At 69.6% G+C, this 111744-nt stretch carries 112 protein-coding genes and 1 riboswitch (1 of these 113 only partly in view); of the genes, 61 read left to right on the forward strand and 51 right to left on the reverse strand.

What is annotated here, in order from left to right:
- Positions 1-504, forward strand: the end of a protein-coding gene (locus ACYVIO_RS02730) for a bifunctional FO biosynthesis protein CofGH (RefSeq protein ID WP_460649026.1). 2010 nt of this gene lie to the left of the window's left edge; 504 of the gene's 2514 nt are visible here — the last part of the coding sequence; its start codon lies beyond the left edge, outside the window; its stop codon occupies positions 502-504.
- Between the two features lie 494 nt (positions 505-998).
- Here ACYVIO_RS02730 and ACYVIO_RS02735 read toward each other — a convergent pair whose 3' ends face one another.
- Both ACYVIO_RS02735 and ACYVIO_RS02740 read right to left on the reverse strand, forming a co-directional pair.
- Positions 999-1613 (reverse strand): hypothetical protein, encoded by a 615-nt coding sequence (locus tag ACYVIO_RS02735; protein ID WP_460649027.1) that lies wholly within the window; start codon positions 1611-1613, stop codon positions 999-1001.
- The gene (locus ACYVIO_RS02740; RefSeq protein WP_460649028.1) at positions 1606-3573 is read right to left on the reverse strand and encodes an acyl-CoA dehydrogenase family protein; all 1968 of its coding nucleotides are present in this window, start codon (positions 3571-3573) and stop codon (positions 1606-1608) included. The genes ACYVIO_RS02735 and ACYVIO_RS02740 overlap by 8 nt, the downstream gene beginning before the upstream one ends.
- 82 nt (positions 3574-3655) lie before the next feature.
- Between ACYVIO_RS02740 and ACYVIO_RS02745 the strand changes: the two genes are divergently transcribed.
- The 10 genes from ACYVIO_RS02745 (at position 3656) to ACYVIO_RS02790 (ending at position 16224) form a co-directional block, all read left to right on the forward strand.
- Positions 3656-4051: a TOBE domain-containing protein gene (locus tag ACYVIO_RS02745; protein WP_460649029.1), complete on the forward strand. Its 396-nt coding sequence runs from the start codon at positions 3656-3658 to the stop codon at positions 4049-4051.
- Positions 4052-4861 carry a molybdate ABC transporter substrate-binding protein gene (gene modA, locus ACYVIO_RS02750; protein WP_460649030.1) on the forward strand — a complete coding sequence of 270 codons (810 nt, stop codon included), beginning with the start codon at positions 4052-4054 and terminating at the stop codon, positions 4859-4861.
- A 38-nt stretch (positions 4862-4899) separates the two neighbouring features.
- Positions 4900-5709, forward strand: coding sequence for a molybdate ABC transporter permease subunit (gene modB / locus ACYVIO_RS02755; RefSeq protein WP_460649031.1), 810 nt, complete (start codon positions 4900-4902; stop codon positions 5707-5709).
- The gene (locus ACYVIO_RS02760) at positions 5706-6773 is read left to right on the forward strand and encodes an ABC transporter ATP-binding protein (RefSeq protein WP_460649032.1); all 1068 of its coding nucleotides are present in this window, start codon (positions 5706-5708) and stop codon (positions 6771-6773) included. The genes modB and ACYVIO_RS02760 overlap by 4 nt, the downstream gene beginning before the upstream one ends.
- A gap of 192 nt (positions 6774-6965) precedes the next feature.
- Entirely contained in the window at positions 6966-7919 is a 954-nt protein-coding gene (locus ACYVIO_RS02765; protein WP_460649033.1) for a catalase family protein, read from the forward strand.
- Positions 7920-8160: 241 nt separating this feature from the next.
- A complete protein-coding gene (gene lanKC, locus ACYVIO_RS02770) occupies positions 8161-10725 on the forward strand; it encodes a class III lanthionine synthetase LanKC (protein WP_460649034.1) in 2565 nt (854 codons plus the stop codon).
- A 4-nt stretch (positions 10726-10729) separates the two neighbouring features.
- A complete protein-coding gene (locus ACYVIO_RS02775; protein ID WP_012924049.1) occupies positions 10730-10867 on the forward strand; it encodes a SapB/AmfS family lanthipeptide in 138 nt (45 codons plus the stop codon).
- An 85-nt stretch (positions 10868-10952) separates the two neighbouring features.
- Complete coding sequence (locus ACYVIO_RS02780) at positions 10953-12881, forward strand: prolyl oligopeptidase family serine peptidase (protein ID WP_460649035.1); 1929 nt, start codon at positions 10953-10955, stop codon at positions 12879-12881.
- A complete protein-coding gene (locus ACYVIO_RS02785) occupies positions 12878-14533 on the forward strand; it encodes an ABC transporter ATP-binding protein (protein ID WP_460649036.1) in 1656 nt (551 codons plus the stop codon). Before ACYVIO_RS02780 ends, ACYVIO_RS02785 begins: the two co-directional genes overlap by 4 nt.
- Positions 14530-16224, forward strand: a complete 1695-nt coding sequence (locus ACYVIO_RS02790; RefSeq protein WP_460649037.1) for an ABC transporter ATP-binding protein — start codon at positions 14530-14532, stop codon at positions 16222-16224. The genes ACYVIO_RS02785 and ACYVIO_RS02790 overlap by 4 nt, the downstream gene beginning before the upstream one ends.
- Here the strand turns inward: ACYVIO_RS02790 and ACYVIO_RS02795 are convergent.
- On the reverse strand, positions 16203-16802 hold the full coding sequence (locus tag ACYVIO_RS02795; protein ID WP_460649038.1) for a response regulator transcription factor: 600 nt from the start codon (positions 16800-16802) through the stop codon (positions 16203-16205). The genes ACYVIO_RS02790 and ACYVIO_RS02795 overlap by 22 nt on opposite strands.
- A 571-nt stretch (positions 16803-17373) precedes the next feature.
- On the opposite strand from ACYVIO_RS02795, the gene ACYVIO_RS02800 reads away from it, so the two are divergent.
- A complete protein-coding gene (locus tag ACYVIO_RS02800) occupies positions 17374-18021 on the forward strand; it encodes a transglycosylase family protein (protein ID WP_460649039.1) in 648 nt (215 codons plus the stop codon).
- Between the two features lie 70 nt (positions 18022-18091).
- On the opposite strand, the gene ACYVIO_RS02805 is transcribed toward ACYVIO_RS02800, so the two are convergent.
- The 3 genes from ACYVIO_RS02805 to ACYVIO_RS02815 are packed head-to-tail and all read right to left on the reverse strand — an operon-like array spanning position 18092 to position 19983.
- Positions 18092-18733, reverse strand: coding sequence for a class I SAM-dependent methyltransferase (locus tag ACYVIO_RS02805; RefSeq protein WP_460649040.1), 642 nt, complete (start codon positions 18731-18733; stop codon positions 18092-18094).
- Positions 18734-18743: 10 nt separating this feature from the next.
- Positions 18744-19385, reverse strand: a complete 642-nt coding sequence (locus ACYVIO_RS02810; protein ID WP_460649041.1) for a Pr6Pr family membrane protein — start codon at positions 19383-19385, stop codon at positions 18744-18746.
- Positions 19386-19425: 40 nt separating this feature from the next.
- Entirely contained in the window at positions 19426-19983 is a 558-nt protein-coding gene (locus tag ACYVIO_RS02815; RefSeq protein ID WP_460649042.1) for a 2TM domain-containing protein, read from the reverse strand.
- 76 nt (positions 19984-20059) lie between these two features.
- Between ACYVIO_RS02815 and ACYVIO_RS02820 the strand changes: the two genes are divergently transcribed.
- The 3 genes from ACYVIO_RS02820 to ACYVIO_RS02830 all read left to right on the forward strand — a co-directional run bounded on the left by ACYVIO_RS02820 (position 20060) and on the right by ACYVIO_RS02830 (position 23421).
- Positions 20060-20659 carry a TetR/AcrR family transcriptional regulator gene (locus tag ACYVIO_RS02820; protein WP_460649043.1) on the forward strand — a complete coding sequence of 200 codons (600 nt, stop codon included), beginning with the start codon at positions 20060-20062 and terminating at the stop codon, positions 20657-20659.
- A gap of 84 nt (positions 20660-20743) precedes the next feature.
- On the forward strand, positions 20744-21253 hold the full coding sequence (locus ACYVIO_RS02825; RefSeq protein WP_460649044.1) for an AAA family ATPase: 510 nt from the start codon (positions 20744-20746) through the stop codon (positions 21251-21253).
- A 32-nt stretch (positions 21254-21285) separates the two neighbouring features.
- Positions 21286-23421, forward strand: coding sequence for a molybdopterin-dependent oxidoreductase (locus tag ACYVIO_RS02830; protein ID WP_460649045.1), 2136 nt, complete (start codon positions 21286-21288; stop codon positions 23419-23421).
- Here the strand turns inward: ACYVIO_RS02830 and ACYVIO_RS02835 are convergent.
- A complete protein-coding gene (locus tag ACYVIO_RS02835) occupies positions 23401-24414 on the reverse strand; it encodes a LacI family DNA-binding transcriptional regulator (protein ID WP_460649046.1) in 1014 nt (337 codons plus the stop codon). The two genes, ACYVIO_RS02830 and ACYVIO_RS02835, sit on opposite strands and share 21 nt — an antisense overlap.
- A gap of 343 nt (positions 24415-24757) precedes the next feature.
- On the opposite strand from ACYVIO_RS02835, the gene ACYVIO_RS02840 reads away from it, so the two are divergent.
- Complete coding sequence (locus ACYVIO_RS02840) at positions 24758-24952, forward strand: hypothetical protein (RefSeq protein WP_460649047.1); 195 nt, start codon at positions 24758-24760, stop codon at positions 24950-24952.
- Positions 24953-25113: 161 nt separating this feature from the next.
- Here the strand turns inward: ACYVIO_RS02840 and ACYVIO_RS02845 are convergent, their stop codons facing one another.
- On the reverse strand, positions 25114-25260 hold the full coding sequence (locus tag ACYVIO_RS02845) for a hypothetical protein (RefSeq protein ID WP_460649048.1): 147 nt from the start codon (positions 25258-25260) through the stop codon (positions 25114-25116).
- A gap of 128 nt (positions 25261-25388) precedes the next feature.
- On the opposite strand from ACYVIO_RS02845, the gene ACYVIO_RS02850 reads away from it, so the two are divergent.
- The 13 genes from ACYVIO_RS02850 to ACYVIO_RS02910 all read left to right on the forward strand — a co-directional run bounded on the left by ACYVIO_RS02850 (position 25389) and on the right by ACYVIO_RS02910 (position 36613).
- A complete protein-coding gene (locus ACYVIO_RS02850) occupies positions 25389-25583 on the forward strand; it encodes a hypothetical protein (RefSeq protein WP_460649049.1) in 195 nt (64 codons plus the stop codon).
- A gap of 352 nt (positions 25584-25935) precedes the next feature.
- Positions 25936-26682: a sugar phosphate isomerase/epimerase family protein gene (locus ACYVIO_RS02855; protein ID WP_460649050.1), complete on the forward strand. Its 747-nt coding sequence runs from the start codon at positions 25936-25938 to the stop codon at positions 26680-26682.
- On the forward strand, positions 26679-27776 hold the full coding sequence (locus tag ACYVIO_RS02860) for a Gfo/Idh/MocA family protein (protein WP_460649051.1): 1098 nt from the start codon (positions 26679-26681) through the stop codon (positions 27774-27776). Before ACYVIO_RS02855 ends, ACYVIO_RS02860 begins: the two co-directional genes overlap by 4 nt.
- Positions 27776-28378, forward strand: a complete 603-nt coding sequence (locus tag ACYVIO_RS02865; protein ID WP_460649052.1) for an SGNH/GDSL hydrolase family protein — start codon at positions 27776-27778, stop codon at positions 28376-28378. The genes ACYVIO_RS02860 and ACYVIO_RS02865 overlap by 1 nt, the downstream gene beginning before the upstream one ends.
- A gap of 56 nt (positions 28379-28434) precedes the next feature.
- Positions 28435-30909 (forward strand): glycoside hydrolase family 2 protein, encoded by a 2475-nt coding sequence (locus ACYVIO_RS02870; protein WP_460649053.1) that lies wholly within the window; start codon positions 28435-28437, stop codon positions 30907-30909.
- A gap of 34 nt (positions 30910-30943) precedes the next feature.
- Positions 30944-31510 carry a MerR family transcriptional regulator gene (locus ACYVIO_RS02875; protein ID WP_460649054.1) on the forward strand — a complete coding sequence of 189 codons (567 nt, stop codon included), beginning with the start codon at positions 30944-30946 and terminating at the stop codon, positions 31508-31510.
- Positions 31510-31803: a hypothetical protein gene (locus ACYVIO_RS02880; RefSeq protein WP_460649055.1), complete on the forward strand. Its 294-nt coding sequence runs from the start codon at positions 31510-31512 to the stop codon at positions 31801-31803. The genes ACYVIO_RS02875 and ACYVIO_RS02880 overlap by 1 nt, the downstream gene beginning before the upstream one ends.
- 116 nt (positions 31804-31919) lie before the next feature.
- A complete protein-coding gene (locus ACYVIO_RS02885; RefSeq protein WP_460649056.1) occupies positions 31920-32633 on the forward strand; it encodes a 3D domain-containing protein in 714 nt (237 codons plus the stop codon).
- A 33-nt stretch (positions 32634-32666) separates the two neighbouring features.
- Complete coding sequence (locus ACYVIO_RS02890; protein ID WP_460649057.1) at positions 32667-32831, forward strand: hypothetical protein; 165 nt, start codon at positions 32667-32669, stop codon at positions 32829-32831.
- Between the two features lie 19 nt (positions 32832-32850).
- On the forward strand, positions 32851-33519 hold the full coding sequence (locus ACYVIO_RS02895; RefSeq protein ID WP_460649058.1) for a polysaccharide deacetylase family protein: 669 nt from the start codon (positions 32851-32853) through the stop codon (positions 33517-33519).
- 93 nt (positions 33520-33612) lie between these two features.
- Positions 33613-34971, forward strand: coding sequence for an APC family permease (locus ACYVIO_RS02900; protein WP_460649059.1), 1359 nt, complete (start codon positions 33613-33615; stop codon positions 34969-34971).
- A complete protein-coding gene (locus ACYVIO_RS02905; RefSeq protein WP_460649060.1) occupies positions 34968-35390 on the forward strand; it encodes a hypothetical protein in 423 nt (140 codons plus the stop codon). Before ACYVIO_RS02900 ends, ACYVIO_RS02905 begins: the two co-directional genes overlap by 4 nt.
- Positions 35390-36613 carry a glutathionylspermidine synthase family protein gene (locus ACYVIO_RS02910; protein ID WP_460649061.1) on the forward strand — a complete coding sequence of 408 codons (1224 nt, stop codon included), beginning with the start codon at positions 35390-35392 and terminating at the stop codon, positions 36611-36613. The genes ACYVIO_RS02905 and ACYVIO_RS02910 overlap by 1 nt, the downstream gene beginning before the upstream one ends.
- Here the strand turns inward: ACYVIO_RS02910 and ACYVIO_RS02915 are convergent, their stop codons facing one another.
- Both ACYVIO_RS02915 and ACYVIO_RS02920 read right to left on the reverse strand, forming a co-directional pair.
- Positions 36614-38074 (reverse strand): NAD-dependent succinate-semialdehyde dehydrogenase, encoded by a 1461-nt coding sequence (locus ACYVIO_RS02915; RefSeq protein WP_460649062.1) that lies wholly within the window; start codon positions 38072-38074, stop codon positions 36614-36616.
- Between the two features lie 35 nt (positions 38075-38109).
- The gene (locus ACYVIO_RS02920; RefSeq protein WP_460649063.1) at positions 38110-39177 is read right to left on the reverse strand and encodes an MsnO8 family LLM class oxidoreductase; all 1068 of its coding nucleotides are present in this window, start codon (positions 39175-39177) and stop codon (positions 38110-38112) included.
- Positions 39178-39595: 418 nt separating this feature from the next.
- On the opposite strand from ACYVIO_RS02920, the gene ACYVIO_RS02925 reads away from it, so the two are divergent.
- The 7 genes from ACYVIO_RS02925 to ACYVIO_RS02955 all read left to right on the forward strand — a co-directional run bounded on the left by ACYVIO_RS02925 (position 39596) and on the right by ACYVIO_RS02955 (position 52061).
- Positions 39596-42463: a type 2 lanthipeptide synthetase LanM family protein gene (locus ACYVIO_RS02925; protein ID WP_460649064.1), complete on the forward strand. Its 2868-nt coding sequence runs from the start codon at positions 39596-39598 to the stop codon at positions 42461-42463.
- A 28-nt stretch (positions 42464-42491) separates the two neighbouring features.
- Entirely contained in the window at positions 42492-42701 is a 210-nt protein-coding gene (locus ACYVIO_RS02930; RefSeq protein ID WP_460649065.1) for a hypothetical protein, read from the forward strand.
- A gap of 118 nt (positions 42702-42819) precedes the next feature.
- Positions 42820-45738, forward strand: coding sequence for a helix-turn-helix transcriptional regulator (locus tag ACYVIO_RS02935; protein WP_460649066.1), 2919 nt, complete (start codon positions 42820-42822; stop codon positions 45736-45738).
- A gap of 191 nt (positions 45739-45929) precedes the next feature.
- Positions 45930-47159: an ROK family transcriptional regulator gene (locus tag ACYVIO_RS02940; RefSeq protein WP_460649067.1), complete on the forward strand. Its 1230-nt coding sequence runs from the start codon at positions 45930-45932 to the stop codon at positions 47157-47159.
- 19 nt (positions 47160-47178) lie between these two features.
- A complete protein-coding gene (locus ACYVIO_RS02945; RefSeq protein WP_460649068.1) occupies positions 47179-47664 on the forward strand; it encodes a TspO/MBR family protein in 486 nt (161 codons plus the stop codon).
- A gap of 30 nt (positions 47665-47694) precedes the next feature.
- Positions 47695-51030, forward strand: coding sequence for a bifunctional lysylphosphatidylglycerol synthetase/lysine--tRNA ligase LysX (gene lysX / locus ACYVIO_RS02950; RefSeq protein WP_460649069.1), 3336 nt, complete (start codon positions 47695-47697; stop codon positions 51028-51030).
- A gap of 77 nt (positions 51031-51107) precedes the next feature.
- A complete protein-coding gene (locus ACYVIO_RS02955; RefSeq protein ID WP_460649070.1) occupies positions 51108-52061 on the forward strand; it encodes a hypothetical protein in 954 nt (317 codons plus the stop codon).
- A 2-nt stretch (positions 52062-52063) separates the two neighbouring features.
- On the opposite strand, the gene ACYVIO_RS02960 is transcribed toward ACYVIO_RS02955, so the two are convergent.
- Genes ACYVIO_RS02960 through ACYVIO_RS02970 form a run of 3 tightly spaced genes read right to left on the reverse strand, consistent with a single transcriptional unit; the run spans position 52064 to position 53749 of the window.
- On the reverse strand, positions 52064-52498 hold the full coding sequence (locus ACYVIO_RS02960; protein ID WP_460649071.1) for a type II toxin-antitoxin system VapC family toxin: 435 nt from the start codon (positions 52496-52498) through the stop codon (positions 52064-52066).
- Positions 52495-52734, reverse strand: a complete 240-nt coding sequence (locus ACYVIO_RS02965; protein ID WP_460649072.1) for a ribbon-helix-helix domain-containing protein — start codon at positions 52732-52734, stop codon at positions 52495-52497. The genes ACYVIO_RS02960 and ACYVIO_RS02965 overlap by 4 nt, the downstream gene beginning before the upstream one ends.
- 31 nt (positions 52735-52765) lie before the next feature.
- On the reverse strand, positions 52766-53749 hold the full coding sequence (locus tag ACYVIO_RS02970) for a helix-turn-helix transcriptional regulator (protein WP_460649073.1): 984 nt from the start codon (positions 53747-53749) through the stop codon (positions 52766-52768).
- Between ACYVIO_RS02970 and ACYVIO_RS02975 the strand changes: the two genes are divergently transcribed.
- On the forward strand, positions 53748-54476 hold the full coding sequence (locus ACYVIO_RS02975) for an SDR family NAD(P)-dependent oxidoreductase (protein ID WP_460649074.1): 729 nt from the start codon (positions 53748-53750) through the stop codon (positions 54474-54476). The two genes, ACYVIO_RS02970 and ACYVIO_RS02975, sit on opposite strands and share 2 nt — an antisense overlap.
- A gap of 103 nt (positions 54477-54579) precedes the next feature.
- On the opposite strand, the gene ACYVIO_RS02980 is transcribed toward ACYVIO_RS02975, so the two are convergent.
- Positions 54580-55179, reverse strand: coding sequence for a hypothetical protein (locus ACYVIO_RS02980; protein ID WP_460649075.1), 600 nt, complete (start codon positions 55177-55179; stop codon positions 54580-54582).
- A 119-nt stretch (positions 55180-55298) separates the two neighbouring features.
- On the opposite strand from ACYVIO_RS02980, the gene ACYVIO_RS02985 reads away from it, so the two are divergent.
- Positions 55299-55982 (forward strand): alpha/beta fold hydrolase, encoded by a 684-nt coding sequence (locus ACYVIO_RS02985; protein ID WP_460649076.1) that lies wholly within the window; start codon positions 55299-55301, stop codon positions 55980-55982.
- Here ACYVIO_RS02985 and ACYVIO_RS02990 read toward each other — a convergent pair.
- On the reverse strand, positions 55944-57317 hold the full coding sequence (locus ACYVIO_RS02990) for an L-serine ammonia-lyase (protein ID WP_460649077.1): 1374 nt from the start codon (positions 57315-57317) through the stop codon (positions 55944-55946). The genes ACYVIO_RS02985 and ACYVIO_RS02990 overlap by 39 nt on opposite strands.
- Before the next feature lie 78 nt (positions 57318-57395).
- A riboswitch (glycine riboswitch) is annotated at positions 57396-57489 on the reverse strand.
- A gap of 137 nt (positions 57490-57626) precedes the next feature.
- Here ACYVIO_RS02990 and ACYVIO_RS02995 point away from each other — a divergent pair.
- Complete coding sequence (locus ACYVIO_RS02995) at positions 57627-58556, forward strand: hypothetical protein (protein WP_460649078.1); 930 nt, start codon at positions 57627-57629, stop codon at positions 58554-58556.
- A gap of 1 nt (position 58557) precedes the next feature.
- On the opposite strand, the gene ACYVIO_RS03000 is transcribed toward ACYVIO_RS02995, so the two are convergent.
- Positions 58558-58890, reverse strand: coding sequence for a DUF3817 domain-containing protein (locus ACYVIO_RS03000; RefSeq protein WP_460649079.1), 333 nt, complete (start codon positions 58888-58890; stop codon positions 58558-58560).
- A gap of 100 nt (positions 58891-58990) precedes the next feature.
- On the opposite strand from ACYVIO_RS03000, the gene ACYVIO_RS03005 reads away from it, so the two are divergent.
- Both ACYVIO_RS03005 and ACYVIO_RS03010 read left to right on the forward strand, forming a co-directional pair.
- On the forward strand, positions 58991-60451 hold the full coding sequence (locus ACYVIO_RS03005) for an alpha/beta hydrolase (RefSeq protein ID WP_460649080.1): 1461 nt from the start codon (positions 58991-58993) through the stop codon (positions 60449-60451).
- Between the two features lie 200 nt (positions 60452-60651).
- On the forward strand, positions 60652-61908 hold the full coding sequence (locus tag ACYVIO_RS03010; protein WP_460649081.1) for a S1 family peptidase: 1257 nt from the start codon (positions 60652-60654) through the stop codon (positions 61906-61908).
- A 54-nt stretch (positions 61909-61962) separates the two neighbouring features.
- Here the strand turns inward: ACYVIO_RS03010 and ACYVIO_RS03015 are convergent, their stop codons facing one another.
- The 4 genes from ACYVIO_RS03015 to ACYVIO_RS03030 all read right to left on the reverse strand — a co-directional run bounded on the left by ACYVIO_RS03015 (position 61963) and on the right by ACYVIO_RS03030 (position 65346).
- On the reverse strand, positions 61963-62181 hold the full coding sequence (locus ACYVIO_RS03015; protein ID WP_460649082.1) for a hypothetical protein: 219 nt from the start codon (positions 62179-62181) through the stop codon (positions 61963-61965).
- 198 nt (positions 62182-62379) lie between these two features.
- Positions 62380-63801, reverse strand: coding sequence for an aminopeptidase P family protein (locus tag ACYVIO_RS03020; protein ID WP_460649083.1), 1422 nt, complete (start codon positions 63799-63801; stop codon positions 62380-62382).
- Between the two features lie 12 nt (positions 63802-63813).
- Positions 63814-64587, reverse strand: coding sequence for a putative hydro-lyase (locus ACYVIO_RS03025; RefSeq protein WP_460649084.1), 774 nt, complete (start codon positions 64585-64587; stop codon positions 63814-63816).
- Between the two features lie 27 nt (positions 64588-64614).
- Positions 64615-65346 (reverse strand): GntR family transcriptional regulator, encoded by a 732-nt coding sequence (locus ACYVIO_RS03030; protein ID WP_460649085.1) that lies wholly within the window; start codon positions 65344-65346, stop codon positions 64615-64617.
- Between the two features lie 126 nt (positions 65347-65472).
- Between ACYVIO_RS03030 and ACYVIO_RS03035 the strand changes: the two genes are divergently transcribed.
- The 5 genes from ACYVIO_RS03035 to ACYVIO_RS03055 are packed head-to-tail and all read left to right on the forward strand — an operon-like array spanning position 65473 to position 70271.
- The gene (locus ACYVIO_RS03035; protein ID WP_460649086.1) at positions 65473-66660 is read left to right on the forward strand and encodes a hypothetical protein; all 1188 of its coding nucleotides are present in this window, start codon (positions 65473-65475) and stop codon (positions 66658-66660) included.
- Positions 66661-66712: 52 nt separating this feature from the next.
- Positions 66713-67996 (forward strand): NRAMP family divalent metal transporter, encoded by a 1284-nt coding sequence (locus ACYVIO_RS03040; RefSeq protein ID WP_460649087.1) that lies wholly within the window; start codon positions 66713-66715, stop codon positions 67994-67996.
- 10 nt (positions 67997-68006) lie between these two features.
- The gene (locus ACYVIO_RS03045) at positions 68007-68768 is read left to right on the forward strand and encodes a LamB/YcsF family protein (protein WP_460649088.1); all 762 of its coding nucleotides are present in this window, start codon (positions 68007-68009) and stop codon (positions 68766-68768) included.
- Positions 68769-68802: 34 nt separating this feature from the next.
- On the forward strand, positions 68803-69435 hold the full coding sequence (locus ACYVIO_RS03050) for a 5-oxoprolinase subunit B family protein (protein ID WP_460649089.1): 633 nt from the start codon (positions 68803-68805) through the stop codon (positions 69433-69435).
- On the forward strand, positions 69432-70271 hold the full coding sequence (locus tag ACYVIO_RS03055; RefSeq protein ID WP_460649090.1) for a 5-oxoprolinase subunit C family protein: 840 nt from the start codon (positions 69432-69434) through the stop codon (positions 70269-70271). Before ACYVIO_RS03050 ends, ACYVIO_RS03055 begins: the two co-directional genes overlap by 4 nt.
- A 54-nt stretch (positions 70272-70325) precedes the next feature.
- On the opposite strand, the gene ACYVIO_RS03060 is transcribed toward ACYVIO_RS03055, so the two are convergent.
- The 6 genes from ACYVIO_RS03060 to ACYVIO_RS03085 form a co-directional block, all read right to left on the reverse strand.
- Entirely contained in the window at positions 70326-71327 is a 1002-nt protein-coding gene (locus ACYVIO_RS03060; RefSeq protein WP_460649091.1) for a proline racemase family protein, read from the reverse strand.
- Positions 71328-71379: 52 nt separating this feature from the next.
- The gene (locus ACYVIO_RS03065) at positions 71380-72282 is read right to left on the reverse strand and encodes a dihydrodipicolinate synthase family protein (protein WP_460649092.1); all 903 of its coding nucleotides are present in this window, start codon (positions 72280-72282) and stop codon (positions 71380-71382) included.
- The gene (locus ACYVIO_RS03070) at positions 72279-74078 is read right to left on the reverse strand and encodes a 2Fe-2S iron-sulfur cluster-binding protein (RefSeq protein WP_460649093.1); all 1800 of its coding nucleotides are present in this window, start codon (positions 74076-74078) and stop codon (positions 72279-72281) included. The genes ACYVIO_RS03065 and ACYVIO_RS03070 overlap by 4 nt, the downstream gene beginning before the upstream one ends.
- On the reverse strand, positions 74075-75223 hold the full coding sequence (locus ACYVIO_RS03075; RefSeq protein WP_460649094.1) for an NAD(P)/FAD-dependent oxidoreductase: 1149 nt from the start codon (positions 75221-75223) through the stop codon (positions 74075-74077). The genes ACYVIO_RS03070 and ACYVIO_RS03075 overlap by 4 nt, the downstream gene beginning before the upstream one ends.
- Positions 75224-75403: 180 nt before the next feature.
- Positions 75404-75994 carry a helix-turn-helix domain-containing protein gene (locus ACYVIO_RS03080; RefSeq protein ID WP_460649095.1) on the reverse strand — a complete coding sequence of 197 codons (591 nt, stop codon included), beginning with the start codon at positions 75992-75994 and terminating at the stop codon, positions 75404-75406.
- A gap of 23 nt (positions 75995-76017) precedes the next feature.
- On the reverse strand, positions 76018-77073 hold the full coding sequence (locus ACYVIO_RS03085; RefSeq protein ID WP_460649096.1) for an SDR family oxidoreductase: 1056 nt from the start codon (positions 77071-77073) through the stop codon (positions 76018-76020).
- Between the two features lie 71 nt (positions 77074-77144).
- Between ACYVIO_RS03085 and ACYVIO_RS03090 the strand changes: the two genes are divergently transcribed.
- The 3 genes from ACYVIO_RS03090 to ACYVIO_RS03100 all read left to right on the forward strand — a co-directional run bounded on the left by ACYVIO_RS03090 (position 77145) and on the right by ACYVIO_RS03100 (position 79398).
- Positions 77145-78143, forward strand: a complete 999-nt coding sequence (locus ACYVIO_RS03090) for a LysR family transcriptional regulator (RefSeq protein WP_460649097.1) — start codon at positions 77145-77147, stop codon at positions 78141-78143.
- 93 nt (positions 78144-78236) lie between these two features.
- Positions 78237-79202, forward strand: a complete 966-nt coding sequence (locus ACYVIO_RS03095) for a cation diffusion facilitator family transporter (protein ID WP_460649098.1) — start codon at positions 78237-78239, stop codon at positions 79200-79202.
- Positions 79203-79206: 4 nt separating this feature from the next.
- On the forward strand, positions 79207-79398 hold the full coding sequence (locus ACYVIO_RS03100) for a DUF3099 domain-containing protein (protein ID WP_460649099.1): 192 nt from the start codon (positions 79207-79209) through the stop codon (positions 79396-79398).
- Here ACYVIO_RS03100 and ACYVIO_RS03105 read toward each other — a convergent pair.
- From ACYVIO_RS03105 to ACYVIO_RS03125, 5 genes are all read right to left on the reverse strand, one after another.
- Entirely contained in the window at positions 79395-80849 is a 1455-nt protein-coding gene (locus ACYVIO_RS03105) for a HAMP domain-containing sensor histidine kinase (protein ID WP_460649100.1), read from the reverse strand. The genes ACYVIO_RS03100 and ACYVIO_RS03105 overlap by 4 nt on opposite strands.
- A 26-nt stretch (positions 80850-80875) precedes the next feature.
- Positions 80876-81544: a response regulator transcription factor gene (locus ACYVIO_RS03110; protein ID WP_460649101.1), complete on the reverse strand. Its 669-nt coding sequence runs from the start codon at positions 81542-81544 to the stop codon at positions 80876-80878.
- 63 nt (positions 81545-81607) lie between these two features.
- Positions 81608-82858, reverse strand: a complete 1251-nt coding sequence (locus ACYVIO_RS03115; protein WP_460649102.1) for a DUF1501 domain-containing protein — start codon at positions 82856-82858, stop codon at positions 81608-81610.
- A 10-nt stretch (positions 82859-82868) separates the two neighbouring features.
- Positions 82869-84143: a DUF1800 domain-containing protein gene (locus tag ACYVIO_RS03120; protein WP_460649103.1), complete on the reverse strand. Its 1275-nt coding sequence runs from the start codon at positions 84141-84143 to the stop codon at positions 82869-82871.
- A gap of 85 nt (positions 84144-84228) precedes the next feature.
- A complete protein-coding gene (locus ACYVIO_RS03125; RefSeq protein WP_184799688.1) occupies positions 84229-84678 on the reverse strand; it encodes a MarR family transcriptional regulator in 450 nt (149 codons plus the stop codon).
- A 129-nt stretch (positions 84679-84807) separates the two neighbouring features.
- Here ACYVIO_RS03125 and ACYVIO_RS03130 point away from each other — a divergent pair, with 129 nt between their 5' ends.
- Entirely contained in the window at positions 84808-85644 is an 837-nt protein-coding gene (locus ACYVIO_RS03130) for an aldo/keto reductase (RefSeq protein WP_460649104.1), read from the forward strand.
- 45 nt (positions 85645-85689) lie between these two features.
- On the opposite strand, the gene ACYVIO_RS03135 is transcribed toward ACYVIO_RS03130, so the two are convergent.
- Entirely contained in the window at positions 85690-86826 is a 1137-nt protein-coding gene (locus tag ACYVIO_RS03135) for a hypothetical protein (RefSeq protein WP_460649105.1), read from the reverse strand.
- Between the two features lie 200 nt (positions 86827-87026).
- Between ACYVIO_RS03135 and ACYVIO_RS03140 the strand changes: the two genes are divergently transcribed.
- Positions 87027-87821 (forward strand): S1 family peptidase, encoded by a 795-nt coding sequence (locus tag ACYVIO_RS03140; RefSeq protein ID WP_460649106.1) that lies wholly within the window; start codon positions 87027-87029, stop codon positions 87819-87821.
- A 61-nt stretch (positions 87822-87882) separates the two neighbouring features.
- The gene (locus tag ACYVIO_RS03145; protein WP_460649107.1) at positions 87883-88590 is read left to right on the forward strand and encodes a TetR/AcrR family transcriptional regulator; all 708 of its coding nucleotides are present in this window, start codon (positions 87883-87885) and stop codon (positions 88588-88590) included.
- 350 nt (positions 88591-88940) lie between these two features.
- Here ACYVIO_RS03145 and ACYVIO_RS03150 read toward each other — a convergent pair whose 3' ends face one another.
- Genes ACYVIO_RS03150 through ACYVIO_RS03160 form a run of 3 tightly spaced genes read right to left on the reverse strand, consistent with a single transcriptional unit; the run spans position 88941 to position 92288 of the window.
- Positions 88941-90215 (reverse strand): dihydrolipoamide acetyltransferase family protein, encoded by a 1275-nt coding sequence (locus tag ACYVIO_RS03150; protein WP_460649108.1) that lies wholly within the window; start codon positions 90213-90215, stop codon positions 88941-88943.
- Entirely contained in the window at positions 90212-91198 is a 987-nt protein-coding gene (locus ACYVIO_RS03155) for an alpha-ketoacid dehydrogenase subunit beta (protein WP_460649109.1), read from the reverse strand. Before ACYVIO_RS03155 ends, ACYVIO_RS03150 begins: the two co-directional genes overlap by 4 nt.
- A 1-nt stretch (position 91199) precedes the next feature.
- Positions 91200-92288: a thiamine pyrophosphate-dependent enzyme gene (locus tag ACYVIO_RS03160; protein ID WP_460649110.1), complete on the reverse strand. Its 1089-nt coding sequence runs from the start codon at positions 92286-92288 to the stop codon at positions 91200-91202.
- A gap of 119 nt (positions 92289-92407) precedes the next feature.
- On the opposite strand from ACYVIO_RS03160, the gene ACYVIO_RS03165 reads away from it, so the two are divergent.
- Entirely contained in the window at positions 92408-92896 is a 489-nt protein-coding gene (locus ACYVIO_RS03165; protein ID WP_460649111.1) for an Lrp/AsnC family transcriptional regulator, read from the forward strand.
- Here ACYVIO_RS03165 and uppS read toward each other — a convergent pair.
- Positions 92893-93669: a polyprenyl diphosphate synthase gene (uppS, locus tag ACYVIO_RS03170; protein ID WP_460649112.1), complete on the reverse strand. Its 777-nt coding sequence runs from the start codon at positions 93667-93669 to the stop codon at positions 92893-92895. The genes ACYVIO_RS03165 and uppS overlap by 4 nt on opposite strands.
- A gap of 84 nt (positions 93670-93753) precedes the next feature.
- Between uppS and ACYVIO_RS03175 the strand changes: the two genes are divergently transcribed.
- Entirely contained in the window at positions 93754-94875 is a 1122-nt protein-coding gene (locus ACYVIO_RS03175) for a glycosyltransferase (protein WP_460649113.1), read from the forward strand.
- A gap of 19 nt (positions 94876-94894) precedes the next feature.
- On the opposite strand, the gene ACYVIO_RS03180 is transcribed toward ACYVIO_RS03175, so the two are convergent.
- The 3 genes from ACYVIO_RS03180 to ACYVIO_RS03190 all read right to left on the reverse strand — a co-directional run bounded on the left by ACYVIO_RS03180 (position 94895) and on the right by ACYVIO_RS03190 (position 97419).
- On the reverse strand, positions 94895-95323 hold the full coding sequence (locus ACYVIO_RS03180) for a VOC family protein (RefSeq protein WP_460649114.1): 429 nt from the start codon (positions 95321-95323) through the stop codon (positions 94895-94897).
- Positions 95324-95381: 58 nt separating this feature from the next.
- Positions 95382-96320 (reverse strand): hypothetical protein, encoded by a 939-nt coding sequence (locus tag ACYVIO_RS03185; protein WP_460649115.1) that lies wholly within the window; start codon positions 96318-96320, stop codon positions 95382-95384.
- A gap of 103 nt (positions 96321-96423) precedes the next feature.
- A complete protein-coding gene (locus tag ACYVIO_RS03190) occupies positions 96424-97419 on the reverse strand; it encodes a magnesium and cobalt transport protein CorA (RefSeq protein ID WP_460649116.1) in 996 nt (331 codons plus the stop codon).
- A 134-nt stretch (positions 97420-97553) separates the two neighbouring features.
- Here ACYVIO_RS03190 and ACYVIO_RS03195 point away from each other — a divergent pair, with 134 nt between their 5' ends.
- Both ACYVIO_RS03195 and ACYVIO_RS03200 read left to right on the forward strand, forming a co-directional pair.
- Entirely contained in the window at positions 97554-98525 is a 972-nt protein-coding gene (locus tag ACYVIO_RS03195) for a 2-hydroxyacid dehydrogenase (RefSeq protein ID WP_460649117.1), read from the forward strand.
- Positions 98518-98886, forward strand: a complete 369-nt coding sequence (locus tag ACYVIO_RS03200) for an MmcQ/YjbR family DNA-binding protein (protein ID WP_460649118.1) — start codon at positions 98518-98520, stop codon at positions 98884-98886. The genes ACYVIO_RS03195 and ACYVIO_RS03200 overlap by 8 nt, the downstream gene beginning before the upstream one ends.
- On the opposite strand, the gene ACYVIO_RS03205 is transcribed toward ACYVIO_RS03200, so the two are convergent.
- Genes ACYVIO_RS03205 through ACYVIO_RS03215 form a run of 3 tightly spaced genes read right to left on the reverse strand, consistent with a single transcriptional unit; the run spans position 98883 to position 100730 of the window.
- Positions 98883-99383, reverse strand: coding sequence for a DinB family protein (locus ACYVIO_RS03205; RefSeq protein ID WP_460649119.1), 501 nt, complete (start codon positions 99381-99383; stop codon positions 98883-98885). The two genes, ACYVIO_RS03200 and ACYVIO_RS03205, sit on opposite strands and share 4 nt — an antisense overlap.
- A gap of 60 nt (positions 99384-99443) precedes the next feature.
- Positions 99444-100316 (reverse strand): alpha/beta fold hydrolase, encoded by an 873-nt coding sequence (locus ACYVIO_RS03210; RefSeq protein WP_460649120.1) that lies wholly within the window; start codon positions 100314-100316, stop codon positions 99444-99446.
- Positions 100317-100730, reverse strand: coding sequence for a VOC family protein (locus ACYVIO_RS03215; RefSeq protein WP_460649121.1), 414 nt, complete (start codon positions 100728-100730; stop codon positions 100317-100319).
- A gap of 205 nt (positions 100731-100935) precedes the next feature.
- Here ACYVIO_RS03215 and ACYVIO_RS03220 point away from each other — a divergent pair, with 205 nt between their 5' ends.
- Positions 100936-101310: a VOC family protein gene (locus tag ACYVIO_RS03220; protein WP_460649122.1), complete on the forward strand. Its 375-nt coding sequence runs from the start codon at positions 100936-100938 to the stop codon at positions 101308-101310.
- 176 nt (positions 101311-101486) lie between these two features.
- Here the strand turns inward: ACYVIO_RS03220 and ACYVIO_RS03225 are convergent, their stop codons facing one another.
- Positions 101487-102167: an HAD family hydrolase gene (locus ACYVIO_RS03225; RefSeq protein ID WP_460649123.1), complete on the reverse strand. Its 681-nt coding sequence runs from the start codon at positions 102165-102167 to the stop codon at positions 101487-101489.
- A 29-nt stretch (positions 102168-102196) separates the two neighbouring features.
- Complete coding sequence (locus ACYVIO_RS03230) at positions 102197-102571, reverse strand: nuclear transport factor 2 family protein (RefSeq protein ID WP_460649124.1); 375 nt, start codon at positions 102569-102571, stop codon at positions 102197-102199.
- 55 nt (positions 102572-102626) lie between these two features.
- On the opposite strand from ACYVIO_RS03230, the gene ACYVIO_RS03235 reads away from it, so the two are divergent.
- Positions 102627-103451 carry an alpha/beta fold hydrolase gene (locus ACYVIO_RS03235; RefSeq protein ID WP_460649125.1) on the forward strand — a complete coding sequence of 275 codons (825 nt, stop codon included), beginning with the start codon at positions 102627-102629 and terminating at the stop codon, positions 103449-103451.
- Here the strand turns inward: ACYVIO_RS03235 and ACYVIO_RS03240 are convergent.
- From ACYVIO_RS03240 to ACYVIO_RS03250, 3 genes are all read right to left on the reverse strand, one after another.
- Positions 103429-104226 (reverse strand): alpha/beta fold hydrolase, encoded by a 798-nt coding sequence (locus ACYVIO_RS03240; RefSeq protein WP_460649126.1) that lies wholly within the window; start codon positions 104224-104226, stop codon positions 103429-103431. The genes ACYVIO_RS03235 and ACYVIO_RS03240 overlap by 23 nt on opposite strands.
- Positions 104226-105020 (reverse strand): LLM class flavin-dependent oxidoreductase, encoded by a 795-nt coding sequence (locus ACYVIO_RS03245; RefSeq protein WP_460649127.1) that lies wholly within the window; start codon positions 105018-105020, stop codon positions 104226-104228. Before ACYVIO_RS03245 ends, ACYVIO_RS03240 begins: the two co-directional genes overlap by 1 nt.
- Before the next feature lie 148 nt (positions 105021-105168).
- Positions 105169-105531 carry a hypothetical protein gene (locus ACYVIO_RS03250; RefSeq protein ID WP_460649128.1) on the reverse strand — a complete coding sequence of 121 codons (363 nt, stop codon included), beginning with the start codon at positions 105529-105531 and terminating at the stop codon, positions 105169-105171.
- 37 nt (positions 105532-105568) lie between these two features.
- Here ACYVIO_RS03250 and ACYVIO_RS03255 point away from each other — a divergent pair, with 37 nt between their 5' ends.
- The gene (locus tag ACYVIO_RS03255) at positions 105569-105856 is read left to right on the forward strand and encodes a DUF1905 domain-containing protein (protein ID WP_460649129.1); all 288 of its coding nucleotides are present in this window, start codon (positions 105569-105571) and stop codon (positions 105854-105856) included.
- Between the two features lie 30 nt (positions 105857-105886).
- On the opposite strand, the gene ACYVIO_RS03260 is transcribed toward ACYVIO_RS03255, so the two are convergent.
- Together ACYVIO_RS03260 and ACYVIO_RS03265 are read right to left on the reverse strand one after the other, a co-directional pair.
- Positions 105887-106366 (reverse strand): hypothetical protein, encoded by a 480-nt coding sequence (locus ACYVIO_RS03260; protein ID WP_460649130.1) that lies wholly within the window; start codon positions 106364-106366, stop codon positions 105887-105889.
- Positions 106367-106429: 63 nt separating this feature from the next.
- Entirely contained in the window at positions 106430-109261 is a 2832-nt protein-coding gene (locus ACYVIO_RS03265) for an ATP-binding protein (protein ID WP_460649131.1), read from the reverse strand.
- Positions 109262-109295: 34 nt separating this feature from the next.
- Here ACYVIO_RS03265 and ACYVIO_RS03270 point away from each other — a divergent pair, with 34 nt between their 5' ends.
- Positions 109296-109994, forward strand: a complete 699-nt coding sequence (locus ACYVIO_RS03270; protein ID WP_460649132.1) for a dihydrofolate reductase family protein — start codon at positions 109296-109298, stop codon at positions 109992-109994.
- A 70-nt stretch (positions 109995-110064) separates the two neighbouring features.
- Positions 110065-110544: an SsrA-binding protein SmpB gene (gene smpB, locus ACYVIO_RS03275; RefSeq protein WP_460649133.1), complete on the forward strand. Its 480-nt coding sequence runs from the start codon at positions 110065-110067 to the stop codon at positions 110542-110544.
- A gap of 38 nt (positions 110545-110582) precedes the next feature.
- On the opposite strand, the gene ACYVIO_RS03280 is transcribed toward smpB, so the two are convergent.
- Both ACYVIO_RS03280 and ACYVIO_RS03285 read right to left on the reverse strand, forming a co-directional pair.
- Positions 110583-111095, reverse strand: a complete 513-nt coding sequence (locus tag ACYVIO_RS03280) for a peptidoglycan-binding domain-containing protein (protein WP_460649134.1) — start codon at positions 111093-111095, stop codon at positions 110583-110585.
- 143 nt (positions 111096-111238) lie between these two features.
- Positions 111239-111676, reverse strand: coding sequence for a hypothetical protein (locus ACYVIO_RS03285; RefSeq protein ID WP_460649135.1), 438 nt, complete (start codon positions 111674-111676; stop codon positions 111239-111241).
- Positions 111677-111744: the final 68 nt, after the last annotated feature.

Consider the following 111744-nt stretch of genomic DNA (forward strand, 5'->3'; position numbering starts at 1 on the left):
AAGGTCGGACTGCCGTCGTCGTCCACGATGATGTACGGCCACGTCGACTCGCCGCACCACTGGGTCCAGCACCTGCGCACGATCGCGGCCGTCCAGGACCAGACCGGTGGCTTCACCGAGTTCGTGCTGCTGCCGTTCATCCACACCAACTCGCCGATCTACCTGGCCGGCGTGGCCCGCCCCGGCCCGACGTACGACGAGAACCGCGCGGTGCACGCGATGTCGCGGATCATGCTGCACGGCCGGATCGACAACATCCAGTGCTCCTGGGTCAAGCTCGGCACCGACGGCTGCGTCGCGGTCCTCAACGGCGGCGTCAACGACATCGGCGGCACGCTGATGGAGGAGACCATCAGCCGGATGGCCGGCTCCAAGCACGGCTCCCGCAAGTCCATCGAGGAGCTCACCGCGATGGCGACGGCCGCGGGCCGTCCCGCTCGCCAGCGCACCACGACGTACGGCGAGGTCACCCAGCACCCGGTGACCGAGCTCGAACTGGCCTGACGCACGAAAGCCCCCGTCCACAAGGGCGGGGGCTTGTCCCGGTGGTATCGGTCCCCAGTCGCACCGGTACCACCCGGACAAGAAAACGCCGATCGCGCCGGGCGTCGGTCACCACCTCACTGGCGACCGGCGCCCTGTGTGGCACGACCGGCGTCTTGCTCTGCCCCGAGAGGGCGTTCGGCCCGAAGGATGGTGGGCCTGAACTCAGTTCCGCGGCCGGCAGGGGAGGTACAGTTCCGGTCGCGGACGGGAGTTCGCGGTTCCACCAAGAGCCTGTGCCGGCGACCCGTCCGCCGCCGACAACTGAACGTTGTCACGCGAGCCCGGAGCGGGACCATCCCCCGGATCAAACATTTGCATTGGCTTTTCAGAAGGCGACAGACTGTATACATCTCGTCACGGAATGTGCCGATGTTGCCTGCCGCAACAAGTAAAAAGCTTGCGTGCTTGATTACCGGACTGGCCCGGATCCCCGTGCTGGAAGGGAATCAGGCTCAGTACGGGTAGGTGTCGTCGCGCCGCGTGGGGTCCATGTCCCACAGCGAGAACTCGACCACCTTGTGGGACTCCTCGCCGCCGGCCGGGCTCAACCCGACCGTGTCGTAGTCCTTGGAGCCGAGGCCGTCCAGGTAGCCGAGCAGCTCGAAGGCCGACCGGGCGTCCTCGATGTCGTCGATCACGTCGTCGTTCTGCGCCTCGTCGGCACGGCTGCGCACGTAGGCGACGAACGCCTCCGGGTCGGTCACCACGAAGTCGTAGCGGGCCTGGTAGCTGAGGCGCAGCCCGTTCTCCGGGACGATCGGCTCGTCCATCTCCGCGACGCCCTCGACCAACTCACGGTAGTCCGCGGGGTCGTCGAAGTCGTCCGGCCCGAGCGGAACGTCGTCCAGCTCGTCGGGGTCGTAGGAGTCGATCCCCAGGAAGATGTCACCCCAGCCGCGTTCGTGCACGGCGTCGGCCAGCACCCGGGACTGGATCCGCACGTTCTCGATCGCCGTCGTGGCCCGCAGGTCGTGCAGGTCAAGTGCGTCGGCCTGGGCCAGCAGGACCTTGGCAAGTTCGCGGGCGGCCTCGGCGGCCGAGGCGGGCTCCACAAGCGGCTCACTCATGCAGCGACCGTACAACCATCGGTACGTCGACCGCCGCGCCCGGTACGCCGAACGCGTCCACGAGGTCGGTCGCGTAGGCGCGGACGCGGGCGCACAACTCGTTCACCAGCGCCGTGATCGCCTTCGAGCGTGGGCCCGACAGCCGCCCGTGCTCCATGAACCAGGCCCGGTCGTTCTCGATCGTCGCGAGCGCGTGCAGGTCGTACAGCTCCTTCAGCCTGTCCTGCGTCTCACCCTCTGGAGCAACCTGTACGGCGTGCTGGAAGGCCTCCAGCACGACCCGCTCGACGTGCGCGCGCCCGGCGGCGATCACGTGGTCCTGGCACCGGTTGAACACCTCGAACGCCTCGTCGCCGGCATCGATCCCCGCCTTCAGCCGCCGCGCGACCCCGGACAGCATGTGCTGCTCGCGGAACCGCAGCATCCCCGAGTGGTAGTCGTCGTCCCGCAGCCCGGCGTCCGGGTCGGCGGAGTCGGACCGATTCGGTACGACGTCGCGCAGCCGCTCGATCAGTCCGCGCAGCGCGGTCTTCTCGACCGCGATCTCGACCGCCTGACCGGCGACGAACCGCGCGGTGCCCAGCGGGTCGAGCTCGCCGAACGATCGCCGGTAGTCGGTCAGCAGCCCCTTCGCGACCAGCTGCAGCAGGACGGTGTTGTCACCCTCGAACGTGGTGAACACGTCGGTGTCGGCCTTCAGCGCGGACAGCCGGTTCTCGGCCAGGTACCCGGCACCACCGCACGCCTCGCGGCACATCTGGATCGCCTCGGTCGCGTGCCAGGTCCCGAGCGCCTTCGTACCAGCTGCCTGCGCCTCCAGGGCCCGCCGGTCGTGCTCGTTGCCGCCGGTGCCGCCGCCACGCCCGTCACTGTCGTCGTGGGGCGCGTCGTCGTCCGCGCCGAAGATCCGGGCGAAGTTGTCGACCAGCTCGGCCTGGGCGAAGTGCATCGCGTAGGTCCGGGCCAGCAGCGGGAGCAGCCGTCGCTGGTGCATCCGGTAGTCGAGCAGCAGCGCCTCCTCCGGACTCCCCGGCGCACCGAACTGGCGGCGCTGGTCGGCGTACCGGACGGCGATCGTCATCGCGACCTTGCTCGCGTTGATCGCGGCGCCACCGACCGAGACCCGGCCCTGGACCAGCGTGCCGAGCATCGTGAAGAACCGCCGGTCCGGGTTCTCGATCTCGCTGCGGTAGGTGCCGTCGGCATCCACCTGCGCGTACCGGTCGAGCAGCGCCTCGCGCGGCACGCGGACCTGGTCGAAGACGATCCGCCCGTTGTCGACGCCGTTCAGCCCGAGCTTCGGGCCGCAGTCGGTGAGCGTCACGCCGGGCAGCGGCTCACCGGCGTCCGAGCGGATCGGCACCAGCAGGCAGTGCACGCCGTGCGTCTCGCCACCGACGACGAGCTGCGCGAACACCGCCGCCAGCTTTCCGTGCCGGGCCGCGTTGCCGATGTAGTCCTTGCGCGCCGACGCGGTCGGGGTGTGCACGACGAACTCGCCGGTCGCCTCGTCGTACGTCGCGGTGGTCTCCAGCGACTGCACGTTCGAGCCGTGGCCGGTCTCGGTCATCGCGAAGCAGCCGAGCAGGTCGCCGGTGAGCGCGTCGGCCAAGTAGCGGTCGTGGTGCCGCTCGGTGCCGAGATGCAGGATCGCGCCGGCGAAGAGGCCGAACTGGACGCCCGCCTTCACCATCAGCGACAGGTCGCCGTACGCGAGCGTCTCGAAGCCGGCGATGAACCCGCCGAGATCGCCCTGGCCGCCGTACTCCTTGGGGAAGCCGCGGGACGGGTGCCCCTGGGCGGCGATCTCCTTCAGCGTCCGGAGCACCTCGTCGCGGTACTCGTCCCTGGTGAGGCGCAGCCCGGCGTCCAGCAGGGACGCGTGACTGGCCAGTCCGTCCCGTACGACGTCGCGTGCGGCCTTGTGCGGCCCGTCCAAGTACTCCCGCAGCCCGGTCATAGACCAAACCTATGTCGCGAACTACAAAAACGAACGGAAAAGCAGAGCGGGTTGCCGCACCTGCGGCTCTAGAGTGTCCTTCATGCCGAATTTGCGGATCAGTGAGGCGGCCGCGCTACTCGGAGTCAGTGATGACACCGTGCGGCGCTGGATCGACAACAAGCGGCTTCCGGCCACCGAGCAGGGCGGGCGGATGGCTGTGGACGGCCGGGCGCTGGCGGTGTTCGCCCAGGAGCTCGCCGACTCACCGGAGCCCGGTACGACGACCGCCGCGTCGGCCCGCAACCGGATGCGCGGCATCGTCACCCGCGTCGTCAAGGACGGCGTGATGGCGCAGGTCGAGATGCAGGCCGGACCGTTCCGGGTCGTCTCGCTGATGAGCCGCGAGGCGGCCGACGAGCTCGGCCTGGAGCCCGGTGTGGTCGCCGTCGCCTCGATCAAGTCCACCCACGTAGTCGTCGAGATCCCGGAGGTCTAGATGTTCCGCCGTACCAGCTTCACCCGCCGAGCCCTCGCCGTTGCGCTCACCGCGACCGTCGCGCTCGGCCTGGCCGCCTGCGGCGACGACACCCCGGCGGACTCCTCGCCGTCCGCGTCGGCCGGCGCGAGCAGCAGCGCCGCGATCTCGGGCACGGTGAACGTCTTCGCGGCCGCGTCGCTGACCGGGACCTTCACCCAGCTCGGCAAGGACTTCGAGGCCGCGCACCCGGGCGTCAAGGTGGTCTTCAACTTCGCCGGCAGCTCGGCCCTGGCGACGCAGATCAACCAGGGCGCTCCGGCCGACGTGTTCGCGTCGGCGGCACCGAAGAACATGGACCAGGTGACCGACAAGGGGACCGCGACGACGTTCGTGAAGAACGTGCTGGAGATCGCCGTACCGAAGGGCAACCCGGGCAAGATCACCGGGCTGAAGGACTTCACCGACAAGAACCGGAAGATCGCGCTCTGCGCCGAGCAGGTGCCGTGCGGCGCGGCCGCGCAGAAGGTGTTCGCCGCGGCCAAGCTCACGCCGCAGCCCGACAGCCTCGAGCGGGACGTGAAGGCCGCGCTGACCAAGGTCAGCCTCGGTGAGGTCGACGCGGCGCTGGTCTACAAGACCGACGTCCTGGCTGCGAAGGACAAGGTCGAGGGGATCGAGTTCCCGGAGTCCGCGCAGGCGGTCAACGAGTACCCGATCGCGACGCTGACCAAGGCCCCAAATGCCGACGGCGCCAAGGCGTTCGTCGACTTCGTGCTGTCGGCCGACGGTACGAAGGTCCTCACCGCGGCGGGCTTCGACGCTCCGTGAGTTCGCGGCGGCAGGATCGCCTGCGGCAGGATCGCTCCATGAGCATCCGCCGCAGGCGACGGACCGGCGGCCGGTTGCCGCTGGTCCTCGTCCTGCCGGCACTCCTCGGGCTCGCCTTCCTGCTGGTCCCCCTGATCGGCCTGCTCGCCGAGGCTCCCTGGTCGACGCTTCCGTCCCGCCTCTTCAGCGCCGAGGTCGGCCAGGCCCTCCGGCTGTCGTTGCTCTGCGCCAGCGCAGCGACGGTGATCTGCCTCTTCCTCGGCATCCCACTGGCCTGGCTGCTCGCCCGCGCCGAGCTCCCGGGCCGCGGCCTCCTTCGCGCTCTGGTGACGGTCCCGTTGGTACTCCCACCGGTCGTCGGTGGTGTCGCGCTGCTGCTCGTCCTCGGCCGCCGCGGCCTGATCGGTGAGCGGCTGGACCTCTGGTTCGGCTTCTCCCTCCCCTTCACCACCGCCGGCGTGATCGTCGCCGAGGCGTTCGTCGCGATGCCGTTCCTGGTGATCTCCGTCGAAGGCGCACTCCGGGCGGCCGACCCGCGCTACGAAGAAGCCGCCGCGACGCTCGGCGCCGGGCGCTGGCTGACCTTCCGGCGCGTCACGCTGCCGTCCATCGCGCCGGGCATCGTCGCGGGCGCCGTCCTCTGTTGGGCCCGCGCGCTCGGGGAGTTCGGCGCCACGATCACGTTCGCGGGCAACTTCCCAGGCCGTACGACGACGATGCCGCTGGCCGTCTACCTCGCGCTGGAGACCGACCCCGACGTCGCCGTCGTGCTGAGCATCGTGCTGCTGATCGTGTCGGTCGTCGTCCTCGCCAGCCTGCGCGAGCGCTGGATCAGTGGTCTGCGATGACCCTGCGCGCGGACCTGCACGTACGTCGTACCGGCTTCGAACTGGCGCTGGACCTGACCGTCGAACCCGGCGAGGTCGTCGCCGTCCTCGGTCCGAACGGCGCGGGCAAGACCACCGCCCTGCGCGCGATCGCCGGCCTGCTGCCCGTCGACGGCGGGCGGATCACCCTCGACGGCAAGGTCTGGGACGAGCCGCCGCGGACGTTCCTGTCCGCCGACCAGCGCCCGATCGGCGTCGTCTTCCAGGACTACCTGCTCTTCAACCACCTGAGCGCGCTCGAGAACGTGGCCTTCGGTCTACGCGCCCGTGGCGTCGACAAGCGCACCGCCCGCGCCGAGGCCGCCCAGTGGCTGGAGACCGTCGGCCTGACCGACCAGGCCAAGTCGCGACCCCGATCCCTCTCCGGCGGACAGGCGCAGCGCGTCGCCCTCGCCCGGGCGCTCGCCACTCAGCCCGAGCTGCTCCTGCTGGACGAACCGCTGTCCGCCCTGGACGCCGGCACCACCCTCCACATCCGCGCCGAACTGGGCCAGCATCTCGACCGGTACGAGGGCCGCACTCTTCTGGTCACCCACGACCCTCTGGACGCGATGGTCCTGGCCGACCGCCTCGTCATCATCGAGAACGGCGAAGTCGTCCAGCAGGGCAGCCCGAGCGAGGTGGCCCACCGCCCGCGCACCGACTACGTGGCCCAGCTGGTCGGCCTCAACCTCTACCGAGGCACGGCGGACGGCACCACAGTCCACCTGACCGACGGCGGCAAGGTCGCCATCGCCACCCCGGCCACCGGCCGGGTCCACGTCGCGTTCCCGCCGTCCGCGATCAGCCTCTACCCCGACCACCCCACCGGCAGCCCCCGCAACACCTGGCCGGTCGTCGTCACCAGCGTCGAACAACACGCCCACACTGTCCGGGTCCGTCTCACCCCCGCCGAAGGCTCGTCAGCTCCCACCAACCTCCTGACGGACGTCACCCCAGCGGCCGTCGCCGAGCTCTCCCTCACCCCCGGCCGCCCCCTCTGGGCCACCCTCAAAGCCACCGAAACCCAGACCTACCCGAGCTGACTCCCCCACCACCCGCCGCAAAAGTCCACTTTGAGCACCGTTCAGCCACGAATTCACCGATTCCGTGGCTGAACGGTGCTCAAAGAGACGTCCGGGGCGGCGCGGGAAGCTCCGGGAGGGGTTGTTGCCTGATGCAACAGCGTTGACGACGGATACTGGAGCGACCGGGGTCGTCGTCGGATGGGGAGCGTTGTGAGCGTGCCGAGTGTCGGGTGGCGGGAAGTGGTCGGGGCGGACGAGGCGGAGCGCCACCGGCGGCAGGGGGAACTGTTCGTCGCGATGCAGGCCCGGAAGTCGGACAAGTACGGGAACGGGCGGGCGTTGCACCGCAAGCAGGTGGCGGCGCTGCGGGCGACCTTGACGGTGCCGGGGGATCTGCCGGAGTACGCGCGGCAGGGGTTGTTCCGGGTGCCGGACAAGTACGACGTGTGGGTGCGGCTGTCGAACGGCGGGTTCAACCGCGCGGCCGACGTCGTACCGGACATTCGTGGATTCTCACTGAAGGTGCTCGGGGTAAGCGGGCCGGGAGCGCTCGGCGGGGAGGCCGTGAGCCAGGACTTCGCGCTGATCAACCACGAGCGGTTCAGCTCGGCGACCAGCGAGGAGTTCAGCACGATCGTCACCACCGCCGGGCAGACCAAGGGGCAGCTGCTGGGCTCGCTGATCAAGAAGCCCGCACTGATCCCCCGCCTCAAGGCCGTCGCGACCGCACTCAAGGAACCGTTCTCCGGCTTCGCCACCCAGGACTTCTTCAGCGCCGCTCCCATCTCCTTCGGCCCGTACGCCGCACGCGTGCGGCTCCGCGCCCTGGCCGGCTACCCCAACCCGGGAGCGGACGACTGGGCCGCAGACGTGTACGACCGGCTGGCCGGCGACCCGCTCGACTACGACGTCCAGGTGCAGTTCTTCGTCGACGAGCAGAGCACCCCGATCGAGGACGCCTCGGTCGCCTGGGCGGCGCCGTACGAGACCGTCGGCCGGCTGACGATCGGCCGGCAGAAGCCGGACGAGGAGTTCGCCGCGGAGGTCGAGGCGGCCGTCTTCGACCCGTGGAACGCGAAGGCCGAGCACCGTCCGTTGGGCGAGGTGATGCGCGCCCGGAAGGTCGCGTACTTCGCGAGCCAACAACACCGAAATGCGACCTAGACCACTCTCACGATCAAATCCATGCAAAGTTACGCGGTGTTACCTGGCTGGCACGCATCGACATGATGTAACAGTGCTTTCCCCGCTCAAAGTGACGTCGACGTAACGAAGAGTGTTTACTTACTCACTCGTAGCACATGAGTTCTTCACAGTCGACTGATGACGTCATGCACTACGCCGACCCCTCTCCCCCCGCCCAAGATTCTCCGGGGCAACCACGAGAGAGGGGGATCGAACCGCCATGGAAAGTTACGAGCTGTACTGCCTGGCCGACCGGCGTTTCTACGACTCTCCCTCCACCGCGGAAGGTCAGCCCGACTTCGCACTCGCCTCCCGGGAGATCCCGGCCGGCTGGGAGCACGTCCCCGGCGAGATGTGGATGCACTACGCGCCGAGCGACCTGGAGCTGCCGGCCCAGGGCTGGAAGATCCACGTCTCGGCCGGTCTCGCCGACGCCGAGCGAACGCTCGAGCTCGTCTGGGACTACTGCGTCCCCCGCGGCATCGCATTCAAGTTCCTGCGCAACGAGCCGGTCCTGGTGATGGTGAACTCGAAGTCCGCCCCGCGCGGTTCGAGCGGCAAGCTCGTCACCATCTACCCGACCGACGAGGCGCAGCTCGAGCTGACCCTCAAGGAGCTCGACGACCTGCTCGACGGCGTCCAGGGCCCGTACATCCTGAGCGACCTCCGGTACGCCGAGGGCCCGCTGTTCGTCCGGTACGGCGCCTTCGTCAGCCGCTACACCCTCGACCCCGCCGGTGAACGCGTCCTGGCCCTCGAGGACGACCGCGGCCAGCTGGTTCCGGACCACCGCAGCCCGACCTTCAGCACCCCGCCGTGGATCACGCTGCCGTCGTTCCTGCAGACGCATCTCGACGCCCGCAACGCGGTCACCACCAACGACCTCGCGTACACGATCGAGGGCGTCATCCAGTTCTCCAACGGCGGCGGCGTCTACCTCGGCCACCACAACGAGACCCAGGCCAAGGTCGTGCTCAAGGAAGGCCGGCCGTACGCCGGGCTGGACATGTCCGGCCGCGACGCGGTCGCCCGGATCGGTCACGAGCGCGACATCCTGCAGCGCCTCGACGGTCTCGACGTCGTCCCGCGGGTGCACGACTACTTCACCCTCGGCGACCACCACTTCCTGGTCCAGGAATTCGTCGACGCGAACCCTCTCCAGCGTGAGCTCGTACGCCGTTACCCGCTGACCCGCCCGGACGCGTCCGAGGCCGAGCTCACCGAGTACGCCGCGTGGGCGACCAAGATGGTCGGCGACGTCCAGCGCGCGGTCGGTGAGCTGCACGGCCGCGGAGTCGTCTTCTGCGACCTGCACCCGGACAACGTGCTGCTGAGCACCGGCGACCGCCTCGTCCTGATCGACTTCGAGGTCGCGACGCTGGCCGAGGACAAGGCGCGGTCCGCGCTCGCCCACCCGGGCTACGCGGCGCCCGGCGACCGCCAGGGCCCGGACGTCGACCTGTACGCGCTGGCCTGCATCGCGCTCGGCCTGTTCGCGCCGCAGGCAACGATGTTGCTGCATCTCCATCCTGGCAAGGCTTTCCAGCTCGCCGACATGATCGCCGAGACCTTCCCGGTGCCGAGGGCAACACTCGACACCGCCGTACGGACGATCGTCGGCAAGGACCTCACCGAGGACGCCGAGATGGCGGCGCTGCCGCTGCCCGGTCGGGCACCCTGGACCGACGTCCGCGACTCGATCACCAAGGCGATCGTGGCCAGCGCGACGCCGGAGCGGGACGACCGGCTGTTCCCCGGCGACATCGCGCAGTTCCACCCCGGCGGCGGGATCAACCTCGCGACCGGCGCGGCCGGCGTGCTCTACGCACTGGCGAAGACCGAAGCGGGCCGCTTCCCGGCGTACGAGGACTGGCTGCGTCAGCACGCCACGACGACCGAGATCGGCCCCGGCCTGTACGACGGACTGCACGGTGTCGCGCACGTCCTCGACGAGCTCGGGCACCGCCAAGACGCACTCGACGCGATCGAGCTGACCCTGGCCGACGACTTCGACAGCCGCGAACTGGGCCTGCACTCGGGCCTCGCCGGCGTCGGGCTCAACCTGATGCACTTCTCCGCAAGCGAGCCGAGTCTCAACAGCACGGCGACCCGCGTGCTCGACCTGGTCGCGGACCGGCTCGGCGACGTCACCGACGTACCGGAGCTGAGTGGTGAGGGGAAGCCGCGAGCCGGGCTCATGTACGGCTCGTCCGGTCCGGCGCTGCTCTTCATCACCGCGTACGAGCGGACCGGCGACACCGGCCTGCTCGACTTCGCGGAGACCGCGCTGAGGCAGGATCTGCGCCGCTGCGTCCGTACGCCGGAGGGCATGCTCCAGGTGAACCAGGGCTGGCGCTCGCTGCCCTACCTGGAGGAGGGCTCGGCCGGGATCGCGCTGGTCCTCAGCCGCTACCTGCAGCACCGACCGGACGAGGAGCTGGCCGCCGAACTGGCCGCCCTCCGCCTGGTCACCCGCTGCTCCTACTACGTGCAGCCCGGCCTCCTGATGGGTCGCGCCGGACTGCTGCTGGCTGCCGCCGAGCTGGGCGACAGCACCGACGACCTGGTCCGCGGACTCGGCTGGCACGCGCTGCCGTTCGAGGGTGGACTGATCTTCCCGGGCAACCAGTTGCTCCGTCTCTCGACGGACCTGGCCACCGGATCCGCCGGCGTCCTGCTGGCTCTGGGAACCGCGCTGCACGAGCGGCCGGTCTCCCTCCCGTTCCTCGGACCTCCCCAGTGGTCCGAGTCTCTGTCCCTACGACTTCCTCCGAAGGAGGTGTAAACACATGGCACTTCTCGACCTTCAGGGTCTGGAAACCCCGGGCTACGGTCACGGCGGGCACCACCACGGCGGCTCCACGCTGACCGTGCTGGGCTGCGGTTCCCAGCGTCCGAGCAACCTGAGCCTTCTGCTCTGCCACTGATCGGACCCCAGCTTTTCGAGGTTTCCGAAGGCCCGGGGTGGGCGGCAACTCCCACCCCGGGCCGACCTTCGTTGTGGAGGCGACCATGGACTATCCGTACGCCGAACGGCTCGCGCTCGTCGAGCAGTTGCACGGGCAGAGCGTCGCCGACCCCTACCGCTGGCTCGAGGACGCGTCGAGCGAGCAGACCCAGCAGTGGCAGGCCGCGCAGGACGAGCTCTGGCTCGCGTACGCCGGTTCGCTGCCCACCCGCTACGCGTTCCGCAGCCGCGTGAAGGCCTTGTCCGCGGTCGGTTCCGTCTCCACGCCGGTCTGGCGCGGTGACCGTTGTTTCGTCGTACGCCGTGAGCCGCGGCAGGAGCACCCGGTCCTCAGCGTCGACGGCGTCGAACTGCTGGACCCCGCGAAGCTCGACCCGAGCGGGCTGACCACGCTGGACTCCTGGCAACCATCGCCGGACGGGTCGCTGGTCGCCTTCCAGATCTCGCGCGGCGGCTCCGAGCAGTCCGTGCTGCACGTGCTCGACGTCGCGACCGGCGCGTTGGCCGAAGAGCCGATCGACGGTTGCCGCTACTCCCCGATCGCCTGGCTGCCGGACGGAAAGTCCTTCTACTACGTGCGATTCCGCCAGGTACTGCTCCACACGGTCGGCGGGTCGGACCAGCGAGTCCTCGCCGACGAAGCGTCGTACGGGCTGGATCTCAGCGCCGACGGCCGCTGGCTGACGATCTCCGCTGCGCACGGGACCACCAACGATCTGTGGCTCGCGGATCTCCGAGCGGGCGGTGCGCCGCAACCGCTCGAGGTCGCGGGCGACGCGATCACGTTGATGTCGGTCGGCCACGACGGACGCCTGTACGTCGTCACGACGCAGGACGCGCCGACCGGCCGGATCTGCGTCGGCGACCCGGAGAACCCGCTGGTCTGGCACGACTACGTCCCCGCCGATCCCGACGCCCCGCTGAGCAGCCTGGCCGTGCTCGACAAGGTCGTGCTCGTGGGCCGCACCCGCGGCACGATCGGCGAGATCGCCATCCACGACCTGGTCACCGGCCGCTACCTCGGCGACGTCCCGCTGCCCGGCCGCGGCTCGGTCGGCTCGCTGACCACCCGCCCGCTCGGTGGCCAAGAAGCCTGGTTCTCCTACACGGACAGCGTCACGCCCGCAGCGATCTACTCGTACGACGCCCTGACGGCTGAGACCAAGCTCTGGTCCCCCGCGCCCGGCGCCGCTCCGACCGTCGAGGCGACCGCGACGCCCGTCCCGTTCGAGTCCGCCGACGGCACCGCGCTCGAGCTGCTCGTCATCGCGGGTCCGGGGTCCGGCCCACGGCCGACGATCCTCTACGGGTACGGCGGTTTCGGGCAGTCGCTCACCCCGACGTACTCCGCCTTCGCCCTGGCCTGGGTCGAGGCCGGCGGCGTCTTCGTCACCGCCACCCTGCGCGGCGGCGGCGAACGCGGCCACGACTGGCACCGGGCCGGCATCCTCGACCAGAAGCAGAACGTCATCGACGACTTCCTGGCGGCAGCCGAGCACTTGATCGCCGAAGGCTGGACCACTCCGTCCCAGCTCGCCGCCTGTGGAGAATCCAACGGCGGCCTGCTGGTCGGCGCCGTCATCACCCAACGCCCCGACCTCTTCGCCGCCGCCGTCTGCTCAGCGCCCTTGCTGGACATGGCCCGCTACGAGCTGACCGGTCTCGGCGCACGCTGGGTGCCGGAGTTCGGCTCGGCCTCGGATCCCGTGCAGCTGAAGACATTGCTGAGCTACTCGCCCTATCACCAGGTCTCAGCCCAGGACTACCCAGCCGTTCTCTTCACGACCTTCGCCAACGACACCCGCGTCGATCCCTTGCACGCAAGGAAGATGTGCGCTGCTCTTCAGCATGTTTCCAACAATCCGGTACTGCTGAGAACAGATGCTGACTCCGGCCACGCCTCCGGTGGCGCGGGCAAGGGAATCACGCTCGCCGCCGACATGCTCGCGTTCCTCGACAGGCAGTTGCGATGAGCCTGGCGTTCGGTGACGTCGTCCGCCACGGCGGCAAGTGGCTCCCGGTCATCGCCCTCACCTCCGTGGGCGGCAGCTGCGTCGCGCTCGCACTCCCCTCCGTCCTCGGCCACTCCGTCGACGCGATCGTCGCCGGTCACGGCTACCAGCAGTGGTTCACGATCGCCGCCGTACTGGTTGCCGCAGGCATCATCTGCTCGCTGGTCGACGTCTTCGCCGGCACCGCCTCCGTCGCCGGTACGACGGCCTGGCTGCGCCACGGACTCGTCCAGCACGTCGTCCGCGGCGGTCCCGAAGGCACCCGCAACCACGAGACCGGCGACCTCGTCAGCCGCGTCTCCGGCAACGCGGTCGACGCCGCCCAAGCCGGCCCGGCACTCGTCAGCGCGTTCGCCGCGGTCATTCCCTCGGCAGGCAGCCTCGTCCTGCTCGCCCTCATCGACCCCTGGCTCGCCGCGGCCTTCTTCGGCGGTGTCCTGCTCGTCATCGGCGTACTCCTGGTCTTCGCCCGCCGAACGGCGCAGATCAGCCTCGCCTACTCCGAAACCCAGGGCCAGCTGGCCGGCCGCCTCACCGAGGCGCTCACCGGCATCCGCACGATCCTCGCCGCCGGCACGACGGCCCGCGAAGAGCGCCGCATCCTCACCCTCCTCCCCGAGCTCCACAGACACGGCCTGCTCACCTGGAAGGTCCTCGCCCGCTCCGGCGCCCAGGCCGCGATCGTCGGCCCGCTCGTCCTCGTCGCAGTCCTCGCCGTCGGCGGCCTGCAACTCGTCGAAGGCCGCATCACCGCCGGCGAACTCTTCGCCGCCGGCCAGTACGCCGTACTCGGCGCCGGCCTCGGCAGCCTCACCGGCGTCATCGGCGAGATCGCCCGCGCCAAAGCCGGGGTCCGCCGCGCGAGCGAGATCTTCGCCATCGACTCCCTGCCGCACGGCACGCTCCCGCTCCCCGCGGGACCCGGCAACCTGCGCTTCGAGGCCGTCACCGTCGTCGCCAACGACACCACCCTCCTGTACGACGTCAACCTCGACCTCCCCGGCGGCGCGACCGTCGCGGTGGTCGGCCCGAGCGGCGCCGGGAAGTCCGTGCTCGCCGCCGTCGCCGCGCGACTGCGCGATCCGTCGTACGGGCAGGTGCTGCTCGACGGCGTACCGCTGCAGGCCGTCCACCGCCGCTCGCTGCGCAACGCGGTCGGCTGCGCCTTCGAGCGCCCGACGCTGGTTGGCAGGACGATCGGCGATGCGATCTCGCCGAACCCGCTCAGCACCGTCCGCACGCTGGCCGCGGCCCGCGCGACGCACGCGCACGACTTCATCAGCCGCCTCCCCCGGGGCTACCGCACTCCGTTGCCTGAGGCCCCTATGTCGGGCGGCGAACGGCAGCGCCTCGGCCTGGCCCGCGCGTGGTCCGCCAGTCGGCTGCTGGTTCTCGACGACGCCACGTCGAGCCTGGACACCGCGACCGAGATGCAGATCAGCCGCACCCTCACCGAGGACAAGCACCGCCGTACGCGCCTGATCGTCACGCATCGCCCGGCGACTGCGGCCCGCGCCGACCTGGTCGTCTGGCTCGACCACGGCACTGTCCGCGCCACCGCCCGCCACCGCGATCTGTGGCACCTCTCGGAGTACCGCGAGGTCTTCGGATGAAACGAGAAGTCCAGTACGGCGTCGCTGCCCTCCGCAACCGATCCGCTCTCAAACTGGCGATCTGGTCGATCCCGGAGATCCTCCCCACCGCCATCTACGGTGTCGCCGTCGCGAAGGCCACCGACAGCTTCCTGGCCGGCCACGCCTGGCAAGGCATCGCCTGGCTCGCGGGCCTGATCGTCACCGCCTGCCTTGGTGCGGCCGGCGCCCGCCAGGTCTACAGCCGCCTCGGCGAGCTGGTCGAACCCCTCCGCGACGACCTCGTACGACGAGTGGTCGGCAGCGCTCTCCACACCGGCGACACCGCCGCCGTCGCGCGCCTCAACCGCCAGGTCGAGATCGTCCGTGACACCTTCGCCGGCCTCGTCCTGGTCGTCCGCAGCTTCGCCATCACCCTCATCGGCGTCCTGGCCGGCCTGCTCTCCCTCGCCCCCGCGATCGCCGGCTTCGTCGTACCGCCTTTCCTGCTTGGCTTTCTGGCCTCGCTAGCAGTCCTCGGCCTCGCGGCCGACCGGGTCCGCGCGTCCCTCCAAGCCGACGAGGACCTGGCCGCAGCCGCCGGCATGACCTTCAGCGGAGTCCGCGACATCACCGCCACCGGTTCGGAGGAGTTCGCCGAACACCTCACCGGCCGACCCATCGAAGCCCAGGCCAATGCCGAGCGAGCCCTGGCCCGGGTCGCTGCCCTCCGCACCCTCTGCTTCGCCGTCGGCGGCTGGGCCCCACTCCTGATCCTGCTGGCCGCCGGACCTTGGCTGGTCGGCCGCGGAATCTCCACCGGCACGCTCCTCGGCGGTCTCACCTACGTCCTGGTCGGCCTGCAGCCCGCGCTGAGCACCGTGATGGGAGCCCTCGGCGACAGCGGACTCCGGTACGTCGTCACGCTCGGCCGCATCCTTTCGGTACAGGCACCTGAGGCGACCCGGCGTACCGCAACCCCGCTCACCTGCGAGGTGCACACCAGCGGCCTGACGTTCGCCTACGGTCCCGCCGCCGAGCCGGTCATCGAAGACCTCAACCTGGTCGTTGCCGAGGGCGAGCACCTCGCAGTGGTCGGTCCCAGCGGCATCGGCAAGTCGACCCTGGCTGGACTGATCTGCGGAATGCTGCAGCCGACCGACGGCCAGGTCCTGCTCGGCGGCGTACCGGCTCACACGGTGTCGGCCGACACTCGCGTACTGATCCCGCAGGAGGCGTACGTCTTCAGCGCGACCGTGATGGAGAACCTCAACTACCTGCTGCCTGACGCGACCCCGTCGGAGGTCCAGCAGGCGATCGACGCCGTCGGCTCCGGCGCCCTGGTCGACCGCATCGGTGGCCTGCAGGCGCAGGTCAAGCCCAACGAGCTCTCAGCCGGCGAGCGTCAACTGATCGCCCTCACCCGCGCGTACCTGTCGCCCGCGGCTCTCGTCGTACTGGACGAAGCGACCTGTTTCCTCGATCCCGAGGCCGAGCGTCGTGCCGAGGAGGCCTTCGCGGCCCGCGGCGGCACGCTGATCGTCATCGCCCACCGGATCACCTCGGCGCTGCGCGCCCAGAAGATCCTCGTGATGGACGGCAACCGCGCCGCGCTCGGCACGCACGCCAGCCTGCTCAACACCTCGCCGCTCTACCAGGAGCTCCAGGGCCACTGGCACCCCGCCGAAACCTTCCCGACGCACCCGAGGTTTCAGATCCAGCCCGCGTCCTGAGCCTTCCTGATGGCCTCGATCCGGCTCCGGGCGCCGGTCTTCGCGAGGATCCGGGACAGGTAGTTCCGCACGGTGCCCGCGCTCAGACTCAGTGTCCGCGCGACCTCCTGCGCCGTCGCGCCCGTCGTCACCTGCCGCAGCACCTCGCACTCACGATCGGTGAGCGGATTGTCCCCGGCCCGCAGCGCGGCAACAGCCAGCCGTACGTCGACCACCGGCAGCCCCTTCGCCACGTCCCGCACGGCCTGGACGAACTGGTCGGTCGTCGCGTCGGTCGCGATCAGCCCGATCCGCGGCGCCTGCTTGACCAGCCCCATGCTGGTCGCGGCGATCGCCTCGTGGTCGACCAGCACCAGTACGCCGCGGCCGGTCAGCTTGCGGCACAGCTCCTCGATCCCGAGCTTGCCGGGCAGCTGTGGATCGAGCACCACGACGTGTGGACGCAGCCGGACCGAGGTCAGGACGTCGTCGGACCGGTCGAGCTCGGCCATCACGTCGAAGTCGGACTCCTTGGACAGCACCGCGGCCAGTGCTCCACGCACCAACGTGCCGCGGTGGCCGAGTACCACTCGGATCACCGCATGCCCCCATCAATCGTTTGCCTCACCTACGGGCCCTCCCGGCCCGTGACTCGAACAACGAGCGAGTTGCTGCGATGACACGCACAGATCTTCACTTTCACCCGTGGGCAGCGCTGGGAAACGGCCGGAAAACCACCCCGCGGAACGCCGGCGGCAGGCCTGGAAACCGTTCAGTTGTTGGACTTTCGGAACCTCAAGGGCAGAAAAAATCGGGGCAGATTCCCGGACAGCCCTTGCGTTCGGCTCCCCCGTCGCGCACGATGGCTCGGTCGCGTCGTTATCTCGACGTGACCATTCGGACGCTGTCCCGTGACCGAACGGGGTCGTCCGGGTGCTTGTCCCCTGCACCCCCGGAAGGGAGTGGTACCTCACCAGACTGTGGAGCCCGGTACGGCGCCGGCAGTGACCGGCCGCCGACGATCCGAGCCTCACGCACAGGTGACGACCACCTTCGTCTCGCCGGCTGCCCCGCACTTGTGGCCCGCGAGGTTCTCGGGGAAGTGCGCACGCGGCTGAGTCGGCCGGGCAAGAAAGTTCACCATGCCCAGCTCATGAGGAGCAGATTCTGATGTCCAAAGCTCGACACGCCCGACCCCGGCGAAGTACGCGCCGGATCGTCCGGACCCTGTCCGTCGCCGGTCTCGGCGTCGGTATCACGGCAGCCGGCGCAGGTGCCGCCTTCGCGGCCGACTACAAGGTGAAAGCCGGGGACACCCTCTCCGAGATCGCGCAGGCCAACGGCGCCGACTGGCACCAGCTGGCCAAGCTGAACAATCTCGACAACCCCGACCTGATCCTGATCGGCCAGACCCTGAAGCTCGACGGTGTGCCGAAGGCCACCGTCACCGAGCGCCGGTCCAAGGCCAAGCCCTCGACCGAACGGTCCGAGCGCAAGAAGCCGGCCGCCAAGTCCGAGCGCAAGACCCGGACCACCCGGTCGGAGACCCGTAAGCCCAGCAGCGGGTCGACGAACGTGTCGATGAGCGCGGCCTGGCGCAAGGTCGCGCAGTGCGAGTCGGGCGGCAACCCGCGGGCGGTGAACCCGTCGGGCAAGTACCACGGTCTGTTCCAGTTCGACCGCCAGACCTGGCGCAGCGTCGGTGGTTCCGGCGTCGCCTCCCAGGCCTCGGCCGGCGAGCAGCTGATGCGCGCCAAGAAGCTGTACGCCCAGCGCGGCGCCTCGCCGTGGCCGGTCTGCGGCCGCTTCCTGCGCTGACCCCCTCGGTCCAGAGGCTGTACGACGAACGGTGGTGCCGATCGCGGATCGGCACCACCGTTTCTCGTCGTCAGCGGCTCAGCACCAGCATCTCGTCGGCGCCGACCTGGAACTCGTACGGCACCTTCCGGATCTCGGCCCGGACGCCGTCCAGCTCCTCGAGCAGCTCCGGCAGGTACTCCACCGGATCGCCCGCGCCCTGCTTCACCAGCGGGAAGATCCGCACCTCCGACCGCGAGACCCGGATCAGCTCGTTCAGCGCCGCGAGGTGCCAGGCCCGGTCGTACTTCTCGGCCCACGTGAACAGCAGGTGCGAGCTCAGCACCAGCTCGAACCGCTGGTCCGGGAACGGCAGCTCGGGCAGGCTTCCCGGCACGTACCGGTCCGGGGCCTCGGAGACGTCGGTCAGGAACCGGTCGGCCGCGTCGATCCGCAACTCGTCACGGCGCTCGGGCGACCCGTACCAGTGCCAGACGAAGCTCGCCGCGTGATGGTCCACGATCCCCGACCCGGCCGGCAGGCTGCGCCGTACCGTGTCGACCAGCTCGGCGGCCGGCAGCTCGTACGCCGGGTCGACCGCGACGGCGTCGACGCCACGAGCGGCCGCCTCGGCGGTGAACCCGGCACCGCCGGCGCAGCAGTCGAGCACGGACTCGGGGAGTTCGGTCAGATCGAACATCGCCTCGTACTCGGCGTACGAGCGTGATGTCACCAGCACGGGTCTACCTCTCGACGGCGGTCCTGTTCAGGCGGCGGTCGAGCAGCATCGCCCCGAACGCCAGAGCCAGGAACAGTAGCGCGACGAGCAGACAGTTGACCAAGACCTTTGCGTAGCCGAGATCGTCGGCGTCGACGAACGGGTACGGCCAGAAACCGATCGCCGCGCCACGGATCAGCGTGAACACCAACCAGAGCAGCGGGTAGACGATCGACCAGCCGACGATCTCCAGGCTGGTCCGCCCACGGGGGCCGAAGACCAGCCAACCGACGACGCCGAGGATCGGCGCGATCGTGTGCAGCAGCAGGTTCGCGACCGCGGCGGCGCCGGTGAAGTTCGCCAGGTGGTTGAGGGCGATCCAGTAGACGATGCCGGTCACCGCGATGCAGAGCACGCCGTTGAGGCGCAGCGTGCGGAACAGCCTGGAGTCGCTGTCCGTGCCGAGGGCCAGCAGCAGCGTCGTACCGCCGAGCAGCAGGTTCGACTGGATGGTGAAGTAGGCGAAGACGTTGAACACCCGGTCGGGGTTGTCCGGGAAGAACCCGTCGCTCGAAGTCGCCGTCACGACCAGCTGGATGACGATCCCGGCAAGCACCACCAGCGCCGTGACCGCATGGAAGATCCGCCCCGCACCGGACTTCGTCATAGCCGAAATCTACGGTGGCGGGGCGGGTTCGTGGGGGATGTCAGGCGTTGATCTTCTGCGGCGGTTCGGTCTCGGCGTCGTCCTTCACGCCACCGCTGTAGCTGAACGACACGATCGCGTCGATCACCAGCACGATGGTCCACGGCCCTACCGGAGCCAGCAGAGCGTCGTACCCCTGACCCGACAGCAGGCCGAGGCCGAGCATCACGCCGCTGCCCACGGCGTACGCGAGGACGTGCCGGTACCAGCCCTGGCGCTCGAACCGCGCCTTCTCGCGGGTGCCCTTCGCCGGCTTGTACGGCCGAGGCGCACCGGCCAGCTTGTGCGCGGCCCAGCCGTCGGCCCACTGCAGCGTGCGGTGCCCGAACCCGACACTGACGCCGATGAAGATCGCGGCCAGCGCGTGCTTGGACGACGGCTCACCGCCGGACCGGATGTCGATCACGCTGGCGACCAGCATCACCACATCCACCAGCGGCACGGCCAGCAGGAACGCCATCCCCAGCCTGGGCAGGCGCAGCAGGTAGCGCGTCAGCAGGCCGGCGGCGAGCAGGACCCAGAAGCCGATCTCACACGCGGCGATCACAGCGAGCAGCACGATCTTCCCCTCCTGGTTATTTGGTACGCCTGTACTTCTACGATCGACCATAACACAGATGTGCTAAAAAGGGTCCATGCCGAAAATCGTCGACCACGACGCCCGCCGCGAGGAGATCGCCCAGGCGTTGTGGCGGGTGGTCCGCCGCGACGGGATGCGGGCCGCCTCGGTCAGGACGGTCGCGGCCGAGGCCGGCTGGTCCGCCGGCGCCGTGCGCTACTACTTCCCCGACCAGGAAGGCCTGCTCAGCTTCGCGATGGACCTGGTCTCCAAGCGGGTGCAGGCCCGGGTCGCCCAGCTCGAGCCGACCGGTACGCCGGTCGAGATCGTGCTGCGCTACCTGGAGGAAGTGATCCCGCTCGATCCGGAACGGCTGGCCGAGTTCGACGTCTGGCTGTCGTTCACCGCGCAGGCCCAGGCCGAGAGCGGCGTCGGCGGTCTGCGCGAGCTTCTCGGTCCGGCGAACGACGGCCTGCGCGGCCTGTGCGGCTCACTGCTGACGCACCTGTCCACGGCCGGCCGGCTACGTCCCGGCCTCGACCTCGAACTGGAGACCGAACGGCTGCACGCACTGCTCGACGGGATCTCTTTCCACGTGACGCTTCAGCCCGAAGTGACGACCAAGGACCGGGTCCGGCAGGTGCTGGCCGCGCACGTCCTCTCGCTGCAGCCCTGACGCCGTCTCACCTGCTGGCGGACTCCGGACAACCAGTGGTCGAGCCCTGACGAAACCCTTGTCCCCCGTGGCACCATCCACCCTATGCAGACCGAGGGGGTGATCGTCGTCAGCGGGATCATGGCGGCGGGCAAATCAACGGTCTCGCAACTGCTCGCCGAACGATTCCAGTACGGCGTCCATCTGCGCGGCGAGGTGTTCCGGCGGATGATCGTCAGCGGCCAGGCCTCGGCCGAGGCCGACGACGGCGAAGAAGCCCAGAAGCAGCTGAAACTGCGGTACCGGCTGGCCTGTCAGGCCGCCGACGGTTATGCCCAGGCCGGCTTCACCGTCGTACTGCAGGACGTGGTGATCGGCGAGCTGCTGCGCGAGTTCCTGGAGAACATCCAGAGCCGGCCGCGCTACCTCGTCGTACTGACTCCGCGGCCGGACGTGATCTCGCATCGGCTGGGTGGGTTGTCGGTCGACGAGCTCGACTACGAGCTGCACGCGTTCAGCCCGCGGCGCGGGTTGTGGCTGGACAACTCCGACCTCTCGCCGAACGAGACCGTGGACGCGATCCTCGGTCGGCTCGACGAAGCGCGGTTCGACTAGTCGGGATGGTTACTCGGGCGTAAGTTGGCGGGATGGCAGCCACCGTGCGCAGGACCTCGTGCAACTTGTGTGAAGCCATCTGCGGTGTGCTCGTGACCGTCGAGGACGGCCGGGTCACCGACATCCGCGGCGACGAGTCCGATCCCTTGTCGCACGGGCACATCTGCCCGAAGGCGGTGGCGCTGAAGGATCTGCAGGAGGATCCCGATCGGCTGACCACGCCTGTGCGCCGTACGGCTTCTGGCTGGGAACCCATGGATTGGTCTGAGGCCTACGCGTTGGTGGCCGACCGGCTGCTGGGGATCCAGCGGGAGCACGGGCGGAACGCGGTCGGCGTGTACCTGGGCAACCCGAACGTGCACAGCCTCGGCGCGATGACCCACATGCCGACGGCGCTGCGGCTGCTGCGGACGAGGAACAGGTTCAGCGCGACGTCGGTGGATCAGCTGCCGCACATGCTCGCGTCGTACTTGCTGTACGGGCACCAGTTGATGGTGCCGGTCGCGGACATCGACCGTACGTCGTACCTGCTGATGCTCGGCGCGAACCCGCTGGCGTCGAACGGGAGCATGATGACCGCGCCTGGATTCGGGCGGCGGCTGCGTGAGCTCCGGCGGCGCGGCGGTCGCGTGGTCGTGATCGATCCGCGGCGGACCGAGACGGCTGCTGTCGCGGACGAGCACCACTTCGTGCGGCCGGGGACTGACGCGGCTTTCCTGCTGGCGTTGATTCATCAGGTGATCGCGGACGGGCACGCGAAGCCGGCTTCTTATGTGGACGGACTCGATGCGGTGACTGCTGCCGTCGCCGAGTGGACGCCTGAGCGGGCTGCTGCCGCTACGGGGATTCCTGCTGAGGTGATTCGACGGATCGCTGATGAGTTCGCTGGAGCCGATCGGGCTGCTTGCTACGGGCGGGTCGGGGTGTCGACGCAGCAGTTCGGCGCGGTGTGCCAGTGGGCCGTGCAGGTGCTGAACATCATCACCGGGAACCTCGATCGGCCTGGTGGCACGATGATTCCGCGGCCGGCGGTGGACACGCTGCGCGGGATCGGGCGTGGGCATGTCGGGGTGTGGAAGAGCCGGGTGCGCGGGCTGGCGGAGTTCGGCGGTGAGCTGCCGGCGTCGGCGATGGCCGAGGAGATGCTGACGCCTGGCGAGGGCCAGATCCGCGCGATGGTGACGATCGCGGGGAACCCGGTGCTGTCGACGCCGAACGGCCGCAAGCTCGACGAAGGGCTGGCGGGGCTGGAGTTCATGGTCGCGGTCGATCCCTACATCAACGAGACGACGCGGCATGCGGATGTGATCCTGCCGCCTACGCCGCCGTTGGAACGGGATCACTACGACCTGGCGTTCCACCAGCTCGCCGTACGGAACACTGCTCGGTGGAACTCCGCTCCGCTTCCACGGAACAAGTCTGCACGCCACGACTGGGAGATCTTCAGAGATCTCGGGCTGGAGCTGTTAGGTCGTAGTCCGTTGTCCCGGCAGAAGCTGCTCGCGATTGCGCGACTCCGGATGTCGCCTGCGCGCGTCGTCGACCTGGGCCTCCGGATCGGTCCCTACCCACTGTCCCTGCGCAAACTCCGCAAGTCCCCAGGCGGGATTGATCTCGGGCCGTTGCAGCCGTCGCTCCCTGGAGCGCTGTACACGCGCAACAAACGCATCGACCTGGCCCAGGCGGCCGTCCTCGACGACCTGCCGCGACTCGCTTCGCATTTGGTTGCCTTGGGCAACACCGATGGGCTGGTCCTGATCGGGCGGCGGCACCTGCGCAGCAACAACTCCTGGATGCACAACTCGGCCCGCCTGGTGAAGGGCAAGCCTCGGCACCAGCTGCTGATGAACCCGGCCGACCTCGCGCAGCGCTCACTGACCGACGGAGAACTCGTCGAGGTCACCTCCGCGGCCGGCTCGCTCTCCGTTGAAGTCGCCTCCAGCAACGACATGATGCCGGGCGTGGTCAGCCTCCCGCACGGCTTCGGCCACGGGCTCCCCGGCGTACACCTCACTGTCGCCAGCCAGGTCAAGGGCGCCTCGGTCAACGACGTCACCGACGCCGCCGTCACCGATGCCCTGGGCGGAACGGCAGCGTTGAACGGCGTACCGGTGCAGGTCACCAAGGCTGACGTGCCAGTACAAGTGTCAGGCGCTAGGCGGTCCTGAACTGTCTCGAATGACTAGGACTGGCGTGGAATAAAGGTGTGCGGCGGCGGGTGCTCCGTCGAGCAGACCGAACAGTCGCGTCGCCACCTCCGCGCCGTACGCGACGATGTTGTGGCTCATCGCGGTCAGCGTCGGGTGCGTCAGCCGGCACAGCGCCGAGTCGTCCCACGCGACCAGCGTGACGTCGTCGGGCAACTTGAGCCCGAGCCCGTTGACCACCGACAGCCCGGCGACCGCCATCAGGTCGTTGTCGTAGATGATCGCGGTCGGCGGCTTCTCGGCGGTCATCAGTTCGCGCGTCGCCGCGGCGCCTTCCTCACCGGAGAAGTCCGTGTGCCGGATGCGCAGCTGTACGCCGAGCCGGCGCCCGACCGCGGCGTACGCCTGATCCCGGATCCACACGTGCCCGTGCTCCGGCGGCCCCGCGACCCGCGCGATCGCCTTGTGCCCCAAGGACGCGACGTGTTCGACAGCGGCGTTCATCGCCGACCGCCCATCGGTCCACACCGACGTCAACCCGTCGGCCAGCACCGGATCCCCCACGATCACCGCCGGCAGCTCCAACTTCCGGAGCAACGGAATCCGCGGATCATCAACCCGAAGATCAACCACGATCACGCCATCGACCCGGCGCTCCGCAGCCCACTTCCGGTAGGTAGCCATCTCTTCCTGCAGATCAGGCACCACCTGCAGAGCCAGCGCGTAGGACTTCTCCCCCAGCACCGACTCCACCCCACCCACGAACCCCATATAAAAGGGCTCTTCACTCAAAGTCTTGGCAGTCCGAGCCAGCACCAGCCCGAACGTCTCACTCCGAGCCGCCGACAGTTGCCGAGCGGCCCGATTAGGCACCCACTCCAGCTCCTCGGCCACCTTCAGCACCCGAGCCCGAGTAGCCTCCGAAACCCCCGGCTGGTTGTTCAACGCATAAGAAACAGCACCCTTGGAGACCCCGGCCCGTCGAGCAATCTCCTTGATGGTCACACGGCCCACGATCGGCCTCCTTCGAACGGGCGGACCGAACCGTGACGGGCGGCTCGGCAGACCCACATTCTGCGCCGCCCCCCACTGTCTGTCTGCAGGTAACCGCATTCCATCACCCACAGCAACCATTTGATCAAACCCAGAGCCACCCACCGACCACACCCAGAGACAGCAACAACAAGCCAAAGCAACAACCCAAAGACAAGATCGAGTCGGACCACCGCGGTGGCGAGCGCAGGCGCCCCGCCTCAGGTAGCAGAGCCAGGGGTTCCTGCGATCCGCTCCCGCACGACTAACGTTGCGGCATGGAGCTACAGGAGGCCGCACTCATCTGCCCGAGGTCTTCCCGTGGGTGCGCTTGCTCCCCGCTGACGACCAGCTCGCGTTCCTCCACGAGTTCGTCGATGTGCTGAGCGCCGGCGCCGAGGCCGGCTCCCCTGCGCCCGTCCTCCAGACGATCACCGAGTGGCGCAACACCGCCCAGATCTACGCCGACCCCGAGCTGCTGAACATTCTGCGCGCCAAGCACCCGAAGCCGACCGAATGACGATGGTAGGAGTCACCAGGGGCGCTCCAAGGCTGGCACTCGCGCAAACTTAGGCACGAGGGTTTGCAGCACCGGCGTCTTGCCGTCGAGCTGTGCTGGTGCGAGGGTCGGTCTCGCCTGGCCATCGGAGGCCGGAGTACGGAGGAACTGCGCATGCGCGCCTACGTGATCCGCACGTCCTCGAGCCGGCTCCTCACCCAGGTTGAGAGCAGTTCCCACTGCAGTGCGGGCGGCGCGGTACGGGTGACGACCTTCCAGCCGGTCTCGTGCGTGGTCGCCGAGACCACCCGGTGCTGCACGCGATGCACGCCGGCCTCACGCCTGGCCGCCTCTCGTTGCCGCAATCTTGCACGACGGACACCAAGGCAGCTCAAGCAGCGTGGAGCGCAGCCCCGGGTTTCCCTGAGCAGCCGGCGAACAACAAGAAGGTGGCGCTATGAAGGAGTACCGAACTCTGTGGGTGTCGCAGTGGATCAGCGAGGAAGCCGGATCTCCGCAGGAGTTGCCGAACGTTGACAACGTTGCGAACACGTGGGCATCAACCGGCTGGAAGCTCGTGCACATGGTCCCCGGCACGAACGCCGAGACGTACGGCGGTCTGTTCGTGACCTTTGAGCGGGACCGCTCCTGACAGAGCCTCACCGACAGCAACCACAGGCAACCTGAGGCGGGGCACCTCGGTCACCACAGCGGACGCACCGTCCCCATCACTTCTCTTCTTTTCTTGTCTTCGCTCTTGTTCTGGCTCTTCGGTTCGCCCTGTCTCTTCCTTCGTGCGTCTCCTTGCCTGTCGCCCTCGTGTTACTGCTGTTTCTTTCCGCTCTGTCTGTGGGAAGCGTTTGCCGGTGGTGACCAGAGGGTGGTTCGACTCTGGTCCGGGAGGGGAGTCTTGGGATAGTCTGCCGACGGTACTTAACCGGTTCGGTCAAGCATGCTGAGGGGTCTCTGGGCAGCGGAGGCGTCTTGGCGACGAGGAGAGAAGAATGGTCGCAGTGGACAACCTGTCCCTCCAGCTCTACACCGTGCGGTACAAGCTGGAGGAGGACTTCGACGCCACCCTGGCCCGGATCGCGGAGATCGGCTACACCAAGGTGGAGCCGTTCGGTCTGGTGAATCTGGCCGCCCAGCTGGCCGACGCGCTGCCCAAGTACGGTCTGTCGGCGCCGAGCACGCACGCGGGGCTGCTGCGTGACGAGAGCGGCCCGATCTTCGAGGCCGCCAAGCAGCTGGGCATCGGTACGGTCATCGACCCGCACACGGACCCGGCGCGCTGGCAGGCGGCGGACGACATCAAGGTGATCGCCGCGGGCCTGAACGCCGCCGCCAAGGAAGGCGCCGAGCACGGCATCACGGTGGGTTACCACAACCACCACTTCGAGCTGGAGTCGGTGATCGACGGGGTGCACGCCCTGGAGATCCTCGCCGACAACCTGAACGACGAGGTCATCCTCGAGGTCGACACGTACTGGGCCGCCGTCGGCGGCGCCGACGTACCGGCGCTGCTCGGCCGGCTTGGTGACCGGGTGAAGGCGCTGCACGTCAAGGACGGCGACGGCACCCTGGACAACAAGGCGCAGGTCGCGGTCGGCGACGGCACGATCGCCGTCAACGACATCCTGGCCGCGGCCCCGACGGCGCTGCGCGTGGTCGAGCTCGACGACTTCACCGGCGAGATCTTCGACGCCGTCGAGGGCAGCTTCCGCTGGCTCACCGGGCAGGACCAGGCATGAGCTCGGTCGGCGTAGGCGTCATCGGCGCCGGGGTGATCTCGGACGCCTACATCAAGAGCATGCAGAGCTTCCCGGACCTGAAGGTCGTCGCGATCGGCGACCTGCGCCCGGAGGCGGCCAAGGCGAAGGCCGAGGAGTACGGCATCGCGGCGCACGGCGGCCCCGAGGCCGTGCTGAACAACGCCGACGTCGAGATCGTCGTCAACCTGACCATCCCGGTCGCGCACGTCGAGGTCGCCCTGGCGGCGATCGCGGCGGGCAAGCACGTGTGGAGCGAGAAGCCGTTCTCGCTCGACCAGGAGAGCGGCCTCAAGCTGCTCGCCACCGCCCAGGACGCCGGGCTGCGGCTCGGCTGCGCACCCGACACCATCCTGGGACCGGGTCTGCAGCAGTCGCGCCGGATCATCGCCAACGGTGACATCGGTACGCCGCTGACGGCGCTCACCCTGATGCAGTCCCCCGGCCCCGAATCCTGGCACCCGAACCCGGCGTTCCTGTTCCAAGAAGGCGCCGGGCCGCTGTGGGACATCGGCCCGTACTACCTGACCACGCTGGTGCAGTTGTTCGGCCCGGTCGCGGCGGTCGCGGGTCTGGGTTCGAAGTCGCGCGAGAAGCGCACGATCGGATCGGGCCCGCTCGCCGGGACCGACTTCGACGTGACCGTGCCGACGCACGTCAGCGCGATCGCGCGGTTCGAGTCGGGGCAGTCGTCGCAGAGCATCTTCAGCTTCGACTCGCCGCTGCCGCGGGCCGGGTTCGTCGAGATCACCGGGTCCGAGGCGACGCTCGCCGTACCGGACCCGAACCGGTTCGACGGTGAGATCAAGATCCGCCGCCGCGGTGGGGACGACTGGGAGACGGTCACCACCACCGAGGCGACGGCCGAGCGCGGTACCGGCGTACTGGAGATGGCGCGGGCGATCCGCGCCGACCGGCCGCACCGGGCCACCGGTGCGCTGGCGTTCCACATCGTCGACGTGATGGCCTCCATCACCGAGTCGATCGACACCGGCGCGTTCGTGGACGTGACCAGCACGGTCGAGCTCGCTCCGGTCCTGCCGGACGACTGGGACGTGAACGCGGCCACCCTGTAATGACGGACAACCTCCTGGATCCCCGGCGGACTATCGTGTTCGCCGGGGACTCCGTCACCGACTGCGGCCGGCGTACCGATCCGGCCGGGTTGGGTGACGGCTACGTGAAGTTCCTGTACGACGCCCTGCCGGGCCCGCGCATCGTGAACGCCGGGATCAGCGGCCACCGCGCCGTCGACCTCGTCGCGCGCTGGGAGACCGACGTACTCGCCCACGCTCCCGACCTGGTGTCGATCCTGATCGGGATCAACGACACCTGGCGGCGCTACGACGAGGACGACCCGACCTCGGCGGAGTCGTTCGAGGCGTCGTACCGCAAACTGCTCGATCCCCTACGACAGACCCGGCTGGTGCTGGTCGAGCCGTTCCTCGTCCCGGTGGACGACGAGCAGCACGGCTGGCGCGAGGACCTGGACCCGAAGCTCGAGGTCGTCCGCAGGCTGGCGACCGAGTACGGCGCCCTGCTGGTCCCCGCCGACGTCGAGTTCAACGCCCTGGCCGCCGAGGTCGGACCCGAGACGCTCGCCGACGACGGCGTGCACCCGACGGCTGCGGGCCACCGCCTGCTGGCCGATCTCTGGCAGCGCACTGTCTTTTCCTGAAGCACCGGGCCTACGCTTACTTGAGTCGGTTAAGTAACTCCTGAAAGAGACCCCTCGTGAACCTCGTTTCTCCTCGTCATGTCCCGCTCACCACCGCTGGTGGTGCCGCGTGGACCGTGCGCGCCGTCGAAGGTCCGGTGCCCGACGGGCACCGTGCGATCCTGACCGCGCCGATCGCCGCGACCGTGCCGGGCGAGGTGCACACCGACCTGCTGGCGGCGGACGTCATCCCCGACCCGTTCGACGGTGACAACGAGGGCAAGCTGCACTGGATCGGCCGGACCACCTGGAGTTACCGGACCGAGTTCGACTGGGAGCCCGACGGTCACGCCGTCCAGGAACTCGTTGCCGAGGGCCTCGACACCGCGGCGACCGTCACGCTCAACGGCACCGAGATCGCCAAGACCTGGAACCAGCACCGCGCGTACCGGTTCGACGTCACCGCGCTGCTCGTTGCTGGACGCAACGAGCTGGTGATCGAGTTCGCCGGCCCGGCCGACACCGCGGACCGACTGGCCGAGCAGCTCGGGCTCTGGCCGCACACGAACCTGCACCCGTACAACGCGATCCGCAAGATGGCCAGCAATTTCGGCTGGGACTGGGGACCGGACGTCGCCACGGTCGGCGTCTGGAAGCCGATCCGGATCGAGTCCTGGACCGGCGTCCGGATCGACTCCGTCCGGCCGCTCGCCGGGCTCGACGGCGACAACGGCGTACTGGACGCCAAGGTCGCGCTCACCTGGGCCGACGGGTTCACCTCGGACGCGACGATCACCGTCGAGGTCGGCGGTACGACGACAGAGGTGACCGTTGCCGCGGGCACCGAAGAGGCGGAGGTCTCGGCAACGATCGCCGACGTCGACCGCTGGTGGCCGCGCGGGCACGGCGAGCAGCCCCTGTACGACGTGACGGTGTCGCTGAGTGCCGGTGAGCAGACCGACGGCTGGACCGGCCGGGTCGGCTTCCGCACGATCACGATGGACGTCGCGCCGGACGAGCACGGCGGCCCGTTCGTCTTGTCGGTGAACGGCAAGCCGGTCTTCGTCCGCGGCGCGAACTGGATCCCCGACGACGCGTTCGTCACCCGGCTCGACCGGTCGACGTACGAGCGCAGCATCACCGACGCGGTCGACGCCGACATGAACCTGCTGCGCGTCTGGGGCGGCGGCATCTACGAGACCGACGACTTCTACGACGTCTGCGACGAGCTCGGCATCCTGGTCTGGCAGGACTTCCTGTTCGCCTGCGCGGCGTACTCGGAGGACGAGCCGCTCCGCAGCGAGGTCGAGGCCGAGGCACGGCAGGCCGTCACGCGGCTGAGCCGGCACGCCAGCCTCGCGGTCTGGAACGGCAACAACGAGAACATCTGGGGCTACGTCGAGTGGGGCTGGCGCCAGCCGCTCGGCGGCCGGACGTGGGGCGAGGGCTACTACTTCGACCTGCTGCCGAAGATCGTCGCGGAGCTCGACCCGCGCACGCCGTACTCGCAGGGCAGCCCGTACTCCTACGACCACTTCATCCACCCCAACGACGAGCGCAATGGCACCATGCACGTCTGGGACGTGTGGAACCAGGTCGACTACTCGACGTACCGCAAGTACAAGCCGCGGTTCGTGTCGGAGTTCGGGTTCCAGGGTCCGCCGGCCTGGTCGACGCTGACGTCGGTCGTGCACGACCAGCCGCTCGACCCGTACGGCGAGCAGATGCTCGTGCACCAGAAGGCGTTCGAGGGCAACCTCAAGCTGGAGCGCGGGCTCGGCGACCACCTGCCGATGTGGAAGGACATCGACGACTGGCACTGGACCACGCAGCTCAACCAGGCGCGGGCCGTTGCCTACGGCGTCGAGTACTGGCGCAGCCTGTTCCCGCTGAACACCGGCACGATCGTCTGGCAGCTGAACGACAACTGGCCGGTGATCTCCTGGGCCGCGGTCGACGGGCACGGGCACCGCAAGCCGCTGTGGTTCGCTTTGAAGCACGCGTACGCCGACCGTCTGCTGACCGTGCAGCCGCGCGAGGACGGGCTGGTCGTTGCCGGACACAACGACACGGACGAGGCCTGGTCGACGTCGATCACTGTCGCGCGGCGAAGCACTTCCGCGGGCGGGGCGGTGCTGGCACAGGAGACGTTCGCACTCGAGGTCGGCCCGCGGTCCGCGGTGCTGAACTCGCTGCCGGAGTCGATCACCAAGGCGGGCTCCGAAACCACGGAGTACATCGAGGTGCGTGGCGCGGACGGCAGTGCGGCGTACTGGTACTTCGTCGAGGACACGTCTCTGCAGCTGGCCGGTGACGCCTACACGGCGTCGGTCGCGGCTGTCGACGGTGGCTACGACGTCACGGTCACGGCAACCGCGCTGGCCAAGGACCTGGCCCTCTTCCCGGACCGCCTCGACCCGGCGGCGAAGGTCGACAGTTGCCTGATCACGCTGTCCGCGGGCGACACCCACACCTTCCACGTTACCGGCGCCTCCGCGCCGGCCGAGGTCGGCGTACCGGTCCTCCGCTCGGCCAACGACCTGGTGGCTTGAGTCTCCCCTGGGTGGAGACCGCACAGTAGAGGGCATGACCTACTCGATCGGCGAACTGTCCCAGCGGACGGGCCTGAGTGTGAAGACCATCCGCTTCTACTCCGATCAAGGGGTCGTGCCCTCGACCCGCTCCCCCGCGGGCTACCGCCGGTACGACGCGGAGGCGGTGGCCCGGCTGGAGCTCGTCCGCACCCTCCGCGACCTCGGCCTGCCGCTGGCGACGATCCAGCAGGTGCTGGACCGGGAGACGCCGCTGGCCGAGGTCCTCGCCACCGAGGCGGAGGCCCTGGAGGTGCAGATCCGCAGCCTCCGGCTCCGGCAGGCGGTCGTACGGGCCGGCCTGCAGCCGCCCTTGACGGCGACCGAGGATTGCTCACCGCTGCGGCTTGCCGAGCTCCAGCGCCTGGCCGACCTGCCTGCCGCGGGGCGGACGGCGCTGGTCGACGAGTTCCTGGGCTCTGTCTTCGCGGAGGACCGGCCGGTGCTCGCGGCGGGTCGGCAGTCGATGGTGCCGGAGTTGCCGGAGTCAGCCTCGGTCGAGCAGCTCGAGGCTTGGGTGCAGCTGGCTGAACTGGCGCAGGACTCCGGGTTCCGGAGTTGATGCGCGAGCTGACCGACGGGTACATCAGCGACGGCCTTCGACCGCACGAGGTTGCCCGGGTCCGTCGCGCGGTGGAGCCGGCGTTGGCGCGAGGGGTTGATCCTCGGTCGGCGGAGGCAGGCGAGTACCTGGAGGCGATCGGGGCGGTTGACGTCGATCGGCTGGAGCTGGCGGCCGACGTACGGCGGGAGCGGTACTTCGAACTGCTGGCCGTGGTGAACGGCTGGGCAACCCCGGACAGCCTCGCGGAAGCCCTGCGCTGGTATCTGGAAGCAGTTACGTCGAGACCTTGACTAAAAGGCTGAACGGGCCGCCTACTTGGTGCTGACACCTCATGGTTCCGCCCCCACCTGGAGGTCTGATCGTCATGCCCAGAAGCCTTGTTCTCAAAGCGGTTTCGGTTGTTGTGGTGAGCGTTGGCGCGTTGTTGGTCGCGCCGGCTGCGGCGCAGGCCCTGCCTAGCTGTCAGCACTTCTACACCGGCCCGATTCCTACCCGGCCGATCTCCGGAGGGCATGGGAACGGGACGACAGCGCCGGCGTACGACGTCAGTGGCAGGCTGCCGGCGCCTGGTGGTGTGAACGGCGGGCTGGGTGCCGACGGCAAGGTGTCGTTCACCTTCAGCCGCGTGGCCGGCGCCAAGGCCTATCGGGCGTTCAAGAACGGGCAAGCCCTGCAGTGGATCAGCGACTGGGGGCAGCCGACGCTCACCGTGACGGACGCCAACCCGTGCACGGGCGCGCACTACCAGCTGTACGCGATGACTGCCGAGGACACCGCGGCCGCATCGATCGGACAGATCAGTACGTCGTATCGGCTGAACGCGTCCAACCGGCTGGCGCCGTTCGCGCTGGCGAAGGGGACGACGCTGACGAACTACCGCGTCTCGGCGTACAACGACGTCGCGCAGACCGCGCTCGGCTACAACGCCGGGACGGGGATCTGCGCGGTGGACGCTCGAATCGTCCCGTGGGGCACCCGCCTCTTCGTGCCGGGGTACGGGCACTGCTACGCCGCCGACATCGGCAGCTGGATCAAGGACGACATCGTCGACGTCTGGTTCCCGCCGGGTCCGGCGGCCGACAACTGGGGCATCCAGCAGCTCACGTTGACCGTGGAGTGACGCATACTCGTGTCCTGTGACTGGGGCACGAGGATGGACGTTTGCTGCGCTGTGCGCGGTTGTGGCGGCACTACTGGTGAGCTGTGGGGACACCCGACCAACGGCAGCACCAACGCCGACTCCACCGGCCGCCCCGTCAGCAAAGCCGACACCGAGGCCCACCACCCCGAAGCCGACGCCGACCACCAGACCAGGTGAGTCGCGCGAGCGGAATCTGATGCCGATCGTGCAGCACGGGCCGCGGGACCGGCCGCGGATCGCGCTCACGTTCGACGCGGACCTGACCACCGCGATGCGCCGCCGGCTCACCAACGGCAAGGTCGCGTCGTACTACAACGACGCCCTCTTCAAGCACCTCAGGGAGCTCAAGGTCCCCGCCACCTTGTTCCTCACCGGGCTGTGGATGGAGCAGTACCCGGACCGCACCCGCGAGCTCGCCGCCGACCCGCTCTTCGAGCTCGGCACCCACACCTACGACCACCGGGCCTTCACCAAGCACTGCTACACCCTCGGCACGGTCGCGAAGCCCGACATGCTCACCGACGTACGCCGGGCCGTCACGATCCTCGACAAGCTCGACCGGCATGCGACGCGCTGGTTCCGCTTCCCCGGCGGCTGCTACGACGGTACGGCGCTGCACGAGCTGGCCCCGGCCGGCGTCACCGCGGTCGGCCTCGACGTACCGGGCGCGGACGGCTTCGCGAAGTCCCCTCAACGCATCGTGAAGCAGGTCCTCGGGCACGCCCGGAACGGCTCGATCGTCGTCCTGCACATGCACGGCGGCGACAACGCGCCGTACACGGACGAGGCGATCGTCCCGATCGTCACCAAGCTGCGTGCGAAGGGCTACGAGTTCGTCACCGTGACGGAACTGATGAAGCCCTGATCACGTCACAACGTGCAGTCGGTGGAGCGGCGACCCGGCCGGGGTGGCACTCTGGGCTGACGACATGGACCGGCAACCAAAAGGGTGGGCACTGTGACGACGACGGAGTCGCGGTCACGCGGCCGCAACCTGCGCCGTGACGCCCTCGGCGTCGGAGCCGGTACGGCGATCGGCGTCTCCTCCACCGCACCGGCGTACTCGCTGGCTGTGTCGGTCGGACTGCTTGCCGCGTACACCGGAGCCGCCGCACCGATCGTGCTGGCCGTCAGCGCCGTACCGGTCGTGCTGGTGGCGCTCTGCTTCCGGGAGCTCAACCAGGCCGAGCCGGACTGCGGTACGACGTTCCCCTGGACCGAGAAGGCCTTCGGACTCAGCGTGGGCCGCATGGTCGGCTGGACCACGGTCATGGCCTGTGTGCTGGTGATGAGCAACCTGGCGCAGGTCGCCTCGGTCTACACCTACGCACTGCTCGGTCTGGACGGTGCAGAGGACTCCCGGCTCGCCCAGGCCGCACTGGGCACGGTGTTCATCCTCGGCATGGCCCTGCTCGCCTACCGCGGTGTCCGCGTTGCCGCAGGCACCCAGCTGCTGCTCCTGTCGATCGAGCTGGTCGCACTGCTCTGGTTCGTCGTCGGAGCGTTCCGCGAGGCCGGCAGCCTCAGCATCCCGGCCTTCTCCGACACCGGCCAAGGCCACTGGGCTGCCGGCGTACTGGTCGCGGTGTTCCTCTACTGGGGCTGGGACTCGTCGTTCAGCGTCAACGAGGAGTCCCGCAACCCGCGCAGCACTCCGGCGATCGCCGCACTGGTCTCCAACGGCATCCTGGTCGTCCTGTACGTCGTGGTGGCCTGGGCCGCCGTCGCGTACGCCGGGACCAGCCAGCTGGCCGGCATCGCCGACGACGACTTCCTCGCCGTACTGGGTGAAGACCTGCTCGGTACGGCGGGCGGCAAGCTCCTGATCGCCGCCGTACTGGTCTCAGCGCTCGCATCCACCCAGACGACGATCCTTCCGACCGCCCGGACCATGCTGTCGATGGCCCGCCGCGACGCGTTCCCCGGCCGGTTCGCGCGGATCTCCAAGCGCTACCACACGCCCAGTGTGTCGACCTGGGTGTTCGCGACGGCCAGCGTGCTGATCTACGTGACCCTCGTGCTGACCTCGGACGCCGTACTGGCCGACTCCGTCGCCGCGGTGTCCATCCTGGTCTCGCTGTACTACGTGGCGACGGCCCTGGCCGTCCCGGTCTACTTCAAGGGCCAGCTACAAGGCCGGGTCGTCCAGCGAGTGGTGGTGCCCACGCTGGCCGTGCTCTCGTTCGTGACCGTGCTGGTGCTGGCCGTGGCCGACGTCGGCACCGGTCCACTGGTTGTGGTGGGTGTGACGATGGTGGTGGGCGCGGCGGTGATGTTCTCGATGAAGCCGCCCGCCGAAGGGGAGGGACGACGATGAGCGAACGCCGGATGCGCAGTGCGGGCATCACGCTGGGCCTGACCGCGCTGGTCGCGGCCTCGCTGACCGGGTGCTCGAACGACGACGACCAGCCGGAGTACGCCGCGATCTGCGTCGACCCGCAGACCGAGCAGCGCACCGACGACACCAACTGCAAGGACGAGCGCGAGTACAACGGCGCCGGGTCCGGCGCCGGCTTCTTCTGGTTCTACATGGCGACGCGTGGCGGCGGTCTGGTCCCGCCGATCGGCGGGCGGTACAACACCGGCCAGGGGACGTACACGATCCCGCGGACCAGCCAGGGCGGCAGCGGGAGCCCGACGATCAAGCGCGGCGGACTGGACACCAAGGGCGGCGACATCGGCACGATCTCGCGGGGTGGCTTCGGCAAATCGGGCAAGGGGAGCTCTGGCGGCTGATGTGGCGGCACTCGATCAAGCCCCGGCCGGACTGGCGGGACAAGGTCGTCGAGCAGGGTCTGGTCTTCCCGATGACCGACATGCCGGACGGCACCGAACGCCCGTACTGGAACGAGAGCGCCTGGTACGAGGTGACCATGGACGAGGTCCTGCACCTCGAGGAGGTCACCGAGGAGCTCTACGCGATGTGCAAGCACGCCGCGTCGGTGATGGCGGCCGGCGACCGGTTCAGTGACGCCCAGCTCGGCCTCGCGCCCGGGACGCTGCCGCTGGTGCAGGAGTCGCTGAAGCGCGACGACCTGTCCGTGTACGCGCGGTTCGACCTGGTCTGGAACGGTGTCGAGCCGAAGATGCTGGAGATCAACGGCGACACCCCGACCGGGCTGCTGGAGTCCGCGGTGATCCAGTGGAACTGGCTGGAGGAGATCTTCCCCGACGCCGACCAGTGGAACTCCGTGCACGACCGGCTGGTGCAGTGGTGGGGCGACCAGCGCGCGGCCGGCCGGTTCCCGGGCAACGAGGCGCACTTCTTCAACTCCGGCGCGGAGACCACCGGCGAGGAGGCGATGACGGTCGCCTACCTGCGCGACACGGCGGCGATGGCCGGCCTCGCGACGTACGGGCACGAGATCGAGGAGATGGGCTGGGAGTCGGCCCAGCGCGCGTTCGTCGACTGGGGCGGCCGCAAGATCCGGACCGCGTTCAAGCTGTACCCGTGGGAGGACATGCTCGACGACGAGTTCGGGCGGTACCTGCTGGCCGGGATGGAGCGCGAGCCAGTGCAGTGGATCGAGCCGATCTGGAAGACGATGCTGTCCACCAAGGCGATCCTGCCGATCCTTTGGGAGCTGTATCCCGATCACCCGAACCTGCTGCCGGCGTACTTCGACAACCCTGGTGACCTGCTCGAATGGGTCGCCAAACCGCTGCACGGGCGCGAGGGCAGCAACATCCGGATCCACACCATCGGCGGCGACGACCACGTGCACGACGGGCCGTACGACACCGACTCGATGGTGTACCAGGAGTGGAGCCCGCTGCCGTCGTACGAGGGGAACCGGGCGGTGATCGGCAGCTGGATCGTCGACGGCGCCGCGGCCGGGATGATGGTCCGCGAGTCCGACGGCCCGATCACCGACTACTACGCCCGCTTCGTCCCGCACGCGATCGGCACGTCGCCCCGGCCGGACGACGACACGATCAAGCAGTGGCTGACCGAGTAGTCAGTCCAGGTTCACCGCGACGTACTTGACCTCGAGGTACTCGTCGATGCCGACGGTGCCGCCCTCGCGGCCGAGGCCGGACTGCTTGACGCCGCCGAACGGCGCGGCCGGGTTGGAGACGATGCCCTGGTTGAGGCCGATCATGCCGGTCTCGAGCCTCTCCGAGACCCGCAGCGCCCGGCCGAGGTCGCGCGTGAACAGGTACGAGACCAGGCCGAACTCGGTGTCGTTGGCCATCGCGACCGCCTCGTCCTCGGTCTCGAAGGCGGTCAACGGCGCGACCGGGCCGAAGATCTCCTCCTTCTGCAGGCGAGCACTCTTCGGTACGTCGGTGAGCACGGTCGGCGGGTAGAAGTATCCCTTGCCCTCGGCAACATTCGCGCCGGTGAGCACCCGGGCGCCTTGCTGGACAGCGTCCTCGACCAGGTCCTTGACTTTGTCCCGCTGCTTGGCATCGATCAGCGGGCCGACCTGGACACCGTCCTCGGTGCCGCGACCGACCTTCAGCGCGGCCATCTTCTCGGTCAGTTTGGTGGCGAAGGCGTCGAGCACCGACGAGTGCACGTAGATCCGGTTGGCCGCCGTACAGGCTTCTCCGCCGTTGCGCATCTTGGCCAGCATCGCGCCCTCGACGGCCTTGTCCAGGTCGGCGTCCTCGAAGACGAGGAACGGCGCGTTGCCGCCGAGCTCCATGCTGGTCTTCAGCACCTGCTCGGCGGACTGCTCGATCAGCTTCTGGCCGACCGGTGTCGAGCCGGTGAAGGACAGCTTGCGGGCCCGCGGGTCGCGGATGAGCGGTTCCATCACGCCGCCGGAATCGCTGGTCGTGATGACGTTGAGTACGCCGGCCGGAAGCCCGGCCTCGGTCATCAGCTCGGCCAGCTTCAGCATCGACAGCGGCGTCTGCGCGGCAGGCTTGATCACCATCGTGCAGCCGGCGGCGACCGCCGGTCCGATCTTGCGGGCGCCCATCGCAGCCGGGAAGTTCCACGGCGTGATCAACAGACACGGCCCGACCGGCTGGCGCATCACCAGGAACCGGCCCTGGCCGTTCGGCGCGATCTGGTAGCCGCCGTCGATCCGGACGGCCTCCTCGGCGAACCAGCGGAAGAACTCCGCGGCGTACGCGATCTCGCCCTTGGACTCCGCGACCGGCTTGCCCATCTCGAGCGTCATCAGCAGCGCCAGCTCGTCGGCGCGCTCGGTCATCAGCTCGTACGTCCGGCGCAGGATCTCGCCGCGCTCTCGTGGTGCGGTCGCTGCCCACTCGGCCTGAGCCGCGACGGCCGCGTCCAAAGCGGCCAACCCGTCAGCCGGGGACGCGTCAGCGACCTCGACGAGCGTCGTACCGGTCGAGGGGTCCTCGACGGCGAGCGTCTTGCCGCCGTCGGCCGCTCGCCACTTGCCACCGATGAACAGCTCGGTCGGACACTGCTGGACGACATCCTGCTCGCGCGACATCACATCTGCCTTTCCATGGTGGGGCAGTACCCACTTTAGGCAGTTGCTACGAAGTGCGGCGCAGAGCGCGGCACCGTGCGGATGGCCCGGGTCAGGGCCGCCGCGACCGTGCGGAGGATCGACGAGCGCACCAGGCCGTCGTACGCCAACGGCGCGAGCATGATCTCGGCCGCTCCTGTCCCGGCCGCCAGCTTGGCCAGTCCGGCCGCGACGGTCGAGCGGGAGCCGACGATGTGGCCCGGGTCGTCCAGGAGCCGCTCGGCCCGGCCGCGCTCGCGTCCGGTGATCCGGGGCTCCAGCAGCTCGAGCAGCTCGGCCGGAGTGGCACGCGGCGAGGCAGCGGCCAGCCGGTGCTTCACCCGGACGTACTCGGCCAGCCGGTTGAGCGCCTCCTCGTCGGTGTCCGCGGCGACGACTCCGACCGACACCCCCAGGTAGGGCTTGCCTGTGGGCCCGGTCGGCTCGAAGGTGTCCCGGTACGCCGCAGCGGCCACCACGGTGGTCTCCGACGCGGTCAGGAAGATCGGCAGCCCTCGTACCGCGGCCAGCTGCGCCGTGGCCGGCCGGTTCGCCAGAACGAACACGGGCGGCGGCAACCCGGCCAGCGTGAGGCGGACGTCCCCCACAGGGGTCCGTCCGGGCAGTCCGTCACGCAGGAACCGGCACAGCTCGTCCAGTCGCTGCGGGAAGGTCTCCCGCGCGTCACCGGACCAGCCGAGAGCAGCCGCGGTACAAGGAGCCGACACGCTGCCTTCGCTGACCCCGAGGTCGATCCTGCTCGGGTACGCCGCGGCGAGCGCGGCGAACTGCTCGGCGATCAGCAGCGGCCTGTGGTTACCGAGCAGGACTCCCCCGGAGCCCAGCCGGATCCTGTCCGTCCGAGCAGCCAGTACGGCGGCCAGCACCGCCGGCGCCGCGCTACCGACCCCCCGGACCCCGTGGTGCTCGGCCACCCAGAACCGGCGGAACCCCAGGTCGTCGGCGGTCTGCGCGACCTCGACGGTCTCCCGCAAGGCAGCCGCCGCCGACTGCCCGGCCGGCTGCGGCACGACGTCGAGCACCGAGTGGGCTGAGACCGGGAGACCGGGAGCTGGGCTGTACACCCGTCCACCGTGACACCTGCACGCCGTACCCACATGGGGGATTCGCCCCCATGTTCCTTGCCCCCACCTCCCACCCAAAGATGGGGGCCCAAGGCACTTGTCCGGCAGCGGACGGCGGGGCATCGTTCTCGGCGTTCCAGCAGATCCACCGACACGGGAGGCCGGCCACGACGACAACGATCAGCGGGGGCCGGTGACGGCCGACCCGCAACCCACGAATTCCTGAGCCGCGAAAGCCTTCCACCAGAGGCCGACCGGAACAGGCGCTGCTGCCGCGGGGCGGTCGTCCCCCAGTCACCGTCCCGCGGACAGCTGCAAAACAAGCGTTTGTGGGACACGTACGCCGAAGCGAACGCTTGCGGAAATATGGGGGACGCATACCCATGTCTTCCTGCCCGCCTGCTGCCACGCTGTCGGCGTGCTCGACTCAGCGACCTCCGGGGCGCCCCCGACCGACCAGCCGAAGGCCTGGTGGTCAGCGGGGCTGGCTCCGCACGAGCAGGAGTCGCCGAAACCCGGCTGGGCGTCGTACGTCGAACGTAGTCTCGCACAGCAGTCTGTACCAGAACCCTCCGAAGGCGACTGGCAACAAGCCCTCGTCCGTTGCTTGCACCCCCTACTCGTCACCGCTCGCGACGACCTGACCACCGCCGGCCACACCGGCACGGTCGCCGAGCAGTTCCTGCACCGCCTGGGACTGCGCCTGGTCAAGCTCGCCGCCCGCACCCTGGTGCTCGAACTGGCCCGGGCCCGCAAACGGGGAGACCTGACCGGCGCGACCTCGGACGAACGTTTCCTTGACTTCACCCACCGGCTCGTTGGAGGGAGCGAGCTGGCGGATTTCCTGGCCGCTTACCCGGTGCTGGCCCGGGTCCTGGGCGAGGCGTGCCGACAGTCCGTCGAGGGCCACCTCGAACTGCTGACCCGCCTCGCCGAGGACCGCGAGCTGATCACCACCCTCCTCGACGGCGAACCTCCGGGTGACCTCGTCAGCGTGGAACCGGGCGGCGACCCGCACCGCGGCGGCCGCAGCACCGCGACCCTCACGTTCGCGGACGGCCGCAAGCTGGTCTACAAGCCCCGCCCGCTGGACCTGCACCGGCACTTCAGCGAGATCGTCGGCTGGCTGAACAGCAAGACCGACGCCGCCCTGCGCACCGTCGACGTCGTCACCCGCCCCGGCTACGGCTGGCTCGAGTTCATCGACCACAAGCCCTGCGACGACCTGGCCGGCGTCCGCCGCTTCTACCACCGCCAGGGCGCGCTGCTGGCCTTGCTGTACGTGCTCGACGGCACGGACATGCACAACGAGAACCTCATCGCGAGTGGTGATCAGCCCGTTCTCGTCGACGTCGAGACGCTCTTCCACCCGGGCCTCGTCGCCGCCGGCCCGCTCGGTCAGGATCCCGCTCACGCAGCCTTGCTCAGCTCGGTCTCGCGCACCGCTCTGCTGCCCTTGATGGTGGTCGGCCAGCACGGTGCCGCGGACTTGTCGGGCATCGGCGGCGACGACGGTGTCGCGCCTCACGAGGTGGTCGACTGGGCAGACGCCGGGCTGGACACTATGCACCTGGTCCGCTGCGCCGGCACCATCCGGCAGCGCGACAACCGCCCCACCCTGGGCGGATCGGTGACGGAACCGAGGGACCACGAGGTCTCCCTGCTGGCAGGTTTCCGGGGCGCGTATGAGGCGATTGCCCGGCACCGCGCCGAACTGCTCGGCCCTGACGGGCTTCTGGCCCGCTGTGCGTCCGACGAGATCCGGTACGTCGCAAGGCCGTCGCGGATCTACGCCACCTTGCTGGACGAGTCGACCCACCCCGACGCGCTGCGCGATGCCGACGGCCACAGCAGGCTGCTCGACCTCCTCTGGGACGCCGACGACGAGCTGCGGGGGGTGGTCCCCGCCGAGCTCACGGATCTCTGGTCGGGCAACATCCCCCTGTTCACGACCCGGCCGAACACCCGGGACGTCTGGGCCGCCGACGGCACCCACCTGCCCGCCGTACTGGCTGTGGAGGGCCTGGCCGCCGTAGAGGCGAAGGTCTCGGCGATGGGCGAAGTCGACCAGGACCGTCAGCGCTGGGTGATCTCGGCAAGCCTCGCCACCCGTCCGGCACCGGTCGTGCACGCGAGCATCGTGACCAGGCCTGGACTCGGGACGACCGAGGCCGACCCCGAACAACTGCTCGCCGCGGCCACCGACATCGCCGACGAGATCATGGCCCAGGTCCTCGGCGACAACGGCGGCCCCGCGAACTGGCTCGGTCTCGAACTGCTCGACGACCACCACTGGACGATCCTGCCGATGGGCGCCGGACTGACCAGCGGCTACCTCGGTACGGCGCTGTTCCTGGCCCAGACCGGAATCCTCACCGGCGCGGACAAGTACTGCGAACTGGCCTACGACGCGATCCGGCCGATCCCGCAGGTTCTCGAAGCGCTCGCCGCCGACCCCGAGATCCTCGAGACCGTCGGCTCCGGGCTGCACGGTCTAGGTGGCATCAGCTACGGACTGAGCCGCCTCGCGAACCTGCTGGACGATTCCGACCTGTCCACCTGGCTGGGGATGTCGCTCGACCTGATGGCGAACGGCCCCTCGCCGACCGGCGGGTTCCCGAGCTACGTCGAAGGCGCGGCCGGCGGACTTGCTTGCCTGCAAGGGATTCCCGGCCGTCCGGAGACCGAGCGACTCGCCGTTCGGTACGCCGACGAGCTGGTCGCCGCCGTCGAGCTCGGCCCGCGTTCCGACGTACCGGTCGGCTTCGCTCGTGGCTACGCGGGGATCGCCTGGGCCCTGGGCAACAGCTCCGGGCTCGGGCCCCGGTACGCCGAGGCAGCGCGAACCGCTGCCGACCTCGCCCAGGAGGGCGAGGGCACCGACGCAGGCTGGTGCTCCGGCCGAGCAGGCACGATCCTCGCCCGCCTGCGGGCAGGCGGGCCGGCCGATCTCGAGGCCTACCTGCGTCACGCCACCGAACGTCCGGTGCTCGCCGACATGAGTCTGTGTCACGGCGAGCTCGGCGCGGTCGAGCCACTGCTGTGGCTGACCGAAGGCGATCACCCAGCCACAGAGGCGGTCCGGCGTCGCCGGGCCGGGCTGGTGCTCGCCGCAGTACAGCAGTACGGGCCGCAGTGTGGCACGCCCCGCGCCGTTCCCTCCCCCGGTCTGCTGACCGGGCTGGCGGGTATCGGCTACGGGCTGCTCCGTCTCGGCTTCCACGGGCAGATCCCGTCCGTGCTGCTGCAAGAACCGGCGCCGGCCCAGCACCCATCACAGCGCTGACCGGCCACCATCCGACAGGGGAACCACCATGACCGCCCAGCACCACAACGACGAGAACCTCGACCAGCGCCTCGCCGACGACCAGACCGATCCGATCGGTCCGGTCACCCTGCCGAAGCGCAGCAAGGTGGGCAAGCGCGCGCTCGCCCTCGTGGGCACCACCAGCATGGCGGCGCTCGCCGTCCAGACCTTCACCGACGGCTGCTCGACCTGGACCACGGTCGGCAACCCGCACTAAAGACCAGCCGGCCGGTGCGAAACGCCTCGCGCCGGCCGAACATCGAACGCATGATGGAGTTTGTCACCGACCAGCCGAACCGCCTGCGGTCTGACCGGTCCACGATTAGAGTGCAGGGATGCGGACCCATGCGCCCCGAGTGGTCGGCAGGGACGAGGAGATCGATCAGCTCGACGAGCTGCTGGCGACCGCTCGTTCAGGCCGTGGCGGTGCTGTCTTCCTGACCGGCGAACCCGGGATCGGCAAGAGCCGGCTCGCCGCGGTAGGCACCACCACAGCACTCGACCACGGCATGGTCACCCTGCGCGGCCGGGTCGTCGCAATCGGCACAACTGTGGCCTTCCGGCCGTTCACCGAGGCGCTGCTGTCGCTGATCCGCCGCGGCGAGATGCCGGGCCCGGAAACGCTCGGCCCGTACCGCAGGGTGCTCGGCCGGCTGATCCCGGACTGGGACGACGGAACCGCCGAGACCGCGATCTCGGCGATCGTGCTCGGCGAGGCGATTCTCCGGCTGCTCGGTACGGCGGGCCGCGACCGCGGTTGCCTCCTGGTCCTCGAGGACCTGCACGCTGCCGATCCCGAGACGCTGGCGGTGATCGAGTACCTGCTGGACAACCTCGAGGACCAGCCGATCGCCTTGATCGGCACCGTCCGCTCGGAACACTGTCCGGCCGAGCAGCTCTCGCAGCTCGCGCACCAGCGCGGCACGGCGAACCGGATCGAGCTGCACCGGCTCGATCGCGACGAGGTGCGTCACCTCGCGGCCGGCCGTCTCGACGTCGACCCCTCCGCGGTGCCCGATCAACTCGCGGACCAGTTGTGGCGGCACAGCGCGGGAATTCCCTTCATCGCCGAGGAACTGCTGCAGGAAGCCAGCCGGTCGGGCCAGTTGCTGTCCGGCGTGGACGGTGCGGTGCAGGTCGTCGACGACCTCAGGATGACTGTTCCGGCCACGGTGGTGCAGAGCATCAACAGCCGGACCGACCAGCTCGGGCCGCAGTCGCGCGAGCTGCTGGTCCTCGCCGCTGTGATCGGGCACCGTTTTCCACTCAGCGTCGTCCGCCAGGCGAGCGCCATCGACGAGCGGCAACTCCTGGCGACCCTGAGAGCCGGCCTGGCCGCTCAATTGGTCGGACCCGACGAGCCGGTCCCGGACTGGTACGCGTTTCGACATCCACTGACCGCGGAGGCGTTGCTCGCCGGCCTGAACCCGACCGAGCGCGCGACCCTGGCCAGCCGTTGCGCCGCCGCGATCGAAGTACTCCATCCCGGACTTCCCGGCGAGTGGTCGTTGATGGTGGCGGAGCTGTCCCAGACCGGCGGAGACCGGGGGCGGGCGGCTCGCCTGTTCGCCGAGGCCGGGCGGCGCTCGTTCGACGAGGGCTCGCTGGGCAGTGCCGCGCACCTGCTCGACCGTGCGTTCACGCTGCTCGCCGACGACCCGGACGTCGGCTACCGCGCCGACGTCCTCGGATCGTTGCTGCTGGCACTCGGTGAGACCGGTCAGTTCGAGCATCCCGTCGCCCGGCCCGAGCTGGTCGACGAACTGGCGAGCCGCGGTCTGGACAGCCGGAGCGTGGCCACGCTGCACGTGCGCCTGGCAGAGTTCAACTACTCGGCCAGCCGGGTGTCGGCCGCGATCTCCCACGTGGGTACGGCTCGTGCCCTGTTCGGGCCGGATCCGGCCGACGCGGACCTCGCACCGCTCGAGGCGATCGCGGCGGCGCTGGAGATGACCAGGACCAGTCCGGGACGGCTGAGGTCAGCGACCGCGCTGGCCACGCGCGCGGCCGAGACCGCGCAGCGGGCAGGCCTGCCCGCGGTCGAGGCCGACGCCTGGCAGCTGCTCGGCATCCTTGCGCGAGAGCACGACCTCGAGCAGTCGGTCATGTACTTCCAGCGGGCCCGGCAAGTTGCCACTGACAACGGCATGGGCCTGCAGCGGGTGATCGCCCACATCTTCCAGGCCGGCACGATGTACCTGGCCGACGGCGACGGCACCGAGCTGGAGACGGCCCGGCAGCAGGCGCTGAAGATCGGCGCGATCCCGAGCGCGTACGACGTCGACCAGATTCTCGCGCAACAAGCCGTCCTGCGCGCCGAGTACGACCTGGCCGCGGTGAAGATCGAGGAGTGCCTGGAAGTCACCCGGCGGCTCAAGCTCAGCCGCGGAGCGCCGTACGTCCTGGTCACCAAGGCGATGCTGGCGGGCCATCAGTGCCGGCGTGCGTCCATGGAGGAGACCCTCGCCGAGCTGGCGGAGTACGGCGAACGGGCGTCGCACGAGCTGCCGGTCTCGTACGGGATGGCCCGAACCTTCTGCGCCCTCCTGGAGGAGAACCGCGATCTGGCCGAGTCCGAGATGGCGCAGGCGCTGGCCTACGACGCGCAGAACCCGACGATGTTCCATCTGGCCGGCAAGAACGGCATCGCGCTGCTGCTCGGCGTGCTGGCCGGACGGAACGGGTGGGAGCACCTGACCGCCGTGACCGACACCGCGGCCAGCCGCATGCGGTGGAACCGTCAGTTCGTCGAGCTGGCCCATGCGGTTCTGCTGGGTCGTGACGGTCGCGGCATCGAAGCGACCGCTCTGGTGGAGCAGGCCCAGCAGACCGCCGAGATCTATCCCATGGCCCGGCACCTCGGCCTGCGGATGGTCGCCGAGCAGGCGGCGGCGGACGGGTGGGGCGAGCCGGTGACCTGGCTTCGGCAGGCCGAGGAACACTTCCACCAGGCCGACGTACCGACTGTCGCGAGCGCCTGCCGCGGGATGCTGCGGCAGATGGGCGCGACCGTCTCCCAGCGCCGTACCGGCAGCGACCAGGTGCCGCCGCATCTTCGTCAGCTCGGGATCACGTCGCGCGAGTACGAGGTCTGTCTGTTGCTCGTCGATCGGATCGGGAACAAGTCGATCGCGTCGCGGTTGCACATCTCGCCCCGTACCGTGGAGAAGCACGTGGCGAGTTTGATGACCAAGACCCGGCAGCCGGATCGGGAGGCGCTCAGCAGTTTCGCGCGGACGGTGTTGCAGGACTGATCCCGGGCCTCGCGCGTGTGCTCGGGCGTGTCACGGCTCGACAGTGATAGTTGTCGTGGCACGGACTCCGGGTGAACCGCCCACGCCGGGGACGAGCGGCGCGCGGCGTTCCGCTGGATAATTTATCCTGGATAATTTATGAAGGCTCGCTTTCTATATAAGATGGGCGAGTGGCAGCCAAGGGGTCGGACATGAGCAAGGGAACGGTCGGCGGCGGCGGTACGACGATGCTGCGGCGGATCAACGTCGCTGCGGTGCTGGACGCTGTCCGGCGCTCGGCGCCCGCACCGCTACGGGTGGCGGAACTGGTCGAGCGGACCGGGCTGGCCAGACCGACGGTCGCGCAGGCCGTCGACGAGCTGCTCGACGCGGGCTGGCTGCAGCAGCACGGGCCGGACTCCGCGGACCGCTCGCTGGGCCGGCCGGCCATCCGGGTGTCGCTGCGCGGCCGTGCGGCGCCGGTGCTCGGCCTCGACGTCGGCCCGCACCGGGTCACTGTCGGCGTCTCCGACCTGGCCGGGCGCAAGCTCTCCCTCGTACGGCGATCAGGTCCGGGCTGGACGGCCCAGGAGCTGCTCGGCGTGATCAGCGAGGTGATCACCGAGGCGCTGGCCGAGGCGGAGGTCCCGGCCGAGGACATCGCGGCCGCTGTTGCCGCGAGCCCGGGCATCGTCGACGAGCACACCGGGCGGGTCCAGCTGGTCCCGTCCGTGCCGGGCTGGTCCTCGATCGACCTGGTCAAGCACGTGCGCTCCCTGCTCGACTGCCCGGTCATGCTCGACAACGACGCCAACCTGGCGGCCCTGGCGATCGCCGCGGCCCGGGGTGGCACGGGCACGCTGCTCGCCGTCCAGTGGGGTGAGCGGCTCGGTGCCGGCATCGTGATCGACGGTCGGCTGCACCGCGGTACGGGTGCGGCCGGTGAGATCGGCTTCATCGCCACCGCGCCGGACGACGTGATCAACCCCGAGGACAGCCGCGGACCGCTGGAGCGCGCTGTCGGCTCCGAGGCGATCGCTGCACTCGGTCGGCAGGCTGTGCTCGACAATCCGGAGTCCCGCCTGGCCGAGCTCGGCCGCGAGCAGCTCGACACAGCCGACGTGTTCGCCGCGGCCGCTGAGCGCGACCCGGTGGCCCAGGCGGTCGTGCAGCAGGTCGCCCGCGACTTCGCCCGCGCTCTGGCTCCCGCCGTACTGGTGCTCGACCCCACTGCCGTCGTCATCGGCGGCGGCGTCGCCCGGGCCGGCGCGGTTCTCTTGGACGCCATCTCCGACCAGCTCCGGCTGCTCACCCTCAACCACCCGAAGCTGGAGCTGTCCGCTCTGGCCGAGGACGCCGTCGTCACGGGTGCCATGCGGATGGCCCTCGACGAGGTCTGGCAGCGCAAGCTCCCGACGCCGGCTCTGACTACAACGGCGTAGCACTGGGCACCGGTCCGGCATGAGCACCTGGACCGAGCACCGCCCAGTCCGCAGCGCGGCCGCACTGGCCGTCTACGCAGCCGCTGTCACCGTGGCCGCGCTGATCGGCGTACTGGGAGTCCAAGGCACCACCGAGCAGTACGCCGAACTGCAGCAGCCGTCGTGGGCTCCGCCGAGCTGGCGGTTCGGTCCGGTCTGGACGGTCCTCTACGCGATGATCGCCGTCAGCGGCTGGCTCGTCTGGCGCAAGACCGGCTGGTCCAAGCAGCTCGTCCCGTACGCCGTACAGCTGGTGCTGAACGCGATCTGGACCCCGCTGTTCTTCGGCGCCAACGCGATCGCCCTGGCGCTGATCGAGATCGTCCTGCTCTGGGCGGCGATCGCCTGGACCGTCGTCACGTTCCGTCAGGTCAGCCGGCCGGCCGCCGCGCTGCTGCTGCCGTACTGGGCCTGGACGTCGTTCGCCGGCGCACTCAACGCGGCCATCTGGTGGCTCAACCGCTGATCCGGAGGGCCGCAGTGGGATGATCACTGCGTGTCAGGGCAGCAAGTCGTTCCGAAGTGGCGGCAGCGGGCGGCGGTGTGGGTGGGGCGCGTGGTCGTCACGGCCGCCGTCTGGTCGTTCGTCGCGGTGCCGTTGCACCTGGCCGCGCCCGAGGTGGTCAGGCACGTCGAAGCGGTGATCGACTTCGTCGGGATCCCGGCCGGGCACACGTTCCTGTCCGCGGTGTACCTGGCGGTGGTCGGCAGCGCGTTGCTGCGCGGCAAGCGGGCGGCGCTGCTGTGGGTGCTGTGGGTGTTCGAAGGCCTGACGCTGCTCACCTCGATCGCCGCGCTCGGCTTCATCAGCGTGCAGATCGCGAACCCGAACGATCCTGACCTGATCGCGGAGTTCGGGCGGGCGTCGTACGAGGATCTCGAGCTCGGGATCGCCCGGGTCGTCGTACCGATCCTGATGATCGTGCTGCTGTGGAAGATCCGGGACAGCTTCCCGGCCCGGCTCGCGCCGGGTAGCCGGCGGCTGGCGATCGGCGTGATGATCAGCGGTCTGCTCGTCTCGATCGGCGTCAGCATCACGCTCACGCAGGTCTTCCCGCACACCCTGCAGGGGCAGCGGGAGAAGATCGGCTGGGCGGTGTTCGCCGCGTTCGGGCAGAGCCGGGCCCGGATGGGATCGGGGCACGAGGGCCACACCTGGGTCGGCCTGACCGTCGGCTTCCTGTCCGCCGCGACGCTGGTGATCGCGTTCTGGATCTTCCTCCGCTCGGTCCGCCGCGTCCGCTACCTGAGCCAGCCCGAGGAGCTCGAGGTCCGCCGCCTGCTCCTGCAGTACGGCGAACGCGACAGCCTCGGCTACTTCGCGACCCGGCGCGACAAGGCCGTCGTCTTCTCCCCCGACCGCGACGCCGCGATCGCGTACCGCGTGGTCAACGGCGTCAGCCTGGCCAGCGGTGACCCGCTCGGCGACCCGGCGGCCTGGCCGGCCGCGATCAAGACCTGGCTGACCGAGACGCAGTCGTACGGCTGGTCTCCCGCCGTACTGTCGGCCGGTGAAGAGGCGGCCCACGCGTACGTCGACGCGGGCCTCCGCGCGCTCGCGATGGGCGACGAGGCGATCATCGACGTCGCCGACTTCACGCTCGAAGGCCGCACGATGCGCCCGGTCCGGCAGGCCGTCACCCGCGCTCAGCGGGCCGGGTACCACGCGAAGGTCGTCCGGCACGGTGACCTTCCCGCTGAGGACCTCGCCCGGTACGTCGAGCTGGCGGAGAAGTGGCGCGGCGCTCAGACCGAGCGCGGGTTCTCGATGGCGCTCGGCCGGCTCGGCGACGCGGCCGACGCGCGTTGCGTGATGGTCATCGCGCGGGACGCCGAGGGCGCCGTACGAGGGCTGCTGTCGTTCGCGCCCTGGGGTGTGCGCGGGGTCTCGCTCGACCTGATGCGCCGCGATCCCGACTCGGTCAACGGGCTGATGGAGTTCATGGTCGCCTCGCTGGTCGACGCCTGCGGCGACCTCGGCGTCCACCGGATCTCGCTGAACTTCGCGATGTTCCGGGAGATCTTCAGCGACGCCGAACGGGTCGGCGCCGGGCCTGTCCTGCGGCTGACCAACGCGTTGCTGACCGCGGCTTCGCGCTTCTGGCAGCTGGAGAGCCTGTACCAGTCGAACGAGAAGTACCTGCCGCGCTGGTCGCCCCGCCTGATCTGCTACTCCCGCGGCGCCTCGCTCGCGCAGGTCCTGCTCGCCGCCGGGACCGCCGAGGGCTTCCTACCCGCGCCCCGGCCGTGGACGCGTGTCGACGCGAGCACCAGCACGGACCGGCACGCGATCACCGTCGGCGACAGCGGCGCGTTCGCGGAGACCGTGCGGGAGCTGGAGAACGAACTGCTCCGGCCTGCGCTCCCGGACCGCAAGCTCACCGAGCAGGAGCGCGTACGCCGTACCAAGCTCGCCGAAATGGTTGCTGCAGGCATCGACCCTTACCCGGTCACAGTGCCACGGACGGAAACCCTGGAACGGATCCGCGCGCTGCACCAGAACCTGCCCGCCGATCACCACACCGGCCACGAGGTCTCCGTCACCGGCCGCGTCGTCCGGCTGCGCAACCACGGCGGCCTGGCGTTCGCGCAGCTGCAGGACGGCCTGACGCAGCTGCAGGTGATGATCACGGACGACCTGACGCGCTGGAACCGGTGGGTCGACATCGGCGACCACGTCAGCGTCACCGGCGAGGTCGTCACGAGCCGCCGCGGCGAGCTGTCCGTCGCCGCGACCGGGTGGACGATGGCGGCCAAGTGCCTGCACCCGTTGCCCGACAAGCGCAAGGGGTTCACCGATCCCGAGGCGCGGGTGCGGCAACGGCATCTCGACCTGGTGATGAACCCGGAGTCGCTGCGGATGTTGAAGCACCGCAGTACCGCCGTACGGGCATTGCGGCAGGGGTTCGAGACGCGGGGCTTCACCGAGGTGGAAACGCCGATGCTGCAGGCCGTGCACGGCGGCGCGAACGCCCGGCCGTTCGTCACGCACATCAACGCCTACGACACCGAGCTGTTCCTGCGGATCGCGCCGGAGCTGTTCCTGAAGCGGCTCGGTGTCGGTGGACTGGGCAAGATCTTCGAGCTGAACCGCAACTTCCGCAACGAGGGCGCGGACGCGACGCACAACCCGGAGTTCACGTCGGTCGAGGCGTACCAGCCGTACGCCGACTACCACGTGATGCGCGAGCTGACCCGCGAGCTGCTGCTGGAGACGGCGACCGCGGTGTTCGGCAAGCCGGTCGTCCAGCGCGACGGCGAGGAGCTCGACATCTCCGGCGACTGGCCGGTGATCACCGTGCACGAAGCGGTCAGCCGCGCGACGGGCGTCGACCTCGATTCCGGGACGCCGGTCGCCCACCTGCGCGCGGTCTGCGCCAAGCACGGCGTACGGGCGGGCTTCGAGCTGTCCGCCGGCGAGCTGGTCCTCGAGCTGTACGACGAACTGGTCGAGCCGCGGACCACGCTGCCGACCTTCTACACCGACTTCCCGCTCGAGACGTCACCGCTGACGCGGGTGCACCGCACCGACCCGCGGCTGGCCGAGCGGTGGGACCTCGTCGCCTTCGGCGCAGAGATCGGTACGGCGTACTCGGAGCTCGTGGACCCGGTCGAGCAGCGCCGACGGCTGACCGAGCAGTCACTGAAAGCCGCCGCGGGCGACCCCGAGGCGATGTCGCTGGACGAGGACTTCCTGGCCGCGCTGGAGTACGCGATGCCGCCGACCGGCGGGCTCGGACTCGGCGTCGACCGGATCGTGATGATGCTGACCGGGCAGAACATCCGGGCCACGCTGGCCTTCCCGTTCGTGCGCCCGGCACCCCGAAGCTGAATTCCGAGTCGCCGGGGACCCGTAAGACCCCTACGCTTTGAGCTACAAGGGGTTCTAGGGGCCTGGGGGCGGGACAGATGAAGAAGCTGGTCTCTGTGGTGCTCGGGGTGGCACTGCTCGGTACGGCGGCAGCGTGTGGTGACGGTTCGGCGCCGGAAGCCGATCCGAGTACGTCGGTGGTGACCACACCGACGGCCGCGCCGACCACGAGCGCGCCCGCGCCGCCGCCGCCTCCGCCGAAGCCGGCAGGGCCGCTGACCGGCGCGGAGTACCAGGCGAACCTGGCCAAGCTCGACCAGCAGATCGCGACCGATCTGCGCGGGCTGACCGGGGCGAAGTCGGCGGACAACCTGGCCGACGCGATGGACACGCTCGCCGAGTCGCTGAACTCGACCGTCGCCGAGCTGGCGCTGCTCAAGGTCCAGCCGAACATCGCCGCCGCGCACACGACGCTGCAGACCAAGCTCCGCGCCGCGGCCGCGTCGCTGACCGGTCCGCAGTCCGACGACGTCGACACGAACGCCAAGTGCGGCGGCGTCGTCTACACCTCGCAGAACGTCCAGCGGAGGCTCAAGACCGACCTGACCGGCGCGATCGCCGCACTCGGCCGCTTCGGCCTGAAGTTCGGTACGACGCTGCCCGACGTCGGCCCCGAGGCGCCGGACCAGCGCCCGTCGAACGGCGACGTCCTGGTCCGCTCCGGCGCCCGCGGCTCCGGCCGTCTGCAGGTGACGAACGGGACCACCGAGGACGTCGCGATCGCGATCGTCACCGACGGCAAACCCCCGAGCAAGCCGCACCTGCTCGTCTACGTCCAGGCCAAGAAGACCGCCACCATCAGCCGCATCGGCGGCAAGTACCACGTCTACTTCAAGAGCGGCACCGACTGGAACCCCAAACGCCGCCAGTTCAGCGCCAGCTGCAGCTTCTCCAAGTTCGACGAAGGCTTCGGCCGCAACGAAGGCTGGAAGATCGACCTCCAACCCACCATCCTCGGCAACGCCTCAACCAGCGACGTGGACGCCTTCTAGGACTACAGATCGTCCGGCAGCAGCGTGTACGCCGGGTGAGGAGTGAGCGGACGGATCGCCCGGAAGTCACGCCGGTCGAGAGTCAGCAGGCTGTCGGTCCGGTACTCCGCCGCCAGTGCGACCGTCACCGCGTCCGCAAGATCCAGATCGAGATCCTCGTACCGCCGCATCACCGCCGCCGCAGTATCGAGAACTTCGGCGCCGACCTCTGGCACCTGGAAGCGCAGGCGGCGGACCTGGTCCATCAGCAGGCCGAGAATCGCGGTCCGCGCGGTCGAGCCGAGGCGAGCACGGGCCAGGTGATCCACCTCGGCAAGCACCAGCGGCGACAAGATCACGGTGCCAGCTTCCTGCAGGATCTTCCGGCAGTCGTCGGCCTCGGCGGCGTTGCGGTCGAACGCCGCGATGATCCCGGAGGTGTCGGCGACAACAATCACCGGTCGTCGGTACGACGGACGACCGCGGACCGCACTTCGTCCTTGTCGGCCGCCCAGCCAGGTCCGTCGAAGGTCGGCCAGTCGAGCGGCTCGTCCCAGACCCGGTTCGCCATCGCGGCGAGATGGATGCCCTCGCGGATGATCTCGGCCTCGGGCACCCCACGACGTTCAGCGGCCTGCTTGATCAACGCCAGATCCTCCGGATCGGCGTACACGTTGGTCCGCTTCATCGACATGTACCAACCCTAACACACGTACCGGTTGCGCTCAGGCGAGCGACTGCAGGCCGATCACCGAGAGGAGTTTGAGTTTTTCGGCTGCTTCGGAGTTGGGGGGTGCGGTGTAGACGACGATGCGGAGGTCGCTGCCGGGGACGGTGAGGACGTCGCAGTCGAGGACGATCGGGCCGAGGTCGGGGTGTTCGATGGTTTTGTGGTCGGAGCCGTGGAAGCCGATCTGGTGCTCGTCCCAGGCGGTGGCGAACTCGGGGCTGACGGCGCGGAGGTCGGCGACGAAGGCGTGCAGGTCGGGGTCCTTGGGGTAGCGGGTGACGGCGGCGCGCAGGTCGGTGACCATCGCGAGCTTGAACCGCTCGGTCTGCTCCGGCGTCTGCCGGACCCGGCCGTGGCCGGCGACGTACGTGGCGCCGTCGGGGCGGTCGTTCGGAACGCCCGCACGGCCGGCGAAGTGCAGCCAGATGATGTTGCGCTGCCGGGGGCGTAGTCCGGACGGGTCACCGAGCATCGCGGCCCACAGGGAGTTCCAGCTGATCATCGTCCAGGACGCGTCGGCGACGCTCAGCGGTGCGCCGTCGAGCTGGTCCACCAGGCGCTGGACACCAGGCGGGATGTACGCCGAGATGCGCCCGGGCGCGGGCGGCGCCTGGCCGGCCAGCACGAACAGGTGGTCCCGCTCGGCGTCGTTCAGCCGCAGCGCCCGAGCCAACGAGGACAGCACCTGAGCCGACGGCGACGAGGACCGCCCCTGTTCCAGCCGTACGACGTAGTCGACCGACAACCCGGCCAGCTGGGCGAGCTCCTCACGCCGCAGCCCAGGGGCACGTCGTACGCCGTTCACAGGCAGACCGGCCTCCGCCGGGGTCACCCGGTCGCGCCACGCGTGCAGGGTCTTGCCGAGTTCGGACACCTCTCCAGTATTGCGGCACGGCGCGGCAACAGCCTGGTACTGCCGTTCCCCAGGCTGTTCGGGGTACTGCCTGTCCTCGCCGCGACCGGCCAGAGTCGTTGCCATGACCATCACACTGATCACCGGGGCCAACAAGAGCCTCGGCTTCCAGACCGCCCGCGAACTAGTTGCCCTCGGCCACATCGTGTACGTCGGGGCGCGCGACCTCGAGAAGGGCCGCAAGGCCGCCGCCGACCTCGGCGCGCTGACCGTCCAAATCGACGTCACCGACGCGGCGTCGATCCGCGCCGCCGCGCAGCAGATCGAGGCCGAGCAGGGCCGGCTCGACGTTCTCGTGAACAACGCCGGCATCCCCGGGCACGTGAACGCCGCCGGCATCCCGGGACACCCGTCGACGGCGACGGAGGTGACCGCCGAGACGCTCCGGACGGTTTTCGAGACCAACGTGTTCGGCGCCGCGCAGGTGCTGCACGAGTTCCTGCCGCTGCTGACCAAGAGCGAGCACCCGGTCGTGGTGAACGTCAGCAGCGGGCTCGGCTCGATCGCGGGCGTGCCCCTCGACGGGGACTCGCCGGTCCAGTCCTGGATCCCCGTCCCGGGCTACGCGGCGTCGAAGGCCGCGCTCAACATGCTCACCGCGCAGTTCGCCTACCTGCTGCCGGACCTGCGGATCAACACCGTCGACCCGGGCTTCACCGCCACGGACTTCAACGGCCACCGCGGCACCCAGACGGTCGAGGAGGGCGCGGCGATCATCGTCCAGGCCGCCACGATCGCCAAGGACGGCCCGACCGGCCAGTACCTGAGCATCCACGGCCCGGTCGCCTGGTAGTCGGTACGACGACCGGCCGCGACGACCGGCGCAGCCGGCGTCCTGCGCAGCAGCCCGGCGCGGCCCGCGCGGCCGATCCCCGGGCGCCCGCGCCCGGGCGGTACTACGGCACCAGCGCGTCGAGCCAGCCGAACAGCTCCTCGACCAACCCCGGATTTGGGGGATCGTCGGTGACCGGCGGCGTGCCAGTCGGCGAGGACGTAGGCGAAGGTGACGGCGGGGACGAAGGCGACGGCGTCCTGACCGGCGGCTCGGTCGGGCCCGACGTCGGCGTCGGCACGACCGGAGGCCGAGCCGTGATCGTCGGCAGCACCCGTCGCGTCGGGTCCTCCGCCGTACCGGTCGTCGGAGCGCCCGGCGTCGGCCGCCCCGCCGAATCCCCGGTGCGACCGTCCGGCTGGGCGTCACTCCGGCCGACCCCGTCCGACTCGATCGAGACCGGCGGCGTCGGCGTCACCTCCGGCCGCGGATCCCCCTCGACGCGCGGGTAGTTCTGGTCGGCGGGACCGACGATCGGCAGGCCGGCGACCGGCGTGACCGTGTCGGGGTCGCCTGCGCCGGGCAGCGGCAGCAGGCCCACGACAGCCAGGGCGGCGTACAGACCGATGGGCAGGGCGATGCAGGCGGCGGTACGGCGAACCCTCTTGCTCCTCAGCGAGGTCCGGCGCGATGCTGCCTGTTCTTCCTCGGAGAACAGACTCACAGTTCCGGCACAGTAGCGGGTGTTCACACGTTTCAAACAGGTCTTGGAACGATATTCACCGAATCTGCAACGCGCCACGACGCCGAGCGACCGGCCGGTGACCGTGCCAGCCTCTAGCCATGACAAACCTCCTGCTGCACGGCCTCGGCGCGACCCGCCGGGTCTGGGACGGGTGGCCGGGCGAACTCACCCCCGACCTGCCCGGCCACGGCACGGCCGACCCGCTCGACAGCTACAGCTTCGAGTCGATCACCGCCGCCGTCGCCCAAGACCTGCCCAGCGAACTGACAACAGTCGTCGGCCACTCGCTCGGCGGCGTGATCGCCCTCGAGCTCGCCAGCGGCCGGTACGGCGTGCGCGTGGACCGCGTGATCGCCCTCGGCGTGAAGGTGACCTGGTCCGACGAGGACCTGGCCCGGACCGCCGCCCTCGCCGCCAAACCGGTCGCCTGGTTCGACACCCGCGAGGCCGCCGCCGAGCGCTACCTGAAGGTCTCAGGACTCCAGGGTCTGGTCGATCCCGCGAGCAAGGCCGTCGGCCACGGCCTGCTGCGGGTCGACGGCCGCTGGCGTCTCGCGCTCGACAACAAGGCGTTCGGCGTCGGCGCGCCCAACATGGCCCGTCTCGTCCGCGACGCCCAGGCGCACGTCGTACTGGCGCGTGGCGAACTCGACCCGATGAACACCGACACCGAGCTCGCCGCCCTGCACGACCGCGTCGTCACGCTGCCGGGCCTCGGCCACAACGCCCACGTGGAGGACCCGTCAGCACTCGATCACGTTGACGGCCAGGCCGCCTCGTGACGTCTCCTTGTACTTGACCTTCATGTCGGCGCCGGTCTCGCGCATCGTCTTGATCACCTTGTCCAGCGTGACCACGTGCACCCCGTCCCCGTGCATCGCCATCCGGGCCGCGTTGATCGCCTTCACCGAGGCCATCGCGTTCCGCTCGATGCACGGGATCTGGACCAGCCCGCCGACCGGGTCGCAGGTCAGGCCGAGGTTGTGCTCCATCGCGATCTCGGCCGCGTTCTCGACCTGCTCCGGCGTCCCGCCGAGCACCTCGCACAGCCCGGCGGCAGCCATCGAGCAGGCCGACCCGACCTCGCCCTGACAGCCGACCTCGGCGCCGGAGATCGACGCGTTCTCCTTGTAGAGCACGCCGATCGCGGCGGCCGCCAGCAGGAACCGGACCGTGCCGTCCTCGGTCGCCCCCGGGACGAAGCGGCGGTAGTAGTGCAGTACGGCGGGAATGATGCCCGCGGCACCGTTCGTCGGCGCGGTGACGATCCGGCCGCCGGAGGCGTTCTGCTCGTTCACGGCGAGCGCGAACAGGTTCACCCAGTCCATCACCTTGAGCGGGTCGACCGACCACTTGTCGCTGCTCAGCTTCTGGTGCAGGCCGTGCGCGCGGCGCGGGACCTTGAGGCCGCCGGGCAGGACGCCCTCGGTCTCGCAGCCCTCGTCGACGCAGTCCTGCATGACCTGCCAGATGTGCAGCAGGCCCTCGCGGATCTCGGACTCGGTCCGCCAGGCCAGCTCGTTGGCGAGCATCACCTCGCTGATCGGCAGCCCGGACTCGCGGCACCGGTCGAGCAGCTCGGCGCCCGACAGGAACGGGTACTTCAGCGGCGTCCGGTCCGGGACGATCCGGTCACCGGCCGCCGCGTCCTCGTCGACGACGAACCCGCCACCGACCGAGTAGTACGTCCGTTCACGCAGTACGACGCCCTCGGCGTCGCGGGCGACGAAGGTCATCCCGTTCGGGTGGTACGGCAGCGCCTTGCGGCGGTGCATCACCAGCTGGGAGTTCTCGTCGAACGCGATCTCGTGCCCGCCGGCCAGCCGCAGCGTCTTGGCCGCGCGGATCGCCTCGACGCGCCCCTCGACCGAGCGGGTGTCGACGGTCTCGGGGTCCTCGCCCTCGAGTCCGAGCATGACGGCCTTGTTGCTGCCGTGCCCGTGCCCGGTCGCGCCGAGCGAGCCGAACAGCTGCGACTCGACGGCCGTCGTCCGGGTGAGCAGGCCGTCGGCGGCGAGGCCGACGGCGAAGGTCCGGGCCGCGCGCATCGGTCCCACGGTGTGGGAGCTCGACGGGCCGATCCCGATACTGAACAGGTCGAAAACGCTGATCGCCATCTGGAGGTTCCTTCCGGTCGTCGTTGACCGATCGGTGTGCCTCCCCGCTCTGTCAGACGTGCTGTCTTCCAGAGGTGCCTCGCCCGTGCGGTGAGGGTGCCTGAGAGATTCTTGGGGAGAGTTGCTCCTACGGCGCCCGGGTCGGTGCCCGGGTCTCTCCCGCACGGGTTCATGCGGCGTGTGGTGCTGACGGTCGCGACGGTACGGCGGACCCGCGCTCCCCGTCAATCCGGCCGTGCACTCCACAGAGGGAGAGCGTTCCCCCGCACGGGGGATCCCTCGGAAGCACCACCACCACAAGCTGAACACATGACGACGAGCACGCATCCGCACGACCACGCACCGGGCGAGACGACGACGCCGCGGTGGATGCGCTGGGCACCTCTCGTCTCAGCCGGGCACGCGGCGGCGTACGGGCTGGTGCGGTTGTGGTTCGCCACTGGGCACGCACCGGACTGGGAGCTGCCCGGGAGCGACCTGCTGATCTCCTACTGGCTCTCGCTCGCGTTCTGCGTGCTGAGCGCGGCTCTGCTCGTGCTGCCGGTGTCGCGGGTGACCATCGGGCTCACCTGGGCAGCAGCCGCCGGCTGGGTCGCCGTGTGCGGCTTCGCGCTGCTCGACGTCGTCGCCGCCGTACTGCCCGGCCTCGGCATCCCCTTCGACCCACTCGGTCTACTCAGCCGCCTCGGCGGCCTCACTGGCGCGGCACTGCTCGCGGCGACCGCTCTGGCCAGGCAACGACAGCTCGACCCGTCCTGCCTGCGCTGCAGCGGCAGCCGCCGACCGGTGACGTCCACACCCCGCTGGGCCATCGCCGGAGCAGCCGTCGCCGCAGCAGGCTGCCTCATCCGCCTGGCGGCTCAGGCGGTCGTCGGGTTCGGCAGCACGCCGTACGACGCGGGCTCGGCGGTGATCCTCTTCGAGACCGGTTTCCTGCTCGCCGGCCTCCTGCTCCCGCTCCTACTGGTCACCCGCGCCAGCCGGATCTTCCCGCGCTGGATGCTGCTGCTCCCCGGCGGCGGACTCGGCGCCGGCATCACGGCGTACTTCGGCGTCGGACTGCTCCAGATGTTCGCGGCAGTGCTGCAGCACGAGCCGATCTTCGGGGACATCGACCTGCCCGAGGCGTTCTTCTGGGTCGCCGTCCCGGCCTACGTGCTCTGGGGCGCGGGACTGCTCGCCGCGACGTACGGCTACTACCTCCGGACGCGCCGGCCCTGCCGCGGCTGCGGCCGGTGAGTCAGCCGAGGCGGTTGGTGCGGGCTGCCCACAGCTCGAAGAACCAGGTGAACAGCGGCGGGATGCTGGCGGCCAGCGCGAGCAGCGTGGTCGTCCAGGTCCAGCGCAGCGGCTTACGGACGACCGCGACGGTCAGCACGTAGGCGACGAAGATCCCGCCGTGGATCGGCCCGAAGATCTGGACGCCGATCTCGTTGTCCGACAGCACGTACTTGAACAGCATCCCGATCAGCAGCCCGGTCCAGGAGATCGCCTCGGCGATCGCCACCACCCGGAACCAGGTCGCATGCTTCGAACCAGCCGGCGCGTCCACGGCTGCAACAGTCTCGGTCATCAGACCAGTGACCCTAACAACCCCACCCAACCCGCTCCCGGGTTCCCTCCGGGTCGCCACCGGATGCCGCTCAGGGTCGGCGCGGCGAAAGATCGTCCCAATGAAGAGACCCATTGTTTGGTGTGCGGCCGCGGCCGCCGTACTGGCAACGTTGACTGTGCCGGCTGCCGCGGCGCCGTCCGTCGACTGGGCAGCTTGCCAACCCGAGCCCGGCGACACCCCCGAGGACATCGCCCTCCTCCCCGGCTCCGAGTGCGCGACGCTGACCGTGCCGATCGACTGGAACAAGCCAGGCGACGGCACCTTCGAGCTCGCCGTCGCCCGGCGGAAGGCTCAAGGCGAGCGCGTCGGCGTACTGGTGTTCGGCCCCGGCGGGCCAGGCGACTCCGGCGTCGAACGGATCCGCACCGGTATGAGCAGGTTCAGTCAGCAGCTCGAGGACCGCTTCGACGTCGTCAGCTTCGACCCGCGCGGTGTTGCCCGCAGCAACGCGGTGAAGTGCTCGGCCGCACTCCTCGCGCGCCAACCCTCGCCGATCCTCAAGAGCCAGAGCGATTTCGACGCGACCATCAAGTACAACCACGACCTGGCCACGGACTGCCGCAAGAACACAGGCCCGGTCTACGACCACCTCGACACCCTGCAGACCGTGCGCGACGTCGACGCGATCCGCGCTGCCCTGGGTGAGCAACGGATCTCCTTCCACGGCAGCTCGTACGGCACGTTGGTCGGCCAGCAATACGCCCAGCGCTACCCGCAGCGAGTACGCGCGCTGGTGCTCGAGAGCGTCTTCGACCACGGCCGCGCGACGACCGGCGAGTTCCTCGACGAGCAGGCCTGGGCGGGTCAGGACTCGTTCGACGAGTTCGTGAAGTGGTGTACGACGGCAACGACCTGCGCCCTGCACGGCCAGGACATCCACGCCCTCTGGGACCGGCTCCTCGCCCGCGCCGACCGCGGCGAGCTCCCGGATCCGCAGCGCCCGTCGTACCCGATCGCCCCGTTCCAGCTGAGCTTCGTGACGTTCCGGACCTTCTACGGACCGGACTGGGCCAAGCTGGCCGGCCTGCTCGCCAAGCTGGACAAGAGCGCGCCGCCGACCGAGCAGCCGCCGGTCCCGACCGGACTCGCGAGCTTCGCGTTCGTGACGTTCTGCCGCGACTTCAGCCTGCCGGTCCGCGACTTCCGCGAGTACGCCGGACACCTGCGCCGGCTGGCGCGGGACAACGAGGACCTGCGCTACCCCGGCCAACTGCTGGCCGTGACGACCTGCCTCGGTCTCCCGAAGGCGCCCAACCCGCAGCGCGATCCGAAGCGGTACGACCTGCGGACGCCGGCGCTGCTGATCAACAGCCTGCACGATCCCGCGACCGGCTACCCCGGGGCCAGGAGCGTCGCCCGCCAGCTCGGCCGCGACGGCGTACTGGCCACGTACCGCGGTTGGGGGCACGGCAGCTACACGACGAGTCCGTGCATGGAGGCAACGGTCGACGACTACCTGGTCGCGCTCGACGTACCGCGCCGCGGAACGAGTTGCGCGGCGGTCGACCCGACGAGCTGAACCGGTCTACGAAGGATCACCCTCGGTCGACCAGTGGTCGACAGGGGGTGATCGTTCGTTCACCCGAAGGCTTTCCCTTGACCGCCCCTGCCCGAGGCAACCATTACCGTCCGTTCCCTTGTGGTCATCGTCCGTAGCCCCAACGATTCCCTCACCGTGGCCCTGTGAGGCAAGGCCACCCAGAGGAACCGGATGTGACCATGTCCTTTGTTTCGCCGCCCCGTCCCCGACAGTTCCGCAAAACCCTGGTCGGAGCTGCTCTGGCCCTCGGACTCGGCGCCGCCGCCCTGGCGCCGATCCAGTCCGCCAGCAGTGCGCCCACTCCCGAGCCGGTCGACGGCGTGTACGACGTCCTCGGCAAGAGCTGGGGCGTCCCGGCGTCCGACGCCAAGCTCCGGCTCGACGCCGAGCACACCAAGGCCGACGCGCTCGACACCGTCAAAGCCCAACTGGCCAAGGCGTCCCGTGCCGCCAAGGCCGAGCCCGGCCTCGACGGCGCGTTCTTCGACTCGGCCCGCCGGCTGGTCGTGAACGTCCACACCACCGCCGCCGCGGACGCCGCCAACGCGAACGGCCTGACCCCGCGTACCGTCGCCCGCGGCGAGAAGGCGCTGACCGCGCTGCAGACGCGAGCCCAGGCCCTGATCGACAGGTCCGGCTCGACGCAGGTTCAGCAGATCGGCGCCGACCTGCCGACCGACACGCTGCGGATCATCCTGCAGCCCGGTGAGCAGTCCGCCAAGACCGTTGCCCTGGTCAAGCAGTTGCAGGCGATCCCGGGCGTCGCGGTGTCGACCAACAGCACCACGCTGGCAATGACCGCCGACGTGATCGGTGGCCAGATCATGGACCTGGTCCCGGGCACGAACTGCTCACTGGGCTTCTCCGGGACCCGGAACGGCAGCGACAACGTGATGCTCAGCGCCGGCCACTGTGTCGAGGGCAACCCGATGGTGCAGAACCGTTCCGGCGTCCGCCTCGGGGCCGGCGTCGCGAGCCGCTTCCGCACCGGCCAGCCGAGCGTCGACATGGGTCTGATGGACATCGACGCGAACAACGTCGGCCGCGGCTACATCGACAACCGCAACGGCCAGACCACCCGGGTCACCGGCTCGTCGAAGGCCCCGGTCGGCTCGACGATCTGCAAGGCCGGCAACACCACCGGCTGGACCTGCGGCACGATCACGCAGTACAACCTGACCGTCAACTACGGCGGCGCGGGCGGCAGCGTGACCCGCACCAGCGGTCTGGCCCGGTCGACCGTCTGCACCGAGGGCGGCGACTCCGGCGGTGCGTACATCTCCGGCACCGTCGCGCAGGGCATGACGTCCGGCGGCCCGTCCGACGGTCACGACTGCGGCTTCAACCAGGGCGGCAACGCCACCGGCTCGTACTCGTTCTACCAGCCGGTCGTCGACGCCGCGAACTACTACGGCGTCACGCTGACCCGCGGCTGATCCGCTGAAAAGACCGAAGCCCCCACCCCTCATCAGGGTGGGGGCTTCGGTCTGTCAGTCCAGCACCCGCAGCAGGTGATCCCCCCGATACGCCCGGCTCGCCAGCGTCGACAGCTGCTCGCACGCCGTCTCCAGGGCCTGCGCCTGACTGGCGCACCCGTCGACGTACCAGAACGGATCGTCCGGCTGCGGATCCTCCGCGTCGTCGATGTCGGCGTACCAGTGCCGGCCGCCCGCACATCCACAGTGCACAACCCGCACCCGCAAATTCATCGTCGTACCCCCCGTGCCTCACTACCCCTGGGTCCCCCCCGGGTCCCAAGTTCCGGGGCCGTCCGGCCGGTGCGTGGCCGCGGCCCCCCACCACCACGCACCGAGCCGAAAGCGACCCTCCCCCACTGACTACATCGGAGCCGACCGGCCCGGTGTTACTACCTGTGACCAGATTATTTTAAGTGATTGATTCCCTACTCACTGTCGCTGCGCCTTGACCCACTGCTCCAGACCGTCGGCGGTGATCGGGAGCGGCTCGGTGAGGATCTCGAGGCGGTCGGAGTGGACCACGACGTTGTCCTCGATCCGGATGCCGATGCCGCGGAGCTCGGGCGGGACGGTTTCGTCGTGCGGGTGGAAGTACAGGCCGGGCTCGACCGCCAGGGCCATGCCGACCTCGAGGTCCGCGGCGAAGTAGGTCTCGGGGCGGGCGGCGTCGCAGTCGTGGACGTCCAGGCCGATGAAGTGGCCCAGGCCGCAGACGACGTACCGGCGGTGCTGCTGCCCGTCCGGGCCGAGCGCCTCGTCGAGCGAGACGTCGACGATGCCCCAGTCCCGCAGGCCCTCGACGAGCACGCGCATCGCCTCGTACTGGAAGGCCCGGTACGGCGCACCCGGCGTCACCGCCGCGAGCGCGGCCAGCTGCGCCTTGTGCACCAGGTCGTACACCTGACGCTGCGGCGCGGTGAACTCACCGGTCGCCGGGAACGTCCGGGTCACGTCGGCGGTGTACAACGTCCGCGTCTCGACCCCTGCGTCCAGCAGGATCACATCGCCCTCGCGCACCGCGCCGTCGTTCCGCACCCAGTGCAGCACCGGCGCGTGATTGCCAGCGGCAACGATCGACGCGTAGCCGACGCCGTTGCCCGCCGTACGGGCGCGTCGGTCGAACGTGCCCTCCAGCCAGCGCTCGCCGCCACCACGGATCGCCTCGGGCAGCTCCCGGGCGACGTCCGCGAAGCCCTGCACGCTGGCCTCGACCGCCTCGCGCAGCTGGTCGAGCTCCCAGTCGTCCTTGATCCGCCGCAGCTCCGCGATCGACTGCCGCAGGATGTCGCCGTCGGTCGACGAGGTCCGCACCAGCGCGTCCAGCATCGGCTCGACCCCGGGCACGGACAGCATGAACGGCACAGCACCCCGTACGGCGGCCGGCAGCTCCTCGATCGGCCGGCACGCGATCTGCAGCGCCTCCGACCAGTCCTTCAGCCCCGGCACCGGCCCGATCCACAGCTCGCCGTCGCGCGCGTTCGCGAAGTAGTCGGGCTCGTCCGGCCCGGCGGCCTCGCGCAGGTAGAGCGTCGCGTCGCCGTCCGCCGAGATCACCAGGACGGCGCCCTCGGCCTGGCACCCGGTCAGCCAGACGAAGTCGCTGTCGGCCCGGAACCGGTAGTCGGTGTCGTTCGACCGCACCGGCGCCTGCCCGGCGCCGAGCGCGATCCGCCGCCCCGGCAGCGCCGTGCTGAGCTTCCGCCGGTGCTCGGCGGCCGCTTCGGCCAGCCCTTCGGGCAGCACGACGGCCCGGTCGACCGGCCCCCAGTTCCGCGGAATCGCGTCCCGGAACCCCTTCGCGTCGATCGGCCGGTACGACTTGCGCTGCTCTTCGGTCCTGTCCTCGCCCATGCCCCTGCTCCCCTACGGCTGTCGGTAGACGCTGTCCGGCACATCCGTCACGAACATGTGCCCGGGGGCGTGCGTGATCGCGAACGGGGGCCGTGAAGCCATCAACGCAGCTTGGGGCGTCACTCCGCAAGCCCAAAAAACCGGCACATCGCCCGGTTGGGTCTCCACCGCTTCACCGAAGTCCGGTACGGCGAGGTCGCGGACACCCAGCGTGGCCGGTTCACCGATGTGGACCGGCGCTCCGTGCACCTGCGGCATCCGCCCGGTCACCTGCACCGCGGTCGCCACCAGGCCGGCCGGAACCGGCCGCATCGACACCACCAGCGGCCCTTCGAGCCGCCCGGCCGGACGGCACTGGATCGCCGTCTTGTACATCGACACGTTCCGCCCCTGCTCGAGGTTCCGCACCGGTACGCCGGCGTCGAGCAGCGCGGTCTCGAAGCTGAAGCTGCACCCGATCAGGAAGCTGACCAGGTCGTCACGCCACAGCCCGGTGATCTCGCTCGGCTCGTCGACCAGCTCACCGTCCCGCCAGACCCGGTACTGCGGAAGGTCGGTGCGCAGGTCGGCGTCCGGAGCGAGCGTCGTACGGAACGATCCGGCGTCGGTGACGTCGAGCAGCGGGACCGGCTGCGGATTGCGCTGGCCGAACAGCAGCATGTCGTAGGCCCAGTCGCGCGGCAGGATCACCAGGTTCGCCTGGGTGAATCCGGGCGCCTGGCCGGTCGTCGGTACGACGAGTCCTTCGCGGTAGCGGGCTCGGGCTTCGGCGGGGGTGGCGGTCATCGGGGCTCCTTCGAGAGGACCCCCAGGTCACGGCCGAGCGCGAAAGGCGGCGAGCAGGGCCGCCTGGGAGTCGAGCAGGTACGCGTTGAGCTCGTCGGCGGCGCGGGTGTACTCACCGGCTTCGAGCAGTTCGAGCAGGGAACGGTTGCGCGCGATGTACGGCTCGTGCAGAGCCCGCGGCGTCGCGATGACGTGGAAGAGCAGGCGCAGCTCGGCGAGCAGGCGGCCGGTGATCTCGTCCATCCGGGTGCTGCCGGCCAGACCGACCAGGTGCCGGTGGAAGCGCATGTTCGCCGTACCGACCGAGATCCAGTCCTCGGCCTCGGCGGCGGCCTCGCTGGCCGCGACGTCCTCGCGCAGCGGCTCGAGCTGGTCGGCGTCCAGGCTGTCGAGCGTCCGTACGACGTCGCACTCGAGCACGCGGCGGAGCCGGTAGAGGTCGAGCAGGTCGTCCTCGGTGAGGTCGGGGACGAAGACGCCGCGGTGCATCCGGTGCACCAGCAGCCCTTCGTGGGTGAGCAGGCGGAAGGCCTCCCGCAGCGTGTTCCGGCTGACCTGGAGAGCTTCCTTGAGGAGCTCCTCGGACAGCTGGGTCCCGGGCTTGAGGATGCCCTCGGTGATCCGGCGGCGCAGCACGTCGGCGACCCGCTCGGCCGAACTGCTCCGGTCGAAGAGCGCGGCGTCGTCCGCGACGGCCCGGAGCCAGGACGTGTCGGTCCCGGGCTCAGCGGTCGGACGGATCTCGCTGGAACTGGACACCCTCGCATCATCACCCACTCCGGGCCGGGAAGCGAAACTGCGTTGAACGAGAGTCTTGCAGGATTGTTGAACAATCTCTACCTTTGAGGTCACCAGAGGTAGATCCGCCGATCGCAGGGAGTCGTCATGATGCTGACCGTCGAGGAGCAGCGGACGACGCTGAGCCTGTCCGGCCGGACGACCCCGGTGGCCCGCGACTTCATCGAAGCGGCCGGCTTCGAGGGCCTGGTCGACGACTTCACCGCCAAGCTCGCCGGCTACGCGGGCGTCACCGAGGCCGCGGCCGCGATCCGCACCGCCGGCGCGACCCTGTGGACAACCGCCGTCGACCGAGCCCAGGGCCGACTCGTCTCCGGCACCATCGACCCGTACGACGACCGCCCGCTCTACTGGGCCAGGACCTCGATGAGCCGCGCGGTCCGCGATTGGGAGCCGTCGTTCCCGCTCACCAACCTGCAGCACCGGGCGATCCTGCGGCAGTTCGACTACGCCTCCCGCGGGATCGACGCCGTGTCCTTCCCCGCCGACGGCGCCAAGCTCCTGGTCAGCGGCTTCGACACCTACAGCCTCGACGACAGCCTGCGGCACTCCAACCCGTCCGGCGCCTCCGCGCTGCAGCTGCACGGGCGGCGGGTCGGCGAGCTCACGATCCAGGCCGTGATCTTCCCGGTGAACTGGACCGACTTCGACCAGGGCATCGTCGAGGACGCCTTCGGCCCGTGGCTGATCGGTCCCGAGGACCCGCGCCACCGCGGCGCGATCGACGCGCTGATGACGATCAGCCAGACCCGCCGCGGCGCCATGCACATCGAGAAGTGGGCCGGCGGATTCCGCGGCGGAGCGCCCGACAACAACCGCGCGCTCAACTGGGGTTCGATCTCGGCCGCCGCGCTCTGGCCGCAGCCGCAGCCGTCGCCGCAGTTCATCCGGACCACGCTCCCGTACGACGCGATGATCGCCGCCGGCACCGGCCCGTGGCCGGTCACGCTCAACCCCGGCATCACCGAGTGGCCGGCCGGCACCTTCCCTGATCCCGAGGCCCTGCGGACCGCGCCCGACCCGTCGCCGGGTTCGCACGCGGCCAGCGCCCCGGGCAGCAACTACCTGTCGAACGAGTCGATGTACCGGACCAACCGGCTGCGACTGGGGACCGGTCATCCGACCCTGCCGGGTGGGCACCTGCACATCTCGGCCCTGGAGTACCCCACCGATGCGAGTGCACTGACCAGCCCCGAGTTCGAGGCTGACCGTAAGGCTGTCGTGGACCAGACCGTCGCCCTCGTCGAGGCCGCCGGCAAGACCGTACGGCGGTAACCCCGCCCGGTCCCTTCTCTCAACACCCGCTTGCTGAGACCAGGAGACAACCATGGCCAACCCGCCGCTCAAGCCGCCGGCCAAACCAGGCGCACAACGCCCGGTCCGCCGCGTCGGCCGCCCCACCTCCGAGTCCACCGGCTCGATGAAGGCCGGCACCCGGTCGACACTGATCGGGGCGATGTTCCTGATGGCCACCTCGGCCATCGGCCCGGGCTTCATCACCCAGACCACGACGTTCACGGTCCAGCTCGGGGCCGCGTTCGCCTTCGCCATCGCCGTGTCGATCCTGGTCGACATCGCCCTGCAGCTGAACGTCTGGCGGGTGATCGGCGTCTCCGGCCGGCGCGCCCAGGAGCTCGGCAACCTGGTCGCCCCCGGGCTCGGCTGGGCGATGGCCGCGCTGCTGTTCGTCGGCGGCCTGGTGTTCAACATCGGCAACGTCTCCGGCTCCGGGCTGGGCACCGACGCGATGCTCGGGCTGGACCCGAAGCTCGGCGGCGCGCTCTCCGCGCTCGTTGCCATCGGCATCTTCTTGTCGAAGCGCGCCGGGCTGGCGATGGACCGGATCGTGTTCGTGCTCGGTGCGCTGATGATCGTGCTGACGACGTACATCGCGATCACCTCCGGGCCGCCGGTCGGCGAGGCGCTGAAGAACGTCGTACTGCCTGAGCAGGTGGAGTTCCTGGCGATCACCACCCTGATCGGCGGCACGATCGGCGGTTACATCGTGTACGCCGGGGCGCACCGCCTGCTCGACTCGGGCATCAGCGGCCCGGAGCACCTCCGCGACATCACCCGCGGCTCGGTGACCGGCATCCTGATCACCGGCGTGATGCGGATCGTGCTGTTCCTGGCGATCCTCGGCGTCGTGGCCGGCGGCACCAAGCTCGACCCGGCCAGCCCGGCCGCGTCGGCGTTCCAGCAGGCTGCCGGGGAGGTCGGGCTGCGGGTCTTCGGGATCGTGCTGTGGGCCGCGGCGATCACGAGCGTGATCGGTGCGTCGTACACGACGGTCTCGTTCATCACCTCGCGGACCAAGACGAGCGACCGGATGCGGACCGCGCTGGTGGTGGGCTTCATCGCGGTCACCACGATCATCTACCTGGCCGTCGGGACGGCACCGACCACGCTGCTCGTCTTCGCGGGCGCGTTCAACGGCCTGCTGCTGCCCGTCGGGATCGGTGTGCTTCTCTGGGTGGCATGGCGACGCAAGGACCTGCTGAACGGCTACCGCTACCCGGCCTGGCTGCTCGGCATCGGCGGAGCCGCCTGGCTGCTCACCATCTACCTGGCCGTGCGCTCCGTCCGTCCGGTCATCGACCTGTTCAACTAGGAGGTTCGCGATGAGCACCGTCGACCTGAACGCCGACCTCGGCGAGGGCTACGGCAACTGGGCGATGGGTGACGACAACGCCCTGCTCGACGTCGTCACCAGCGCCAACGTCGCCTGCGGCTTCCACGCCGGCGACCCCTCCATCATGCGGGCGGTCTGCCGACGGGCCGCCGACCGCGACGTCGCGATCGGCGCGCACGTCGGGTACGCCGACAAGGCCGGCTTCGGCCGGCGCTTCATCGACATCGAGCCCGCGGCGCTGCGGGACGAGGTGCTGTACCAGATCGCCGCGCTGGACGCCTTCGCCCGGGTGGCCGGCTCGGAGGTCGCGTACGTGAAGCCGCACGGCGCGCTCTACAACACGATCGGGCACCACGAGGAGCAGGCCGCGGCCGTCGTCGCGGCGGTCGCGGACTACGACCGGGCGCTGCCGGTGCTCGGACTGCCGGGCGCGGTGTGGCTGAAGCTGGCCGAGGAGGCCGGGCTGACCGTCGTACACGAGGCTTTTGCCGACCGGGCGTACTCGCCGGACGGGACTCTCGTCTCGCGGCGAGAGCCTGGTTCGGTACTGCACGACGGGCGCGAGATCGCCCGGCGCTGCGTGGCGATGGCGACGGGTGCCCCGATCAAGGACGTGAAGGGCGGCGAGCTGCAGTTGCAGCCGGGGTCGATCTGCCTGCACGGGGACACACCGGGCGCCGTACAGATCGCCCAGCGCGTCCGCAAAGCCCTCTCGGAAGCCGGGGTCGACCTGACCCCGTTCGCCGCTTGATGCGCGTGCCGGGCTGCGACGAGGCGGCGCTTGCATGATGCGTGTTCTTCCCTGCGGCAGCTCGGCGTTGCTCGTGGAGCTCGGGGACCTCGACGAGGTGCTCGGGTACTACGCGGCGCTGCGCGTCGACCCGCCGGCCGGTGTCGTCGACATCGTGCCGGCGGGCCGGACCGTCATGGTGACCATCGACAACGGTGACCTTTCGACCCTGGAACGCACCTTGCTCACCACCACTCCGTTGGAGGACCGCCGGATCGGCGGCGACCTGGTCGAGATCCCCGTCGTGTACGACGGCGAGGACCTCGCCGACGTCGCCGAGCTGCTCTCCTGCTCGATCGAGGAGGTCGTCCGGCGTCACACCGCCGACGAGTGGACGGTCGCCTTCTGCGGCTTCGCACCGGGCTTCGGCTACCTCACCGGTGAGTCGTCCTGGGACATCCCCCGCCGCTCGTCGCCGCGGACGAAGGTCCCGGCCGGCTCGGTCGGGCTGGCCGGCGAGTTCAGCGGGGTCTACCCGCGGGAGTCGCCCGGCGGCTGGCAGCTGCTAGGCCGCACGGACGTCGCCGTCTTCGACCTCAACCGAGACCCAGCAGCCCTCTTGAGCCCCGGCCGCCGGATCCGCTTCGTCGATGCAACCTCCTCCGCCCCCGACCGGCGGCGCGGATGACAGCCCGCTTCGAAGTCCTGGCGACAGGCCCACTCACCACCATCCAGGACTCCGGTCGCCCCGGCCAGGCAGCACTCGGCATCGGCCGCTCCGGCGCCTGTGACCGCACGTCGTACCAACTGGCGAACCGCCTCGTCGGCAACCACCCCGACGCCGCCACCCTCGAGGTCACCTTCGGCGGGCTCTCGGTGCTTGCCGCGGACGACCTGATCTACGCCGTCACCGGGGCACCGTGCTCGAATGTCGCACTCAATGCCCCGACTCTCCTGCGCAAGGGCGAGCTCCTCCAGCTCGGCACCCCGCGCACCGGCCTGCGCACGTACGTCGCCTTCCGCGGCGGCCTGGACGTCGACCCGGTCCTCGGCTCCCGCTCGACCGACCTGCTCTCCGGCCTCGGCCCGGCCCCCGTCGCCGTCGGCGACGTACTCGCCCTGGGCAAAGACCACGGCCCGATGCCCGGCGTCGACCTCGCCCCGGTCGCCGACCCCGCGGGCGGCGAGGTGGTCGTCCAGGTCCTCCCCGGCCCACGCCGCGACTGGTTCACCGACGCCGGCTGGCAGTCACTGACCGGCCAGTCGTACACGGTCAGCAGCAACAGCAACCGCGTCGGCGTACGGTTCGACGGTGAGCCGCTCGAACGAGCCCAGGACGGCGAGCTCCCCAGCGAGGGCATGGAGCTCGGCGCCCTCCAGATCCCGCCGTCCGGCCTCCCGGTCCTGTTCCTCGCCGACCACCCGGTCACCGGCGGCTACCCGGTCATCGGCTACGTCACCGCCGCGGACCTGGACCTCTGCGGCCAACTCCGCCCGGGTCAGTCCCTGCGCTTCCGTTCCTGAAGCACAAATCCCGCCCCCGCCCCACTTCTCTTTCTTTTTCTTTTGTTTCTCTTCTCAGAGCACAAATCCCGTAGGGAACGGATCTGTCGGGTCCAGCAAGTAGTTGCCCATCCCCGTGATCCAAGCCCGCCCACGCACCGTCGGCACCACTCCCGGCAAACCACCGACAGTAGTTGCCTCAAGCAACTTCCCCGTGAAGCTCGTCCCGATGAACGACTCGTTCACGAACTCCTGCCCGAGCTCCAGCTCACCCCGAGCATGCAACTGCGCCATCCGCGCACAAGTCCCCGTCCCACACGGCGACCGATCGAACCACCCCGGGTAGATCGCCATCGCGTTCCGCGAGTCACTCCCGTCCCGCCCCGGCGCCGTGAACTGCACGTGCTTGCACCCTGAGATCCCCGCATCCTCCGGATGCACCGGGCGGTCGTTCTCGTTGATCGCCGCCATGATGTCCAGCCCCGCCTGCAGGATCCGGTCCTTCTCCGACCGGTCGAACGGGATCCCGAGCTGCTCCAGCGGCAGGATCGCGTAGAAGTTCCCGCCGTACGCCAGGTCGTACGTGACCGTCCCGAGCCCCTTCACCTCGACCGAGGCGTCCAGAGCGTGCGAGTACGCCGGAACGTTCTGCAGCGTCACGTGCTCGGCCCGGCCGTCCTTCACCGCGACGTCGACGACCACCAGCCCGGCCGGCGTGTCCAGCCGGACCTGCGTCAGCGGTTCGCTGACCGGGACCATGCCCGACTCGACCAGCACGGTCGCGACGCCGATCGTCCCGTGCCCGCACATCGGCAGGCAGCCGGACACCTCGATGTAGAGCACGCCCCAGTCCGCGTCCGGCCGGGTCGGCGGCTGCAGGATCGCGCCGCTCATCGCCGAGTGACCGCGCGGCTCGTTCATCAGGAACAGCCGCAGGTCGTCGTCGTGCGCCATGAAGTACTGGCGCCGCTCCTCCATGGTCGCGCCCGGGATGACGCCGACCCCACCGGTGATCACCCGGGTCGGCATCCCCTCCGTGTGCGAGTCGATCGCGCTGAGCGTACGAACAGACCTCATACCAACGACCTCCCGGTGGACGACACGTGCGCTTCCAGCATCCCTCGCGGGGTCACACCAGCGACTCGACGGCCCGCTTCATGTCCTGCTCGAGCTGGGCGACGTGCTCGGGGACGAGCGGGCCGCGCGGCGGGCGGCAGGGGCCGCCGTACCGGCCGACGTAGTCCATCGCCCACTTGATCGCCTGGACGAACTCGACCCGCGAGTCCCACCGGAACGACGCGACCAGCGGCTCGTACAGTGCGCGGGCCTCGTCCAGCTTGCCCTCGAGCGCCAGGTCGAACAGGCGCACCGACTCGGCCGGGAACACGTTCGGGAACCCGGCGAACCACCCGGTCGCGCCCATCAGCAGCGCCTCCAGCGTCAGGTCGTCGGCACCCGCGACAACGGTCAGCTCCGGCGCCTTCTCGCGGATCTCCAGGATCCGCCGGACGTCACCGGAGAACTCCTTCACCGCGACGATGTTCTCGATCTGCGCGATCTCGGCGAGCAGGTCCGGCGTCAGATCGACCTTGGTGTCGAGCGGGTTGTTGTAGACCATCACCGGCAGCCCGGCCTTGGCGACCTCACCGAAGTGGTGCAGGACCTCGCCGCGGTTGGCCCGGTACATCGTCGGCGGCAGGCACAGTACGCCGTGCGCGCCGTCCTCGGCCGCCTTCTCCGCCCAGCTGCGCGCCTGGTGCGCACCGACGCCGTGGACGCCGACGACCACGATCCCGTCGTCGCCGACGGCCTCGATCGCGGTCCGCGCGACGGCCCGCCGCTCGTCGTCGGTCAGCGACGAGTACTCACCGAGCGACCCGTTCGGGCCGACGCCGCGGCAGCCGTTCTCGATCACCCAGCGGCAGTGCTCGGCGTACTTGTCCAGGTCGGGCCGCAGCCCGGCCGGCGCACTCGCGTCCTCGGCGTACGGCAGCGCGGTCGCCACGATCACGCCATCAAGCTTCTCGCTCACAGTTCCTCCTCGTTGGCCAAGTCGCCGAGCCGTACCGGCACCGCGATCGGTCGTTTGTGGTCAGCCGGCCCGTCGCCGGTCAGACAGGCCGCGTTCCGCGAACACACCCGCCCCTGGCACAACCCGAGCCCCACCCGGCCGGCCAGCTTCAAACTCCGCCCTGTTTCCAGTCCCCTGGTCTGTCTGGTCCGCTCGAGATCTCCCCGGGAAACCTCTTCACACCGACAGACCAACGTCTTGTCGTCACTCCACTCGCTCCACCCGTCCCGCACCGGGTAGGCCGCCGCCAGAGCAGCCGCAAACCGCTTGCCCTTGGCAACCTCTGCCACGCCCCGGTCCCAAGCCCCAGCCCTCGCCCCGGTCAGATCCGCAGCTCCGGTCCCCACCGCCTCACGCCCGGCGATCCGGCGCGCAGCCGCCGCTCCAGCAACCCGACCCTCAGCCGAAGCCAAGTCCGCGCCACCGATCCCAGTGATCTCCCCCGCCGCATACACCCCCGACGAGCTCGTCTCCTGCCGCCCGTAAACCACCACCGCCGACCCGTCGCCGGTCAGCTCACACCCAGCCCCAACCGCCAACTCCAGCTGAGCCGTGAACCCATACCCCACGCACACCGCGTCAACCTCTACCTGCTCCTCCGACCCAGCAATCGGCCGCCATCCAGCATCCAGCCTCGCCACCGTGACCGCCTCAACCCGCCGATCCCCGTGCGCGGCAATCACCGCCCTGCCGTGCTGAAGCCGAATCCCCCGCCGAGCCAGCAACCCGCCGTACCCCAGGGCCTCTCGAACCTTGCCCCGAGCAACCATCGGATCGCTCATCCATCCCCGAGCGACAGTCCGCAAAGCATTCGCCTCGTACACCCCGACAACCTCGGCCCCGACCCCCAGCAACGCCTCAGCCACCGGCAGCAAGAACGGCCCGGTCCCCGCCAGCGCCACCCGCTGCCCAACAGCAACCCGCTGCCCCTTGGCCAACGCCTGCGCCGCCCCCGCGCTGTAGACCCCCGGCAGGTCCCACCCCTTGAACGGCAGCACCCGATCGAACGCCCCCGGCGCGAGCACAATCGCCCCTGCGTCAACAGCCTCCACTCGACGCCCCACAGCATCGGCAGCCCCACGCTGCACCCACAACCGACGCCCCTCGGTCGCAAACACCGAGGTCTCCGCCAGATGCGTCACCCGATGATGCCGAGCCACCCGATCCCGCAACTGAACGAACTTCCCCCACCCATGCTGCAGCCGCCCTGGCCGCTCAGCCCCGAACTCCTCCGGCAGCTGCCGATGGAACTGCCCACCAACACTCCGCCCGGCGTCGATCAACCCCACCGACACACCCGCTTCAGCAGCGGCCAACGCAGCATTCAACCCAGCAGGCCCAGCCCCAACCACCACCACGTCGTACGCCGTACTCGCCGCACGCATCCCGGCCCACGCCGACCGCATGCCTTCGCGCGTCGCGCGCTCCTCACCCGCGCCTGCCCCCGGCAACACCGCCCCGGCCTGCGTGGTGACTTCATCCCCCGCCGCAACCGTCCGCTGACAAGCCCGTACGTCGGGCGTCCCGTTCACCACCACCAGGCAGTCGAAGCACGCACCGATCCCGCAGAACACACCCCGCGGCTTCTCCGCACCCCGCGTCGTCCGCCACGACTCCCGCCCGGTCGCCATCAACGCAGCGGCAACCGTCTGCCCCGGCAGCGCCTCGACCGACTCGCCGTCGACCGTGATCTCCACCGCCGGACCGAACCGCGGCTCGGCCGGATCCCCTTCCGCGGAACGCAAGTACGGACTCACGACACCCCCACGACAGCCGGCCGATCCACGCGGAACGGCGACGGATCCAGATGCGGCGGTACGCCGATGAACAGCTCCGTCAGCAACCGCCCGGTCGCCGGAGCCAACCCGATGCCGGCGCCTTCGTGCCCGGTCGCGTGCCACAACCCCGGCACCCGCGGATCCGGCCCGATCACCGGCAGATGGTCCGGCGCGTACGGCCGGAATCCGCCGTACGTGCGCATCACCGGTACGTCGGCGAGGAACGGGAAGATCCCGACCGCCTTCCGTGCGAGCTCCCGCAGGACGTGCACCTTGACCGCGTCGTCGAACCCGATCCGCTCGCGGCTCGACCCGATCAGCACGGTCCCGGCCCGCGTCGACTCGACCACCGTCGACGTCTGCAGCTCGGCGTCACCGCTCCCGACCGCGCCGACGTAGTCCGCGTCGTACACCTTGTGCCGGACGCTCTCCGGCAGCGGAGCGGTCACCAGGATCATCCCGCGCCGCGGCAGGATCTCGATCGGTCCACCGGCTTTAGCGCCGAAGGTCCCAGCCCAAGGCCCGCACGCATTCACGACAGCCTCACACTCGATCACCCCGGCATCGGTCTCGACGCCAGTCACCCGCCCGGCCTTCTGCCGTACGGCGATCGCAGTCACGCCGGCCCGTACGACACCACCACGTGCCCGTACGGCGGCCAGCAAAGCCGTTGCCAGCAGCACCGGCTGCACCTGGGCGTCGTCGGGGTAGTAGACCCCCGTCGTCACGGCCCGAGTCAGCAGCGGCTCCAACTCGAACGCCTCCGCCGGGCTGATCACCCGAGCGTCGACGCCCGCCTCACGCTGCGTCCTGGCGAACTTCTCCAACGGCTCCGGATCGCCCGTCGCGACGACCAGCCCGCCCTTCGCTTCCCACTCCACATCGGCGACCGACTCCGGCAACCGGGCGAGCACGGTCGCGAACTCCCGCCGCGACGCGATGGCCAGTGTCAGCTCCGGCCCCGGTTCCTTGTCCGAGACCAGGACGTTGCCCTCGCCGGAAGCGGTCGTCCCGCCGGCCGGCGTCCCCCGATCGATCACCGTCACGTCGACCCCGGCCGCCGACAGCGCCTCGGCACAGGCGGCACCGATCACCCCTGCCCCGACCACCACCACGTCCGGCATCCACCGACCCCATCGCGTCGCCGTTCACTTTAATGAACGCTCCGAGCGTACGACGGCAGCCCGCGCAGGTCAACGGGACACCATCCGCCGCCCCAAGTCTTCCCCGCGCTCCCGCTCCTCTCCCCTCACAGGGCACCCCTCGACACCTGCCTTCCCTTTCCAGAAAGCAGGAGGAGGAGATCAGTCCACGTGCAACGACTCGAGCACAACAGGCATCGTGTCCGGCGGGTACTCCAGCAGCAGCACCGAGCGCACCTCGCCGTCCAGCGCCTCGTACTCGTGCGGCCCGTTCGCCCGGAACGCCAGATAGTCCCCCGGCCCGAGCTCCTGACTCCGGTCCCGCGCGGTAATCCGCACCCGACCAGTCAGGATCACGTGATGCTCGGTCCCCGGATGCCCGCTCGAGTGCTGCACCTCACCAGGCCGGATCCGCTGGTCGTACACCTCGAACAGACTCCCCGGACTCTCCAGCCGCCGCAGCATCCGCAGATCCACCGCGGCACCACTCAACGCCTCGACGTCCGCCGACCGCACCAGCACCAGGTCCGACGCCGGCGGCTCACTCAGCAGCGCCGACACCGGCACCCCCAAAGCGTTCGACAGACTGAACACCGTCTCGATCGTCGGATTGCCCGCCCCGGACTCCAGCTGCGACAGCGTGCCCTTCGCGATCCCCGACCGCCGCGCCAGCTCCGACAGCGAGATCCCCTGCTCGTCGCGCCGCGCGCGCAGGTTCACCCCGAGCACGCGCCCCGCTCCCTGACCAGCCATGGCCCGGAGCATGCCATACCGGCCTACGGGATGACGCGTGCCTTCCGCAGCTCCTCGAACAGCCGGTAGAACATCTGCTCGGTCTCGACGTACTCGTGGAACCCGGCCCGCCGCGCCTTCGAGCCGTCCGCGAAGAAGTCGTAGTCCCACCCGAACACGAAGTCCGCGAACCCCCACGACGACACGTCCGCGTACGGCGTACCGACGAGCCCGTGCGAAGCCTGCATCCGGTCCCACAGCGCTTCCTTGTCCGCCATCGCGTCCTGCAGCGGCATCGGCAACGGCGGCGCCACCGGCAGCTCGAACCAAGCGGCCAGCTTCGGCCACAGCTCGCTCCACCGGAACAGATCCCCGTTCGTGATGTTGAACGCCTGGTTCGCCGCCGACGGCTCGGTCGCCGCCCAGACCGTTGCCTTGGCCAACAATCCGGCGTCGGTGAGCTCCAGCAGCGCGTCGTACGCGCCCGGCTTGCCCGGGAACCGCAGCGGCACCCCGAGCTCCTTCGAGATCGACGCGTAGACGGCGATCGCGACCGCCAGGTTCATCGGGTTGCCGAGCGCCGTACCGCCGACCACCGAGGGCCGCAGCGCGGACCAGGTCCACGTCTTGCCGCGCTGACGCTCGGCCAGGAAGTCCTGCTGGTCCACGTTGAACTCGGGCGGCAGGTGCGGCGGATCATCCTCGCGCGCCGGCGTCTTGAACGGCCCGAGATGCGCGCCGTACACCTTGTACCCCTGCATCAGGCTCACGTGCTGCAGCCGCTCAGCGACCGGCTCGATGGCATCGACCACGTTGGTCAGCATCGCGAGGTTCGGCGCGACCAGCTCAGCCCACGTCGGGCGTTCCTGGTACGCCGCGTAGAACACGTGCGTCACGTCGGTGAGCCCTGCGAGCTTCACCCGGCTGTCCTCCGCGTCGAGCAGATCCACGGCGACATGCCGTACGCCGTCCTGGTCCTCGCCGCCTCGCCGAGACACCCCAATGACTTCCCAGTCAGGGAGTTCGTGCAGGTGCTCCACCAGGTTGCTGCCGATCACACCGCGTGCGCCCACCACGAGCGCGACCTTCTTCTCCGTCATATCCCCAGCATGTGGGTGAACCTGTGGATAAGTCCAAGGCATCCTTTTCACAATGTGCATAAACTCTGTGCATGGCGACGCTCCGGCAGTTGGAGTACCTCGTGACGGTCGTCGACGAGGGCTCCTTCACGCGGGCCGCCGAGTTGCTGCACGTCACCCAGCCCGCGCTGTCCCACCAGATCCGCGCGCTGGAGCGCTCGGCCGGAGGCCCGCTGCTCGAGCGCCTCCCCAAGAACCTGCGCCTCACCCCGACCGGCCGCGCGATGCTCCCGCACGCCCGCGCCGCCCTCGCCGACGCCGAACGCGCCCGCTGCGCCGCCCGCCAAGCAGCCGGTCTCGAAGCCGGCGAGCTGCAGATCGCAACGCTCTACTCGATCAGCCTCGGCATCCTGCCCCCGGCGCTGAAGGCCTGGCGCCGCAAGTACCCCGAGGTCGGCATCCGCCTGTACGAACACCGCCACACCGCGGAACTCACCGAGGCCATGACCACCGGCCAAGCCGACGTAGCCATCGGCCCGGCCCCGCCGTCCTGGCCCCGGCCACCGCACGTCCTGGGCGTCGAGGAGCTCGTCGTAGTAGTCGCCTCAGACGACCCACTCGCCCCAGCCGACCCCTTTCCTCCCTCCGCGGGAACTCCGGCGACCGACCGCCTTCGCGCGGCCCCGCCCTCGATCGCCGTACCGGCGGCTCTTGTCCACCCGCTCGACCGGGCGACGACCGTCTCGCTCGCCGAACTGGCCGAGCGGGCGTGGGTCCACTACACCCCCGGCCACGGCCTCGCGGATCTCCTCGACCAGGCCTGCGCCCAGGCCGGTTTCCAGCCGCGCATCGCCGTCCGTACCGAGCAGACCGCCGCGGCCCCCGCGCTCGCCGCCGCCGGCCTCGGCCCGGCGCTGGTCCCCGCGAACATCCTCCCGACCAGCTTCGACGGCCACGTCCTCCACGTCGACCCGCCGATCTGTCGCCAGCTCACGGCGTACACCCGAGGCACGCCGGACCCCGTCACCACCGCGTTCCTCGAGGTCCTCACCACCACCTGGCCCACCATCCCCGGCACCAAGCCCGCCTGAGCTGCCCCGCTCCGGCTGTACGGCGCTGGCCCGCGCCCGGCGTACGCGCTCGCGCCGTTTGGCCAGCTCCTCCCACGGGCACCGCGCAGGTTGATGGCTGACGAATCCACCGGAACAGTGCTGCTCGCCGGAGCAGCCAACCTCGCGATCGCTGTCGCCAAGTGCGTCGCCGGTCTGCTCTCGGGCTCGACCGCGCTGATGGCCGAGGCGGCGCACTCCGTCGCGGACACCCTCAACCAGGTGTTCCTGCTGACCGCACTCAAACGCAGCCAGAAACCGGCGGACGCCAACCACCCCTTCGGCTACGGCCTAGAACGCTACTTCTGGGCGCTCCTGGCAGCAGTCGGCATCTTCGTCCTCGGCGCCGGCTTCTCGATCGTCGAAGGCATCCAGGCCGTCATCAATCCCGAGCCGGTCGCCTCCCTCGTGGTCGTCTACACGGTCCTCGTGATCTCGTTCCTGTTCGAAGGCGCCTCCTGGCTCCGCGCCGTCCGCCAGGTCCGCCGCGAAGCGAAGCAGGAAGGCATCTCCGCGCTCGAACACCTCAAGGACGCCGAACCGGCCGTCAAAACCGTCGCCTTCGAGGACTCCGCCGCCCTGATCGGCCTCGTCCTCGCCGCCGCCGGCGTCACCCTCAGCGTCCTCACCGGCCGCCACTTCTGGGACGGCGCCGCCTCGATCGCCATCGGCCTGCTGCTGATCGGCGTCGCCTTCACCCTCGGCCGCGACAACAAGGCGATGCTGATCGGTCAGTCCCTCCCCGAGGAGGACCAGCAGGAGATCCGCACCACCATCGCCGCCGTACCGGGCATCGACGCGGTGGTCGAGCTCCTCACCCTCCGCCTGGCCGCCGACGAGGTCCTGGTCGTCGTCCGCGTAGACCTCGACGACTCCGAAACCACCGGCGCCGCCGTCGAGCAACTAGCCGAAAAGGTCGACCGCGAGGTCCGCGACCGCTTCCCCACCGTCCGCCACCTGTTCCTGGACCCCACCCCTCAGGCCGACCCGGCCGCGGCTCCCCAACCCGGACCCGCCTCCACTCCTCCCGGCGTACGCTGATCCCGTGCCGAAACTCACCGGCCGCCCCGGCAATCAACGCGCCTACATCCTCATCATGGGCACGTGCGCCACGCTGATCATCCTGGCCTGGTTCGTGGTCCGCCTCTTCTCGGTCCCCGCAGCCATCGGCATGAGCGCAGTCGCCGCGGTCCTCCCACCGGTCGCCGCGATCGTGGCCAACAACCGCCAGGACTAACCGAACGGCAGCAACAGCCGAAAGGCAGCCCCCGGCCGCCCATCAGGCCGGTCCACACACGTCAGCTCCCCGCCGTGCGCCCGAGCAAACCCCCGCGCAATCGGCAGCCCCAGCCCCGACCCCCGAGTCGCCGGACTGTGCACCAACCGCCGAAAGATCCGCTCCCGATCCACCGCCTGCACCCCAGGCCCGTTGTCCTGAACAACAATCTCCGCATACGCCGGTACGGCGCCGGCGCCGATCCCGCCCCGCATCCCGCCGTGCGGCGACCCGCCCACGTCACCCGCCACCTCGCCGTGCCCCGGCCCACCGGCGCCACCCCGCATCCCGCCGTCCGCCAGCCCATCTGCGCCGGCTTGCCTCTCACCGTCCCCCGGCACCATGTGGATGAGGATCTGGATGATCCCCTGGTCGCCGGCTGCTGTGCGGGCGTTGTTCGTCAGGTTGGTCAGGATCTGCGTGACCCGGTCCGGGTCCGCTTGCAACTCGATGTCGTGCCCGAGCACTTCCACCGTCAGCTCAGGAGCAACGACCCGAAGCCGCTGGGCCTGAGTCTTCGCCGCCAGGTTCAACCACACCGGCTGCAACCGCAGCTCCAGCCCGGCGTCGATCCGCGCCAGATCAAGCAGGTCATCCACGAGCGCCCCCGCCCGCTGCGACTCCCGCACCAGCAGCATCTCCAACTCGTCCCGCCGCCGAGGCGACGCATCCGGCCCGAGCCGCAGCAACGTCTCGGCCGCCGTCCGAATCCCCGCGACCGGCGTACGCAACTCATGCGCCGCATCAGCAACGAACTCTCGCATCCGCGCCTCCGACCCCCGCGCCTGCTGCTCCGCCCCCTCCAACGCATCGAGCATCTCGTCGAACGCCGCCGCCGTACGCCCGAGCTCCGTGTCGTCCCGCGTCGGCTGCAACCGCCCACCCCGCCGCCCGGCCGCGATCGACCGCGCCAACCCCGTCATCGCATCCAACGGCGCCAAGGCGAACCGCATCCCCACCACCAACGCCAATCCAGTGATCACCAACGCCGCCGCCCCGGAGATCAGCAACGTACGCCGCAACGTCCCACTGGCCTCCGCCAGCAAGGACGTATCAGCCGACAACGTCAGCTCCGCACCCTTGGTCCGCTGCCCCGCCTGCAACGTCGCCCGCACCTGCCGAACCTCACTCGAAGCGTCCACCGACGGCGCCCCCAGCACCTGCCCGGACCGCAGCACCAACGTCACCCGTACGCCGTCCGCATCAATCCGCCGTACCAACGCCGCCGGCGCCACATTCTGCCGAGCCAACTGCTGCGCCAGCTGAGTCCGCCCACTCAGCAACGCATCCAGATTCCGCTCAGCCTGCGCATCGAAGACCCCCTTCACCACCAACCCGGTCACCGGCAGCACCACCACCAGCACCACCAACGCCAACCACGTCACCCGCCGCCGCAGAGATGAAGTCCGCAAGCCGCCCCCGTCGGCTCCCGCCCCACTCACGGCTGATCCGCCCGCAGGATGTACCCCGTCCCTCGGATCGTGTGCAGCAGTCGAGGCCCATGCGCCTCCAGCTTCCGCCGCAGCGCGCTGATGTGGACTTCCACCAGATTCGCCGCGTAATCGTCGTACCCCCACACCGCAGTCAGAAGCTGCGTCTTGCCAACGACCCGGTTAGCGCGCCCCGCCAGAAACGTAAGCAGCTTCAACTCTGTCGCAGTAAGAACCAGCGGCTGCCCAGCACGCGTAGCCGTACCGGCATCAACGTCGACACTCAGATCACCGATCTCGAGAACAGTCCGCAGCCGCCCCATCCGCCGCAGCACAGCTTCAACCCTGGCGATCAACTCAGCCAGAACAAACGGCTTCACAACATAGTCATCCGCCCCGGTCCGCAAACCATGCAACCGATCCTGTACGCCGTCCCGCGCAGTCAGCAACACGATGCCCGCGTTCGAAACCTCCCGAGCAACCGACAACAGCTCGAACCCATCGCGCCCCGGCAACATCACATCCAGCAGCAACAGATCCGGGTCGTACTCCGCAAGATCCCGCTCGAACGTCTCCCCGTCAGCCCGCGTCTCGACGGTGAACCCGGCCTCCTCCAGCGCGATCCCCACCGACGTACGGATCACCTCCGCGTCCTCCACCAGCAGTACCCGCGCCATCCCGTCATCCTGCCACCGTCGGTCACCACGACCACGCACGGTGGCGCAAGCTTCAGCAGATCTTCAGGCCCGCAGCAGCCCGTCGACCACCCCCGTGTGGCCGGCCAGGACCTTCCCTGGGTCCGTGGACAGCACGCCACCGAGCAGCGATGCGTAGACGTCACGGAAGTCGACCGTCGACTTCAGATCACCGTTCGACAGGTCGGTGAGACTCGGCTGCGCGCCGTGGAACCCACCGTTGACCTTCTCCCCGAGCACGAACAGCGGGCCGGCAGTCCCGTGGTCGGTGCCGTCGCTCCCGTTCGCGTGCACACGCCGCCCGAACTCCGAATACACCAGCACGACCACGTTCTTCCCCCGATCGGTCTTCCGCAGCCGCTGCACGAACGGCGTCAGCGACGAGTCCAACTCCGTCAGCAACCGCTGCTGAGTCCCCCGCTCGTCCGCGTGCGTGTCGAACCCACCCAACGACACCGAGTACGCCCGGGTCGGCACCCCCGCCTCGATCAGCCCGGCCACGAGATCCAACTGAGCCCCCAACTGCGACGCACCACCGGCCGAGGCACCCTTCGTCTTCTCCTCGTCCTCGTCATCCTCGCCTTCACCGGCATCGTGAACAGCCCCACCCAACACCCGTACGGCGTTCTGCAGATCACCCAGCGACTTCGCCGCCTGCGCATGCCAGTGCTCCTCACCAGGGCTCGGCTTCCCCAACGCCGCAAACGCCTCACCCAGCGGACCGCGAGGAAGCTTCAACCCCCGAACAGGCAACGACGCCGCAGCAGTAGTCGCCCCCGCCAGCAACGGCGGCAACGTCGGCTCCACCGACACCGCCCGCAGCGGATCACCACCAGAAGCATCGAGCCACCGCCCCAGCCACCCGGTCGGCACCGAGGTCTCCGGCGAAGCGGTCTGCCAGATCGCCATCGACCGGAAGTGACTCCGATCCGGCTCCGGATACCCAACACCCCGCACCACAGCGAGCCGGTCCTCGTCCCACAACCCCTTCAACCCCTTGAGCCCAGGATTCAGCCCAAGCCCCTCCCCGAGATCCAGCACTTCCTCAGGCTTGTACGCCAGCTCCGGCCGAGCATCCTGGTACGCCGGATCAGCAGCCGGTACGACGGTGTTCAGCCCGTCGTTCCCGCCGTACAGCGTGACGACGACCAGCACGGAATCCCCACTGGGCAAGGGATCCCGGACAGCGGCGGTCATCAGATCGGACCAGTTGACCTGGGTCGCGCCGACCGCGAGCGCACCCGCGGCCGTCACTCCACTCATGGTCAGGAACCGGCGTCGAGTCAGGTTGTCCACAGTCTTCTCCTCAACCACTCACGACGTACTCGGGAGCGCAGGCGGCCACGGCCAGCAGCTGCGCGGGATCCTTCACCGAAGCAAGAGCAGCCTTCGTCCGGGCAGACCACCCGTCCACCCCCAGCAGCTCCTGTACGTCGGCCGCCGAGTCCAGCTCAGCCTCCTTCGCCAGCAACTGCGCCACCTGCAGCCGAGTCACCCCGGCGGACGTGGTCAGCCAGCTCGCACCCGAAGGCCACCCGCCCACACTCGGCGGCCGGAACGGCACCTGCCCCATCCCGCGCAGGCCGGCGATCAGCTTCATCCGCGTCTTCTCGTCCAGCCGCGCCGGCTGCAACCGCAACGCCCGCAGCAGCCCAACAGCCCACTCAACGGGCTGCTTCACCAGCGCGGAAGCACTGTCCGTGAAGGCCGCCTCGGCCACCATCGCCCGCAGCAACGCCCGAACGTCCCGCTGACTCCCGTACGCCGCGACCAACCGCCGCATCGCGTCGGCAGACGGCGGAGTCGCCGACACCAACCGGAACCACAAACGAGAAACCACGAACGGCGCCGACGCCGCCTGCGCGACGGCCAGGTCAGCGAACCCGCGCGCGTCGTACGCGCCGGTCTTCCCGAACAGCGTCTTGGTGTCCCCGTCGTGCCGGGCCGCGACGAAGCGCGCCTGGGTCGAGCCGCGTTTGATCGTCCACCCGGTCAGGCAGCGCGCGCCCTCGAAGACGTCGACCTCGCTGTAGTGCCCGATCCCGAGCGTGAACAGCTCGAGGAACTCGCGGCCGAGGTTCTCGTTCGGGGAGCCCTTACGATTCGCGTTGCCGTCGAGCCAGCGGACCATCGCGGGGTCGACCACCATCGCCCGGGCCAGGTCGCCGAACCGGCCGAGCGCGTGCGTCCGGAATGCCTGGTTCTGGGTGTACATCAGCTGGGCGTTGCGGACCTTCTGGTTGCTGGTCGCGAAGTGCCCGTGCCAGAACCAGGTCAGCCGCTCGGTCGCCGTCGGCTCGGCGACCATCCGGTCGAGCCACCAGCTGGTCAGCCGCAGCTCCTGCGCCGCGCGTTGCTTGTTGGCCGCCTTCTTCGCGGCCTTGTCGTCCTTCTTTCCGCCGTCTTTCTTACCAGCAGCAGCCTCCGGTGGTGTCAGCCCGGGCGGCGGCACGACAGCCACCGCCGGCGGCCCGAGCAACCGCGCCACGGTCGCATCGAACCCATCGTCCGAGACGACAGACCCGAACCCGAGCCGGTCGTTCAGCCGCCGGACCGCGGCGCGTTCGCTGATCTCACCCATGCCCCGATCCTGGCCACCCGCAGGCCAGAACCCCAGCAAACCAAAGGCATCTTCAGCCAACCCACAGGTTCGCCGCCAAATGACCTCAGACCGGCAGCGCGACCTCGGCCAGCGCCTTCACCAGAGGCGCCTGCTCCGGCAGTTCCGCGGCCTTCTCCAAAGCAGCGGACAGTACGGCGTCGTGCGTCGGCTGAGCCTCAGCCAGCAGCGCACGCCCCGCCTCGGTCACCTCGGTGTAGATCCCGCGCCGATCCGTCGGGCACAGGTACCGCGACAGCAGCTGACGGTCCTCCAACCGGTTCACCAGCCGCGTCGTCGCCGACTGGCTGAGGACCACCGCATTCGACAGCTGGTTCATCCGCAGGTGGTAGTCGTCCTGCCGAGCCAGTACGTCGAGCACGCTGTACTCGCTCACCGAGAGCCCGTGCTGCTTGTTCAGCGCACGCTCCAGCTCGTCCTCGATCCGCGCGTGCAGGGCCGCCAGGGTGCGCCACCCCTGCGCCCGAGCCTCGGCGGCGTCGTCCGGTAGTCCCACAGCTCCTCCTCACAGCCCAGCATTTGATTCCACCGACCGTAGGTGGTTTCATGAAGCAATAGTCCGCGTGTGCAACTATCGCGGACGCGGGTATTAATCACCAGACTACCGATCGGGAGCAGAAAAGCCATGCCAGCCGAGATCCCCACCGTCACCTTGAACAACGGCGTCGAGATGCCGCAGCTGGGCTTCGGCGTCTTCCAGGTGCCGGACGACGAGACCACCGCCGCCGTCACTGCCGCGCTCCAGGCCGGCTACCGCAGCATCGACACCGCCGCGGCGTACCAGAACGAGGCCGGCGTCGCGAAGGCTCTGGCCGACTCCGGCATCGAGCGGTCCGACCTCTTCGTCACCACCAAGCTGTGGAACGCCGACCAGGGCTACGACGAGACCCTCGCGGCCTTCGAGCGCAGCCGGAAGCTGCTCGGACTCGAGTACGTCGACCTCTACCTGATCCACTGGCCCGCTCCTGCCCTCGGCAAGTACGTCGACAGCTGGCGTGCCCTGGAGAAGCTCAGCGCCGACGGCCTGGTCCGCGCGATCGGCGTCTCCAACTTCCAGCCGGCGCACCTCGACACGCTCGCCGAGACCGCGTCGATCGTCCCGGCGGTCAACCAGATCGAGCTGCACCCGTACCTGCAGCAGACCGAGGTCCGTGCGTACGACGAAGAGCACGGCATCGCCACCGAGGCGTGGAGCCCCCTGGCCAAGGGCGGTTCGCTGCTCGGCGAGCCGAGCGTCCAGGCGATTGCCGAGAAGCTCGGCCGGACCGCCGCGCAGGTCGTCCTGCGCTGGCACCTGCAGCTGGGCAACATCGTGATCCCGAAGTCGGTCACTCCGGCGCGGATCGCCGAGAACCTCGACGTCTTCGGCTTCGAGCTGACCGACGCCGACCTCGCCGAGCTGGCCAAGCTCGAGCGCGACGAGCGCACCGGCCCGCACCCGGACGAGTTCAACGCCGCCTGAGTCGACGGTCCGGCGTACGAGATCTTGTACGCCGGACCGATCAGCTCAGCCCCGGCGATAGATCTCACGCACCGCGTGGAACGACTTCTTCGGCTCCCACCGGTACGGCGACGCCGGGTCCCAGCTGTCCTCGCGGATCACCTTGACCAGCCCGTACCCCGCGATGTCGTCGTCGTGCTTCGGATCGTCGGCCCGATGCGGCGCGTCCGGTGAGATGAACGTGTACGGCGAAGCGCCGAGCAGACCTTCCTTCGTGAAGACCCTGAGCATGTTCGCCAGATGCGTGGCCTGCTCCTGCTCGTTGCGCACGTACCCGTCCTTGATCGCGGGCGGATCGACCGTGTAGTCCACGATGTCCCAGCCCATCCCGCCCGCCGCGGCCGCGCCGGTGAACGTGCAGCAGCCGAACTCCAGGATCAGGATCGGCTTGGCCCACTTGCGGAACGGCGCCAGCTCGGCCGTGTGCTCGGCCGGATCCGCGTGGTACGAGTAGTAGTCCAGCCCGACGATGTCGAACAGCGCCCAGTCGACCGGTTCCAGGTCCGCCGCCGCGCCGTACGTGATCCGCCCACGGAAGTTGCTGCGGGCAACCTTGACCATCTTCGCCGTGTAGGCCCGGAAGCGCCGGACGATCGCGGGCATGTCCGGATTGCCGTTGGTCAGGTGCTCGACCCGCTCGAAGAAGTCCGCGCCCGGCACGATCCCCGGTGTGAACAGCATGAACTCGCAGCCGATCACCAGGATCACCTCCGGCCCGTACCGGCAGCGCAGCCGCTCGGCGTCGCGGGCGACGTCGGCGAGCTTGCGCAGCGAGTCCTCCTGCGGCTCGTCGAAGAACCGCGGCTGGATCGACACCCGCAGGCCCTGCCGGAGCGCCTCGGTCGCGGTGTCGCGCAGGCGCTTCGGCTGGGTGCCGTAGATGCTGACCCAGTTCGCGTGCAGGCAGTGGCGGATCGCGCTCAGCTCGCCGCGGACGAGGTCCGGACGCCAGATGACTCGGCTCTCGTCGCCGATGAATCCGGTGCCGGTGTCGTAGGCGACGCCGCGGAAGTCGAGGTGGCGCTTGGACGGCGTACGAACTGCTGTTGCGGGGCTCGCGGCAACGGTTCCGGCGGTCGCGGCAACCACCCCGAGCGCGGCGGCGCGCTGCAGAAATCGGGACCTGCTGATCGGTTGGCTCATGCCGGACAACTCTCCGCCGCTCGCCGCGAACGGTCGTCGGGCAGAGGTTTTCCCTTGCGAAACTTAAGTTTTGCGGCCCAGCACTGACACAGCACTGATGTGCCGGGGCAATCGCTTGCTTCACGCACCGTGGTGGGACGACTCTTCTCGGTCAGAGGCCGCAACCGCCCACAGCGGCCGACGACACCTGGAGTGTGAGCATGTCAGGAAAGCTCAAGTTCACCCGTGCGGCCATGGTCGCGGTGATGGTCGCGGTCGCGTCGGCCGGTGCGGTCAGCGCTGCCGAGGCCCGCGTGACGCCGGGAACCAACATCGTCGGCGGGACGACGGCGAGCACCGCGTCGACCCCCTGGGCGATCGCGCTGAACAACAGCCGGTCCCCCGTGCCGAGCGGCCAGTACTGCGGCGCCACGCTGGTGAAGGCGAACAAGATCGTCACCGCCGCGCACTGCGTGACGCAGCCGGTCAGCACCTACACCGCGATCCAGGGCCGCGACCGGCTCAGCACCACGGCCGGGAAGACCTCGAAGATCTCCAAGATCTGGAAGGACCCGCAGTACGGGCGGGTGGCCGGCCACGACGTCGCCGTACTGACGCTGACCACGCCGTTCACCGGCGTGACCACGCTGCCGCTGGAGACCAGCCGCTCTGCCGACGCCGTCGGCGCGCAGCCGGTCGTCTACGGCTGGGGCGACACCGAGGGGACCGGCCCGGCCGACACCTTCCAGAAGGTGACCGTGCCGGTGCTCGGTGACTCGTACTGCGGTCAGGTGTACGCCAGCGAGGGCTACGTCGCCAACGGCGAGATCTGCGCCGGCTACAAGGCCGGCGGCAAGGACTCCTGCCAGGGCGACTCCGGTGGTCCGCTCGTGCTGAACGGCCGGCTCTTCGGCGTCGTGTCGTGGGGCATCGGGTGTGCGGACGCGGGCAACCCGGGCGTGTACGCCGAGGTCGCGACGTACGCCTCGGCGCTGACGACGCAGATCAACAACTGACTCGAGACACGCCACTGATACGCCGTACCAGAATCTGGTACGGCGTATTAGTGTGTCGCCGGTGGCACGTGAAGCTGATGAGAAGACAGCCCTGGGCTCGGTCTGGCTGCGCGCGGAACCGTCGTCGACCCGAGCACCGCTGACCCGTGAGGACATCGTCGCCGCGGCGATCGGCATCCTCGACAAGGAAGGCCTCGACGGCCTCTCGATGCGCCGCGTCGCCGTCGAGTTGGGCACCGCCGCCACGTCAGCCCTCTACTGGCGGGTCGCCACCAAGAACGACCTCCTCGAACTGGCCGTCGACGAGATCCTCGCCGAGGCCCTGGTCCCCACCGACACCGGCGACTGGCGAGACCAACTAGCCGTCCTCGGGCTAGCGGCGTACGAGTCCCTGGACCGCCACCCCTGGGCAACCCAGTTGCTGGCCTCCCACGCCGGCCTAGGCCCCAACTACCAGACCTACACAGCCCGCCTGGTCGAAATCCTCACCACCGCTGGCTTCAAAGGCATCCACCTGGACGCCGCCGTCTCCGCAGTCTTCCACTACGTCATCGGCGCCGCAGTCACCGACGCCGCCTGGCACTCCACCATCCACCGCAGCGGCCTCCCCGACCCCACCTGGGCCCAAGCAGCCGGCCAACACCTGGACATCGAGCCAGAAGCCCTCACCGCCTACCTAACCCCCAACAACCCAGCAGGCCCCACCGCCCGCTTCACCACAGGCCTACGAGTAATCCTCGTAGGCCTAAGGCCCCGCCGCTTGTCGTAGCCGGCGCTCCACCACGCAGACGAGGTCCGGCCGAAACTTCCGCGCGATCGGCTGCCGAGGCCGACGCCCACCACTGATCAACCTCCCCGAAACGCCTCAACCCGACCCCATCCAGGCGTAGCCACCACAGCCGGCCGGAGGTTAGTCAGTGGTGGGCGTCGGCGAACACAGGCGCACCCGGGGCGACCGGCCCGCAGGCCCCCCACCCCCACCACAGCCGGCACGGGCGAAGCCCGTAGACGTCCCGGGCGACCGGGCCCGCGCCAACCCGCGCCCACCACAGCCGGCACGGGCGCAGCCCGTAGCCGTTCGGGGGCGGCAGGCCTTCTCCCCTCCCCCTTCACGGATCCTTAGAGGTCCGCGAAAGCTGAGGTGGGGTTTTCGAAGGCGTCTGCTACGAAGCGGAGGAAGGCTGCTGCTGTTCCTCCGTCGCAGACTCGGTGGTCGAAGACCAGGGAGAGTTGGGTGAGTTTGCGGACGGCCAGCTCGCCGTCCACGACCCACGGGCGGTCGATGATGCGGCCTACGCCGAGGATCGCGACCTGGGGGTGGTTGATGATCGCGGCGCTGCCGTCGACGCCGAAGCTGCCGTAGTTGTTGAGGGTGAAGCTGCCGGACGTGAGCTCGTGCGCGGTGAGCTTGCCGTCGCGGGCGGCGGCGGTCAGGCGGCGGATCTGCGCGTCCAGCTCACGCGCGGTCAGCGTGTGGGCGTTCGGTACGGCGGGGACGACCAGCCCGCGGTCGGTCTGCGCCGCGAGGCCGAGGTTGACGCCGTCGTACTGGACGAGATCGTCGCCGTCGACGAAGCCGTTCAGCTCGGGGTGCTTGCGCAGACCGGCGACGACGAAGCGCGCCATCAGCGCGAGCAGGCCCGGGCCGGGATCGGTTGCCGTGCGCATCGAAGCCCGCAGCTCGACCAGCGGGGTCGCGTCGACATCCACCCAGGTGGTCGCCTCGGGGATCTCCGACCGACTCCGGCTGAGCGTCGCGGCGACGGTCTTCCGGAACCCATTCATCGTGGTACGCCGAAGCTCAGGCAATCCAGTACGAGAATCACCAGCAACAGAAGGAGTTTCAGGAACAGAAGTGAGAGCAGCAACAGCAGCTTCTACGTCGCGGCGCACGATCAGACCACCTGCGCCCGAGCCCTCCAAAGTCCTCAGATCCAGGTCAGCATCACGTGCGATCCGGCGGACCAACGGAGAGATGACCAAAGGAACAGCACGAGCAACAGGCCGCTCGACAGCCGCAACAGGCGTCTCGGCAACAGCAACCTGCCCGTTCGAACGCGCCTTCCGCCGACGCCCGGACCCCACACTCTCCGGCGTCCCGTACCCGATCAGCACATTCCCCGACCCGGCCTGCTCCTCCTCACGATAGGCCTCACCAGCAACGGACCCGATCGTGATCAGCGGCTTGCCCACGGCAACAGTCGCACCCTCAGCCCCATGCAGCTCGGTCACCACCCCGGCGTACGGCGAGGGCACCTCCACCAGCGACTTCGCCGTCTCCACCTCAGCGATCGGCGCGTCAACAGCGACAACGTCGCCGACAGCAACCAACCACCGCACGATCTCCGCCTCGGTCAGTCCTTCGCCGAGGTCAGGCAGCAGGAACGTGTTCACGAGTCCTCCCACTGCAGATCGTCAACAGCGTCGAGGATCCGATCCACAGAAGGCAGCTGGTGCCGCTCCAGGTGAGGAGGCGGGAACGGAATGTCGAAGCCGGTGACGCGCCGGATCGGCGCCGCCAGCGAGTGGAAGCACCGTTCGGTGACCCGGGCAACGATCTCCGACGACACCGACGCAAACCCGGAGGCCTCGGCAACCACCACGGCCCGCCCGGTCGAACGCACAGCAGCACAAACCGTCTCGTCGTCAAAAGGCACGATCGACCGAAGATCCACGACCCCCAGCGACCGCCCCTCAGCAGCCGCAGCCTCCGCGGCCTCGAGAGCAATCGGCACAGTAGGCCCGTAAGCGATCAGCGTCGCGTCAGCACCTTCCCGCCGTACGACGGCCTGCCCGATCCCCGGCTCGGCGACCCCGAGATCGATCTCCTCCTTGGCCCAGTACAGCTTCTTCGGCTCCAGAAAGATCACCGGATCCGGGAACTCGATCGCCCGCCGCATCAGCCAGTACGCGTCGGCCACAGTGGCCGGTGCGACCACGGTCAACCCCGGCGTGTGCGCGTAGTACGCCTCCGACGAGTCGCAGTGGTGCTCGACGCCGCCGATCCCGCCGGCGTACGGCATCCGGATCACCATCGGCAGCGTGATCTTGCCGCGGGTCCGGTTCCGCATCTTCGCCACGTGGCTGACGACCTGCTCGAACGCCGGGTAGCCGAACGCGTCGAACTGCATCTCGACGACCGGCCGCATCCCGTTCATCGCCATCCCGATCGCGGTCCCGACGATGCCGGACTCGGCCAACGGGGTGTCGAAGCAACGACTTTCGCCGAACTCGGCGGTCAGCCCGTCGGTCACCCGGAACACACCACCGAGCGCGCCGACGTCCTCACCGAACATCAGCACGGTGTCGTCGGCCCGCATCGCGTCGCGCAGCGCCTGGTTCAGCGCCTGCGCCATGGAGAGCTTCACATGCGTCATCTCAGGCCTCCTCACGAGCCAGTTCGTCGGCCAGGAACGCGGCCTGTTCGCGCAACTGCGGCGTCTGCGTGGTGTACAGGTGCTGGAACAGCTCCGCCGGATCCGGGTGCACGTCCTCCATCAGCCCGACCCGCGTGTACTCCGCCACCTGGTCAGCGGCCGAAGCAGCAGCCGCCCGAGCAGCGTCGTCCAACAGCCCCGCACCACTCAGATAAGCATCCAGCCGCTTGATCGGATCCTTCTCCAACCACGGCGTGACCTCGGCGTCGTCGCGGTACCGCGAAGCGTCGTCCGCGTTCGTGTGCGCCTGCACCCGATAGGTGTGCGCCTCCACCAACTGCGGCCCTTCACCACCACGCGCCCGCTCGACAGCCCGGCCCAGTACGGCGAGCAGCCCGGCGAGATCGTTGCCGTCAGCCCGTTCACCCGGTACGCCGTACCCGATGCCCTTGTGGGCAAGGGACGGCGCGGCGGTCTGCTTGGCGAGCGGTACCGAGATCGCGTACTCGTTGTTCTGGATGAAGAACACGACCGGCGCCTGCCAGACCGCGGCGAAGTTGAGCGCCTCGTGGAAGTCGCCCTCACTGGTCCCGCCGTCGCCGACGAGCGCCATCACGACCATGTCCTCACCCTTCAGCCGCGCGGCGTGCGCGACGCCGACCGCGTGCAGCAGCTGCGTCGCGAGCGGCGTGGACTGCGGCGCGACGTTGCGCTCGTGCGGGTCGTACCCGGAGTGCCAGTCGCCGCGCAGCAGCGTCAGCGTCTCGATCGGGTCGACGCCGCGGCTCGCGATCGAGACCGTGTCGCGGTACGTCGGGAAGAGCCAGTCGCGCTCCTCGAGCACCATCGTCGCCGCGACCTGGCAGGCCTCCTGGCCGTGCGACGACGGGTAGACCGCGAGCCGGCCCTGGCGGACCAGCGCGCTGGCCTGGTCGTTGAGGCGGCGGCCCTTCACCAACTGTGCGTAACCGTCGGTCAGCGTCTCCGCGGAGGGCAGCTGGTACGACGCGTGCGCGTGCGCGGCGCCGTGCTCGTCGATCAGCCGGACGGGCTCGGCGGAGGGGAGCAGACGCTCCTCAACGGTGGACATATTGCCCTCCTGCAGGGAGACGGACTGATGCCTCATCGTCGTACTTCTGGCCATTCGCTGCCAGACCCTGCAGAATTGCGAGACGAACGGCGATCCAGCCAGCCTGAGGAGGGAGCAGAATGTCTGAAGAAGTGCTAGCCGACGCCAAGCGCCCTGGACAGATGGTCGTCGCCCCCGCGCTGGACGAGCTCGACCGGCAGATCGTCGAGGCGCTGACCCAGGACGGCCGCCTCTCGATGCGGGCCCTCGCGGACCAGGTTCACATCTCCCGCGCGAACGCCTACGCGCGCGTCGAGCGCCTGACCGCGACCGGCGTCATCACCGGTTTCACCACGACGGTCGACCCGCTGAAACTGGGGCTCGCGACGTCGGCGTACGTCACCCTCAGTCTCCGCCAGAGCTCGTGGCGAGCCCTGCGCGAGCAGCTCCAGACCATCCCCGAGATCAAGCACATGGCACTGGTCGGCGGCGACTTCGACGCGATCCTGCTCGTCCGCGCCGCCGACAACGAGGGCCTGCGGCGCGTCGTACTGGAGAAGCTTCAGGCCATCCCGGAGGTGCTGGGCACCCGGACCGCGCTGATCTTCGAGGACCTCGGGACGCTCTAGGCGCCGCGGCGACGCTGCCGGGCGGCGTACGAGCGCAGCGCGCGGAGGAAGTCGATCTCGCGGAAGGCAGGCCAGTACGGGTCGCAGAAGTACAGCTCGGAGTACGCCGACTGCCAGAGCAGGAAGTTGGACATCCGCTGCTCGCCGCTGGTGCGGATGATCAGATCAGGGTCGGGCTGGCCGGCCGTGTAGAGGTGCTGGGTGATGTCGTCGACCTCGAGCGTGTCGGCGAGCGAGTCGAGGTCATTGCCCGCGCGGGCCTCGGACTCCAGCAGCGAACGGACCGCCTCGACGAGTTCCTGGCGGCCGCCGTACCCGATGGCGAGGGTGACGTGGTTGCCGGTACTGATGCCCTTGGTCGCCTCGACGGCTTCCTTCAGCGCGCGAGAGGTGGTGTCGGGGAGCAGGTCGATCAGCCCGGCGACGTGGACCTGCCAGCGGCCGCCCGGCTCGGTGAGGCGGGTGGTGACGACCTCTTCGATCAGCTTCATCAGGTACATGACCTCTTCGTTGCCGCGCTTGACCAGGTTCTCGGTCGAGCAGACGAAGACGGTCACGTGCTGGACGCCGGCGGTCTCGCACCAGCCGAGCGCGTTCTCGACGTGCATCGCGCCGTACCGGTGACCGACGCTCGGGTTCGCATGCCCCTGCCCCCGCGCCCAGCGGCGATTCCCGTCCATCACCAGCCCGACGTGCCGCGGCCGCGGCTTGCCGACCAGTTGCCGCCGGAGCTGCCACTTGTACATCCCGTACAGCACGTCGTTGATCGCCATCCACAGAACCTATCCGCTGATCAGCCCGTACGCCGGGCTCGCCGCCCACGAGTGATCGGCCGGTCCGCCGGTACTGTGCAACGAATGCGGATCCTGTTCACGTTCATCGGGGGCATCGGGCACTTCCGGCCGCTCGTCCCGATCGCCCGCGCCGTCGAAGCAGCCGGCCACGAGGTCCGGGTCGCCGGATCAGGCAAGGTCACCCCAGCAGTCGAGGCCGCGGGTTTCACCACCTTCGCCACCAGCGGCCCGCGCCAGGCGGACGCTCCGCCGCCGGTCCCGGAGCCACTCGAACCAGCCGACCCCGCGGCCGAGGAACAGCACTTCGCCTCAGCCTTCGGCGGCCCCGGCGCCCGCCGCCACGCGGCCGCCCTGCTCGACATCGCGGCGAACTGGAACCCCGACGTCATCGTCCGCGACGAAGCCGACTTCGGCACCGCCGTCGCCGCCGAGAAGCTGGGCATCCCCTGTACGACGGTCCTGGTGCTCGCCTCAGGAGCCCTCCTCCGTAAGGACCTGCTGGCCGGCCCGCTCGGCGAAGTCAGAGCCGAGCACGACCTCCCGCCGGACCCCGAGCTCACCTTCCTCGACGGCAACCTGACCCTGTCGCCGTTCCCGCCAAGCTTCCGGCACCCGTCGTTCCCCCTCCCGGCGAACACCTTCTCCTACCGAACCGCCGAGGTCCCAAGCTCCAAGCCACACCCGCCGACGGTCTACTTCACCCTCGGCACCGTCTTCCAGCCCGACACCGACGACCTCTTCACCCGAGTGCTCACCGGCCTGCGCGACCTCTCGGCCAACGTCATCGTCACCGTCGGCGAACGCAACGACCCCGCCGCCCTCGGCCCGCAACCGGACCACGTCCGCATCGAACGCTTCATCCCCCAGGACGACCTGCTCCCGACCTGCGACCTGGTCATCTCTCACGGCGGCTCCGGCAGCGTCCTCGGCGCGCTGGCCCACGGCCTCCCGTCGATCGTCCTCCCGCTGGGCGCCGACCAACCCCACAACGCCCAACGCCTCCTCACCCTGGGTGCGGGCGTGGCCCTCGACCCGGTCACCCTCACCCCGCCGCAGGTCACCCGGGCCGCAACCGAAGTGCTTGCCAACAGCAACTACAAGCAATCCGCCGAACGGCTCCAGGCAGAACTCAACGCCCTACCCGACGTCTCCAACACAGTCGCCCTCATCGAGTCCCTCGCCTGACGCCGGGCCCGGCCGCGGATCACCAAGCCTGCGGTTGTCCCGGCACGTGCGTGCCGAAGGTCCACTCGTAGCCCTCGGGGTCGACGAGGCGGCAGCGGTAGTTGCCCCACTCGGTCGCGCCCGGCGACCAGATCGAGTCGGCGCCAACGGCCGCGGCAGACGAGTGGACGGCGTCGACGGCTGCTTCGGACTCCAGCGCGACGTACAAGCCCGATCCTGCCGTCTCGCCCTTACGCGCCGGGCGGTCGTACCCGGTCTCGTCGGTGAAGACGGTGAACGCGACGCCCGTCCCGTACCGGACCTCGGCGTGCATGATGCCGCCCTTGTCGTCGGGGAACTCCATCGTCGTCTCGAACCCGAACGCCTTCTCCAGCCAGCGCAGGGCGGCGGGGGCGTCGCGGTAGGAGAGGACGGCGTGCAGGCTGGTGGTGTTGCTGTTCTCGGTCATGGCTTCAGCCTGCCGGGAGTAGCGGCCAGTTCATGGCCGCTACTCCATCAACATCAATTCACCGCCGGAAAGCCCCCGGCCCGTTCACCTGCCAGCCCTTCGCGGTCGGGTCGACGATCGACTTCAGCGGCATCGTGAAGCTGCGGACCTGCTTGGCCGGCCGGCTGATCGCCCAGAACGTCGGGTTCTTCGCCGTCGACCGGTCCCACGCGATGCCCTGGCCCTGGATCTCCGGCAGGTCCACTGTCGCCACCCACCGCAGCTCGGCACCGGCCTCGGGCAGCTTCATCACGTACGCCTCGCCGAGGTCGTGCCCGGTCAGCCACAGCCGGCCGTCCGGCCCCCACGATCCACCCGAGTTGCTCATCGGCTTGAACCGGTCGAGGATCGTCTTCGGGATGGTCCACCCCGCGACCACCTCGAAGTTGTCGTTCAGCTTCACCACCTGGGTGTTGTACGTCTCGCCGTACAGCTCACCGGAGCCGTCCTCGCGCGGATTGTCGTAGTTCGCGAATCCGGCCCACCACGCGCCGTCGTGCCGGTCCAGCCAGGTCAGCGAGCCGCGGTCGATCCCGAAGCTGTGCGTGTCCACGTGCCGCATCGTGCGGGTGTCGAACACCTCGATCGACGACTCCATCGGGTACTCGGGGTAGTTCGAGTGCACGGCGTACAGCTTGCTGCCGACCACGGCCGCGCTGTCCAGGTGCTCGAACGGCCCGTCGGTGTCACCGGCGAACTGCAGCAGCGGCTCGCCGGTCCGCCGGTCGTGCTTGGTGATCGTCCGGTTGTTCACCGCGTAGAAGTACTTCGCGTCGACCGCGACCGCCTGGTTGGCGTCGAAGGCCGGGAACGACTTCACCGGCGTCGCCACGAACGACGGCGGGTCAGCGGCGGCAACAGCGGTGACAGCAGCCGGTACGACGGCCGCCGGCGCCGCGGCCGCCAGGGAAGGGACAGCCGCGGCCGCCACGGCCACCAGGACAACGAGCTTCTTCATCAGGACCTCCGGAGGGGAACGGAAACGCCTCCGGCAGCCTCCGCCGTACGCCGGAACAACCGCCGTCCCCCGCATGAACCTGTCGCGTCAGCCAGGTGCCGAGTCAGTCAAGTGCCCGCCGTCGGCGCTTGAACCAGATCAGCAGCGCGACGCACGGGAGTGCGAGCCCGCCGAACCCGAGCCCGAAGAACGCCCCGCGCCCGCCGACGTGATCGACCAGCCAGCCGAAGTTCTGCCCGAAGAACCCGGTCACGAAGGTCAGCGGCAGGAACACCGTCGACAGGATCGTCAGCTGCTCGATGGTCGCGTTCTGCTGGACGCTGACCTTGGTCTGCTCGACCGAGATCACCGCCATGTTCGCCTCCAGCACCGTGGCCAGGAGGTCCCGCTGGGCGGCGACCTCCTCGTTCACCAGGACGAGGTGGTCGTGCACGTCCCGGAAGTAGGGCAGCAGGTCAGTGTTTCGAGCACCTCGCTCGATTGTCGCGAGTACGGCGAGCAGCGGGTGCACCGCGCGGTAGAAGTCGGTCACCTCGCGGCGCAGGAAGTAGATCCGCTCGGTCGGCGCCACCGACCCCGCGAACACCGTCCGCTCGACCTGCTCGATGTCCCGCTCCAGCTCGGCGACGACCGGGCCGTAGCTGTCGACGACCTGGTCGAGGATCGCCCAGAGCACGCCGTTCGTCCCGTTCTCGAGCAGCTCCGGGCGTTGCTCCAGCCGGGACCGGGCGCCGTGCAGCTCGCTCGCCGCGCCCTGGCGGACGGTGATCACGAACGCCGGCCCGACGAACACACTGACCTCACCGAAGTCGACCTCCTCGCGCCCGTCGTCGTACCGGGCGGTGCGCAGGATGACGAGGCGGATGTCACCCTCGTACGGCTCGACCTTGGGGCGCAGGTGGAACGTCTGGGCGTCCTCGACGGCCAGCTCGTGCAGCCCGAAGCTCTGGCTCGCCTGCTCGAGCTCCTCGGGCGTCGGGTCGAACATGCCGAGCCAGACGAACCCGCCCTCGCGGCAGCACGCGGCCGCCTCCTGGACCGACATCGCACCGACGTGCTGACGGCGGCCGTCCTTGTAGTGGGCGCAGTCGACGATCATGGAACGGCTCCTCTCCGGCCCGTACGCCGGGCCCGCCGGCCTCACGCGCCGGTCCTTGGACCGATCCTGACCCCGCACCGCCGCGCGGAATAGGCTTGCCCTGACAAAGTCGCAGTGAACTTCAGGGAGATCCGATGGCCCGCCCGCTCGTGTTGATGCCCGGTCCGATGTACCGCTCGGTGCCGGACGGTCTGGCCGACGGCTTCGAGGTGATCCGGCTGTGGGAGTCTTCCGATCCCGCCGCCCTGCTCGAGGAGCGGGGCAAGGACGTCGTCGCGATCGCCAACGGCGGTACGGCGATCGACGGCGCGTACCTGGACCAGTTGCCGAACGTGCAGATCGTGGCGAGCTTCGGGGTCGGCTACGACAAGATCGACGCTGCCGCCGCCGCTGAGCGTGGGGTCGTTGTCACCAACACGCCCGGCGTACTGGACGACGAGGTCGCCGACACCGCGATGGGCCTGCTGCTGATGACGGCGCGTGAGCTGTCGTCGGCCGAGCGGTACCTGCGCGACGGACGGTGGACCGAGCGGCCCTACCCGTTGACCCCGGCAACGCTGAGCGGCCGGAAGATGGGCATCCTCGGCCTCGGCCGGATCGGCGAGGCGATCGCGCACCGAGCCGCCGCGTTCGGGATCTCTGTTGCCTACCACAACCGTCACCGCAAGGACGTCCCCTACGACTACTACCCGACCCTGGTCGAGCTGGCCGCCGCGAGCGACATCCTGATGATCGTCATCCCCGGCGGCGCGGAGACCGAGCACCTGGTCAACGCCGAGGTCCTGGCCGCCCTCGGCTCCGACGGCATCCTGATCAACGTCGCCCGCGGCACCGTCGTCGACGAGTCCGCCCTGGTCGACGCACTGAAGTCCAACACCATCCTGAGCGCCGGCCTCGACGTCTTCGAGCACGAACCCAAGATCCACCCCGGCCTGCTCGAGGTCGACAACGCCGTCCTCCTCCCCCACGTAGGCTCCGGCACGATCCCCACCCGAGACGCCATGGGCCGCCTGGTCGTCAAAAACCTCACCAGCTGGTTCAACCACGGCGTACCGGTCACGCCTGTCCAGGAGTCCGCGGACCTGGTACGAAAGACCAGTGGCTGACCAGGACGACGTACGACGCCTCGCGCTGGCCCTGCCGGAGGTCACCGAGAACGACGACCGCTTCGCCTTCTCCATCGGTAAGAAGGGCATCGCCTGGGTCTGGCTGGAGCGCCCGGCACCGAAAGCGCCGCGCGTCCCCAACCCCTCCGTCCTCGCGATCCGCGTCGCCGGCGAGTCCGGCAAGCAGGACCTCCTCGCCGCCGACCCCACGAAGTTCTTCACCGAGCCCCACTACAACGGCTTTCCCGCGATCCTCGTCCACCTCAACGCCGTCGACGAAGCAGAACTCCGCGAACTCCTGACCGACGCCTGGCGCCTCCAAGCCCCGAAACCCCTGGTCAAGCAGCACCCGGACCTCTAGCTCTCCAGGTCCCAGATGCGGCCCGTGTGCCAGGCGTACTCCCAAGCCTGGGTGTCCGGGGGCTCGATGTCGAAGCCGGTGAGGATGGCGTTGACCTGTTCGCGGTGGTGGTTGGCGTGGTTGAGGGACTGGGCGATGAAGATGCCGGCCCGGGTGCCGCGGGTGTTGTCGTCGACGATGACTACTCGCTCGACCTCGAGAGGGTTGGCCAGGACGTGTTCCCAGACCACGCGGCACTCCTCGTTCCACCGTTCGAGGACGTCCAGGTCGGCGACCTCGTCGCTGTCGACGAAGTCCAGCTCCTGCTGCGCGAGGCGGCGTACGTAACTACCGTCGCACCGCACGATGTGGTCGAGCGTCGCCAGGATCCCGCCGTACGTGCCGACGCCGGTGACCTCCAGCTGCTCGGCCGTGAAGTCCTGCGCGCGGCAGAACGCGATCAGTTGCTGCGTCGCCCAGTTGTTGTGCCGTACCGCGTCCGTCAACACGTCGTGCATGCTCAGTCTCCGATCGTCACCATCGACGCTAACCCGCGAGGCCGCCGGACCTGAACTGATTTACCGCAGCGCGGTGAGCAACTCCGGCCAGTGGCTGTGCAGTGTGCTGAGATGCGCCGTCGACCGCAGCTCCAGCTGGGCGTCGGGAAGATGCTCGGCGAGCCACCGAGCGTTGCGGATCGAGACCTGCGGGTCGGCCATGCCGTGCCAGACCGTCGTCGGGCAGGTGACGTCCTCGGGCCGGAAACCCCAGTCCCTGAAGGAGATCGCGGCATCCCGGAGATAGCCGTCCGGGTTCACCAAAGCCTCTCGTGCAGCAGCTGCCAGGTCGTACGTCGACTGCTGGGCGAACCACTCTGAATCGAGCGGCGGATGCCCGGTCGTCCACCGCGCGGCCAGCGCCTCGTCATCAGGATCGCCCGGATCGAGCTGCTCGACGTACGCCGTGAAGTCCGGCCGGATCCGCTCGACCGACTCGTCGACCTCCATCCGAGCGAGCCCCGCGAAGAACTCCTGCTGCTCAGCCCCCAGATCGTCGCGGTGGTACGGCGGATCGAGCGCCGGCACCAGCGCCGGACTCGCCACCACCGCCGCACGCGTCACCCTGTCGGGATGCCGCGCCGCACAAGCCAGCGCGTACGGACCACCGATCGACATCCCCAGTACGGCGTACCGCCCGATCCCCAGCTGATCGGCCACCGCAGCGACATCATCAGCCACCGACAGATGATCCGACGCCGCCACATCCGACGAGCCGTACCCCGGCCGGTTGACGGCAATCAGCCGTACGCCGTACGCCCGCGCAGCCGACGCCCCGGGAAACGCGGCGTGCCGCGTGTCCGGGCAGCCGTGGAAGAAGAACACGACGGTCTCCCCGACCTCCGTGTCCCAGTACTGGGCCTGCCGCCCGTCGGGCAGCCGCAGCGTGGTCAATCAGCCCTGCGGGGCGGTGATGTTGACCATCCAGGCGATGCCGAACCGGTCGACGCACATGCCGAACTCGTCGCCCCACATCTGCTTCTCCAGCGGGACCGACACCGTGCCGCCGTCGGCGAGCTTGTCCCAGTAGCCGTGCAGCTCGTCGCTGTCGTCGCCGCTCAGACTGACCGAGACGTTCGTGCCGGGGGTGTACTCCATGCCCTGCGGCACGTCGGAGCCCATCACCGTGTACCCGCTCGGGGTCTCCAGCTGGCTGTGCATGATCTTGTCCGCGTCCGGCGAGTCGGTCGCCCCGAACTCCCCGAACGTGTTGATCGCCAGGTCGCCCCCGAACACCTGCTGGTAGAACTCCATCGCCTCCCGCGCCTGCCCGTCGAACGCGATGTAAGGATTGAGCCGAGACGCCATCGCACACTCCCCTAGATCCGACCTCCAGATGCCTCGCACCCTAGACCCGCCCCGACCCCCACCGCGATGCCTCAGCCCCACAGTTCCCCGACAACCTCGTCACGTAACCGTCCCAGCCCCCTCCGTAGTGCTTGCCCAGGACAACTAACAGCCCGGGCGGCGTAAATTCTCAGCGGGCTGCGGGAGCGCGGACTAGGGTGTGGCGATGATTCCTCGGCACCTCACGATCGACGCGGCTGATCCCTACCAGTTGGCGGTTTTCTGGAGTACGGCGACCGGCTGGCCGGTCTCGGCCGTCGACCAGCCCGGCGACGAGGAGGTGCTGGTCGAGGCGCCGGCGCCGATTCCCGGGCTGCTGTTCATCGCCGTACCGGAGGGCAAGTCGGTGAAGAACCGCGTGCACCTCGACTGGGTCCCCGACGAGCGAACGCGCGACGAGGAGGTTGCCCGCCTGCTCACGCTCGGCGCGACCATCCACGAGGACCACCGCAAGCCCGAAGGCCCCGGCTGGGTGACGATGCACGACCCCGAAGGCAACGAGTTCTGCGTAGAACGCAGCGCCGCCGAGCGCGCGGAGTAGCCGGTACGACGGGGGCGCCGAGCGGGCCGTTGCGCGGCGCGCCGAGTAGCCGGTACCGCGAGAGCGCCGAGCGGGCCGTTGGGCGGCGGATGCGCGGCGCCGCCGAGCGCGTGGCGCCGCCGAGCGCGTGTCCGCCGAGCGCGTGGCGCCCGCCCGCCGAGCGCTCCCAAGTAGTCCTACCCGACAGATCGCAACGCCGCAGCGAGCCGCCCCATATCGTCCGTGATCGCATCAGCACCAGCTTCAGCCAGCTCAGTACCACGCGCGGCGGACGTCGCATACCCAACGGACCGAGCCCCGACCCGCCGCCCGAACTCGATGTCACTCACCGAATCCCCCACCATCAAGCAGTTCCCCGCCGGAACGTTCAGCTCCTTCAGCACCCCGTCGAGCAACGCCGGGTTCGGCTTCATCAACCCCGGCTGCCCGAACGGCCGCCCCACCACCCCCGCGACCTGCCCCTGCAAACCCTCGCGCTCCAGCCACTGCACGATCGACGGCTCACAATTGTTGCTCACCACAACCACCGGCCGCCCGGTCTCCGCGCACACCTGCAGGAACTCGACCACCCCAGCAGTCACCGGCGCCGTACCAGCCGCCTCGATCTCCCCCGCGACCGAAGCCCGCTCGACCTCGTCGACGACTCCCGGCGCATGAGCCCCCGCGAACTCCAGCACGACCAGGTGCTCGACAGTCCGCCGTACGGCCTCAGGCAGGTCAACCCCAGCCCGCACCAACGGCTCGCGCGCAGCATCGCCGATCCGACTTCCACTCCCCTTCGGGAACAGGTCGGCCACCGGCCCGTCGAAGTCGAGCAGCACCACCCGGCTCCCGCGCAGCATCTCCGCAACCGTCACGGGCCAAGTGTCACAGACGCCGAGCCGAATCAGCTGATCGCCGTCGCCTGCGACCACCGAACCCGCCAACCACCGTCACTCCCAGCCCGGTACACGTCGAGATGCCAGGCCTCCAACCGCGCCGGCGGATTGCCCTGCACCGAGATCTCGATCGCCGACCGGTACCGCAGGACGGCGAGCTCCGCGTCGAGCATCACCTCGATCTCGGACATCGCCTCGAACCGCCGGTAATCGATCGACCCGTCGCCGATCCCGCCGAGGTACTCGTCCTTGGTCCACACCAGTCCGCTCGGCGTCGCGATCCGGAAGTCGTCGGTGTGCAAGGGCAACGCCACCATCAGATCCGCCGCCACCAAGGCCCGCAACCGCTCCCGCTCGATCTCCCGCAACCCGTCAGCATCCATGCCCTCAACCTAATACTCGGTTGCCGCGTCCGACTCTCGCTGCCAAGGTCACCGCATGCCCACCTTCAGCGCGTACGACGGCACCGAGCTCGCCTACCACCTGATCGGCGACGGCGAGCCGCTCGTCTGCGTCCCCGGCGGGCCGATGCAGGCCTCCGCCTACCTCGGCGATCTCGGCGGCCTCGCGAACCAGCTGATCATGCTCGACCTCCGCGGCACCGGCGACTCCGCGAAGCCAACCGACACCACGTCGTACCAGGTCAACCGCCAGGTCGCCGACCTCGAAGCCCTCCGCGAGCACCTCGGCCTCGAACAGCTCGACCTCCTGGCTCACTCCGCCGGCACCAACCTCGCGGCGCTCTACCTCGCCGAGCACCCCGACCGCGTACGCCGGTACGCCGCGATCTCCCCGAGCGCGTTCGCCGTCGGCTTCACGATCACCGCCGAGATGCGCCTCGAAGCCGCCCGCCAGCGCAAGGCCGAGCCGTGGTTCGACGAGGCGTACGCCGCGCTCGAGCAGATCACCTCCGGCACGTTCACCGACAACCTCTGGCAGGCGATCCGCCCGTTTTCCCACGGCCGCTGGGACACCGCCGCGCAGGCCCTCGAAGCCGCCACTCCCGCGCAGCAGAACGAGGAAGCCGCCGCCGTCTACGCCTCGGAGCTGACCCCTTCCACGGCCGGCCTGACCGCCTTCCCCAACCCCGTCCTCGTCCTGTCCGGCCAGACCGACGTCGGCACGCCGCCGGCCTTCGCCACGTCGTACGCCGGCCTCTTCCCCGACGCGACGCTCACCATCCAGCCGGCGTCCGGCCACTTCCCCTGGCTCGACAACCCCGCCGCCTTCACCGCGGCCGTCAACGACTTCCTTCGCCGGTAAGGGCGTCGACGAACAGCGGCCACACCGGCCGTGGCACGTCGTGCCCGGTGTCGGGCATGATCACCAGCCGAGCCCCCGGTACGGCGTCGCGCAACGCCTCGCCGTGCGCCAGCGGGAACACCGGATCCCGCTCACCGTGCACGACCACGGTCGGCGCGGTGAGGTCCGCGAACCCGCCGTTGCGTGGCCCGTCGAAGTCCATCAGGAAGTGGTTGGCCAACGACGCCAAGCTCTGGGTGCGGGCGACGTCCTCGGTCGCCAGTGCCCGGGTCTCCTCCTCGTCGTACAGCGGACCGCCCGCGTACGCCCGCATCAGCCCGACCACCTCGTCCACCGGATCGTCGTACGACGGCCGGTCGGTGAACGACGAAGACATCGGCGGCAGACCGTCGTCACCCGTGGTCGTCGACACGAACGCCAACCCTGACACGCGATCCGGGTAGTCCACACCCAGCATCAACGCGACCGCGCCGCTCATCGACCGGCCGACGACCTGCGCGCGCTCGATCCCCAGCGCGTCGAGCAGACCGACCGCGTCAGCGGCGAGGTCCGAGAGCTTGTACGCCGGTTCGCCCGGCGGGTAGTACGTCGACAGGCCGGTGTCGCGCTGGTCGTACCGGATCACGAACCGCTGCCGCGCGGCGAGCTGCTCGCAGAGTTCGCGTTCCCACCAGAGCATCGACGCGCACGCGCCGTGCACGAGCAGGATCGCCGGATCCTCGGCCTTGCCGAACGTCTCGACGCACAGGGTGACACCGTTGCTCTCGACAAACATCACGCCGGCCCGTCGCGCAGCACGCCACGGACCTGGTCGACGGTGACCGCCGCGGGGTCGAAGTTGCGCAGCAGCCAGGTCGCGCCGGCGCGCTCGTACGGCGTACCGTCCTGGCCTGGTTCGAGCTCGGCGGCGTAGTCGTACGGGGTCGTTTTGTTGCGCAAGGCATCAATCTTCCCGACGGCCTCGGCGAACTCGTCAGCCGAGCTCAGGTTGACCGGGAAGAACCCGTCGAGCCGCGCGGCCCGCTCCAACGGCCGCCGCTTGCCCGGAAAGCCGGCCGCCCAGACCGGAATCCGTCGTACGGGCGTCGGCAGGAACTGGATCCCGTCCACCGTGTAGTGCTCGCCGTGATGCTCGACAACCTTCCCCGACCACGCAGCGTCGAGAATCCCCAGCGACTCATCCAGCATCTGCCCACGAATCTTGTCGTCGCACTCCTCACCGGTCTTGGAGAACTCCCCCGCGAACCGATCGCTCCCCAGCCCGACCCCCAGAACGAACCGCCCACCACTCAACCGATCCAGCGTCGCCGTCTCCCGCGCCAACTTCACCGGCCGCCGCCGAGTGATCGCACTGACCATCGGCCCGAACTCCAACCGCTCGGTCGCGGTGGCAACCGCCGCCATCGTGATCCACGGATCGGCCACCGCACTCACCGGCTCCCGCCACCGAACGTGATCCCACACGAACAGCCCGTCCCACCCAGCCTCTTCGGCCTCGGCCGCGATCCTCGCCACCACCACCGGATCGGCCAGCTCGTCGAACAACGGAAACCACAGCGCATGCTTCATCCCCCGACGCTAAGCGCCGCGGGCCCAGTAAGAAAAGCGATGAATCCCGATCACTTCGATCAGCCCCGCCGATTGCTTGCCCTGCGCCAGCACCCCCCGTCGGTCCCGCGCGAAGCCACCTGCGCCCACCGCCCCCGCTCGCGGGCAGTCAGTTGCCCTCGACCGAAACCCGCACTCCACTTCCGCGCGCCCTGACCCGCCCCGCCACGTAGTCCGCGATCACCTGCGCCGTCCCCACCGCCAAGTCGTCGTTCAGCCGCCCCGCAACGAACTCCAGTTCGTCGAGCAGGGACTCCGCCTGCTCCCGCACCAGTCCGACCCGCTCCGCCCCACCGAGCCGCGGCAGCACCGGCAACTCGTACGCACGCGCGACCAGAACCAACCGCTCGAACACCCGCTCCGAGACCGACAGCGCGTCCGGCTCGTCCGGATCCACCCCGAAGATCCCCACCGGCGGGTCGTCGCCGTACCGCTCCACCGTCAGCCGATCCGCAAATCGCTCAACGCCCATCCCCGCACCATCCCCCATCACTGCCTATCCTGCCCCCATGGACGTCACCTTCTCCGGCGAGATCTTCTACTGGCGCGGCCCGTCCCCGTTCTACTTCGTCGCCGTCCCCGAGGACGAGTCCACCGACATCCAAGCCACCTCGACCTCGGTCAGCTACGGCTGGGGCATGATCCCCGTCACCGCGCAGATCGGCGCCACCGAGTGGACCACCGCCCTCTTCCCCAAGGACGGCAAGTACTACCTCCCCCTCAAAGACGCCATCCGCAAGGCAGAGTCTCTGGAGGAGGGGCAAACCATCACCGCCACCCTCCACATCGCCCTCTGACCGTCGCTTTCACCCAGTACGCCGTACGTGTCACTCCTTCAGCTGAGCAACACACGCTGCCCGCACGACCTCGGCGAGCTCCAGGTCCGTCCGCCTCCACGGCTCACCCATCTCGCACTCGACGTCCCGCAGCCCACCAAGCGGCTGCTCGAACGGTCCATCGTCAGCCTGCGACGCGTCCGCCACCCGAGCAACCTCCGTAACAACCCAGGCCCAGGAAACCCGCCCACCGAGATGTAGCTCGGCGACGTGGTCGTACTCCAGCTTCATCGCCGCCTGCCCCTCCGGCATCAACTCCGCCCCCACCTCACCAAGCGCGGCCGGCAACAGGTCCCGGACCTCCCCTGGATCCCGCCCACTGAGCCCCGCCAACTCCGCCAGCGCCTCACCGTCGTACCCCTGAACAATCCACTCCGCCGCCCACATCGGCATCTGCTCAGTCGGGACGACCCCCAACACCACCCACGCCGCCACCAACCGCGGCGTAGGCGTCTCCCCCTCCAGTTCCATGACCACGAGTGTCGTCGCAACAACACCTTGCCGTCACCGGATTTCCCAGCCCTCGTACGACGCTCAGGCGTCCTCGGTGAGCAGCCCGTGCTGATGCGCGACCGCAGCGGCCTCGGTGCGGGTCTTGACGGCCAGCTTCCGCAGGATCCGCGCGACATGCGTAGCCACCGTGTTGCCCGAGACAAACAGCTCCCGCGCGATCTCCGCGTTCGAGAGCCCGCGCGCCAGCGTCCGCAGGACGACCAGCTCCCGGGCCGTAAGCCCGAAGGCCGCAGGAGCAGCCGCGGCAACCGCAAGCCCGGCGCGCCCCGACAGCTTCGCGACGTGATCGGCCAGCGGGGTCGCCCCCAGGTCAGCGGCCAGATCACCGGCCGCGGTCAACGACTCACGGGCACCCACCTTGTTGCCCACCGCAAGTTCCGCGACGGCCTTCCCAGCCAGCGCCCACGCCAACTCGTACGGTTCGCCAAGCTCGCGCCACCGGGCCACAGCCTGCTCCCACACAAGCACTGACCCACTCTCGGCAGCCTCGGAGATCGACAGCGCGGCGGCGATCGTCGGCCACCGCGACGCGGTCGGCGCCAGCGCCCGGCGCACCCCCTCCATCGACACCCCCACCGACGCCAACTGTGTGTACTGCGCACCCGCCAGCAAAAGCCAAGACGCCTCGTACTTCGCACTCACCCCCTGTCCGGCGACCTCGTCGAGCTGCTCGCCCAGCAACTCCGCGGCCGTCGCGAGATCACCCCGCGACGACGCCAGCACCACCCGCAGCGCCGCCAGAATCGGCTTGAACGCCGCCGGCCGCCGATCACCAAAGGTCTGCTCGGCGTCCGAGATCAGCTCTTCGGCGTACTCGAAGGAACCACGCCGTACGGCGATCTGCGCAACCACGAACCGCAGCGCCGCAGCGAAACGCGGCGGCGGCCCATCGGCCAGCGCGTCGTCGACCACCTCCAACGCCTCGTCCCACCGCCCAAGGTGGAACAGCGCGTACGCACGGTTCTGCGCAAGCATGCTCCCCCGAGCACGAACGAGCCCCAGCCGCTCAGCCTCCAACTGACCGGCCCGCGTCACCTCAACCGCCTGCCGCCGACGCCCGAACTGGGTCAGCATCAACCCCTCCCACTGCGCCGCGGTCAGATGAATCTGATGATCACCGGAAAGCGCCGCGGCCTCCCGCGTCGCGCTGTACCGTTCGAGCGCAGCATCCACCTCACCAACACGATCCTCGCCCCACCCGAGCACGAGCAGCGCCGGAGCCCGCAGACCGTCGTCGTCGAGCCGCTCCGCGATCGCGTACGCCTCCTCAGCCGCGCTCAACGCATCGTCCCGAACCCCTTCCACACAAAGCACGAACGCGAGCCACGAGAGCAGGCGACTACGCAACTCGTCGTCCAACCCGGCCGGCACGAGATCCGCCGCCTCGCTCAACTCGGCCAGCCCACTGTTGTCGACCCGGTTGCGCAGCAGGCCTTTCAGCCCCAGGAACCACGCCGCGCGCGCCGGTTCCGCCGCCGGATCGAGCTCCGACACCGCGTCCGTCGCATACCCGATCCCGACGACAGGTCGGCCGGTCGCATGCGCGGCCTCGACCGCAACAGCCAGTACGTCGACCCGACTCACGCCGGCCAGCGCGGCCGGATCCTCGGTCTCGGACCATAGATCGAGCACCCGACCAAGCAGATTCAGCTGCTCGTCGTACGCGTACTGCCTCTGCGCAGCCTGCGCCGCATTCCAGGCCGCGGCCAAAGCCAGCGCCGACTCACCAGCCGCCGTCCAATGCTCGGCCAGCGCAGCCGCCGTCGAAGCATCGGACGACCCCCGCGCCGTGATCGCCCGCGCGAAGCGCCCGTGCAGCCGCCGCCGCTCACCGGGAAGCAACGACGCGTACAGCGCCTCGCGAATCAGGGCGTGGCGGATCGCATAGCTCTCCTCCAGTACGACGACCTGGTGCCGCCCGACCAGCTCGCGGACCGCCTCGTCGACGGATCCGTCCACCACATCCGCGAGCAGCTCGTCCGTGACGCTGCCGCCGGCGACCGCGATCAACGCCAGCACGTGCTGCGCCTGATGCGACAGGTCGGCCACCCGATCGAGCAGCAGCGATTCGAGCCCGGCCGACGACGCCTCGCCGGACACCCGGATCGCCTCGGCGAACAACGGGTTCCCGCCGCTGCGCCGGTGAATCTCGCTGCTCACCACCGGGTCGGCCGGTCGCTGCTCGATCGCGGCGAGCAACGCGGCGATGTCCCGTCGCCCGAGCGGTTCGAGTTCCAGCTGGACGACGTCGGCCCGTCGCCCGAGTTCGCTGAGCAGCTGCCGGGTCGGGTGGCCGGGAGCCAGCTCACCGGAGCGAAGCGTGCCGAGCAGCAGTACGGCGCGATGGGCCAGGTTGCGGGCCAGGTAGACGAACAGCTCCCGGCTAGACGCGTCGGACCAGTGCAGGTCCTCGATCAGCAGCACCACAGGCCGGTGCCGCGCCGCCCGGCCGAGCAGCGCGAGCACCTCTTCGAACAGCCGCACCTGACCACCGCCGGCCTCGGGCAACGCAAGCTCCGGCCACCACTGCGCCAGCGCCGTACCGTCGTCCGGCAGTTCGGTCCGCAACCGGTCAGGACCCCACTCGCGCAGCAGGCCCCGCATCGCCGCGACGAACGGCACCCAGGGCATACCGCCGGCGCCCAGCTCCAGACAGCCGCCAGTCAGCACGAGCGGGTCGCCGGGCAGCTGCTCGATCGCTGTCGCGACCAGGCGCGTCTTGCCGATCCCGGCCTCACCGGACACGAGCACGGTCACCGACTCGCCCGCCCGCGAACCGTCGTACGCTGCTCGAATACTGGCCAGCTCATCGGTCCGGCCCACCAGCACCGGGCTGATGACTGTGGTCGTCATGGCGTCATCGTCGCACCGCCCAGGATCGCGGCCGATGTCATCAGATCTGGTGACGACCCGGGCCGGTGTCGACGACGAGAGTGGAGCCATCGACCGAGCCACCCGGCCCGGACCACAGGAGGAACCCACCATGAGCAACACCCACCGCACTGTCGTCGGCAACATCTCGCTCTCGCTCGACGGCCGGGTCAACGGTCCGGGCGGGGACTACGACATGAGCTGGATCGCGCCGCACGCAGTCAGCGCCGTCGCCCTGGACCACATGAACCGGGTGACAGGACCGGCCACCACCGCCCTGCTCGGCCGCAAGAACTTCGAGGGCTTCGGTGGCTACTGGCCGACCGTCGCCGACGACGAGTCCGCTCCGGCGCAGAGCCGGGAGTTCTCGCGCTGGCTCAACGACGTCGAGAAGGTCGTCTTCTCGACCACGCTCGAGCACGCCGGCTGGCAGAACAGCCGCATCGCGGCCTCCGACCCGGTGACCACGGTCAAGGAACTACGCCGCGAGCCCGGCGGCGACATCGTGGTACTGGCCAGCGCGAGCGTCATCCGCGCCCTCCTCGCCGCCGACGAGCTCGACCGCCTCTCGATCACGCTGTGCCCCGAACTGGTCGGCGGCGGCAACCGCCTCTTCGACGAGACGACCGCCCCCGGCTCCTGGACCCTCACCGACTCCACCCAAGCCGACGGTGGCGCCCTGTGCCTCCTGTACGACCGCAACCGCACCGCCTGACGTCGTACGTCGTACGCCGTACGGCCGCAAAGATGTCGCGGACGTCCGGCAGCCGAGGCAGAATCGGGGTGTGAAGAAGCCCGAGGCCAACCCCGTGATCGCGCGCAACCGAAAGGCTGCCCACGAGTACCAGCTGGGCGAGACCTGGGAGGCGGGCATCGTGCTGCAGGGCATGGAGGTGAAGGGCCTCCGCGCCGGGCGCGCGTCCCTGATCGGCGGCTTCGCCCAGATCGAGGACCGCGAGATCTGGCTGCACGGCGTACACATCCCGCAGTACTCCCAGGCGCGCTGGTTCGAAGGCGGCTCCCGCCGTAAGCGCAAACTCCTGCTGCACCGCGCCCAGATCGACAAGATCGAACGCAAGGTCAACGAGAGCGGCCTGACCATCGTCCCGCTCAGCCTGTACTTCAAGGACGGCCGCGCGAAGGTCGAGATCGCCCTCGCCAAAGGCAAGAAGACCTGGGACAAACGCCACGCCCTGGCCGAACGCGAAGCAACCCGAGAAACCGAACGAGTCCTCCAACGCCGCCTCAAGGGCCGCCCGGACTGATCGCCGGTACGTACGATCAGTCCGGGGTTGCGCGGGACCTAGCTGCAGGTCCGTGAGTTGTACGAAGCCCACTTCCACCCGCTGCCGACGTTGAACTGGTAGTTCCCGGCGCCGCTGCGCCGAACGTCGAACCCGTTCTTCGGACCGGAGTAGACCCCGTTGACCCAGCCGGACGCGTCGACGGTGTGGGAGATCCCGCCCGCGGCGGTCCAGGTCTGACGCCCCGCGGAACCGTCCGGCGACAGCCCTTCGGCCCGCTGGAACGCCCGCGTCGCGGCAGCTGTCTGGTCACCGAAGATGCCGTCGATCGAACTCTTCGACAGGAAGCCGTTGGCCCAGAGGATCGCCTGCCACAGGCAGGTGGCGTTCGAGGACCGGTGCACGCTGACGTTCACCACGCCCTCGTCGGTCCAGTCGTTCCAGATGCTCCCGGAACCGGCCACATAGGCTCGGCCCGTGTAGCTGCCACTGGCCTGCGCCGGACCTGCCACCGACAGTCCACCGAGCAGCGCCGCGATTCCCACCACGGCGCTCAGAACGCGTGTCTTCACCGATCCTCCAGAGATGTGGTCCCTCGGGTCTGCCCGCCGGACGTGCCGCGACGGTATGCCCCACCACCCTCAATCCGCTGCCCGTACTCGACCCGTACCGCCGGCCCGCAACGGCCGCTCAGGGCCTGCTAGGGGCGAAGCGCCTAGAGCCAGGGCGGGTCGTACCGGCTCACGTGGGCGCGTGCACGTTCGGTCGGATCTGCCCAGTACTGATGCGGTTGCCGATGCACGTGCGCCTCACAGAACTCCCGAAGGCCACTGCTGATCGTCTCCACCTCGCGGACGGGGAGACCCTCGAAGTCGCTGTTGACCTGCAGGAGTTCGGACTCGAGATTCCAGCCCGACGCATCGAACACCCACGGGCCCCACCGCGCGTACACGTGCAGCGGATGCTCGAAGTCACCCAGGTACATCGCCGCCAGGGCGATCTCCTGATCGGGATAGAAATCCCGGCACGTCCAGGCCAGCACATGACACGCCCCGCTCGAGAAGAACGCCTGATCCGTCCGCTCCCACGAGACCCGCTGATCCGCCCGCTCGATCGCCGTACGCCGAAACACCCCAGACGCTGTCACTGCCACCCGGCGATGCTAGCGAAGCGGCACGTTCTATCCAGTTCCGTTCGACCTGCCGGACGGCCCGATCGAAG

The sequence above is a fragment of the Kribbella endophytica genome (genome assembly GCF_054781295.1).

Excerpts from the sequence above, each read along its gene's own strand:
- ACYVIO_RS02740 (WP_460649028.1), bottom strand. The coding sequence starts at position 3,573 with ATGACCGGGCTGCGGGAGTACTTGGACGGGCCGCACAAGGCCGCACGC.
- ACYVIO_RS03245 (WP_460649127.1), bottom strand. The coding sequence starts at position 105,020 with ATGAAGCATGCGCTGTGGTTTCCGTTGTTCGACGAGCTGGCCGATCCG.
- ACYVIO_RS02890 (WP_460649057.1), top strand. The coding sequence starts at position 32,667 with ATGGACGTTTGCTGCGCTGTGCGCGGTTGTGGCGGCACTACTGGTGAG.
- ACYVIO_RS03005 (WP_460649080.1), top strand. The coding sequence starts at position 58,991 with ATGAAGAGACCCATTGTTTGGTGTGCGGCCGCGGCCGCCGTACTGGCA.
- ACYVIO_RS03085 (WP_460649096.1), bottom strand. The coding sequence starts at position 77,073 with ATGACGGAGAAGAAGGTCGCGCTCGTGGTGGGCGCACGCGGTGTGATC.
- ACYVIO_RS02800 (WP_460649039.1), top strand. The coding sequence starts at position 17,374 with ATGTCCAAAGCTCGACACGCCCGACCCCGGCGAAGTACGCGCCGGATC.
- ACYVIO_RS02990 (WP_460649077.1), bottom strand. The coding sequence starts at position 57,317 with ATGGCGATCAGCGTTTTCGACCTGTTCAGTATCGGGATCGGCCCGTCG.
- ACYVIO_RS03175 (WP_460649113.1), top strand. The coding sequence starts at position 93,754 with ATGCGGATCCTGTTCACGTTCATCGGGGGCATCGGGCACTTCCGGCCG.
- ACYVIO_RS03135 (WP_460649105.1), bottom strand. The coding sequence starts at position 86,826 with ATGAGCCAACCGATCAGCAGGTCCCGATTTCTGCAGCGCGCCGCCGCG.
- ACYVIO_RS03045 (WP_460649088.1), top strand. The coding sequence starts at position 68,007 with ATGAGCACCGTCGACCTGAACGCCGACCTCGGCGAGGGCTACGGCAAC.
- ACYVIO_RS03260 (WP_460649130.1), bottom strand. The coding sequence starts at position 106,366 with ATGGAACTGGAGGGGGAGACGCCTACGCCGCGGTTGGTGGCGGCGTGG.
- ACYVIO_RS02930 (WP_460649065.1), top strand. The coding sequence starts at position 42,492 with ATGACCGCCCAGCACCACAACGACGAGAACCTCGACCAGCGCCTCGCC.
- ACYVIO_RS02785 (WP_460649036.1), top strand. The coding sequence starts at position 12,878 with ATGAGCCTGGCGTTCGGTGACGTCGTCCGCCACGGCGGCAAGTGGCTC.
- ACYVIO_RS02745 (WP_460649029.1), top strand. The coding sequence starts at position 3,656 with ATGCCGAATTTGCGGATCAGTGAGGCGGCCGCGCTACTCGGAGTCAGT.
- ACYVIO_RS03110 (WP_460649101.1), bottom strand. The coding sequence starts at position 81,544 with ATGGCGCGGGTACTGCTGGTGGAGGACGCGGAGGTGATCCGTACGTCG.
- ACYVIO_RS03265 (WP_460649131.1), bottom strand. The coding sequence starts at position 109,261 with ATGACGACCACAGTCATCAGCCCGGTGCTGGTGGGCCGGACCGATGAG.
- ACYVIO_RS03055 (WP_460649090.1), top strand. The coding sequence starts at position 69,432 with ATGACAGCCCGCTTCGAAGTCCTGGCGACAGGCCCACTCACCACCATC.
- modB (WP_460649031.1), top strand. The coding sequence starts at position 4,900 with ATGAGCATCCGCCGCAGGCGACGGACCGGCGGCCGGTTGCCGCTGGTC.
- ACYVIO_RS02895 (WP_460649058.1), top strand. The coding sequence starts at position 32,851 with ATGCCGATCGTGCAGCACGGGCCGCGGGACCGGCCGCGGATCGCGCTC.
- modA (WP_460649030.1), top strand. The coding sequence starts at position 4,052 with ATGTTCCGCCGTACCAGCTTCACCCGCCGAGCCCTCGCCGTTGCGCTC.
- ACYVIO_RS02935 (WP_460649066.1), top strand. The coding sequence starts at position 42,820 with ATGCGGACCCATGCGCCCCGAGTGGTCGGCAGGGACGAGGAGATCGAT.
- ACYVIO_RS03185 (WP_460649115.1), bottom strand. The coding sequence starts at position 96,320 with ATGAAGAAGCTCGTTGTCCTGGTGGCCGTGGCGGCCGCGGCTGTCCCT.
- ACYVIO_RS02975 (WP_460649074.1), top strand. The coding sequence starts at position 53,748 with ATGACCATCACACTGATCACCGGGGCCAACAAGAGCCTCGGCTTCCAG.
- ACYVIO_RS03190 (WP_460649116.1), bottom strand. The coding sequence starts at position 97,419 with ATGATCGTCGACTGCGCCCACTACAAGGACGGCCGCCGTCAGCACGTC.
- lanKC (WP_460649034.1), top strand. The coding sequence starts at position 8,161 with ATGGAAAGTTACGAGCTGTACTGCCTGGCCGACCGGCGTTTCTACGAC.
- ACYVIO_RS02820 (WP_460649043.1), top strand. The coding sequence starts at position 20,060 with ATGCCGAAAATCGTCGACCACGACGCCCGCCGCGAGGAGATCGCCCAG.
- uppS (WP_460649112.1), bottom strand. The coding sequence starts at position 93,669 with ATGGCGATCAACGACGTGCTGTACGGGATGTACAAGTGGCAGCTCCGG.
- ACYVIO_RS03095 (WP_460649098.1), top strand. The coding sequence starts at position 78,237 with ATGGCTGACGAATCCACCGGAACAGTGCTGCTCGCCGGAGCAGCCAAC.
- ACYVIO_RS02985 (WP_460649076.1), top strand. The coding sequence starts at position 55,299 with ATGACAAACCTCCTGCTGCACGGCCTCGGCGCGACCCGCCGGGTCTGG.
- ACYVIO_RS03205 (WP_460649119.1), bottom strand. The coding sequence starts at position 99,383 with ATGCACGACGTGTTGACGGACGCGGTACGGCACAACAACTGGGCGACG.
- ACYVIO_RS03050 (WP_460649089.1), top strand. The coding sequence starts at position 68,803 with ATGATGCGTGTTCTTCCCTGCGGCAGCTCGGCGTTGCTCGTGGAGCTC.
- ACYVIO_RS02965 (WP_460649072.1), bottom strand. The coding sequence starts at position 52,734 with ATGTCGATGAAGCGGACCAACGTGTACGCCGATCCGGAGGATCTGGCG.
- ACYVIO_RS03240 (WP_460649126.1), bottom strand. The coding sequence starts at position 104,226 with ATGTTTGTCGAGAGCAACGGTGTCACCCTGTGCGTCGAGACGTTCGGC.
- ACYVIO_RS02940 (WP_460649067.1), top strand. The coding sequence starts at position 45,930 with ATGAGCAAGGGAACGGTCGGCGGCGGCGGTACGACGATGCTGCGGCGG.
- ACYVIO_RS03015 (WP_460649082.1), bottom strand. The coding sequence starts at position 62,181 with ATGAATTTGCGGGTGCGGGTTGTGCACTGTGGATGTGCGGGCGGCCGG.
- ACYVIO_RS03035 (WP_460649086.1), top strand. The coding sequence starts at position 65,473 with ATGATGCTGACCGTCGAGGAGCAGCGGACGACGCTGAGCCTGTCCGGC.
- ACYVIO_RS03230 (WP_460649124.1), bottom strand. The coding sequence starts at position 102,571 with ATGGATGCTGACGGGTTGCGGGAGATCGAGCGGGAGCGGTTGCGGGCC.
- ACYVIO_RS03075 (WP_460649094.1), bottom strand. The coding sequence starts at position 75,223 with ATGCCGGACGTGGTGGTGGTCGGGGCAGGGGTGATCGGTGCCGCCTGT.
- ACYVIO_RS03090 (WP_460649097.1), top strand. The coding sequence starts at position 77,145 with ATGGCGACGCTCCGGCAGTTGGAGTACCTCGTGACGGTCGTCGACGAG.
- ACYVIO_RS02905 (WP_460649060.1), top strand. The coding sequence starts at position 34,968 with ATGAGCGAACGCCGGATGCGCAGTGCGGGCATCACGCTGGGCCTGACC.
- ACYVIO_RS03160 (WP_460649110.1), bottom strand. The coding sequence starts at position 92,288 with ATGTCCACCGTTGAGGAGCGTCTGCTCCCCTCCGCCGAGCCCGTCCGG.
- ACYVIO_RS03155 (WP_460649109.1), bottom strand. The coding sequence starts at position 91,198 with ATGACGCATGTGAAGCTCTCCATGGCGCAGGCGCTGAACCAGGCGCTG.
- ACYVIO_RS03120 (WP_460649103.1), bottom strand. The coding sequence starts at position 84,143 with ATGGGTGAGATCAGCGAACGCGCCGCGGTCCGGCGGCTGAACGACCGG.
- ACYVIO_RS02955 (WP_460649070.1), top strand. The coding sequence starts at position 51,108 with ATGAAGAAGCTGGTCTCTGTGGTGCTCGGGGTGGCACTGCTCGGTACG.
- ACYVIO_RS02735 (WP_460649027.1), bottom strand. The coding sequence starts at position 1,613 with ATGAGTGAGCCGCTTGTGGAGCCCGCCTCGGCCGCCGAGGCCGCCCGC.
- ACYVIO_RS03270 (WP_460649132.1), top strand. The coding sequence starts at position 109,296 with ATGTCATCAGATCTGGTGACGACCCGGGCCGGTGTCGACGACGAGAGT.
- ACYVIO_RS02830 (WP_460649045.1), top strand. The coding sequence starts at position 21,286 with ATGGCAGCCACCGTGCGCAGGACCTCGTGCAACTTGTGTGAAGCCATC.
- ACYVIO_RS02790 (WP_460649037.1), top strand. The coding sequence starts at position 14,530 with ATGAAACGAGAAGTCCAGTACGGCGTCGCTGCCCTCCGCAACCGATCC.
- ACYVIO_RS03020 (WP_460649083.1), bottom strand. The coding sequence starts at position 63,801 with ATGGGCGAGGACAGGACCGAAGAGCAGCGCAAGTCGTACCGGCCGATC.
- ACYVIO_RS03220 (WP_460649122.1), top strand. The coding sequence starts at position 100,936 with ATGATTCCTCGGCACCTCACGATCGACGCGGCTGATCCCTACCAGTTG.
- ACYVIO_RS03235 (WP_460649125.1), top strand. The coding sequence starts at position 102,627 with ATGCCCACCTTCAGCGCGTACGACGGCACCGAGCTCGCCTACCACCTG.
- ACYVIO_RS03080 (WP_460649095.1), bottom strand. The coding sequence starts at position 75,994 with ATGGCTGGTCAGGGAGCGGGGCGCGTGCTCGGGGTGAACCTGCGCGCG.
- ACYVIO_RS02995 (WP_460649078.1), top strand. The coding sequence starts at position 57,627 with ATGACGACGAGCACGCATCCGCACGACCACGCACCGGGCGAGACGACG.
- ACYVIO_RS03165 (WP_460649111.1), top strand. The coding sequence starts at position 92,408 with ATGTCTGAAGAAGTGCTAGCCGACGCCAAGCGCCCTGGACAGATGGTC.
- ACYVIO_RS02880 (WP_460649055.1), top strand. The coding sequence starts at position 31,510 with ATGCGCGAGCTGACCGACGGGTACATCAGCGACGGCCTTCGACCGCAC.
- ACYVIO_RS02865 (WP_460649052.1), top strand. The coding sequence starts at position 27,776 with ATGACGGACAACCTCCTGGATCCCCGGCGGACTATCGTGTTCGCCGGG.
- ACYVIO_RS03195 (WP_460649117.1), top strand. The coding sequence starts at position 97,554 with ATGGCCCGCCCGCTCGTGTTGATGCCCGGTCCGATGTACCGCTCGGTG.
- ACYVIO_RS02860 (WP_460649051.1), top strand. The coding sequence starts at position 26,679 with ATGAGCTCGGTCGGCGTAGGCGTCATCGGCGCCGGGGTGATCTCGGAC.
- ACYVIO_RS03140 (WP_460649106.1), top strand. The coding sequence starts at position 87,027 with ATGTCAGGAAAGCTCAAGTTCACCCGTGCGGCCATGGTCGCGGTGATG.
- ACYVIO_RS02850 (WP_460649049.1), top strand. The coding sequence starts at position 25,389 with ATGAAGGAGTACCGAACTCTGTGGGTGTCGCAGTGGATCAGCGAGGAA.
- ACYVIO_RS02825 (WP_460649044.1), top strand. The coding sequence starts at position 20,744 with ATGCAGACCGAGGGGGTGATCGTCGTCAGCGGGATCATGGCGGCGGGC.
- ACYVIO_RS03130 (WP_460649104.1), top strand. The coding sequence starts at position 84,808 with ATGCCAGCCGAGATCCCCACCGTCACCTTGAACAACGGCGTCGAGATG.
- ACYVIO_RS03180 (WP_460649114.1), bottom strand. The coding sequence starts at position 95,323 with ATGACCGAGAACAGCAACACCACCAGCCTGCACGCCGTCCTCTCCTAC.
- ACYVIO_RS03025 (WP_460649084.1), bottom strand. The coding sequence starts at position 64,587 with ATGACCGCCACCCCCGCCGAAGCCCGAGCCCGCTACCGCGAAGGACTC.
- ACYVIO_RS02875 (WP_460649054.1), top strand. The coding sequence starts at position 30,944 with ATGACCTACTCGATCGGCGAACTGTCCCAGCGGACGGGCCTGAGTGTG.
- ACYVIO_RS03000 (WP_460649079.1), bottom strand. The coding sequence starts at position 58,890 with ATGACCGAGACTGTTGCAGCCGTGGACGCGCCGGCTGGTTCGAAGCAT.
- ACYVIO_RS02775 (WP_012924049.1), top strand. The coding sequence starts at position 10,730 with ATGGCACTTCTCGACCTTCAGGGTCTGGAAACCCCGGGCTACGGTCAC.
- ACYVIO_RS02780 (WP_460649035.1), top strand. The coding sequence starts at position 10,953 with ATGGACTATCCGTACGCCGAACGGCTCGCGCTCGTCGAGCAGTTGCAC.
- ACYVIO_RS02945 (WP_460649068.1), top strand. The coding sequence starts at position 47,179 with ATGAGCACCTGGACCGAGCACCGCCCAGTCCGCAGCGCGGCCGCACTG.
- ACYVIO_RS03215 (WP_460649121.1), bottom strand. The coding sequence starts at position 100,730 with ATGGCGTCTCGGCTCAATCCTTACATCGCGTTCGACGGGCAGGCGCGG.
- ACYVIO_RS03040 (WP_460649087.1), top strand. The coding sequence starts at position 66,713 with ATGGCCAACCCGCCGCTCAAGCCGCCGGCCAAACCAGGCGCACAACGC.
- ACYVIO_RS02970 (WP_460649073.1), bottom strand. The coding sequence starts at position 53,749 with ATGGCAACGACTCTGGCCGGTCGCGGCGAGGACAGGCAGTACCCCGAA.
- ACYVIO_RS02915 (WP_460649062.1), bottom strand. The coding sequence starts at position 38,074 with ATGTCGCGCGAGCAGGATGTCGTCCAGCAGTGTCCGACCGAGCTGTTC.
- ACYVIO_RS03255 (WP_460649129.1), top strand. The coding sequence starts at position 105,569 with ATGGACGTCACCTTCTCCGGCGAGATCTTCTACTGGCGCGGCCCGTCC.
- ACYVIO_RS03060 (WP_460649091.1), bottom strand. The coding sequence starts at position 71,327 with ATGAGGTCTGTTCGTACGCTCAGCGCGATCGACTCGCACACGGAGGGG.
- ACYVIO_RS02760 (WP_460649032.1), top strand. The coding sequence starts at position 5,706 with ATGACCCTGCGCGCGGACCTGCACGTACGTCGTACCGGCTTCGAACTG.
- ACYVIO_RS02855 (WP_460649050.1), top strand. The coding sequence starts at position 25,936 with ATGGTCGCAGTGGACAACCTGTCCCTCCAGCTCTACACCGTGCGGTAC.
- ACYVIO_RS02810 (WP_460649041.1), bottom strand. The coding sequence starts at position 19,385 with ATGACGAAGTCCGGTGCGGGGCGGATCTTCCATGCGGTCACGGCGCTG.
- ACYVIO_RS02910 (WP_460649061.1), top strand. The coding sequence starts at position 35,390 with ATGTGGCGGCACTCGATCAAGCCCCGGCCGGACTGGCGGGACAAGGTC.
- ACYVIO_RS03250 (WP_460649128.1), bottom strand. The coding sequence starts at position 105,531 with ATGGGCGTTGAGCGATTTGCGGATCGGCTGACGGTGGAGCGGTACGGC.
- ACYVIO_RS03010 (WP_460649081.1), top strand. The coding sequence starts at position 60,652 with ATGTCCTTTGTTTCGCCGCCCCGTCCCCGACAGTTCCGCAAAACCCTG.